At 62.8% G+C, this 115343-nt stretch carries 101 protein-coding genes, 2 tRNA genes, 1 other RNA gene and 9 pseudogenes (2 of these 113 only partly in view); 75 read left to right on the forward strand and 38 right to left on the reverse strand.

Annotated features, from left to right (window positions below):
- The 7 genes from RBRH_RS05630 to RBRH_RS18740 form a co-directional block, all read left to right on the forward strand.
- A protein-coding gene (locus tag RBRH_RS05630) for a hypothetical protein (protein ID WP_041753402.1) crosses the window boundary here: on the forward strand, positions 1 to 59 show its 3' portion. The gene continues 145 nt to the left of window position 1, outside the view; only the last 59 of its 204 coding nucleotides appear in the window; its start codon lies beyond the left edge, outside the window; the stop codon is at positions 57 to 59.
- Positions 37 to 1254: a recombinase family protein gene (locus tag RBRH_RS19910; RefSeq protein ID WP_198409228.1), complete on the forward strand. Its 1218-nt coding sequence runs from the start codon at positions 37 to 39 to the stop codon at positions 1252 to 1254. The genes RBRH_RS05630 and RBRH_RS19910 overlap by 23 nt, the downstream gene beginning before the upstream one ends.
- Entirely contained in the window at positions 1190 to 2131 is a 942-nt protein-coding gene (locus tag RBRH_RS19915; protein ID WP_198409229.1) for a site-specific DNA recombinase, read from the forward strand. The genes RBRH_RS19910 and RBRH_RS19915 overlap by 65 nt, the downstream gene beginning before the upstream one ends.
- Positions 2132 to 2233: 102 nt before the next feature.
- Positions 2234 to 2389 carry a transposase gene (locus tag RBRH_RS21270; RefSeq protein ID WP_370645073.1) on the forward strand — a complete coding sequence of 52 codons (156 nt, stop codon included), beginning with the start codon at positions 2234 to 2236 and terminating at the stop codon, positions 2387 to 2389.
- A gap of 64 nt (positions 2390 to 2453) precedes the next feature.
- Positions 2454 to 2705, forward strand: coding sequence for a type II toxin-antitoxin system Phd/YefM family antitoxin (locus tag RBRH_RS05645; protein WP_198409230.1), 252 nt, complete (start codon positions 2454 to 2456; stop codon positions 2703 to 2705).
- 3 nt (positions 2706 to 2708) lie between these two features.
- Positions 2709 to 3122, forward strand: coding sequence for a PIN domain-containing protein (locus RBRH_RS05650; RefSeq protein WP_013435066.1), 414 nt, complete (start codon positions 2709 to 2711; stop codon positions 3120 to 3122).
- A 213-nt stretch (positions 3123 to 3335) separates the two neighbouring features.
- A complete protein-coding gene (locus tag RBRH_RS18740; protein ID WP_013435067.1) occupies positions 3336 to 3506 on the forward strand; it encodes a hypothetical protein in 171 nt (56 codons plus the stop codon).
- Positions 3507 to 3590: 84 nt separating this feature from the next.
- Here the strand turns inward: RBRH_RS18740 and RBRH_RS05655 are convergent.
- The 3 genes and pseudogenes from RBRH_RS05655 to RBRH_RS17115 all read right to left on the reverse strand — a co-directional run.
- A pseudogene (locus RBRH_RS05655) lies at positions 3591 to 4340 on the reverse strand (integrase core domain-containing protein); the annotation flags it as partial.
- A 372-nt stretch (positions 4341 to 4712) separates the two neighbouring features.
- Positions 4713 to 5342, reverse strand: coding sequence for a hypothetical protein (locus RBRH_RS05660; protein WP_041753406.1), 630 nt, complete (start codon positions 5340 to 5342; stop codon positions 4713 to 4715).
- A 197-nt stretch (positions 5343 to 5539) separates the two neighbouring features.
- A pseudogene (locus RBRH_RS17115) lies at positions 5540 to 5961 on the reverse strand (transposase); the annotation flags it as partial.
- Positions 5962 to 6013: 52 nt separating this feature from the next.
- Between RBRH_RS17115 and RBRH_RS05670 the strand changes: the two are divergent.
- The 3 genes and pseudogenes from RBRH_RS05670 to RBRH_RS05680 all read left to right on the forward strand — a co-directional run.
- Positions 6014 to 6187, forward strand: a pseudogene (locus tag RBRH_RS05670) (helix-turn-helix domain-containing protein); the annotation flags it as partial.
- 407 nt (positions 6188 to 6594) lie between these two features.
- Positions 6595 to 6670, forward strand: a tRNA-Glu gene (locus tag RBRH_RS05675).
- 72 nt (positions 6671 to 6742) lie between these two features.
- A tRNA-Asp gene (locus RBRH_RS05680) sits at positions 6743 to 6819 on the forward strand.
- A gap of 146 nt (positions 6820 to 6965) precedes the next feature.
- Here the strand turns inward: RBRH_RS05680 and RBRH_RS05685 are convergent.
- From RBRH_RS05685 to trxA, 8 genes and pseudogenes are all read right to left on the reverse strand, one after another.
- Positions 6966 to 8312 carry an MATE family efflux transporter gene (locus RBRH_RS05685; protein WP_013435073.1) on the reverse strand — a complete coding sequence of 449 codons (1347 nt, stop codon included), beginning with the start codon at positions 8310 to 8312 and terminating at the stop codon, positions 6966 to 6968.
- Between the two features lie 100 nt (positions 8313 to 8412).
- A complete protein-coding gene (locus RBRH_RS05690) occupies positions 8413 to 10170 on the reverse strand; it encodes an ArnT family glycosyltransferase (protein ID WP_013435074.1) in 1758 nt (585 codons plus the stop codon).
- A gap of 190 nt (positions 10171 to 10360) precedes the next feature.
- The gene (locus tag RBRH_RS05695) at positions 10361 to 10627 is read right to left on the reverse strand and encodes a type B 50S ribosomal protein L31 (protein WP_041754213.1); all 267 of its coding nucleotides are present in this window, start codon (positions 10625 to 10627) and stop codon (positions 10361 to 10363) included.
- Between the two features lie 115 nt (positions 10628 to 10742).
- The gene (locus RBRH_RS05700) at positions 10743 to 11582 is read right to left on the reverse strand and encodes a M90 family metallopeptidase (RefSeq protein ID WP_013435076.1); all 840 of its coding nucleotides are present in this window, start codon (positions 11580 to 11582) and stop codon (positions 10743 to 10745) included.
- Between the two features lie 22 nt (positions 11583 to 11604).
- On the reverse strand, positions 11605 to 13101 hold the full coding sequence (locus tag RBRH_RS05705) for an MFS transporter (RefSeq protein ID WP_232509351.1): 1497 nt from the start codon (positions 13099 to 13101) through the stop codon (positions 11605 to 11607).
- Between the two features lie 218 nt (positions 13102 to 13319).
- Positions 13320 to 13799, reverse strand: a pseudogene (locus RBRH_RS05710) (MerR family transcriptional regulator); the annotation flags it as partial.
- A 186-nt stretch (positions 13800 to 13985) separates the two neighbouring features.
- Positions 13986 to 15248: a transcription termination factor Rho gene (gene rho, locus RBRH_RS05715; RefSeq protein WP_013435079.1), complete on the reverse strand. Its 1263-nt coding sequence runs from the start codon at positions 15246 to 15248 to the stop codon at positions 13986 to 13988.
- Between the two features lie 213 nt (positions 15249 to 15461).
- A complete protein-coding gene (gene trxA, locus RBRH_RS05720) occupies positions 15462 to 15788 on the reverse strand; it encodes a thioredoxin TrxA (RefSeq protein ID WP_013435081.1) in 327 nt (108 codons plus the stop codon).
- A 232-nt stretch (positions 15789 to 16020) separates the two neighbouring features.
- On the opposite strand from trxA, the gene ffs reads away from it, so the two are divergent.
- The 5 genes and pseudogenes from ffs to RBRH_RS18750 form a co-directional block, all read left to right on the forward strand.
- Positions 16021 to 16119, forward strand: an RNA gene (ffs, locus tag RBRH_RS16720) — signal recognition particle sRNA small type.
- Between the two features lie 233 nt (positions 16120 to 16352).
- A complete protein-coding gene (gene dnaX, locus RBRH_RS05725; RefSeq protein ID WP_013435082.1) occupies positions 16353 to 18875 on the forward strand; it encodes a DNA polymerase III subunit gamma/tau in 2523 nt (840 codons plus the stop codon).
- Positions 18876 to 18918: 43 nt separating this feature from the next.
- Complete coding sequence (locus tag RBRH_RS05730; protein WP_041754215.1) at positions 18919 to 19245, forward strand: YbaB/EbfC family nucleoid-associated protein; 327 nt, start codon at positions 18919 to 18921, stop codon at positions 19243 to 19245.
- Between the two features lie 70 nt (positions 19246 to 19315).
- Complete coding sequence (gene recR / locus RBRH_RS05735; protein WP_013435084.1) at positions 19316 to 19918, forward strand: recombination mediator RecR; 603 nt, start codon at positions 19316 to 19318, stop codon at positions 19916 to 19918.
- 81 nt (positions 19919 to 19999) lie between these two features.
- Positions 20000 to 20095 (forward strand): annotated as a pseudogene (locus RBRH_RS18750) (ABC transporter permease); the annotation flags it as partial.
- 34 nt (positions 20096 to 20129) lie between these two features.
- Here the strand turns inward: RBRH_RS18750 and RBRH_RS20135 are convergent.
- Positions 20130 to 20458: pseudogene (locus tag RBRH_RS20135) on the reverse strand (zinc-binding dehydrogenase); the annotation flags it as partial.
- 341 nt (positions 20459 to 20799) lie between these two features.
- Between RBRH_RS20135 and surE the strand changes: the two are divergent.
- From surE to rlmD, 6 genes are all read left to right on the forward strand, one after another.
- Complete coding sequence (gene surE / locus RBRH_RS05745) at positions 20800 to 21564, forward strand: 5'/3'-nucleotidase SurE (RefSeq protein WP_041753410.1); 765 nt, start codon at positions 20800 to 20802, stop codon at positions 21562 to 21564.
- Positions 21561 to 22433 (forward strand): protein-L-isoaspartate(D-aspartate) O-methyltransferase, encoded by an 873-nt coding sequence (locus RBRH_RS05750; protein WP_041754217.1) that lies wholly within the window; start codon positions 21561 to 21563, stop codon positions 22431 to 22433. The genes surE and RBRH_RS05750 overlap by 4 nt, the downstream gene beginning before the upstream one ends.
- 11 nt (positions 22434 to 22444) lie before the next feature.
- The gene (locus RBRH_RS05755; RefSeq protein WP_083813503.1) at positions 22445 to 23335 is read left to right on the forward strand and encodes a peptidoglycan DD-metalloendopeptidase family protein; all 891 of its coding nucleotides are present in this window, start codon (positions 22445 to 22447) and stop codon (positions 23333 to 23335) included.
- Between the two features lie 11 nt (positions 23336 to 23346).
- A complete protein-coding gene (rpoS, locus tag RBRH_RS05760) occupies positions 23347 to 24423 on the forward strand; it encodes an RNA polymerase sigma factor RpoS (RefSeq protein ID WP_013435091.1) in 1077 nt (358 codons plus the stop codon).
- Positions 24420 to 25196 carry a 3'-5' exonuclease gene (locus RBRH_RS05765; RefSeq protein ID WP_013435092.1) on the forward strand — a complete coding sequence of 259 codons (777 nt, stop codon included), beginning with the start codon at positions 24420 to 24422 and terminating at the stop codon, positions 25194 to 25196. The genes rpoS and RBRH_RS05765 overlap by 4 nt, the downstream gene beginning before the upstream one ends.
- Before the next feature lie 133 nt (positions 25197 to 25329).
- Positions 25330 to 26853: a 23S rRNA (uracil(1939)-C(5))-methyltransferase RlmD gene (gene rlmD / locus RBRH_RS05770; protein ID WP_013435093.1), complete on the forward strand. Its 1524-nt coding sequence runs from the start codon at positions 25330 to 25332 to the stop codon at positions 26851 to 26853.
- A 211-nt stretch (positions 26854 to 27064) separates the two neighbouring features.
- Here rlmD and RBRH_RS05775 read toward each other — a convergent pair whose 3' ends face one another.
- A complete protein-coding gene (locus RBRH_RS05775) occupies positions 27065 to 27766 on the reverse strand; it encodes a Bax inhibitor-1/YccA family protein (RefSeq protein WP_013435095.1) in 702 nt (233 codons plus the stop codon).
- Between the two features lie 200 nt (positions 27767 to 27966).
- On the opposite strand from RBRH_RS05775, the gene ndk reads away from it, so the two are divergent.
- The 17 genes from ndk to RBRH_RS05860 all read left to right on the forward strand — a co-directional run bounded on the left by ndk (position 27967) and on the right by RBRH_RS05860 (position 46626).
- Positions 27967 to 28392, forward strand: coding sequence for a nucleoside-diphosphate kinase (ndk, locus tag RBRH_RS05780; RefSeq protein WP_041753412.1), 426 nt, complete (start codon positions 27967 to 27969; stop codon positions 28390 to 28392).
- 103 nt (positions 28393 to 28495) lie between these two features.
- Positions 28496 to 29635 (forward strand): dual-specificity RNA methyltransferase RlmN, encoded by a 1140-nt coding sequence (rlmN, locus tag RBRH_RS05785; RefSeq protein ID WP_041753414.1) that lies wholly within the window; start codon positions 28496 to 28498, stop codon positions 29633 to 29635.
- Between the two features lie 248 nt (positions 29636 to 29883).
- Complete coding sequence (locus tag RBRH_RS05790) at positions 29884 to 30936, forward strand: helix-turn-helix domain-containing protein (RefSeq protein ID WP_013435099.1); 1053 nt, start codon at positions 29884 to 29886, stop codon at positions 30934 to 30936.
- A 127-nt stretch (positions 30937 to 31063) separates the two neighbouring features.
- Positions 31064 to 32431 (forward strand): flavodoxin-dependent (E)-4-hydroxy-3-methylbut-2-enyl-diphosphate synthase, encoded by a 1368-nt coding sequence (ispG, locus tag RBRH_RS05795; RefSeq protein ID WP_049786370.1) that lies wholly within the window; start codon positions 31064 to 31066, stop codon positions 32429 to 32431.
- On the forward strand, positions 32428 to 33765 hold the full coding sequence (gene hisS, locus RBRH_RS05800; RefSeq protein WP_013435101.1) for a histidine--tRNA ligase: 1338 nt from the start codon (positions 32428 to 32430) through the stop codon (positions 33763 to 33765). Before ispG ends, hisS begins: the two co-directional genes overlap by 4 nt.
- Positions 33766 to 33788: 23 nt before the next feature.
- Positions 33789 to 34418, forward strand: coding sequence for a tetratricopeptide repeat protein (locus tag RBRH_RS05805; protein WP_013435102.1), 630 nt, complete (start codon positions 33789 to 33791; stop codon positions 34416 to 34418).
- 50 nt (positions 34419 to 34468) lie between these two features.
- The gene (gene bamB / locus RBRH_RS05810; RefSeq protein WP_013435103.1) at positions 34469 to 35611 is read left to right on the forward strand and encodes an outer membrane protein assembly factor BamB; all 1143 of its coding nucleotides are present in this window, start codon (positions 34469 to 34471) and stop codon (positions 35609 to 35611) included.
- Positions 35612 to 35682: 71 nt separating this feature from the next.
- Positions 35683 to 37017 carry a ribosome biogenesis GTPase Der gene (der, locus tag RBRH_RS05815; protein ID WP_013435104.1) on the forward strand — a complete coding sequence of 445 codons (1335 nt, stop codon included), beginning with the start codon at positions 35683 to 35685 and terminating at the stop codon, positions 37015 to 37017.
- Between the two features lie 129 nt (positions 37018 to 37146).
- Positions 37147 to 37383, forward strand: a complete 237-nt coding sequence (gene hfq / locus RBRH_RS05820; RefSeq protein WP_041754221.1) for an RNA chaperone Hfq — start codon at positions 37147 to 37149, stop codon at positions 37381 to 37383.
- Between the two features lie 67 nt (positions 37384 to 37450).
- Positions 37451 to 38698, forward strand: a complete 1248-nt coding sequence (hflX, locus tag RBRH_RS05825) for a GTPase HflX (RefSeq protein ID WP_013435106.1) — start codon at positions 37451 to 37453, stop codon at positions 38696 to 38698.
- A gap of 30 nt (positions 38699 to 38728) precedes the next feature.
- Complete coding sequence (hflK, locus tag RBRH_RS05830) at positions 38729 to 40081, forward strand: FtsH protease activity modulator HflK (RefSeq protein WP_013435107.1); 1353 nt, start codon at positions 38729 to 38731, stop codon at positions 40079 to 40081.
- Positions 40082 to 40093: 12 nt separating this feature from the next.
- Positions 40094 to 41011, forward strand: a complete 918-nt coding sequence (hflC, locus tag RBRH_RS05835) for a protease modulator HflC (protein WP_013435108.1) — start codon at positions 40094 to 40096, stop codon at positions 41009 to 41011.
- 62 nt (positions 41012 to 41073) lie between these two features.
- Positions 41074 to 41259 (forward strand): DUF2065 domain-containing protein, encoded by a 186-nt coding sequence (locus RBRH_RS05840; RefSeq protein ID WP_041753417.1) that lies wholly within the window; start codon positions 41074 to 41076, stop codon positions 41257 to 41259.
- A gap of 37 nt (positions 41260 to 41296) precedes the next feature.
- Entirely contained in the window at positions 41297 to 42445 is a 1149-nt protein-coding gene (locus RBRH_RS05845; RefSeq protein WP_013435110.1) for an ATP phosphoribosyltransferase regulatory subunit, read from the forward strand.
- Between the two features lie 89 nt (positions 42446 to 42534).
- A complete protein-coding gene (locus RBRH_RS05850; RefSeq protein ID WP_013435111.1) occupies positions 42535 to 43899 on the forward strand; it encodes an adenylosuccinate synthase in 1365 nt (454 codons plus the stop codon).
- 23 nt (positions 43900 to 43922) lie between these two features.
- Positions 43923 to 44498 (forward strand): phosphoribosyltransferase, encoded by a 576-nt coding sequence (locus RBRH_RS05855; RefSeq protein WP_013435112.1) that lies wholly within the window; start codon positions 43923 to 43925, stop codon positions 44496 to 44498.
- A 232-nt stretch (positions 44499 to 44730) separates the two neighbouring features.
- Entirely contained in the window at positions 44731 to 46626 is a 1896-nt protein-coding gene (locus tag RBRH_RS05860) for a potassium transporter Kup (protein WP_041753419.1), read from the forward strand.
- 146 nt (positions 46627 to 46772) lie between these two features.
- Here RBRH_RS05860 and RBRH_RS05865 read toward each other — a convergent pair whose 3' ends face one another.
- Positions 46773 to 49109, reverse strand: a complete 2337-nt coding sequence (locus tag RBRH_RS05865) for a Tex family protein (RefSeq protein WP_041753421.1) — start codon at positions 49107 to 49109, stop codon at positions 46773 to 46775.
- Between the two features lie 92 nt (positions 49110 to 49201).
- On the opposite strand from RBRH_RS05865, the gene RBRH_RS05870 reads away from it, so the two are divergent.
- From RBRH_RS05870 to RBRH_RS05880, 3 genes are all read left to right on the forward strand, one after another.
- Positions 49202 to 50050, forward strand: coding sequence for a myosin heavy subunit (locus RBRH_RS05870; RefSeq protein ID WP_013435115.1), 849 nt, complete (start codon positions 49202 to 49204; stop codon positions 50048 to 50050).
- Between the two features lie 132 nt (positions 50051 to 50182).
- Positions 50183 to 50398 carry a DUF465 domain-containing protein gene (locus RBRH_RS05875; RefSeq protein ID WP_041753423.1) on the forward strand — a complete coding sequence of 72 codons (216 nt, stop codon included), beginning with the start codon at positions 50183 to 50185 and terminating at the stop codon, positions 50396 to 50398.
- Between the two features lie 84 nt (positions 50399 to 50482).
- Positions 50483 to 52903, forward strand: a complete 2421-nt coding sequence (locus RBRH_RS05880) for an ATP-dependent DNA helicase (protein ID WP_083813441.1) — start codon at positions 50483 to 50485, stop codon at positions 52901 to 52903.
- 121 nt (positions 52904 to 53024) lie between these two features.
- Here the strand turns inward: RBRH_RS05880 and RBRH_RS05885 are convergent, their stop codons facing one another.
- Positions 53025 to 53840 (reverse strand): outer membrane protein assembly factor BamD, encoded by an 816-nt coding sequence (locus RBRH_RS05885; protein ID WP_041753425.1) that lies wholly within the window; start codon positions 53838 to 53840, stop codon positions 53025 to 53027.
- A 15-nt stretch (positions 53841 to 53855) separates the two neighbouring features.
- On the opposite strand from RBRH_RS05885, the gene RBRH_RS05890 reads away from it, so the two are divergent.
- From RBRH_RS05890 to rimO, 7 genes are all read left to right on the forward strand, one after another.
- Complete coding sequence (locus RBRH_RS05890) at positions 53856 to 54977, forward strand: RluA family pseudouridine synthase (RefSeq protein WP_013435119.1); 1122 nt, start codon at positions 53856 to 53858, stop codon at positions 54975 to 54977.
- The gene (pgeF, locus tag RBRH_RS05895; protein ID WP_013435120.1) at positions 54974 to 55879 is read left to right on the forward strand and encodes a peptidoglycan editing factor PgeF; all 906 of its coding nucleotides are present in this window, start codon (positions 54974 to 54976) and stop codon (positions 55877 to 55879) included. Before RBRH_RS05890 ends, pgeF begins: the two co-directional genes overlap by 4 nt.
- Before the next feature lie 345 nt (positions 55880 to 56224).
- The gene (phaC, locus tag RBRH_RS05900) at positions 56225 to 58210 is read left to right on the forward strand and encodes a class I poly(R)-hydroxyalkanoic acid synthase (RefSeq protein ID WP_370645076.1); all 1986 of its coding nucleotides are present in this window, start codon (positions 56225 to 56227) and stop codon (positions 58208 to 58210) included.
- Between the two features lie 46 nt (positions 58211 to 58256).
- Entirely contained in the window at positions 58257 to 59438 is a 1182-nt protein-coding gene (locus RBRH_RS05905) for an acetyl-CoA C-acetyltransferase (protein WP_013435122.1), read from the forward strand.
- Between the two features lie 46 nt (positions 59439 to 59484).
- A complete protein-coding gene (locus RBRH_RS05910; protein ID WP_013435123.1) occupies positions 59485 to 60225 on the forward strand; it encodes a 3-ketoacyl-ACP reductase in 741 nt (246 codons plus the stop codon).
- 108 nt (positions 60226 to 60333) lie between these two features.
- The gene (gene phaR, locus RBRH_RS05915) at positions 60334 to 60909 is read left to right on the forward strand and encodes a polyhydroxyalkanoate synthesis repressor PhaR (RefSeq protein WP_013435124.1); all 576 of its coding nucleotides are present in this window, start codon (positions 60334 to 60336) and stop codon (positions 60907 to 60909) included.
- Between the two features lie 399 nt (positions 60910 to 61308).
- A complete protein-coding gene (gene rimO, locus RBRH_RS05920; protein ID WP_157864474.1) occupies positions 61309 to 62646 on the forward strand; it encodes a 30S ribosomal protein S12 methylthiotransferase RimO in 1338 nt (445 codons plus the stop codon).
- A 3-nt stretch (positions 62647 to 62649) separates the two neighbouring features.
- On the opposite strand, the gene RBRH_RS05925 is transcribed toward rimO, so the two are convergent.
- Positions 62650 to 63048, reverse strand: a complete 399-nt coding sequence (locus RBRH_RS05925; RefSeq protein ID WP_157864360.1) for a hypothetical protein — start codon at positions 63046 to 63048, stop codon at positions 62650 to 62652.
- 109 nt (positions 63049 to 63157) lie between these two features.
- Here RBRH_RS05925 and RBRH_RS05930 point away from each other — a divergent pair, with 109 nt between their 5' ends.
- Together RBRH_RS05930 and RBRH_RS05935 are read left to right on the forward strand one after the other, a co-directional pair.
- Positions 63158 to 63733: a hypothetical protein gene (locus RBRH_RS05930; RefSeq protein ID WP_013435127.1), complete on the forward strand. Its 576-nt coding sequence runs from the start codon at positions 63158 to 63160 to the stop codon at positions 63731 to 63733.
- Between the two features lie 17 nt (positions 63734 to 63750).
- Positions 63751 to 64956 carry a cystathionine beta-lyase gene (locus RBRH_RS05935; RefSeq protein WP_049786453.1) on the forward strand — a complete coding sequence of 402 codons (1206 nt, stop codon included), beginning with the start codon at positions 63751 to 63753 and terminating at the stop codon, positions 64954 to 64956.
- Between the two features lie 46 nt (positions 64957 to 65002).
- On the opposite strand, the gene serB is transcribed toward RBRH_RS05935, so the two are convergent.
- On the reverse strand, positions 65003 to 65842 hold the full coding sequence (serB, locus tag RBRH_RS05940) for a phosphoserine phosphatase SerB (RefSeq protein WP_041753431.1): 840 nt from the start codon (positions 65840 to 65842) through the stop codon (positions 65003 to 65005).
- 178 nt (positions 65843 to 66020) lie between these two features.
- Between serB and RBRH_RS05945 the strand changes: the two genes are divergently transcribed.
- Positions 66021 to 66596 carry a DUF6013 family protein gene (locus RBRH_RS05945; protein ID WP_013435132.1) on the forward strand — a complete coding sequence of 192 codons (576 nt, stop codon included), beginning with the start codon at positions 66021 to 66023 and terminating at the stop codon, positions 66594 to 66596.
- A 110-nt stretch (positions 66597 to 66706) separates the two neighbouring features.
- Here RBRH_RS05945 and RBRH_RS05950 read toward each other — a convergent pair whose 3' ends face one another.
- The gene (locus RBRH_RS05950) at positions 66707 to 66898 is read right to left on the reverse strand and encodes a hypothetical protein (RefSeq protein ID WP_041753433.1); all 192 of its coding nucleotides are present in this window, start codon (positions 66896 to 66898) and stop codon (positions 66707 to 66709) included.
- A 142-nt stretch (positions 66899 to 67040) separates the two neighbouring features.
- On the opposite strand from RBRH_RS05950, the gene RBRH_RS05955 reads away from it, so the two are divergent.
- From RBRH_RS05955 to RBRH_RS06005, 10 genes are all read left to right on the forward strand, one after another.
- A complete protein-coding gene (locus RBRH_RS05955; protein ID WP_013435134.1) occupies positions 67041 to 68633 on the forward strand; it encodes an ABC-F family ATPase in 1593 nt (530 codons plus the stop codon).
- Positions 68630 to 69658, forward strand: coding sequence for an asparaginase (locus RBRH_RS05960; RefSeq protein WP_013435135.1), 1029 nt, complete (start codon positions 68630 to 68632; stop codon positions 69656 to 69658). Before RBRH_RS05955 ends, RBRH_RS05960 begins: the two co-directional genes overlap by 4 nt.
- Positions 69659 to 70023: 365 nt before the next feature.
- Positions 70024 to 71850: a leucine-rich repeat domain-containing protein gene (locus RBRH_RS05970; RefSeq protein ID WP_013435137.1), complete on the forward strand. Its 1827-nt coding sequence runs from the start codon at positions 70024 to 70026 to the stop codon at positions 71848 to 71850.
- A gap of 285 nt (positions 71851 to 72135) precedes the next feature.
- A complete protein-coding gene (rpsF, locus tag RBRH_RS05975) occupies positions 72136 to 72513 on the forward strand; it encodes a 30S ribosomal protein S6 (protein ID WP_041753437.1) in 378 nt (125 codons plus the stop codon).
- A gap of 45 nt (positions 72514 to 72558) precedes the next feature.
- Complete coding sequence (gene priB / locus RBRH_RS05980) at positions 72559 to 72861, forward strand: primosomal replication protein N (protein ID WP_013435139.1); 303 nt, start codon at positions 72559 to 72561, stop codon at positions 72859 to 72861.
- A 2-nt stretch (positions 72862 to 72863) separates the two neighbouring features.
- The gene (gene rpsR, locus RBRH_RS05985) at positions 72864 to 73139 is read left to right on the forward strand and encodes a 30S ribosomal protein S18 (RefSeq protein ID WP_013435140.1); all 276 of its coding nucleotides are present in this window, start codon (positions 72864 to 72866) and stop codon (positions 73137 to 73139) included.
- A gap of 26 nt (positions 73140 to 73165) precedes the next feature.
- Positions 73166 to 73618: a 50S ribosomal protein L9 gene (gene rplI / locus RBRH_RS05990; RefSeq protein WP_013435141.1), complete on the forward strand. Its 453-nt coding sequence runs from the start codon at positions 73166 to 73168 to the stop codon at positions 73616 to 73618.
- A gap of 112 nt (positions 73619 to 73730) precedes the next feature.
- On the forward strand, positions 73731 to 75119 hold the full coding sequence (locus RBRH_RS05995; protein WP_041753440.1) for a replicative DNA helicase: 1389 nt from the start codon (positions 73731 to 73733) through the stop codon (positions 75117 to 75119).
- A gap of 166 nt (positions 75120 to 75285) precedes the next feature.
- The gene (locus RBRH_RS06000; RefSeq protein WP_041754229.1) at positions 75286 to 75912 is read left to right on the forward strand and encodes a DUF47 domain-containing protein; all 627 of its coding nucleotides are present in this window, start codon (positions 75286 to 75288) and stop codon (positions 75910 to 75912) included.
- 12 nt (positions 75913 to 75924) lie between these two features.
- The gene (locus RBRH_RS06005) at positions 75925 to 76935 is read left to right on the forward strand and encodes an inorganic phosphate transporter (RefSeq protein ID WP_013435144.1); all 1011 of its coding nucleotides are present in this window, start codon (positions 75925 to 75927) and stop codon (positions 76933 to 76935) included.
- Positions 76936 to 77126: 191 nt separating this feature from the next.
- On the opposite strand, the gene RBRH_RS06010 is transcribed toward RBRH_RS06005, so the two are convergent.
- From RBRH_RS06010 to RBRH_RS06060, 11 genes are all read right to left on the reverse strand, one after another.
- Positions 77127 to 78173, reverse strand: coding sequence for a C40 family peptidase (locus tag RBRH_RS06010; protein WP_041753442.1), 1047 nt, complete (start codon positions 78171 to 78173; stop codon positions 77127 to 77129).
- A gap of 325 nt (positions 78174 to 78498) precedes the next feature.
- Entirely contained in the window at positions 78499 to 80394 is a 1896-nt protein-coding gene (locus tag RBRH_RS06015) for a PhoH family protein (RefSeq protein WP_041753444.1), read from the reverse strand.
- Between the two features lie 260 nt (positions 80395 to 80654).
- The gene (locus tag RBRH_RS06020) at positions 80655 to 81119 is read right to left on the reverse strand and encodes a peroxiredoxin (protein ID WP_013435147.1); all 465 of its coding nucleotides are present in this window, start codon (positions 81117 to 81119) and stop codon (positions 80655 to 80657) included.
- Between the two features lie 70 nt (positions 81120 to 81189).
- Positions 81190 to 82086, reverse strand: coding sequence for a polysaccharide deacetylase family protein (locus tag RBRH_RS06025; RefSeq protein ID WP_041754230.1), 897 nt, complete (start codon positions 82084 to 82086; stop codon positions 81190 to 81192).
- 17 nt (positions 82087 to 82103) lie between these two features.
- Positions 82104 to 83144: a bifunctional UDP-4-keto-pentose/UDP-xylose synthase gene (locus RBRH_RS06030; protein ID WP_049786372.1), complete on the reverse strand. Its 1041-nt coding sequence runs from the start codon at positions 83142 to 83144 to the stop codon at positions 82104 to 82106.
- On the reverse strand, positions 83141 to 84097 hold the full coding sequence (locus RBRH_RS06035; protein WP_013435150.1) for a formyltransferase: 957 nt from the start codon (positions 84095 to 84097) through the stop codon (positions 83141 to 83143). Before RBRH_RS06035 ends, RBRH_RS06030 begins: the two co-directional genes overlap by 4 nt.
- Positions 84094 to 85185, reverse strand: a complete 1092-nt coding sequence (locus tag RBRH_RS06040; RefSeq protein ID WP_013435151.1) for a glycosyltransferase — start codon at positions 85183 to 85185, stop codon at positions 84094 to 84096. Before RBRH_RS06040 ends, RBRH_RS06035 begins: the two co-directional genes overlap by 4 nt.
- On the reverse strand, positions 85182 to 86330 hold the full coding sequence (locus tag RBRH_RS06045; RefSeq protein ID WP_013435152.1) for a DegT/DnrJ/EryC1/StrS family aminotransferase: 1149 nt from the start codon (positions 86328 to 86330) through the stop codon (positions 85182 to 85184). The genes RBRH_RS06040 and RBRH_RS06045 overlap by 4 nt, the downstream gene beginning before the upstream one ends.
- A 39-nt stretch (positions 86331 to 86369) precedes the next feature.
- Positions 86370 to 86741, reverse strand: coding sequence for an SMR family transporter (locus RBRH_RS06050; protein ID WP_041753446.1), 372 nt, complete (start codon positions 86739 to 86741; stop codon positions 86370 to 86372).
- Positions 86742 to 86760: 19 nt separating this feature from the next.
- Positions 86761 to 88530: a glycosyltransferase family 39 protein gene (locus RBRH_RS06055; RefSeq protein ID WP_013435154.1), complete on the reverse strand. Its 1770-nt coding sequence runs from the start codon at positions 88528 to 88530 to the stop codon at positions 86761 to 86763.
- A 110-nt stretch (positions 88531 to 88640) separates the two neighbouring features.
- The gene (locus RBRH_RS06060; RefSeq protein ID WP_041753448.1) at positions 88641 to 89030 is read right to left on the reverse strand and encodes an Mth938-like domain-containing protein; all 390 of its coding nucleotides are present in this window, start codon (positions 89028 to 89030) and stop codon (positions 88641 to 88643) included.
- Between the two features lie 313 nt (positions 89031 to 89343).
- Between RBRH_RS06060 and RBRH_RS06065 the strand changes: the two genes are divergently transcribed.
- The 6 genes from RBRH_RS06065 (at position 89344) to RBRH_RS06090 (ending at position 95739) form a co-directional block, all read left to right on the forward strand.
- The gene (locus tag RBRH_RS06065) at positions 89344 to 90576 is read left to right on the forward strand and encodes a pyridoxal phosphate-dependent aminotransferase (protein WP_013435156.1); all 1233 of its coding nucleotides are present in this window, start codon (positions 89344 to 89346) and stop codon (positions 90574 to 90576) included.
- Positions 90577 to 90631: 55 nt separating this feature from the next.
- A complete protein-coding gene (locus RBRH_RS06070; RefSeq protein WP_041754234.1) occupies positions 90632 to 91963 on the forward strand; it encodes a homoserine dehydrogenase in 1332 nt (443 codons plus the stop codon).
- Between the two features lie 52 nt (positions 91964 to 92015).
- Positions 92016 to 93467, forward strand: a complete 1452-nt coding sequence (gene thrC / locus RBRH_RS06075; protein WP_013435158.1) for a threonine synthase — start codon at positions 92016 to 92018, stop codon at positions 93465 to 93467.
- Between the two features lie 11 nt (positions 93468 to 93478).
- Complete coding sequence (locus tag RBRH_RS06080) at positions 93479 to 94885, forward strand: molybdopterin molybdotransferase MoeA (protein WP_013435159.1); 1407 nt, start codon at positions 93479 to 93481, stop codon at positions 94883 to 94885.
- 64 nt (positions 94886 to 94949) lie between these two features.
- Positions 94950 to 95207, forward strand: a complete 258-nt coding sequence (gene moaD / locus RBRH_RS06085) for a molybdopterin converting factor subunit 1 (RefSeq protein ID WP_013435160.1) — start codon at positions 94950 to 94952, stop codon at positions 95205 to 95207.
- Between the two features lie 37 nt (positions 95208 to 95244).
- A complete protein-coding gene (locus RBRH_RS06090; protein WP_013435161.1) occupies positions 95245 to 95739 on the forward strand; it encodes a molybdenum cofactor biosynthesis protein MoaE in 495 nt (164 codons plus the stop codon).
- Here RBRH_RS06090 and RBRH_RS06095 read toward each other — a convergent pair.
- Positions 95733 to 96206: a group III truncated hemoglobin gene (locus RBRH_RS06095; RefSeq protein WP_013435162.1), complete on the reverse strand. Its 474-nt coding sequence runs from the start codon at positions 96204 to 96206 to the stop codon at positions 95733 to 95735. The two genes, RBRH_RS06090 and RBRH_RS06095, sit on opposite strands and share 7 nt — an antisense overlap.
- 192 nt (positions 96207 to 96398) lie before the next feature.
- Here RBRH_RS06095 and clpB point away from each other — a divergent pair.
- The 3 genes and pseudogenes from clpB (at position 96399) to RBRH_RS06110 (ending at position 103949) form a co-directional block, all read left to right on the forward strand.
- A pseudogene (gene clpB, locus RBRH_RS06100) lies at positions 96399 to 98994 on the forward strand (ATP-dependent chaperone ClpB).
- Positions 98995 to 99486: 492 nt separating this feature from the next.
- Positions 99487 to 101469, forward strand: coding sequence for a VRR-NUC domain-containing protein (locus RBRH_RS16185; protein WP_162145549.1), 1983 nt, complete (start codon positions 99487 to 99489; stop codon positions 101467 to 101469).
- Positions 101469 to 103949, forward strand: coding sequence for an ATP-dependent DNA helicase (locus RBRH_RS06110; RefSeq protein WP_041754237.1), 2481 nt, complete (start codon positions 101469 to 101471; stop codon positions 103947 to 103949). Before RBRH_RS16185 ends, RBRH_RS06110 begins: the two co-directional genes overlap by 1 nt.
- Positions 103950 to 104087: 138 nt before the next feature.
- Here RBRH_RS06110 and zwf read toward each other — a convergent pair whose 3' ends face one another.
- On the reverse strand, positions 104088 to 105563 hold the full coding sequence (zwf, locus tag RBRH_RS06115) for a glucose-6-phosphate dehydrogenase (RefSeq protein WP_041754238.1): 1476 nt from the start codon (positions 105561 to 105563) through the stop codon (positions 104088 to 104090).
- Between the two features lie 84 nt (positions 105564 to 105647).
- A pseudogene (locus tag RBRH_RS17125) lies at positions 105648 to 105910 on the reverse strand (IclR family transcriptional regulator domain-containing protein); the annotation flags it as partial.
- A 164-nt stretch (positions 105911 to 106074) separates the two neighbouring features.
- Here RBRH_RS17125 and RBRH_RS20150 point away from each other — a divergent pair.
- Both RBRH_RS20150 and pcaD read left to right on the forward strand, forming a co-directional pair.
- Positions 106075 to 106206: pseudogene (locus RBRH_RS20150) on the forward strand (3-oxoadipyl-CoA thiolase); the annotation flags it as partial.
- Between the two features lie 78 nt (positions 106207 to 106284).
- Positions 106285 to 107076: a 3-oxoadipate enol-lactonase gene (gene pcaD, locus RBRH_RS06125; RefSeq protein WP_013435171.1), complete on the forward strand. Its 792-nt coding sequence runs from the start codon at positions 106285 to 106287 to the stop codon at positions 107074 to 107076.
- Between the two features lie 25 nt (positions 107077 to 107101).
- Here the strand turns inward: pcaD and RBRH_RS06130 are convergent, their stop codons facing one another.
- Positions 107102 to 109507: a hybrid sensor histidine kinase/response regulator gene (locus RBRH_RS06130; protein WP_013435172.1), complete on the reverse strand. Its 2406-nt coding sequence runs from the start codon at positions 109505 to 109507 to the stop codon at positions 107102 to 107104.
- A gap of 134 nt (positions 109508 to 109641) precedes the next feature.
- Here RBRH_RS06130 and RBRH_RS06135 point away from each other — a divergent pair, with 134 nt between their 5' ends.
- Positions 109642 to 110523 carry a cytochrome c oxidase assembly protein gene (locus RBRH_RS06135; RefSeq protein ID WP_013435173.1) on the forward strand — a complete coding sequence of 294 codons (882 nt, stop codon included), beginning with the start codon at positions 109642 to 109644 and terminating at the stop codon, positions 110521 to 110523.
- Positions 110524 to 110667: 144 nt separating this feature from the next.
- The gene (gene bamC / locus RBRH_RS06140) at positions 110668 to 111837 is read left to right on the forward strand and encodes an outer membrane protein assembly factor BamC (protein WP_041754239.1); all 1170 of its coding nucleotides are present in this window, start codon (positions 110668 to 110670) and stop codon (positions 111835 to 111837) included.
- Between the two features lie 521 nt (positions 111838 to 112358).
- Here the strand turns inward: bamC and RBRH_RS06145 are convergent.
- The 3 genes from RBRH_RS06145 to RBRH_RS06155 form a co-directional block, all read right to left on the reverse strand.
- Entirely contained in the window at positions 112359 to 112619 is a 261-nt protein-coding gene (locus tag RBRH_RS06145; RefSeq protein WP_041754240.1) for a hypothetical protein, read from the reverse strand.
- Between the two features lie 145 nt (positions 112620 to 112764).
- On the reverse strand, positions 112765 to 113043 hold the full coding sequence (locus tag RBRH_RS06150) for a hypothetical protein (protein ID WP_013435177.1): 279 nt from the start codon (positions 113041 to 113043) through the stop codon (positions 112765 to 112767).
- 214 nt (positions 113044 to 113257) lie between these two features.
- Positions 113258 to 113977: a YdcF family protein gene (locus RBRH_RS06155; protein ID WP_013435178.1), complete on the reverse strand. Its 720-nt coding sequence runs from the start codon at positions 113975 to 113977 to the stop codon at positions 113258 to 113260.
- A 200-nt stretch (positions 113978 to 114177) separates the two neighbouring features.
- On the opposite strand from RBRH_RS06155, the gene RBRH_RS06160 reads away from it, so the two are divergent.
- Positions 114178 to 114492, forward strand: coding sequence for a hypothetical protein (locus RBRH_RS06160; protein WP_041754242.1), 315 nt, complete (start codon positions 114178 to 114180; stop codon positions 114490 to 114492).
- Between the two features lie 205 nt (positions 114493 to 114697).
- On the opposite strand, the gene RBRH_RS06165 is transcribed toward RBRH_RS06160, so the two are convergent.
- Both RBRH_RS06165 and RBRH_RS06170 read right to left on the reverse strand, forming a co-directional pair.
- Positions 114698 to 114976: a hypothetical protein gene (locus RBRH_RS06165; RefSeq protein ID WP_041753449.1), complete on the reverse strand. Its 279-nt coding sequence runs from the start codon at positions 114974 to 114976 to the stop codon at positions 114698 to 114700.
- A gap of 314 nt (positions 114977 to 115290) precedes the next feature.
- A protein-coding gene (locus RBRH_RS06170; RefSeq protein WP_013435183.1) for a transposase crosses the window boundary here: on the reverse strand, positions 115291 to 115343 show its 3' portion. The gene runs 349 nt beyond the window's last position; the window shows 53 of its 402 coding nt (coding positions 350-402); its start codon lies off the right edge, out of view — the gene reads right to left on this strand; it ends in the stop codon at positions 115291 to 115293.

The following is a 115343-nucleotide window of genomic DNA, read 5'->3' on the forward strand; positions in this document are numbered from 1 at the left end:
AAGTGCAGAGACAGGCACGCGATCAAGGAGATCTCAATGAGCCAGAAGATCATGTCTGACCACCTTGGCCGCGGCGCCATCGTATACGTGCGCCAGTCGACCCTAAGTCAGGTTGCCGAACATAAGGAGAGCCAGCGTCGCCAATATGCACTCGCTGATTTTGCACGTGGGTTGGGTTTTGCATCGGTCTTGACTATCGACGATGATCTCGGCCGTTCCGGTTCGGGGGCTGTCGATCGGCCCGGCTTCCAGAAACTGGTGGCTGCGGTGTGTGCAGGATCTGTCGGTGCGGTGTTCTGTCTCGAAGCATCCAGGCTTGCACGAAACGGTAGAGATTGGCACCACCTGGTTGATTTATGTGCGCTCGTTGGCACACTCGTTATTGATCACGATGGCGTCTATGATCCGCGACTCATCAACGACCGGCTCCTGCTCGGTTTGAAGGGCACAATGTCGGAATACGAGTTGAGCCTGCTACGGCAACGCGGACTGGCCGCGCGCGATTCGAAGGCTAGTCGCGGCGAATTGCGTTTCGCCTTGCCACCGGGCTATTGCTGGAACGAACTGGGGAAGATAGAGATGGACCCGGGCGAGCGGGTAAGTGGCGCGATCAGTCTCGTGTTTGCCAAGTTCAGACAGCTCGGTAGTGCTCGCCAAGTCTTGCTGTGGGCCATACAATCGCAGACAAGTTTCCCCGTCATGCGTAACGGTGTTGCGGGTGTGCGGATCGACTGGAAGCTGCCGGCATACCACACTGTTATCCAGATATTGCAGCATCCGATGTACGCCGGCGCGTATGTGTTTGGCCGCAAAGCGCAACGTACATTGGTTGTTGACGGGCATGTCCGGAAGACGTCAGGTCATTCGAAGGCCATGAAGGACTGGAACGTTCTACTACGGAACAACCATCCCGGCTATATAACGTGGGACCAGTTCGAAGAACATCAACGCATGATCTGCGAGAATGCACACATGAAGAAACGGGCATCCCGTAAATCCGCCAGAGGTGGGCGAGCGTTGCTGACCGGCCTGGTACGTTGTGGGCGCTGCGCATCGAATGATGCGCGTGACGTATGGCATGCGGGCCGGCCACGCTCATCGTTACCATTGCCGGGGAGATCAGGAGCGTGCCGCAAACTGGGTTTGCATCGGGATTGGCGGCGTACGTATCGATCAGGCTGTCGCAGCCTTGATTCTGGAAGCCGTTTCCCCTCATGCCGTGGAGGCTGCAATACTCGCCGCGCATCATGCTAACGCTGCTGGGGACGATGTAAAGCGTGCGCTGCAACTCGAACTCGAAGATGCGCACTACGAGGTCTCACTGGCTGCGCGCCGGTACGAGGCGGTAGATCCTACAAAAAGGCTCGTCGCTCGTGAACTCGAAGCGCGGTGGAACGCAGCATTGGAGCGGGTAGCGCAGCTCGAAGAGCGGCTCTCACAGTTTGACGCCGAAGCGGCATCGCGTCCAAGGATCGACGAAGCCGGACTCATGGCGCTCGCTGCCGATTTGCAGTTAGCGTGGAATGCACCCGATACGGACGCTCGTACCAAACAACGCTTGACTCGCATCCTCATTCAAGAGGTGGTAATCGATCTTGATGACGACGCAAACGAAGCCGTGGTCACAGTTCACTGGACCGGAGGTCGACATACCGAGGCCCGCGTGCCCCGCACGAGCGTGGGGCGCTACCCCAGTGACCGTTACCCGAGCCCCGTAGAGGTCTTGCGCAAGCTCGGCGGCTATTGGACAGATCTCGATCTAGCGGTCACCATGAATCGTATGAGATGTAAGACAGCGCACGGGCAGTCATGGACCGTTGTGCGCGTCGCCGAACTACGCAAGCGTCTGGGGATTGAGCCTTTCGATCCAACCGCTCCGCACATCGAAACAATCAGCGTAGAAGAAGCCTCGCGGCGATTGAATATCTACACGAGCTCGGTTCATCGACTGATTCGCGAAGGCGTTCTGCCTACAACTCAGCTCATGCCTTCCGCACCATGGCAGATTCCGGTTGCCGCCCTCGACTCTGAGGCCGTCAGGCAAGGCGTGATCGCTATCAAGGAACGGCGGCCACCTCATTTCAAGACCCGACAGGACGCCGAGAAGTCGCTCAAGCTGCCTGGATTTTAACCAGAGGATGCACTATGTCACACGACTCCCGCGGCGTGCGCGAAACACGAACACATGCATGAACCGACCCCGGAAAGCTGGACGCTAACCTCTCGGGGGGTTATGGGCAGGTACACCGAGCAGCAGAAGCTGCGAGTAGTTGAGGATTATTTTTCGTGTCAGTCGGGCCTGAAGACTGTCGCCAAGCGGCATGATGTCGATATTTCTGCGGTGCGCAGCTGGGTGGCGGCATATCGCGAACATGGGGACCCGTCCTGATTCCTGGGCTCCGAGTTTGACAGAGATGGACCTCCATCATATTATGACCATATGGTCATTTTTAATGGTTGAGATCCTCGTGAAAACCTTTACTGTCGTTGAAGCCAAGTCTCATTTCTCAGCCCTGTTGGTTGAGATAGAGGCCGGCGAGGAAATTGCTATCACCCGCCATGGGAAAATTGTGGCGCGGATGGTCCCCAATCACCCAAGCGTCGCGGCCGACGCTTTCCGTGACTTCTGGTCAAGCCAGGATGGTATTGATCTGCAAGCTCCGGAGGATAGCCCAGCCGAGGCCGTAGCCTCGATGGACAATTAGTCCATGGCCGCGCTCTACCTGCTGGATATCAACATTTTGATTGCCGCTTTGAAAGGGCATCCAGACATACAGCAGCGGCTAGAAACTCTGCCGCTCAGTAGCATGCGCCTATCGGTGATTGTGCTTGGAGAGTTGGAATTTGGCGCGGAGAAAAGCGCTCATAGTGAGCGCAACCGCGCCCGTCTCGCCACTCTGGCGCAACGGCTGCCCCTCGTTGGCTTCGATGCTGAGACCACCCGCTACTATGCGCGGGTGAGGGCCTTTCTAGAGCGGCAAGGAACTCCAATCGGGGCCAATGACACATGGATCGCCGCCCAGGCGCTAGCCATCAAAGCCACACTCGTAACGGATAACGAACGCGAGTTTTCCCGCGTGCCGGATCTGTCACTAGAAAACTGGCTGGCAAGAGGGCAATGAAGTCGCGAATTCACTTCCTGACCTAGATTGATCGGAGCTTGATAATATCTGGGATGATTAGAGCTGGGTGTGAAAAATTTTAAACGGGCTTAGGGAGTGTCATTAATTCAAAAAAACGACAGAGGCGGCCAAGTAGATGGCACCAAGGAAGGCCGAAGCAGTCTGAACTGCCTCGGGTTTGGGGGACGCTCGTATTCTTGAGAGAATCGAGCCGTGAACAAGAAGCCAAGCAAGTTTTCTCCGGAAGTCCGAGAGCGCGTAGTGCGCCTGGTGCGCGAGCAGCGTAGCGAGTCGGACCTGAACAATTTACCAAGGCTTGTGCAGCAAGGCACGGAAGCTGAAACGGTATTGTGGAAATTGCAAGAGGCAGGCATATTGGTGTGAGTTTCCTGCAAATTTCGACGAGGGTTGAATTGTATTAGCTGGAACTCGATCTGACAGGTAGTTGGACCGATAGTGTGGAGACGATCAATGCGAAATGAGTTTCTCCTTGGCAAGATCCAGTGAATCGAGGAAGGTGCGTATGGGTGTCTTGCCGTAACACCACCGCCCTTGATGTTCCCGTTTATTGTTGTACTGATCGAGCCACGCATCAAGGTCCGTCTGCAGAACGTGGATCGATTTGTAGATCTTTTTGCGGAACGTGACCCGATAGAACTCGTTGAGCATGGTCTTGTGCAGCCGCTCGACGATTCCGTTGGTCTGCGGCGACTTGGCCTTTGTGCGGGTATGGTCGATATCCTCTACGGCCAAATACAGCTCGTATTCGTGATGTTCGGGGTTGCCGCAGTATTGCGTGCCGCGATCAGTCAGTACGCGCAACAGCGGGATACCGAAGCTGTCAAAGAATGGAACGACGCGATCATTGAGCAGGTCGGCCGCGGGCAAAGACGTTTTGCGCTCGTAAAGCTTGGCGAACGCCACCTTCGAGTAGGTATCGACGAAGGTCTGTTGATAAATGCGACCTACGCCCTTAAGACTGCCGACATAGAACGTGTTGTCCTGCGCGCCACAGTAGCCGGGACATTCGGACTCGAATTCGCCGTGTGCTTTCTTTTTGCGCTTGGCGCGTTCCAGCGCAACGAGCTGGGCCTCGGTCAGCACCAGCCCTTGCTGGGCGGATTTGGCTTCCAGGGCCTTCAGGCGCTTGGGCATGATCTTCAAATCGTGGCGCAGCCAGATGCTACGGACACCCTGTGGCGAAACGCACAGGCCCTCGTCAAGAGCAACAAGAACGACTTTGTGAATGCCGAGGCGTCTGCGAGGTGGCTTCGTGCCCGTCCATGCGCTTTGTCACGTCGAAGCGTCCGCGCCTACATGCAGCGGCTTGAGCACCAAAGCGGCCGATTGGCCTGTTGGGTGCGCACCATGCTCACGCGACGATATTCCAATGTGGGGGCGGGCTCATTGCACCAGATAATGAGCCAAGCTCGGCCATCGCTGTCTACTCATACTAACCTCTGGCAAATCCGTCGATGTTAGGTGTCCGCTTCATCCTTCGAGGTCGGGCAAAGTCCGATGAGTCACTCTCAAGAATGCAAGCCTCCACCAAATCCGGTGCGGTTTAGGGAGCTATCGGCAGAGGTGTTTCTATGAGGCGATCACTATCTTGCCAAGTCGAGACATGGGTCCCAACTCACTGGGCAAAAGATTCTGATACGTGATATGGACGTTGAATTGTGAACAAATCCGTAGCGGATGTTCAAGCTTTGGGTTTTGATCACCTCGCACGTAGAGGTGAATGATTTTGGCGTAGTCAGGGTAGTAAGTCGAGTACGCTAGTACTTGCCCAAGAGCATGCTTCCATCTAATGAAGCTCTTTATCTCCACAACGGCGGAGGGAAGTAGCAAATCGACAAATCCAACAGGGGTGTAAACTTCAGCGTGTCCGTCTGGATGGCATACGGACAACATATCTCGAATGCCGCATTCGAGCATGTAACCTTCTGGAACGTACTTGAAATAGCGATCAGCAACTGCCGACGTTGCAAAGTAGTAGCCGTACTTGTGACGCACCTTACTATTCAAGTCTACCTTATAAAGTTGCCTGAAGTGTTGCACAATCTGATCGCCTACGCGTATCGCTTGGTTTTCTCGAAAGAGGAGATCAAAGACGCCGCCGCAGCCCAATTGTCGGCCAGCGTATAACCAACGGGAAGGATGAATCGTTAGAAGGCCGTCCTGGGCTTTTTCTTCGTAAAGAGCATATAGATCAATCATATTGAGATAACGAGCTTCTGATGATGTCGGGGCGGCGGCTGTTCGCCGCAATCATGGGTCGCGCAGCTTGAGTCCGGCTGGCTGCCACACATGTAGCTAACCTTACCTCGCTGAGCGCACCATCCGTAGGTTAGCGGTCTCGCCGGTTTTCGGTTGATGCAGTGGCCGGAATGGGCCCAGGTTTTCTAAAGCAGATCACCCTGTCGCTGCAGAAAGATCTGGATGCAGCGATCACCATAGCGCGGATATTGCGCCGATAGAAGGTTCATCGCCTCCAGCACCGATGCATCGCGTACCGCAAGCTTCGATGCGTAATGCAGTGCCGATCCCGCAACCGAAATTAGCGCGCATGCACGCTGCTTCGATAGGCTTCGTGCATTCGCGTAGGCGACCTGCTGGCGGCGGGTGCACATGCCCACCGTTTTTTTGCGTTGATCTCCTTCATCACCTCCAGTTCAAGATCCCGTTCCGCTAGCATTTTCTTCAGTCGAGCATTCTCCTGCTCGAGTTGCTTCAGATGCTTTACATCGGCGGCGTTCAGGCTACCGAAATGCTGCCGCCAGTTATAGATTGCCTACTCGCTGATCCCATGCTTCTTCGCCACCTCGGCGACCGGCATCTTGCCTGCCTCAAGGCCGTCTGCTGTGCCTTAAATAGCGCAGTGATATAGCCTTACCCGCACCCAAATGAGCCAGACGCAAGCAGCCGAGCTCCTTGGCGTGACTCAGCCGCATGCTTCTGACTTGATGCGCGGCAAGATCAATTTATTTGGCCTTGATGCTTTGGTGAATATGGCGACGGCCGCTAGATTGCACATCGAAATGCAGGTACTCGAAGTAGCCTGATCTACCGTTTCCCTTTGTACGGGGATAAGCAAGCCCACGGAGGCCGAGCAGCTGATCCTGTGGGCCATCGTCGAATTTTTACCGGCGCAATAGCAATTGAGGGGCTCAGCGTCCGTGCCGCGTCCGACGTTCGGCGACGCAAGCGTGGACCTCTCGCATTCGCTGAAAAAATGGAAAAGTGCTTGCCGACTGGGGATCGGTCTGCGTATAATCTCGTTCTCTGCTGATGACGAAAGCAGCGTTGTTCGAAGTCGAGCACGTTGTGACATCTGCAGAAGTTCGTGAGGTTTTCGTTGAAACGAAAAAACGGATCAAAAAAGACTTCWCWAACGGWAAAAACGTCGTTATAATGTCGTTCTTTTCTGAGCTGTTAAACAAAACAGCGAGACAGAATGTGAAAAGATTATGTCCCCTTCGTCTAGAGGCCTAGGACATCACCCTTTCACGGTGAGTACAGGGGTTCGAATCCCCTAGGGGACGCCAGATATCGCGTGCACCGAAAGGTGAGCGCAGCATGCAAGTGTGGCCAACGATTGCATGCTGAGATGTCGAATTGGAGTGGTAGTTCAGTTGGTTAGAATACCGGCCTGTCACGCCGGGGGTCGCGGGTTCGAGTCCCGTCCACTCCGCCAAAGTTAAAAAAAGCCCGCTTATGCGGGCTTTTTTATTCCGCTTTTTATTCCGTATTGCCAGGCGGTCTCAGGTATGAATGCGGCGAATCACTACGCGCATACGTGCGCCGCATTCAGCGGTAGCCAGCCTCTAAATCGAGCGACGCCTATGCGTGTGTCTTTTTGCTGACGCTTGACCAATAGACCAGTAGTCCAGTCGCCGCCAGCGCGACGCTCAGCGTATTGGCGTACCAAAAGCCGCGCGCGCCAGTTAGTGCCGCGGGCATCCAATGTAGTGGGTCGAAGCCGGCGAGGTATCCGCCGCCCAGGCCGACGCCCCATAGCGCGATGGCGTAGATGATCGTCGGGACCACCGCGACCCGGTACGCACGCAGCGCGAACGCAGTGGTGATCTGCAGCGCGTCGCACAGGTGGTAGGCAGCGACGATCGCCAGCAGCGGCATGGCGGCGGCGACGACGTTCGGGTCGGGCGTATAGGCGGCGATCAGCCACGGCCTTATCGCGAGGATGATCGTTGCGTATAGCAGCGCGATACCTGCGGCCAATCCGATCCCATGCGCGGATAGGGTGCGTGCGGCGGTGAATTCGCGCGCACCGAGCCGTTGGGCGACCAGCGTGGACGTCGCGATGCCGATCGACAAGGGCGTCATATACAGCACTGCGCTGACATTGCTGGTGATCTGGTGCCCGGCAAGCGTCGTGGTGCCGAAACGCGCGATGAACAGCGCCATGAATGTGTAGGATGTGACTTCAATCAGGTAGGACAGGCCCATTGGGACGCCAAGCTTGAGCAACGCCCGTTGTTGCCGCCAGTGAGGCCACGAGCATTGCGCGAACACTGCAAACTGGCGATAGAAATCGACGCGCAGCAGGAGCACGATGCCGACGAGGGCCGATAGCCAATTGATGATCGAGCTGGCGAGGGCGGCGCCTGGACCACCCAGCGCCGGCAGGCCAAACGCGCCGTGGATCAGAAGCGCATTGAGCGGTACTTTTAACATCAGTCCGCCAAGTTGGATCAGCATGACCGGCCGTGGGTTCGCGACCGCATTCGACAGCGAGCTGAAGAGACGGAACAGCAGGCTAGCCGGCAGTCCGAGCGATAGGATGCGCAGGTAGGCGAGCGCGCGCTCATTAAGCTCCGGTGGCGCGTCGGCGATGCGCAGCAACGGCGTTGGGAAGTACAACAGCAGACAGCCGGGCAGCGCCAGTAGGATGGCGAGCCAGGCCGACTGCCGCACTTCTTCGCCGATTTGCGCGTGGCGGTGCGCGCCGAATAATTGTGCCGCGATGGGCTGCAGCGCGACCAGGATGCCAGTCAGACCGATATAGACCGAGATGTAGATCGACGAGCCGAGTCCGAGGGCGGCCAGGTCCGTGGCGCAATACCGTCCGATCATGGCAGTATCGATGACGCCGAACGCAATGATCGCCAACTGCCCGACCAGCACGGGCCAGGCGAGGGAGATAATTTGGCGGGCGTCGGTCAGCATGTCGAGCGAGGGTTGGGCGGTGGGTTGAGGGGCCAGCGTGGCTATCGGCCGGCGGCGCCTGACAGCCTATGGTCTTGAGGACTGGCTATGGGGGGACTAGCTATTGGATCGTGCGGCGCCTCACACTACGTTGCGGTGGCGTCTTCAGTCGCTCGACCCTGACATACAACCGGAACAACTCGTCGCGATCCGCGGCCCGGCGTCCTTCCCACGCGAGGTGCCATGCGTATGGCGGCAGGGTGCCCGGCGCGCTGAAATCGTGCGTGTCCTGTCGCAGCAGTACGTCGCAATCCTCATCGCTAAATGCAAAGCGCATATTGCCGAAGTACGCGAAGGTCGCCAATTGAGCATTGCCCAGACGCACCGGCCGGATACACGCATAGTCAGGTGGCAAATGCGTGGCGATCTGCGTGGCGACGTCGCGGTAGGTCCGGCTGTAGTTCACCACGGGCAACCATAGCGTCATCAGCAGCACCCACATCAGTGTCGTGCCGCCGCTGGTCAGCACGACACTGCGCCAGATGACCTTCGGTTGCCGCGAGATGCGCCAGCGTACCAATGCGATCCAGCCGAGCGTGACGACAAGCGCGCACAGGAACGACAGGGGAGCGAATTCGGGCTGGAATCCGGGCACCAGCCGCGCGAGGTTGCGGGCTAGCGGATGCGGGAAGCCGGTCAAGCTCGCGAGCCAGACCAGCCATACGAAAGAGCCAAGGATTGTGAAGCTGAGCACTGCGAACCAGTCGATCGCGTTGATCGCGCCGCGCTTCAGGGTAGGCAAGCCGAATGCGGCGAGCACCGCGAGCGGCGGAATCAGTAGCATGAAAAACCGGTTGGTTTGATGGCTCTGCAGCACGACCAGCACCAGCAGGGGCCAGAACACGAACATCGGAATTGCCACATGCGGTGCGCGGCGCAGTCCGCCCCAGCTGTACCAGGACCAGATCGCAAGTGGCCATGCGGGCCATGTGAACAGTGGCAAGTTCTTGATCGCGTAGAACAGCGCCTTGGACGGCGGCCCAGAATACTCATCGAAGTTGCCGTGGAACCACGTGCGTAAGAAATCCGGTGCATGCGCTGGGAACACCCATAGCGCGGCCAGTGGCCACGCCAGCCCCAGCGCAAGGGCCAACGGTATCGCGATCACGGCAAACGGCTTGGTCTGGACGCCGTGGACCAGCCCGAGCGTGGCAACGATCGCCACGAGCAATGCGGTTGCCAGCACCGGATTGCCCGCGAATGCGATGCCACCTAGTGCAACGCCAGTCCATGCCGCGCCTTGCAAGGGCTTGTCCAGGCTGCGCACTAGCCCGTACAGCAGCATGGCGACTGCGCTCATTTCAGCGATTTGCGGCGTCGTCTCGTGGCCGCGCTCGGCCAGCCCGAAGCAACCCAGCACGATCAGCAGCGCGCCATCGGCCAACGTGCGCCCGTAGTCCCGCGGCAACGGCTCGCCGCCAAACGCATATTTGAACGGCTGCACTTCCGGGCGCCGGCCAAGCAGGTACGCACCATACCAGACGAACGCGCATGTCATGCAGAAAAACAAACCGGTGTAGAGGCGCGATGCGTTGCTCGGATCGACCAGCGGATCCAGCCATCGGATAAAGGAGGCGCCGACCCAATAGGCAAGTGGCCCATCCGTCGTGATGGGCTTGCCAACCAGGTTCGGCAGCAGCCAATCGCGCCAGGTGCCGCTTGCCATCGTCCACATGACGCCGAAGCCGGCGGCATCCTCGTTCTTCCAAGGATCACGGTCGAACAGGCCGAATGCTGCATAGACGACGCAAATCGTCAGCAAGGCCCAGCGCGGCAGGGCGCTGGTGGCCGAGGCCGTGAGTCGGACAACGGGTCTCATGCGTGGCGATTGGACCTATTTTTGTGATCGGCGATCCAGCATTGTAGTCGCGCTGCGGGTGCCGTTAGACAGAAAAGGGCAGCCTCGGCTGCCCTTGATGGAAACTGCCCCGGCCTGCGCGGCGCGCCGCAAGCGGCGTTGCCAGGTACCGGGGTGGCCGCCTGCGCGGGCGGCCGCTCCGCGGCCGTGCTTACTTCGCGACTTTCGCGCTGGCACGGTTGCCGAACTTTTGGCGGAACTTCTCGACGCGGCCGGTCGTATCCATGAACTTGTTCTGCTCGCCCGTGTAGAAAGGGTGCGATTCGGAAGACACTTCAACCTTTGCGAGCGGATAGGTCTTGCCGTCGAGTTCGATCGACTCACGCGTCTGGATCGTTGAGCTGATGATGAACGTCTTGCCGTTAGACATGTCCTGGAACACGACCTCGCGGATATTGGGGTGAATGCCTTGCTTCATGATACGTTCCTTGGTTTCAAGCGGTAGCCAGCCCGCCGCGTCACCCTGCCGACAGTCCGCTGCCGGTGCGCGAGCCACTTTCCGAAGGTGGAAAAGGCAGAATTATGCCTGAAAATCAGTTGGTTGACGAATTTTTCAGGACTCCGGTGCCTGCTAGGTCCTGCCGATAATAGCGCGCGAGCAGCCGGTACAGCTGCGGATACTGCTCGGCGAAGGCGTGTGGCCGCACGAACAGCGCCTCGCTGCAGACCGCGAAGAATTCCGACGGGTGTTCGGCTGCGTACGGGTCGATCAGCGAATCGCGCTCCAGGCGCGCCCAGCGGTGCGGTGGAACCGCGTCCACGCGCGCGCAGAACTGATCGTACGCGTTGTCGAAGACGTCGTCCCATTCAGTGCGTCCCAACTCCGCATGCCAGCAGCGGATTAGCGGCGGATGGCCGTCAGCATCGCCATTCAGCATGTCGATCTTGTGCGCGAACTCGTGAATCACGACGTTGTACGTATCGTTGCCGTCGCTCATCTGCACGTCTTCCCAGGACAGGATCACCGGGCCACCTTCCCACGCTTCGCCACTAGCATCTTGCATGATCTCGTGGACCACGCCGGCTTCGTCTTCGACGGTCTTGCGGACCACGAACTCGCCCGGGTATACGATGATGCCGACCCATCCGCGGTACAGCTCCAAGCCCAGGTTTAGCACCGGCAGGCAGGCCTGCGCGGCAATGCCCACGCAGATCTCGTCGGTCAACTCAAGCTCGTGTGCGGTCGTGAACGTCTTTTGTGCAAGAAACAGGCTGACCCGCTCGCGCAGCCGCGCCTGGTCGCCGTCGGTCAAGTAGCCTAGGAAGGGCAGCCGCGCGCAGGTGTGTGCCCATAGCGCGTCCGAAATCGCGAAATCGCGCAACGCGCGCTCGCGGCGCCGCCGTCCGAGCCAGTTGGAGAGTTTGCCGAACATGGTGTCCTGTGCCGTGCGCGATTCAGTTCAATGCACGCTGCCATGCGGCAAACAACCCGCCAACCACTGCTACCGCGGCAAGAAAATAAAAGCCATCTAGTGAAGCCAGAAAACTCGCCTGCTGCGCGACACTGCGCGCGAGCAGCGCGAAGGCGACGCCGTGCGAATCACCGGACGGATTGCCGGTGGCGAGCACGCCGCGACTCAGCGTATCCAATGTCGCGGAAAAAATCGGATTGTACGGATTGACGGCTTCGACGAGGCGGGTTTCGTGCAGCGCGAGCCGATGCTGCTCGAGCATGATGATCGACGCGGTGGCGAACGAGATGGCCAGTTGCCGCACCAGATTCTTCAACCGGTAGCCGTGGGCGAACTCCTCGGTCTCGAAGAGGCGGAAGGTCAGGTTCGCGACCGGCAGCACGATGAACAACAGCAACAGGCCGCGCAGTAGCAGCGCAGCGGCGAGTGCGTCGCGGCCAACCTGCGGTGACATCTGCGCCGTCCACAGCGCGGCCACTGCCGCGAGCGCGAATCCGGGCACGATGATCCATTTCTTGCGCGGCACGCGCTTCGAATAATGTAGGTAGACGAAGAGCAGCATGCCGGATATCAGCGATGTGACGCCGTTAAAATATCCCGTGCTCTCAATCGTGAAACCCAGCCCGCGCTCCATCAGCCGGGGCAGCAGGTAGCTGAATCCCGTCGACAGATAGTAGTAGAACACATAGAGCACTAGCCCGACCTGAAACGTAGGCTCGCGCAGCGCGTGCAGGCGCACCAGCGGCGTTGGGTGATGCCATTGGTGGTGGACAAACCAGGCGAGTCCGGCAATGCCGCATATAGTCAATACGATCAACTCGGGCGAGCCGGTGAATAGCTGGAAGCGCAGCTGCGTCATGACGATCTGCAACGCGGCCTGCGCGAATGCGAATATCAGATAGGCCCAGTAGTGCGGCTCGGTACGGTGCGCCGGATCGACGTTCCCAGTATCGGGCAGCGACAACAGCGCAAGCACGCCGAGCACGAAGCCCGCGGGCGCGGTGCAGGCGAATAGTGCCCGCCAGTCGAAATGCGACACTAGCCATGCACCGGCGATTGGGGCGAGCGCACTGCCGGAGACGATGAGCGTCAGAAACACCCGCAGTGCGCTGGCTCGGTGCTGCGCGGTGAAGCTGATTTGAATCAGGATCCGGCACGCGCCGAGCATCGGACCCACGAAGTAGCCCTGTACGCCTCGCGCGAATAGCAGTTGTGCGGAGCTGTCGCAGAGCGCCGCTAGCAGCGCGCCGGCGCCGTAGAAGCCCATGCATCCAGCGATGTAGCGGCGATAGCCAATGCGCTCGACCCACCAATGCTGTTGCAGAATGCCCAACACGGCGCCTAGCGCATAGGCGCTCGAAGCCCACACCAGTTCGTCAGGGGAGGCGTTGATGCCGCCGGCGATATAGGTGGCAAAGAACGAGAAAATGGCGTTGTCGAAATAGTCTAGCCCGATGACCGCCGCGAGCACCCATGACATCACCACGCTGCCGCGGTGGGGTGCGGGTGCGGCGCCAGTTGCCGGAGCGGCGTTCATCGGTTGCCGCCGTGGCCCGGACCGTGCGGCACGGAGCAGGGTACTGGACGCTGACGGGCCAGCGCCGCGTCGGTATCGTGTATGGCCTGGCGCTCGTGGCCAGTGTTGACTGGGCTGGCGGTTCCGCGTGTCGATGCCGCCTTCGTGCCGTCCCGCCCATAGGCACCGCCACGCGCCTTGCGCCGCTGTAGCGCAACGTCCACCGGGGCGCCAGCAAGTCGCTGGTCAACATAGTCCAGGTCGTGCCGTAACTGCGTCCGCAGTGCTTGTGCGGTTTTCAGTTCGTTGCGCACCTGAGCAACACGTCGATTCAAGATGTCTAATTGCGTGGCTAGCGAGGCGCGCCATGCGGCGAGCGCGGCAGGCGAGAGGCGCGGGCGGCCTGCGTCGGTCGGTGCCTCGAGCGGCTGCTTCAGCAACTCGGTAATCGCCGTGAGCGAAAAGCCCAATGAGCGCATCCGCAAGATGCGCGTGAAGCGATCGAGATCGGCCTGCTCGTACAGCCGGTAACGTCCCTTGCTGCGGGTAGGCGTTGCCAGTCCCAGCTCCTCGTAGTACTTCAGCGTGCGAGGTGTCACGCCGAGCCGGGTGGCGGCTTCGCTGACGGTCACCAGTGCGCAAGAGGGATCGGCAGGGCGCATCGCGCGGTTCGATTCGACGAGGGGAAAAGCTTATTATATATAAACCTGTACGTTCACGTTCATGTTCGCGTTCAGGCCGCTCGAGGTCGGCCCGCCTGCAGGCAATGTGCTCCCATAAGCCGCCGGCCCAATAAAAAACCGCCGGCAAGGCCGGCGGTTTGGGGATCGACGACGTGCGGGCTGCGCTCAACCGCCGCGGCGCATCATGTCGAAGAACTCCGAATTGCTCTTGGTCTGCTTCAGCTTGTCGAGCAGGAATTCCATGGCTTCGATTTCATCCATGTCATGGATGAACTTACGCAGCACCCAGATCTTCTGCAAAATTTCTGGCTTAATCAGCAATTCCTCGCGACGGGTGCCTGATTTGTTCAGGTTGATCGACGGATAGACCCGCTTTTCTGCAAGGCGCCGTTCCAGATGCACCTCCATGTTGCCGGTGCCCTTGAATTCCTCATAGATCACGTCGTCCATGCGGCTGCCAGTTTCGATCAGCGCAGTGCCGATGATCGTCAGCGAACCGCCTTCCTCCACGTTGCGCGCCGCACCGAAGAAGCGCTTCGGGCGTTGCAGCGCGTTGGCGTCAACGCCGCCGGTCAAGACCTTGCCCGAGGCCGGCACGACGGTGTTGTAGGCGCGTGCAAGCCGCGTGATCGAGTCCAGTAGGATGACCACATCGTGCTTCATCTCGACCAGCCGCTTGGCCTTCTCGATCACCATTTCGGCGACCTGCACGTGACGCGACGCTGGTTCGTCGAACGTGGACGCAATCACTTCGCCGGCTACCGAGCGCTGCATTTCAGTCACTTCTTCTGGGCGCTCGTCGATCAGCAGCACGAACAATGTGACGTCCGGATGATTTGACTTAATCGCATGCGCGATGTGCTGCAGCATCACGGTCTTGCCCGACTTCGGCGACGCGACCAGCAGTCCGCGCTGGCCTTTGCCGATCGGTGCAATCATGTCGATGATGCGGCTGGTGATGTTTTCCTCGCCGCGCACGTCGCGCTCCAGTGACAGCGGCTTGTTCGGGTGCAGCGGCGTGAGGTTCTCGAACATGATCTTGTGTTTCGAGGCCTCGGGCGGCTGCCCGTTGACTTTGTCGACCTTGACCAGCGCGAAATACCGCTCGCCGTCCTTCGGCGTCCGGACTTCGCCTTCGATCGTGTCGCCGGTGTGCAGGTTGAAACGGCGGATTTGCGACGGACTGATGTAGATGTCGTCGGTGCTTGCCAGATACGACGTTTCTGGCGAGCGTAAAAAGCCAAAACCGTCTGGCAGCACTTCGAGGGTGCCGTCGCCGAAGATTGTTTCGCCAGTCTTGGCGCGCTTTTTCAGAATTGCGAACATCAACTCCTGTTTGCGCAGGCGGTTCGCGTTTTCGATCTCCAGGCCATTGGCCATTTCGATCAAAGCAGATACGTGTTGCGACTTGAGCTCGGATAAATGCATACAGGAATCCCGCCAGGGAAAGAGGAGAAGCGACAGAAAGGGGAGGAGGGTCGTCGGGCGACGAGCCCGGTTAGGACGTTATACGATTTAAAACGTATTTGACTTTTCTAATCTTAGCATAGCATAGCCATGCGAATTCAAGCATAGTCACAATGCGGCGCTCGTTGCGTCCTTGCAACAAGCGCCGTCACGGTGCGGGCGGCGCCGCGGGGCTCAGATATGGCTGTCGATCAGCGCCGTGATTTGGGCCTTCGACAATGCACCCACCTTCGTCTGGGCCACCACGCCGTTCTTGAATAGGATCAACGTCGGAATGCCCCGCACGCTAAACTTGGCCGGCGTCGACGGATTCTGATCGACATCGATTTTTGCGACCTGCAGGCGGTCGCCGTAGTCGCGTGCCACCTCGTCCAGTAGCGGCGCGATCATCTTGCACGGGCCGCACCATTCCGCCCAGAAGTCTAGAAGGACGGGCTTGTCCGCCTTAAGGACGTCCTGTTCGAAAGAAGCATCGGTGATGTGCTTGATTTGTTCGCTCATTATCGCGTTACCTCTAAAGGCACCCGAGGTGCGGCCTCATGATGGCCCCCCGATATGCCCGATCTCCAAAAACCCGCCCGGCGGCATGCTGCTGCCGCGCGGCGGCCCTCGCGAAGCGCAACGGCGGGACCATCCCGCCCATTCGCAGGTCGTTCAGCCGTCATCTTAACGTAATTCGTTTCCCATCGTGTGCGGTGGCGTCACGATGCAATCCAGTGTTAGAATACGCCGTGACGGGCCTCCTCGCATGGCGGCGCGGTCAACCTGGTCAGGTCGGGAACGAAGCAGCCACAGCCGTTTTCTGCCAGTGCCGAGGGTTGGGCTCGTCACCTTCCTCTTTCTGGTCACCCGATCGGGCTATTCCGCTCCCATTGTCTTCGTTGTCCCCCGGTGTCAACGCAACGTGCATACGCGTCTTGCACCAATGCCCGTGCATGATCCGTTCGCCCACTGGCATCTCTCACTGGTGTCCCTTTTTCGTTTGCCCACTGGTACGCCTGCATCCGACGGCGTGCAGCCGACTTCGCGCGTGGTGCGCGTGAGCGTTGCTGATACAATTTCGCGATGACCTATCAAGTTCTCGCACGCAAGTGGCGGCCCAGGGATTTCGCGTCGCTCGTCGGCCAGGAGCACGTGGTGCGCGCGCTCACCCATGCGCTGCAAGCGCAGCGGCTGCATCACGCTTATTTGTTCACCGGCACGCGCGGCGTTGGCAAGACCACGCTGTCGCGGATCTTGGCCAAGGCGCTCAACTGCGAAGCTGGCATTACCGCCACGCCATGCGGCGTATGCAAGGCGTGTCGTGAAATCGACGAAGGTCGTTTCGTCGACTACGTTGAAATGGACGCAGCCAGCAACCGGGGCGTCGACGAGATGGCGGCGCTGCTCGAGCGCGCCGTCTACGCGCCGGTCGATGCGCGCTTCAAGGTCTACATGATCGACGAAGTGCACATGCTGACCCATCACGCGTTCAACTCGATGCTCAAGACGCTCGAGGAGCCACCGGCGCATGTGAAGTTCATTCTCGCGACGACGGACCCGCAGAAGATTCCTGTCACCGTGTTATCGCGCTGTTTGCAGTTCAACCTCAAACAGATGCCGGCAGGCCATATCGTGTCGCACCTGGAACGTATCCTGGCTGACGAGGGTATCGGTTTCGAGACGCAAGCGCTGCGCCTGTTGTCGCGTGCCGCGGACGGTAGCATGCGCGATGCGCTGTCGTTGACCGATCAGGCGATCGCGTACGCGGCAGGTGCGGTAACCGAACAGGCCGTGCGGGGCATGCTCGGCGCACTGGACCAAAGCTACCTGGTGCGCTTGCTGGATGCGCTCGCCATGCGCGACGGCGCCGCGGTGCGCTCGGTGGCTGACGAGATGGCAGCGCGCAGCCTATCGTTCTCGACCGCGTTGCAGGATCTGTCCAGCTTGCTGCACCGTATCGCGTGGGCGCAGGCGGTGCCTGATTCGGTGCTGGACGAGTGGCCGGAAGCCGCGGACATTCGACGTTTTGCGGGGCAGCTGACGCCCGAAGCCGTGCAGCTCTATTATCAGATCGCGACGATTGGTCGCGCTGAACTGGGGTTGGCCCCAGACGAGTATGCCGGTTTCACGATGGCGTTATTGCGCATGCTTGCGTTCGGGACTGTCGACGTGATGCGCGAGCCTGCGCCGGCGGATATGCCGCCGGCCCCCAGCACGCCGTCGATGGGCGCACCGGGGGCCGGCGGCGGTCCGACAGGCGGTGACGCGCACGCCGCCGGTGCCACGCAACGCGAGCCTGTACCGCGCTTGCACGCCCGCGCAGCGACGCAGGCTCTCGCCATGTCCACTTATGCCGCCGGGGCGGCGCAAACGACTGCACGCTCGCCTGGCGTGCCGGCAAAGGCACGCGGCGGGGCTGACGCGAATGAGGCGCTGCAGGCGGAAGGGGCCCGCACGGAGGGGGCGTGCGCAAACGCGACGCAGACGAGCCCCGTCAGGACTGCTGCGACTGGCATGGGCGCAGCCCAGGCGCAGCCGGACGAGACCGGAGTGCCTCACACAGAGAATGATTTGACGGACGGGGTTGAGGCCGGTTCGAGCCCTCACGCGTTGCAGGAGGACGTTGCTGCCCCCCCACCCCCACAATCGGTTCCATCGCCCCCGAATCCCTCGCGCGCTGGCAGTCCGGCCAGCGCGGCGCTTGGCATGCTGCGGGGCAAGGGAGCGCGCGCTTCAAGCGAGCGCGGTCGTGCGCCGGCGGCTGCGTCGGGTGCCATCCGATCCGAGGCGACGACGGCGCCGGGCGCGGGCGGCGACAGCGCCGCCGCGCTGCCTCGCGCGAAAGCGGCGTCTGCGGCAGCACAGCTTGCCGAACGGCTGGCGGCCAGCGCTGCCGCCGGCGCCCGGCGCCCGGCGCCGCGCCGCGACGCCCAGCAGCGGGGCGCTGCCGCGCCAGGTGGCGCGGCGCCCGGCGCCGGCGACGCACAGGGCGCTGCTCGTGCATCGACGCCGGCGGTGGCGCCCTGGGACGACATGCCGCCTGACGACGAGTTCGTGCCGCTGTCCGCGTATGACGGCGCGTTTGATGTTGGCGAGCCCAATTTCGCCGCGCTGGCGGATGACCCGGCGCCCGTGCCGGCTGCTGTGCAGCCGCCGGCGTCAGTCGATGACACACCGTTGCCGCCGGCTGTGCCTCTTGCGCCGCTTGGCTACGACGGCGACTGGCCGACATTGGCCGCATCGCTGTCGCTCAGCGGCATCGCATACCAGCTTGCGTTTCACAGCGAGCTTGTGGCGTGCGACGGTGACGAGCTGACATTGCGCGTGCCGGTGCCGCAGTATGCGGACGCGGCGCACGCTGGCAAACTGAAGGCCGCGCTCGACGCGGCCCTAGGCAAGCCGGTCCGCGTAGCCGTATCGGTTGGCCCCGCACGCCGCACAGCCGCGGCCGTAGAGGCCACGCGGCGCGCGCAGCAACAGCAGCAAGCCGAGCGCGAGATCAACGCAGACCCGTTCGTGCAAACGCTGATCCGCGAGTTCGGCGCGACGATCGTGCCGGGTTCGATTCGCCCGCTTGGCGCCGACCACCGCGCATCAGCCGCATGACCGGCGCGAGCAGCATTTCCCCGCTATTCGAAGGAGTTTCATGATGATGAAGGGCCAACTCGCCGGCTTGATGAAGCAGGCGCAGCAAATGCAGGAAAACATGAAGAAGATGCAGGAGCAGCTCGCGCAGATCGAGATCGAGGGCCAGTCCGGCGCTGGTCTCGTGAAGGTGACGATGACCTGCAAAAACGAAGTGCGTCGCGTCACGATCGATCCGAGCCTGTTGGCCGATGACAAGGACATGCTTGAGGACCTGGTCGCCGCCGCGTTCAATGATGCAGTGCGCAAGGCGGAGGCGACAGCGCAGGAGAGAATGTCCGGCATGACCGCGGGTCTGCCGCTGCCGCCGGGCTTTAAGCTGCCATTCTGATTTTGCGGGTGCCGTCGATGAAGGAGCGTGTCGTGTTTCGACTCCCGGCGCGCGTTGGCGCGCGACGCTCATGAACGTGAAGCCACCGTCCGCGCTGGCCGCGCTGATCGAAGCGCTGCGCACGTTGCCCGGTGTCGGACCGAAGTCCGCGCAGCGCATTGCCTATCACCTGATGCAGCATGACCGGGATGGGGCACAGCGGCTCGGGCGGTCGCTGCTGCACGCGACGCAGGCGCTCAAGCATTGCGAGCGGTGTAACACGTTCACCGAGCGCGACGTATGCGAGCTATGCAGTGACGAGCAGCGCGATCCGACGCTGTTGTGCGTGGTCGAGACACCCGCCGACCAAGTCATGCTCGAGCAGACGCTCGCGTATTGCGGACTGTATTTTGTGCTGATGGGGCGCTTGAGCCCGCTTGACGGTATCGGGCCGCGCGAGATCCATTTCGAACGGCTGATGCGCCGGGCGACCGACGGCGTGGTCAGTGAAGTTGTGCTGGCCACCAATTTCACGAATGAAGGCGAGGCGACTGCCCATTACCTAGGCCAGATGCTTAAGGCGCGCGGCCTGACGGTGACGCGGCTGGCCCGCGGCGTGCCTGTCGGCGGTGAACTCGAATATGTCGACGCCGGCACAATCGCCCGCGCGGTACTGGACCGGCGCTCGGTCTGAACGCGTGCCGTTGATCCAGTCGAACGAGTTGACAAAGGCGCATGGGGACATCCTTGGCGCCACGGTCGGGCATCAAGGTCCTTGCATACCGTGTTCGCTGGGATCCTGGTGCTGACGCTGTTCGCACTGGTACTTGATGGGATCGTCGCGCTGGCCGAAAAGCGGCGGCTGAAGTAGCAACCGAAATCCGACGAAGCCGAGAAACTGTCGTTCAGGGCGTGATCAGCACCTTACCGGTCACACGCCGCGCGGCCATCTCTTGCAACGCGCGCGGCGTATCCTCGAGTGCATAGCGCGCTGAGATATGCGGGCGCAACTTGTCGCCGCGCAACCCATCGAGCAGGTGTGCGACCGCCGCGGCGTTGCGCTGCGGCTCGCGCCGCACAAATTCGCCCCAGAACACGCCAAGAATGCCAGCCTGCTTAAGCAGCGCGAGGTTTAGCGGCAGCCCGGGATCTCGCCGTTGGCGAAACCCACGACCCGGTAGCGGCCGCGCCATGCCATGCTGCGAAGCGCCGGTTCGGCATAGCTGCCGCCGACTCGGCAACTCGGGCCTAAACTGCTACTGGTTCTGAATGACCAGCACGTCCGGGAAGGTGACCGCAGCAGCCTTCACCTCGATCACGACTGGGTCGGGGTCGGCTTCGGGACGGGCACTGTCTCGACCACCAGCGTGTTGGGCGGGCCGTATTGGTGGCAACGAATCGCGCGCATGGTGGCTTTCTTGTGTGGCCGGGTGCCAGTGTAGACTATCGCGAACGCTCGTGCCTTTTGATTCGGTGCGGCCCGGCGGCCGGGATCACTGCTGCTGTGCGTCGCATGATCGAGTCGTGCGCCCGATTGCCATCCGTTAGCAAAACATCCTCGGTTACAATCGCTTGATGAAGATCCTGCTCAGCAACGACGACGGTTACCTGGCGCCCGGGCTCGCGGCGCTTCACCACGCACTTGCGCCATTGGGCGAGGTGGTCGTGGTGGCGCCAGAGCACAACTGCAGTGGCGCATCAAACTCGCTGACGCTGTGGCGGCCACTGTCCGTTTTCACCGCCGCGAACGGCTTTCGCTACGTGAACGGTACACCGACTGACTGCGTACACGTGGCGCTGACCGGGCTGCTCGACGGCAAGCCAGACCTGGTGGTGTCCGGCATCAACAATGGGCAGAACATGGGCGAGGACACGCTCTATTCGGGTACCGTCGCGGCAGCCACCGAGGGATTCCTGTTCGGCGTGCCGTCGATAGCGTTCTCGCTGGTCGACAGAGATTGGGCGCATCTGGATGCGGCCGCGCGCGTGGCCGCGGAGGTTGTGCAGCATTGTTTGCGCACGCCATTGCCCGCGCATACGCTGCTGAATGTGAATATCCCGAACCGGCCGTACGCCGAAATGGGAACTTGGCGCGTCACGCGTCTGGGTAAGCGGCATCCGTCACAGCCGGTGATCCGCGCGAGCAATCCGCATGGTGAGCCGGTCTACTGGATCGGGGCGGCTGGCGCTGCGCTCGATGCGAGTGAAGGCACGGACTTTCACGCGGTGGCGGCCGGCGACGTCTCGCTGACGCCGCTGCAATTGGATTTGACCGATACGCGATTGCTTCCGGCGCTACACGAATGGACGCGTGGTTGGCGGCCGGAGCAGCCTGCATGAGCGCCGGGCGCGCCAAGCGGTTCCCGCTCGGGCTGTCCGACGTGATGCGCGAGCCGCGCGGTGCGCCAGTCCTGCCCGGCGTGGCCGGATCCGCGTCCGCCAGCACCGCGACCAAGCCCACGCTGGGCGGCACGCGCCCGCGCGAAGGCGTCGAGCAGATGCGGCCGTTTTTTGACAGAATGGTGCCGGCTTCGCCCGCGGCCGTGCCCTTGTCGACGCAACTGGCGCTGACCTCGGAACGCGTTCGGCAACGGATGGTCGAACGCGTGCGCGCGAGCGGCGTCGCCGACGCACGCGTGCTTGCCGCGCTCGCGGCGATACCCCGGCACCAGTTCGTCGATCCTGGGCTTGCCGCGCAGGCCTATGAGGATGCCGCGCTGCCCATCGGGCATCAGCAAACGATCTCCAAGCCGTCAGTGGTCGCGCGCATGCTGGAATTGGTGGCAGCCGGGCACGCACTGGAGAAAGTATTGGAGATCGGCACGGGCTGCGGATATCAAGCGGCAGTACTGAGCCACCTGGCGCGCGACGTGTATTCGGTCGAACGGGTAAAGCCATTGTACGAACGGGCGAAAACGAACCTGCGTCCGTTGCGCGTGCCGAACATCCGGCTGCATTACGGCGATGGGCGGCTCGGCTTGCCAAGCGCCGCGCCGTTCGATGCCATCGTGATTGCTGCCGCAGGCTTCGATGTGCCGGCCGCGCTACTCGAGCAATTGGCCATCGGCGGCCGCCTGGTGGCGCCGGTGGGCTCACGCAGTGGCAACGAACAGGTGCTCACGCTGGTCGAGCGCGTGTCCAGCGCGCAGTGGCGGGAGTCACAGCTTGATCGTGTTTTCTTTGTCCCCTTAAAATCGGGAGTGATTTGACGTTGAACAGCATGTTGCGGAGTGAGAGCGTGAATGCGAGTCTGGTGACGATCCAGCGAACGGTTTGTGTGGCCGCCGCGCTAGCAATGCTGACGGCGTGTTCGACCCGGCTGGAGCCCGCTCCCGTCATCGACCGCAGCGGCGCGCCGCTTTCTACCACCGGCACGGCGGCGTTGGGCGTGCCATTGGGCCCCCCGCCGCCCGGATACTACCGTGTGCAGCTAGGTGACACGCTGTACCGGATCGCGCTTGAGAATGGGCAGAACTACCGCGACATCGCGGCGTGGAACAACCTGACGAACCCAAACCAGATCGAAGTTGACCAGTTGCTGCGGGTCGTGCCGCCGGGGGCCAACGTCGCCGCTTCGCCGCCTGGTGTCGCGGCTGCGCCACTTGGTGGCGCGGCGGTGCAGTCGCGCCCGCTCGGCGGCCCGGCTGAGCCCGGTGCCGCGACGACTCCGTCGACGGCCGCGCCGCCTTACGGCTCGGCGCCGGCGATCGCCTCGATCCCGCCACAGCCGGAAGCGGCGGCCGGCAGCCTCAATTTCGCGTGGCCGGTGCGTGGCCCGGTGCTCAATTCGTTCGACGAAGCGAAGAACAAAGGCGTGAACATCGGCGGCGCACTGGGTGCGCCGGTGAAGGCGGCGGCCGATGGGCGCGTCGTTTATGCGGGAAATGGGCTGCGCGGATACGGCAATCTCATTATTATCAAGCATAATGCGACGTACCTGACCGCGTACGCACACAACCGTACCTTGCTGGTCAAGGAAGGCGACCCAGTGACCCAGGGCCAGACGATTGCCGAGATGGGCGGTAGCGATGCGGACAAGGTGATGCTGCATTTCGAGGTCCGCAAGCAGGGCAAGCCTGTCGATCCCATGAAGTATCTTCCGCCGCAATAGAGCAAACTACCATGGCCAAAGCGAAGCGCCGTCCTTCGACCGACATGTCGGATCCCGTTGGCGATACCTCCGGTGAGTTGGGCGACGGCGAGCGCTTCGTGCGACCCGCCGACGAGCCGTCTGCCGAATACGGACTGGACGATGAGCCCGTGTCGGAGCAAGGTGCTGCGGAAGAGGCGGCGGTCGCGGAGCCCGATCCGGACGATTTCCGCGCGCTGCTGAAGGCTGAGCTGACCGCCGATACGATCCAGCACTACCTAAACCGCATCAGCGTGAAACCGTTGCTGACAGTCGAGGAGGAGCAGCGCTATTCGCGGCTGGCCAAGGCGGGGGAGTTCGACGCTCGGCAGATGATGATCGAGCGCAATCTGCGGCTGGTCGTCAGCATTGCGAAGGGCTACCTGAATCGCGGCGTGCCGTTGTTGGATCTAATCGAGGAAGGTAATCTGGGGTTGATGCACGCGATTGAGAAATTCGACCCGACGCGTGGTTTTCGCTTTTCGACCTATGCAACGTGGTGGATTCGCCAGAGCATCGAGCGCGCGATCATGAACCAGGCGCGCACCGTGCGCCTGCCGGTCCACGTGATCCGCGAGTTGAACCAGGTGCTGCGCGCCAAGCGCCATTTGGAGCGGAACGCCAGTGCACCGGCGAGTGGCGCCGACGAGCACCGTGACGCGAGCGTTGACGATATCGCCTATCTGATTGGCAAGACACCCGAGGAGGTGGCGGACATTCTCGCGCTGAATGAGCATACTGCGTCGCTGGACGCGCCGCTGGAGTTGGACCCGGCCAGCAGCCTGCTAGATCTGCTGTCGGACGAGCAAAGCCAGTCGCCGGACGCCGAGGCGCAGCACCGCGAACTGGAGACGCTCACGCGGGTATGGCTCTCGCGCCTGCCTGATAAGCATCGCCACGTGATCGAGCGGCGCTTCGGGTTGAACAATATTGAGCCGGCCACGCTCGAGGAGCTGGCTGATGAGATGGGGCTCACGCGTGAGCGTGTGCGGCAGATTCAGCAAGAGGCATTGGCGCGCCTGAAGCGCTATTTCGCTTCCAACGGCGTACCTAAGGACGCCGTGCTGTGATCCCGGTACTCGTCTTCGATATCGAGACTATTCCCGACGTGGCCGGCATTCGTAAGCTGGAGTCATGGCCCGCGACGATGTCCGATGCTGACGTCGCTGAGTGCGCGTTTGCCGCGCGCCGCGAGAAAACAGGCTCTGATTTTTTGCCACTGCATTTGCAGCGGGTGGCTGCGATCTCGTGCGTATTTCGTGACCGGAACGGGTTCCGCGTACGTTCGCTGGGCACGCCGCAGGATCCAGAGGCCGCGCTAATCCAGTCGTTTTATCGAGTGATCGAGAAGTACACGCCGCAATTGGTGTCATGGAACGGGTGCGGCTTTGATTTGCCGGTTCTGCACTATCGTGCGCTGGTCAATGGTGTCGTCGCACCGAAATATTGGGACCTTGGTGACTGCGATCGGGATTTCAAATGGAATAACTACATCAGCCGGTATCATGCCCGTCATACTGATCTAATGGACGTGTTGGCGATGTACAACGCCCGCGCGAACGCACCGCTGGACGCGTTGGCCAAGCTGTGCGGGTTTCCGGGCAAGATGGGCATGGACGGCTCACAAGTATGGGACGCGTTCCAGCAGGGCCGCATCGCCGAGATCCGCCACTACTGCGAGACGGACGTCGTGAACACGTATCTGTTGTATTGCCGCTTCCAGCTGATGCGCGGCGTGTTGAGCGCGGCGGACTACGAGGACGAAGTCACGTTGGTGCGCGACGCATTGGCCCGCGAAAGCGCGCCTCATTGGCAGGACTATCTGGCGGGCTTTGCCGGCTGACGGCGCTGCCGTGCCGCGCGAGGCGTGCTGTGGCCGCGCTTCAATTGCGCTCGAGCATGAGCGTCAATACCGTACCCCATCGGATACTCCAGTCCATGATCAGCATCGAGGGTCTTTGCTAGGATAGGTAAAGATGTGGGGCTCAGCATCGCTAGTCTACAATTTTGCCTTTCGTCACAAACCAGGAAGTTTCAAGGTGGTTCACACCGTACAGCCGAAAGCCGCCACGCCGGCCGGCGCCGCGTCGAGCGATGTGGTGTCGATTAACTCAAGACATGCCCGCGCCACGCCGTCGAGTGCGGCGACTGCGCCGCGTGTCGCGCCTGTGATCGACATCGAGTCGCTCGATATGGAAGCGCGCGGCGTGGGGCGGCAGATCGACGAGCAGGGCGTACCCGGCAAGGTCATCTTTGTCGAGGGTGCGTTGCCGGGCGAAGCTGTGTCGTACTCGAGTTTTCGTAAGAAGCCAAGCTACGAGCAGGCGCAAATCGTTGAGATATTGCGCGCCAGCGGTATGCGCACCACGCCGCAATGCCCGTTCTTCGGCACCTGCGGCGGATGCTCGATGCAGCATTTGGACACGCGTGCGCAGATCGCGGTCAAGCAGCGAGTGCTGGAAGACAATCTATCGCACTTGGCCAAGCTGCGCGCGGAACAGATCTATCGGCCGATAGGCGGACCGTCATGGGGTTACCGCTATCGTGCCCGGCTGACCGTGCGCAACGTCGTGAAAAAGGGCGGCGTGCTGGTCGGGTTCCATGAAAAGAAAAGCAGCTACGTGGCTGACATGACGCGGTGCGAAGTGCTGCCGCCGCACGTATCGGCGCTACTTGTGCCGTTGCGCCGGCTGGTCGAGTCGCTATCGATCCGAGACCGGATGCCGCAAATCGAGTTGGCGATCGGCGACGCACTCACCGCGCTGGTACTGCGGGTGCTTGAGCCGCTGACCGAGCAGGACGAGGCACTGTTGCGCGCGTTTGCTGACCAGCACGGCGTGCAATTCTGGCTGCAGCCCAAGGGGCCCGACAGCGTCACGCCATTCTATCCGGTCGATGTTGAACTGGCCTACACGCTGCCGGAGTTCGATATCCGGATGCCGTTCAAGCCGACCGACTTCACGCAGGTCAATCACCAGATTAACCGGGTGCTGGTCGGCAGGGCGGTGCGGCTGCTTGCGCCCGCGCGAACCGATCGCGTGCTGGATTTGTTCTGTGGGCTGGGCAATTTCACGTTGCCGCTGGCACGGCGCGCGCGCGAGGTGGTCGGCATCGAAGGCAGTGACGCGCTGACGCAGCGCGCGCAAGCCAATGCCCGTGTCAATGGTCTCGAGGCCCGCACATCGTTTGCCATGCGCAATCTGTTCGAGGTGGGCGCCGCCGATTTGCGCGCGCTCGGCCGGTTTGACAAGTTCCTCATTGATCCGCCGCGCGAAGGTGCGCTGGCCGTGGCAAAGGCACTGGGCGAGCTGGCGCAGACCGGTGACGCGGCGTGCTTGCCCGGACGGATCGTCTATGTGTCGTGCAATCCTGCCACGCTGGCGCGCGATGCCGGGCTGCTGGTGCACGAAGCTGGCTATCGGCTGGTTGGCGCGGGCGTCGTGAACATGTTTCCGCACACGTCGCACGTCGAGTCGGTCGCCTGTTTCGAGCGTGCGTGACCTGCAGCGGCTGACGGGCGAAAAGGTTGGCGGCGTGGTGGCAGGATGGCGGCTGACGGTAGGGGCGCGCTGTGCGGGCAGCGTGTGATAGGGCAGCGCTGGGGTGCGCCGGTTAAAAAAAGAAGCGCGCAGGCTTGCCGCGCGCTAGCTAGCTTGGACGCGCCCCAAGCCCCACGCTTCGTGCGTCGTCGCAGCGTTGGGGCCGCGACAACTAGTTGCGGTTGCCGCCAAAAATACCGAGCAGCGCCAGCAGATGCGTGAACACGTTGTACAGATCCAGGTAGATCATCAGCGTCGCGCTGATATAGTTCGTTTCGCCACCGTTGACCACGCGCTGCACGTCGAACAGCATGTAGGCCGAGAAGATGACGATCGCCAGAACCGACACCGTCAGCATCAATGCCGGCAGGTGCAGGAACACATTCGCGACCGAGGCCAGCAGCAGCACGAGCACGCCGACGAACAACCACTTGCCCAAGCCGGAAAAGTCGCGCTTGCTGACCGTGGCGACTGTCGCCATTGCCGCGAAGATCAGACCGGTGCCACCGAAGGCCAGCATGATCAGCGACGGGCCGTTCGTGAAGCCGAGAATGAAGCTCAGCAGACGCGACAGCATCAGCCCCATGAAGAACGTGAAGCCGAGCAGCACGAACACGCCGACTGCGCTGTGCTTGGTCCGCTCGATCGCGAACATGAAACCGAACGCGATCGCGAGGAAAGCCAGCACGCTCATCATCGGCGACGTGGCGGCGAATAGCGAAAAGCCGGTTGCGACTCCGATCCACGCGCCGAGCACGGTCGGAACCATCGACAGTGCCAGCAGCCAGTACGTGTTGCGCAGTACCTTATTTCGCGTTTCGGCCGACACGATGGTGCCGGTACGCCCAAACCCGTAGGTACGAGAGTCAGCCATGGTTTCTCCTTGCGTTATCTTGACTTGCAGACGGTGCCGGCATCGCCCGCCGCCTCATCGCGGCGGCCCGACGGCCAAGCGACACGTGATGTTAGAGCCTTACAGTGCTGTAAGGGTTCCCTGCCAATGATACACCGGCTCATGCTAGAATGGCAGATTCGATGGACTTCGTAATTTCCTCATTTTCCCGGAGTTTTTTCATGGCGATCGAGCGCACCCTGTCGATTATCAAACCCGATGCTGTCGCAAAGAATGTGATCGGTCAAATCTACAGCCGGTTCGAGCACGCTGGGCTGAAAATCATCGCGGCCCGCATGGTCCATCTGTCGCGCGCGGACGCGGAAAAGTTCTACGCGGTGCATAAGGAGCGGCCTTTCTTCAAGGATTTGGTTGAGTTCATGGCGTCGGGCCCGGTCATGATTCAGGTGCTCGAGGGCGAGAACGCAATCGCAAAAAATCGTGAGCTGATGGGCGCGACCGATCCGAAGAAGGCAGAAAAGGGCACGATTCGTGCCGATTTCGCGGACAGCATCGACGCTAACGCGGTGCATGGCTCCGATGCGCCGGAAACGGCAGCTGTCGAAATCGCCTTCTTCTTTCCGGAAATGAACGTCTACTCGCGCTGAGCAGCGGTAAGCCGGCCGCGCCGGCCAAGCCCGCGTCTGCGGGCACGGGCTGGATGGGCGGTGCGGTGTGCCGCCGCTGCGGGCGCCATCTGAGACGGCAGGCATGACAATGACTGACACGGTCAATCTTCTGGATTTCGATGCTGCGGGCCTCGTTGCGTATTGCGCGAGCCTCGGCGAGAAGCCGTTTCGCGCGCGCCAGTTGCAGCGGTGGATCCATCACGGTGGCGTCAGCGATTTTGACGCGATGACCGATCTCGCGAAATCGCTGCGCGACAAGCTGAAGACCCGCGCATCGATCCGTCATCCCGCGGTGCTGCAGGACCACACGTCCGCGGACGGCACGCGCAAGTGGCTGCTTGACGTGGGCGAAGGCAACGCGGTCGAGACCGTGTATATCCCGGAGCAGGGGCGCGGCACGCTGTGCGTGTCGTCGCAGGCTGGCTGCGCGGTGAACTGTCGCTTCTGCTCGACGGGCAAGCAAGGCTTCTCGCGTAACCTCGGCGTCGGCGAGATCATTGGCCAGCTGTGGATGGCCGAGTTCGCGCTGCGCGCGGCGCGCGGTGGCCTGGCTCCCGGTGAGCGGGTGATCACGAACGTCGTGATGATGGGCATGGGCGAGCCGCTGCTGAATTTCGATGCGGTGGTGCCGGCCATGCGGCTGATGCTTGACGACCACGCGTACGGGTTGTCACGTCGCCGCGTGACGCTGTCTACATCGGGCGTCGTACCGATGATCGATCGGCTGGCGGCCGAATTGCCGGTGGCGCTGGCCGTGTCGTTGCACGCGCCCAACGACGCGTTGCGTGATGAATTGGTGCCGCTGAACCGAAAGTACCCGCTTGCGGAATTGATGGCGGCATGTAACCGGTATTTGCGTGTTGCGCCACGCGATTTCATCACATTTGAGTATTGCATGCTAGACGGTGTCAACGACAGGGACGAGCACGCGCGGCAACTGCTTGCGCTGACGCGCGACGTGCCGTGCAAATTCAACCTGATACCGTTCAATCCGTTTCCGGAGTCCGGGCTGTTGCGCTCCCATCCGGAGCGGATCAAGCAGTTCGCGCAGATCCTAATCGATGCTGGCGTCGTGACGACCGTGCGTAGGACGCGCGGCGACGATATCGATGCGGCCTGCGGGCAGTTGGCCGGCGAGGTCCGCGACCGTACCCGCGTGGCGGAGCGCATGCGGCGCGACGCGCGTACCGGTCTCGCGTCGATCGGGGTGCGCGCGGTATGACGTATGGTGGCGCAGGCAGGACGGGGCAAAAATGGGGACTTGCCTCGGCAGGGCCGGGATGGCGACGATCGTGGCGCGCTGTGTGCGTCGCGGGATTTTGTGCCGTGCGCCGCGGTCATGCACATGATTTGAGTGATGCCGGCGAACGGCGGTTTGCCGGCCTTGCTCCATTTGGGCTCATCGTTTAGGCGAGACCAGCTCGCGGCGGCGCCGCGAGCAATGAAAAGAATTCCAGTGAGGAATTAGGGATGAGTGACCAGCAGCATCCGACACCGCACGACTCGAGCGCCACGGCCAGACGGCCGGATCCAGGCGCCGCGGCGGAGTCCGCGCGGCAGGTCGGTGCGCAGCTCGAAAAGCTGCGCGAGGCCAAAAGATGGTCGATTGAGGATGTGTCCGCGCGGTTGAAAGTCGCGCCGCACAAGTTGCGTGAGTTGGAGTCAGGCGATTACAGCCACCTGCCGGATACGACGTTTGCGATCGGCGTGGTGCGCAGCTATGCGAAGATGCTCGGTGCCGATCCGACGCCGTTGACCAATACGCTGCGACGCACTAGTGGGCCGATCGAGCCCGAACTATCGCTGCCGTCGAACAGTGGCGCGGGATTGCCGCGGGGTCGTGTCGTGATGAATCTGGGAGGCGCTCCCAGGCGTCGGCCATGGGGGTGGATCGTCGCGTTCATGATTGTGCTGGCGGCGGTCATCGCGGTATGGCGCACCGGTGGTGAAGCGGGCGGAGGCTGGATCGCTCGCCTGAAGACCGGTGGCGCAGAGGCAGTTGAGCACGACGGCGCTGCATCGCCGGGCGCCGCGGCGCAGACCGGCAACATGGGTGGCACCGCGCCGGCGGGTGTGCAGCTGGCGTCGGCAACCAGCACGCTGACTGAATTGCCGCGGCCCGCGGCGCTTGATGCGTCGTCGGGCGCGGACACGTTGTCCGCGGCATCGACGGCCGCGGCGCTTGCATCAGCGCCGGCCTCGCCTGCGATCGCGGCCAATGCGGGGCTGGGCGACGCATCGCCGACGCCGGGGGACGCACCGGTGCTGGCCGACGGCGAGGCAGCAGTAATGATCAAGGTGTCGCAGGACAGTTGGTTCAGTGTGCGGCAGCGTGATGGCAAGCCGTTATTTTCCGGCTTGCTGCGCGCGGGGGACGAGAAGCGTGTACAAGGCATTGCGCCGTTTCGCGTGACCGTGGGCAACAAGGCCGGCATCGAGGCGATGGCACTCGACGGCAAGCCGATTCCGTCCGCGAAATACGATGGCGCGCAGGGCAACGTTGCGCGCTTCAGTCTGCCGTAACTGCCGTAACGAAGGATGGGATGGGCGTGGCAAGGCCAGTGACGGCCAGCCCCGTGCGGTCGTGGGTCTGTCGCAGCGCGGGCGCGGTGCTCGCTAGGATCAGGGTGTCATGCAATCGGATAATTCGATGCAATCTAATATTCTGTTTGAATCCGGTGGTGCGCCGGTAGCAAGCCGGGTCGCGTCGGATGAACCCGTATTCGGCGGCTCTGCGCCAAGGCGTCGCACGCATGCGGTTACAGTGCGTTGGCAGGGCCATACGGTGACGATCGGCGGTGGCGCGCCGGTGCGCGTGCAGTCGATGACGAACACCGATACTGCGGATCCAATCGGTACTGCGATCCAGATTAAGGAGCTTGCGCAGGCCGGCTCCGAGTTGGTGCGCATCACAGTCAACACGCCCGAAGCGGCGGCTGCGGTGCCGGCGATCCGTGAGCAGCTCGACCGCATGGGTGTGAATGTGCCGCTGGTCGGCGACTTTCACTACAACGGCCATCTGCTGCTGCGCGATTATCCGGATTGCGCGCAGGCGCTGTCGAAGTACCGAATCAACCCGGGAAATGTCGGTCAGGGCGCCAAGCGCGGCACGCAATTCGCGCAGATGATCGAGGCGGCGATCCGCCATGACAAGCCGGTGCGCATCGGCGTGAATTGGGGAAGCCTGGACCAGGACCTGCTTGCGCGGATGATGGACGAGAATGCGCAGCGTACGACGCCATGGGACGCGCAAAGCGTGATGTACGAGGCGCTGATCCAGTCCGCGATCGGCTCGGCCGAACGTGCTGTCGAGCTTGGCTTAGGGCGCGACCGCATCGTGCTTTCGTGCAAGGTCAGCGGCGTGCAGGACCTGATCGCGGTCTACCAGGCGTTGTCGCTGCGCTGTGGCTTTGCGCTGCACCTGGGGCTGACCGAGGCGGGCATGGGTTCGAAGGGTATTGTCGCGTCGAGCGCTGCGCTGTCGGTGCTGCTGCAGCAGGGTATCGGCGACACGATTCGGGTCTCGCTGACGCCGGAGCCGGGCGCTTCGCGCACCGGTGAGGTCGTCGTTGCCCAGGAGATTTTGCAGACGATGGGGCTGCGCTCGTTCACGCCGATGGTGATTGCGTGTCCGGGTTGCGGCCGCACGACGAGCACCGTGTTCCAAGAGCTGGCGTCGCGAATTCAGGACTATCTGCGCGCGCAGATGCCGGTGTGGCGCAAGCAGTATCCGGGCGTGGAGACGATGAATGTCGCAGTGATGGGCTGTATCGTCAATGGTCCCGGCGAGTCCAAGCACGCGAATATCGGCATCAGCCTGCCGGGAACCGGCGAGAATCCAGCCGCGCCTGTGTTCATCGACGGCGTGAAGACGACCACGCTGCGCGGCGCGCGCATCGCGGAGGAGTTTCAAGATATCGTCAACGACTATGTCCAGCGCACCTATGGCGCGACGGCGGCGAGTGGCGTGGCGTGCGAAGCACAGTCCCCAGCCCGGATTATCATTGAATCGACATGACAGAACAGAAACGTAAGCTAGAGAAGTTGACTGGCGTCAAGGGAATGAATGACATCCTGCCGCGCGACGCCGGTCTGTGGGAGTTTTTCGAGAGCACGGTCAAATCGATGCTGCGCGCCTACGGATACCAGAACATCCGTACGCCGATCGTCGAGCATACGTCATTGTTTACCCGTGGTATCGGCGAAGTGACCGATATTGTCGAGAAGGAAATGTACAGCTTCGTCGATTCGCTGAACGGCGAGCAATTGACGATGCGTCCAGAGAACACCGCCGCCGTGGTGCGTGCGGCGATTGAGCACAACCTGCTGTACGACGGCCCAAAGCGGCTCTGGTATATCGGACCGATGTTCCGCCACGAGCGGCCACAGCGCGGTCGCTACCGGCAGTTTCACCAGGTCGGCGTCGAGGCGCTCGGTTTTGCGGGTCCGGATGCCGATGCGGAGATCATCCTGATGTGTCAACGGCTCTGGGATGATCTGGGCCTCACGGGCATCCGGCTCGAGATCAATTCGCTCGGGCAGGCGCAGGAGCGCGCCGCTCACCGCAACGAGTTGATTGCATACCTGGAGCGGCACGTCGAGTTGCTCGACGATGATGCGAAGCGCCGGCTGTATACGAATCCGTTGCGCGTGCTCGACACGAAGAATCCCGCGATGCAGGACATTGCGACGCATGCGCCGAAGCTGATCGACTTTCTCGGGGACGCGTCGCTCGCGCATTTCGAAGGCGTGCAACGGTTGCTGAGCGCGAACCACATCCCATTTACGATCAACCCCCGGCTCGTGCGGGGGCTGGATTACTACAACCTGACGGTGTTCGAGTGGGTGACCGACAAGCTCGGCGCGCAAGGTACGGTTGCCGGCGGCGGCCGCTATGACCCGCTGATCGAGCAGCTCGGTGGCAAGCCGGCGCCGGCTTGCGGCTGGGCCCTGGGCGTCGAGCGTATTTTGGAACTGCTGCGCGAGGATCAACTGGTGCCGTCTGACGACGGCTGCGACGTGTACGTCGTGCACCAGGGCGACGCGGCGCGCGAGCGTGCGTTCGTGATCGCCGAGCGGCTGCGCGACACGGGGCTGGATGTGATCCTGCACTGCAGCGCCGACGGCGCCCCGGCGAGTTTCAAGTCGCAGATGAAGCGTGCCGATGCGAGCGGTGCCGCGTATGCGGTGATTCTCGGCGACGACGAGGTCCAGCGAGACGAAGTGTCGATCAAGGCGTTGCGTGGCGATCCGGCGGGCGCGGATGGCGTGCAGCAACGGGTGCCGGCCGAACACTTGACCGAATTCCTGATCGATGCGATGGTTGCACCCGCCGACGAAGGCGATGAATGAATGACCAGGCGAGTATCCACTAGATGAGCTACCACCACGAACAAGAAACCCTTGATAACCTGCAGGCCTGGTGGGCAAAGTGGGGCAATGTGCTGACCGGGGTCGTGCTCGCCGCGCTGCTGGCCGGGGCCGCCTATAACGGTTGGAACTGGTGGCAGCGGCGCCAGGCGGCGCAGGCCGCGGTGTTCTATGACACGGTCCAGCAGGCGGTGGCCTCGGGAGACAAGGCGCAGATCGCGCGCGTTGCGGCGGACATGGAAGCGCGCTTTGGTGGCACCGCGTATGCACCGCTTAGCGCGCTGGCGGCAGCCAAGGCGTTGTATGCGGCTGCAGACGTGGCCGGCGCGAAAGGGCAGTTGCAGTGGGTTATCGACCAAGCACGTGGCGACGCGTTCAAGGCGGTCGCGAGGTTGCGGCTCGCTGCGCTGTTGATCGACGAAAAGGCTTATGACGCGGGCTTGAAGCTGTTGTCCGACCCGCCGCCGCAGGCGTTCGGCGGTCTGTACGCGGATCGCCGCGGTGACCTGCTGGCTGCGCAGGGCAAGCGTGATGAGGCGCGCGCCGCGTACCAGACCGCGCTGGCGGCGCTCGAGCACGGTGAGTCGTCCGTGCGTCAGCTGATCCAGTTCAAGCTCGATGCGCTCGGTGGCTAAAGCCCCGTGCAGTTCGATTTCCGATTGATTCGTCAATGCGTCACTGATCCATGAATTTTGTTTTCCGCTACGTCCGGCCGCTCGCGTGCCTGCTTTCGCTGACTGTGCTGGCCGCGTGTTCATCCACAAAGGATGGGCGTGGCGTGCCGACCGAACTGACCCCGATCAAGACCGTGCTCGAGGTGCGCGAGGCATGGAAGGCCAGCGTGGGTAAGTCCGGACGCTACCTGTTCGCCCCCGCCGCCGTCGGCGATTATGTGTACGCGGCTGGCGCGAACGGCTCCGTGGTCAAGATCGATGCAACCAATGGCAAGGAGGTCTGGCGCACGAAGGTGGGCGCGGACCTGTCGGCCGGTGTCGGCAGCGACGGTACGCTGACCGCGGTCGGCACACTCAAGGGTGACGTGTTCGTGCTCGACGGCGATGGCAAGGTGCTGTGGAAGGCGAATGCATCCGGTGAGATCGTCACGCCGCCGGCAGTGGGCCAGGGCTTCGTGCTGGTGCGCACGATCGACGGGCGTATCACAGCATACAATGCGCACACCGGCGAGCAGAAATGGGTCTACGTGAACCGCGCGGTGCCGCTGAACCTGCGGACTGTGGCCGGCATGACGTTCGCCGGCGACAGTGCGGTGCTGGCGGGGTTCCCGGGCGGCTCGCTTGCCGCGATCAATTTGCAAAGCGGCGATGCGTACTGGCAAACGCCGGTCTCGTATCCGCGCGGTGTCACCGAAGTCGAGCGGATCAACGATGTGGCCGGCGCGCCGACGCTGGTCGGCTCGCAGACCTGTGCGGTGACGTTCCAGGGCCGGATCGGTTGCTTTGACGTGTTGAGCGGACGCGCGCTGTGGGAGCAGCCGTTCTCCAGTTATGGCGGATTGGCGCAGGACGATCGTGCTGTGGCGTCGACAAACGACTGGTCGGTCGTGTCGCTGTACGATTCGATGACCGGCAAGCCCCTGTGGCAAAACACGCAGTTGAAGAGCCGCGACGTCAGTGCACCGGCGATCGTCGGCCGCGCGGTGGTGGTCGGTGACTATAAGGGGTTTGTGCACTTTCTATCGCGTGATACCGGTGAATTTGTCGCACGGACGAGGACGGGGGGCGCGATCACCGCGCAACCGGTCGTTGCCGGCAACACGTTGGTGGTGCAGAGCCGCAACGGCGATCTGTACGGTTTCCGGCCGCAATAGGCCGGCCGCATCGCGTACGCGCGCCGCCGGCCGCTGCCGGACGGCGCGCGTGCGTTTTTGGAAAAAGCAACATGAAGCCCGTAATCGCCCTTGTTGGGCGCCCTAATGTGGGGAAATCCACGCTGTTCAACCGGTTGACGCGCTCGCGCGATGCGCTTGTCGCGGATCTGCCCGGGCTTACGCGCGACCGCCATTATGGCGAGGGCCGCGTCGGCGAGCGGCCGTACCTGGTCGTCGATACGGGTGGCTTCGAACCGGTCGCCAAGGACGGCATTCTGCATGAGATGGCTCGGCAGACGCGTCAGGCGGTCGAGGAGGCCGACGTGGTCGTGTTCGTCGTCGATGGCCGCAACGGCCTCGCGCCGCAGGACAAGACGATCGCCGACTATCTGCGCAAGACGGGCCGCCCGATCTTCCTGGTCGTCAACAAAGCCGAGGGCATGAAGTACAGCGCGGTGGCCGCGGACTTCTATGAACTTGGCCTAGGCGATCCACGCGCAATCTCCGCCGCGCACGGCGACGGTGTCAGCGAGATGATTGGACAGGCGCTCGCCGTCGCCTATGCGGATCGTGCGCCGCACGATGAAGCGCACGCGGGCCACGGCGTGAAAATCGCCATCGTCGGCCGGCCCAATGTTGGTAAGTCGACTTTGGTCAATGCGTTGCTCGGCGAGGAGCGCGTCATTGCGTTCGATCTGCCCGGCACGACGCGCGATTCGATTTACATCGACTTCGAGCGCCAGGGCCGCCCGTATACGCTGATCGACACGGCCGGGCTGCGCAAGCGCGGCAAGGTGTTCGAGGCGGTCGAGAAGTTCTCGGTGGTCAAGACGCTGCAATCGATCGCCGACGCCAACGTGGTGATCCTGCTGCTCGACGCGCGGCAGGATATCTCGGAACAGGACGCGCATATTGCCGGCTTTGTCGTCGAGCAGGGCCGCGCGCTCGTGATTGGCGTGAACAAATGGGACGGCCTGGATGAGCACGTGCGCGAGCGCACCAAGGCCGACTTGGCGCGCAAGCTCAAATTCCTCGACTTCGCGAAGTCACATTACATTTCGGCGGCGGAAAAGACGGGGATTGGTGCGCTGTTGCGCTCGGTGGATGCCGCCTATGCGGCCGCAATGGCCAAGCTGCCGACGCCGAAGCTCACGCGGGCGCTGATCGACGCCGTGCAGTTCCAGCAGCCGCGGCGCCGCGGTCCGGTCCGCCCAAAGTTGCGTTATGCGCACCAAGGGGGGCAGAATCCGCCGATCATCGTGATCCACGGCAATGCGTTGGATGCGATCACTGATACGTATAAACGTTACCTCGAAGGCCGGTTTCGCGAAACTTTTGGTCTCACCGGCACTCCATTGCGCATAGAGTTTCGTTCGAGCCGGAACCCTTATGCGGACAAAGACTGAATGTGCGGCGATGGTCCGGCCGGCAACTTTACGGCCTCGAAAATTCGGCTATAGTGTAGCAATTGGCGGCGTTTCCTTTTTCTCGTCGCCGATATGATTAATTTGCAAAAAACAACCTCGGAGTTTGCTATGAGCAACAAAGGGCAACTGTTACAAGACCCGTTTTTGAACGCATTGCGCAAGGAGCATGTGCCGGTGTCGATTTATCTCGTCAACGGTATCAAGCTGCAAGGCAATATCGAATCGTTCGACCAATATGTGGTGTTGCTCCGCAATACTGTTACGCAAATGGTGTACAAGCACGCGATCTCAACCGTCGTGCCCGCACGCCCGGTGAACTTCCATCCCGATTCGGAAGGCTCGTGATCCGATTGTCCGGCGGGCGCAGCCAGCCGGCCTGGCGCCTGTCTTCCACTCTAACTGTTTCATCAATTTGATCAACGCAGCGCTTGTCAGCATAGATTTCGGAAAGATCGATTTTCAGGCCAGTCTTGAAGAGTTGAGCCTGCTCGCCACCAGTGCCGGGGCTCACCCGGTGCTGACACTGACGGGCCGGCGCTCGAGCCCGGATGCCGCGCACTTTATCGGCAGCGGCAAGGTCGAGGAGCTTCGACTCGGCGCACAGGCTAACGACGTCGATATTGTCATTTTCAACCACGCATTGTCGCCCGCACAGCAGCGTAACCTGGAGCATGAGCTTGAGCGGCGTGTTGTCGATCGCACCAGTCTGATTCTCGATATCTTCGCGCAACGCGCGCGCAGCCATGAAGGCAAGCTGCAGGTGGAGCTGGCGCAGCTGCAATATCTGTCCACGCGCTTGGTTCGAGCGTGGACCCACCTGGAGCGGCAAAAAGGCGGGATCGGCTTGCGCGGCCCAGGCGAGACGCAGCTGGAAACTGACCGGCGGCTGATTGGCGAGCGCATCAAGATGTTGCGCGGCAAGCTGCGCAAGCTGCAGCGCCAGCATGGCACGCAGCGTCGGCAGCGCGAGCGCAATCGCACGCTGTCGGTGTCGTTGGTTGGCTATACGAACGCTGGCAAGTCAACGTTGTTCAACGCGCTGACCAAGGCGCAAGCCTATGCGGCTGACCAGTTGTTCGCGACACTGGATACGACGTCGCGCCGCGTCTATCTCGGCGAAGCGGGCAATGTCGTGGTTTCCGACACGGTCGGCTTTATCCGAGACTTGCCGCACCAACTGGTCGCGGCGTTTCGCGCCACGCTGGAGGAAACCGTGCATGCGGACCTGCTGCTGCATATCGTCGATGCCGCCAGCGCGGTGCGCGCGGATCAGATCGAGCAGGTCAACGACGTGCTGCGCGAGATCGGCGCGGCATCGATCCCGCAGATTCTCGTGTTCAACAAGATCGACCAGGTGCCTGAGTTGGCGAGCCGGGCCGATCGGGTTGAAAGGAACGAGTATGGTAATATCACGCGCGTTTTTCTGAGTGCGCGAACCGGGCAGGGACTCGACGCGTTGCGCGACGCGGTGGCCGAGGTGGCGCTCGGTGCGCAGGCGTTCAAGCGGGATCCGGACGGCATGGGCGCCGACGATCACGGCCCGCGTTGCGACGCCGAGGGTTCGCACTCGGACGAGGCCGGGGCGACGGCCGGCGCCAATGCATCCGACGACGAGCGCGTTCGCCAAGCGAGCCGCAGTGTCCACCAACAGCGTATCTGACAACTGCATTCTGCAATAACCGGCTGTGACATGGTGAACGACAAGAATATCCGAAGTACGTGGCAGCGCGCGCGTGCTGTCTTTTCAATCAATGATCCGCGCTGGGGCCGGGGCCAGGGGGGCAACGATGCGTCCCGGCGTCCGCAGGATCAGCGCAACGGTGGCAAGGACGGCCAGGAAGGTCCGCCCGACCTGGACGAGTTGTGGCGCGACTTCAATCGCCGGATTAACCGGCTGTTCGGTCGCAAGGGTGGTGGCGACGGCGGCAGCCCAGGCCCGGCGAACCTAGGTAACGGCCGCGGCGGGCATCTGGGCCTGGGGGTTGTCGTCGGCGTGCTGGTTGCGATCTACTTGGCCAGTGGCGTCTATATCGTGCAGGAAGGGCAGGCCGGTGTCGTGCTGCAGTTCGGCAAGTACAAGTACACGACCGGCGCGGGGATCCAGTGGCGGCTGCCGTATCCGTTCCAGAGCAATGAGATTGTCAACATGTCGCAGGTGCGCTCGGTCGAGATCGGCCGCGACAACATGATCCGCTCGACGAACCTGAAGGATATGTCGATGCTGACCAAGGACGAGAACATCATCGACGTGCGTTTTGCGGTCCAGTATCGCGTGAAGGATCCGGCCGCGTTCCTGTTCCACAACGTCGACGCGGAAGGCACGGTGACGCAGGCCGCCGAGACCGCAGTGCGCGAGATCGTCGGCAAGAACACAATGGACTATGTACTGTATGAGGGACGCGAGCAGGTCGCGCTGCAATTGTCGCAGCAGATCCAGCGGATCCTGGACCAGTACAAGACGGGCATTATCGTGAGCAGCGTGACGATGCAGAGCGTGCAGCCGCCGCAGCAGGTGCAATCCGCTTTCGACGACGCAGTGAAAGCCGGGCAGGATCGCGAGCGCGCGAAGAACGAGGCGCTGGCCTATGCGAACAACGTGGTGCCGCTCGCGCAGGGCACTGCCGCGCGGATGGTAGCGGACGCGCACGGCTATCGCGCGCGCGTGGTGGCCCAGGCCGAGGGTGACGCCGCACGCTTCAAGCAAGTGCAAGCCGAGTACGCGAAGGCGCCGGCTGTCACACGCGAACGAATGTACCTGGACACGATGCAACAAGTCTACTCAAACGCAACGAAGGTGATCGTGGACAGCAAAGCCAGCAGCAATCTGCTGTACCTGCCGCTGGACAAGGTATTGGCGCAGCATCGCGCGCACGCGCAAGGGGGCGCGAGCCCGAGTGCGCCGGACAACGGCGCGCAGGGTGGGGCGTCGCCGGCCGGCGGGCCAGCCGTGCCAGCGCAAGCGATGCCGGGTGCGTCTGTCGGCGGCGACGTGAGTCGTTCCCGGGACTTGTTTCGTCGTCGCGGCCGCGACGACGGTCAATAAGAGGGGCAGACTATGAATCGAATCATCGCCCTCGTCGTTGCCGTGCTCGTCGTGTTGTTCGTCGGCTCCTCGATGATCTTTGTCGTCGACCAGCGCAAGTACGCGATCGTGTTCGCGTTCGGCGAGGTCAAGCAGATCATCTCGGCGCCCGGCCTACACTTGAAGGCGCCGCCGCCGTTCCAAAACGTGATCTATATGGACAAGCGCATCCAGACGATCGACAACCCGGAAGCGGACCGCTACATCACTGCGGAAAAGAAGAATCTGCTGGTTGACCTGTTCGTCAAATGGCGGATTGTCGATCCGCGCAAGTTCTACATCAGTTTCCGCGGCGACGCGTCACTCGCGCAGGACCGGTTGACCCAAGTCATCCGCGCGGCGCTGAACGAGGAGTTCACCAAACGCACGGTCTCGGAGGTGGTCTCCAACGAGCGCGAGGTCGTGATGCAGGCGGTGCGCAAGAAGGTCGAGCGCGACGCATCGAACCTGGGCATCGACATCGTCGACGTGCGGCTGCGCCGCGTCGATTTGCTCGAGAACATCAGCGAATCGGTCTACCAGCGGATGAAGGCGGAGCGCCAGCAAGTCGCCAACGAGCAGCGCTCGACGGGTGCCGCCGAGGCCGAACGCATTCGTGCCGATGCGGACAAGCAGCGTGAAGTGGTGATCGCCGAAGCGTATAAGCAGGCGCAGGAGATCAAAGGGGACGGCGATGCCAAGGCTGCCGCGATCTATGCGAACGCATTCGGCCGGGACCCGCAATTCTATGCGTTCTACCAGAGCCTGGAGGCCTATCGGCGCAGCATTGGCAACGGGGATATCGTGGTCGCGGATCCGAACAGCGAATTCTTCCGCTTCATGAAAAATCCCGCCGGCGCGGCGGTGGGCGGCGCTGCGGCCACGCCTGCCGCGCCGGGTCGCAGACACTAGACGCACGAGCGCCGCGCGGGCATGCGGCGTGTGTGCCCGCGCGAAAAAAAAGAAGCAGGCCCATGGCCGCCACACTCTTGCTCGCCATTGCGCTGATGCTAATCATCGAAGGGATTTTCCCATTCGTGTCGCCGGCGCGGTGGCTGGATACGTTTCGTAAAATAACGCAACTGCCGCCGGCACAGGTGCGGCTCGGCGGGTTGATGGCAATCGGTTTTGGGTTGCTCCTGCTGATGCTGGCGGCCTGATCGCGCTGCGCTGCGTCGCGCCACTGGACTTAAGCTGATGCCGACCTGGTTATTGCCTGAGAATATCGCCGACGTGTTGCCCGCCGAGGCACGTAAGCTTGAGGAATTGCGTCGCGTGCTGCTCGACCGTTTCCGTTCGTATGGCTACGAGATGGTCATGCCGCCGCTGCTCGAATACCTCGAGTCATTGCTGACGGGCAGCGGTAGCGACCTAGCGTTGCGCACATTTAAGCTGGTCGACCAGTTATCCGGCCACACGCTGGGGCTGCGCGCGGACATCACGCCGCAGGTATCGCGTATCGACGCACACTTGCTGAATCGGCAGGGCGTCACGCGGCTGTGCTATGCGGGGCACGTGTTGCACACGCGTCCCCGTGGCCTGCATGCGACGCGTGAGCAGATCCAGATTGGAGCCGAAATCTACGGGTATGCAGGCTTGGAGGCGGATGTCGAAATCCAGCAGCTGATGCTCGATAGCCTGCGGCTCGCCGGTCTCGGGCCGGTGCGACTGGACCTGTGCCATGCGGGCGTGCTGGCCGCGCTGCTGGACGCCGACGAGCGCGCGGCCGGGCTAGGCCCCGCGCTGTACGCGGCGCTGGCCGGCAAGGATGTGCCCCGGCTGGATGAGCTTACGCGTGACCTGGCGAAGCCGGTGCGCGACGCGCTGCTCGCGTTGCCAATGCTGTACGGCGACGCGTCAGTGATCGACGAGGCGCGCGCGCAACTTCCTGCATGGCCTGCGCTCACGCGCGCGCTCGATGAGCTTGCGTTTCTTGCCGCGCAGATTGGCGATGCGCACGTGGCGATCGACCTAGCCGACTTGCGTGGCTACGCGTATCACAGCGGCGTGATGTTTTGCGCGTATGTCGATGGCGTGCCGAACGCCGTGGCGCGCGGCGGGCGCTATGATCATGTTGGCCACGCGTACGGGCGTGCGCGGGCGGCGACCGGGTTTTCGCTGGACTTGCGCGAGGTGGCGCGGATTTCGCCGCGGCAGGCACGCTCCAGTGCCATTCTGGCGCCGTGGAATCACGACGCGGCGTTGCGGGCCACCGTAGCGGCGTTGCGCGATAGCGGTGAGACGGTGATTCAGGCGTTGCCCGGCCACGAGCATACGCTGGACGAATTCGCCTGCGACCGCGTGCTCGTGCAGCGGGGCGACGCGTGGACCGTCGAGCCGCGCTGAAGACGGTGCATATGCCGGCTGCCTAAAAAAACGGCAGTCGTGTGCACGAACCTAGGTAGAATACGTTTTTAACCAGCTCAAGTAACACCATGTCCGCCAGCGTAGCTCAATCAGGTCAAGCGGCAACCCAGTCCGGACGCAACGTCGTCGTGGTCGGCACCCAGTGGGGTGACGAAGGAAAGGGCAAGATCGTCGACTGGCTCACCGATCATTCCCAAGGCGTCGTGCGCTTTCAAGGCGGGCACAACGCGGGCCATACGCTGATCATCGGCGGCAAAAAAACCATCTTGCGGTTGATTCCATCGGGCATCATGCGCGATGGCGTCGCATGCTATATCGGTAACGGCGTCGTGCTGTCGCCGGAAGCGCTGTTCAAGGAGATCGGCGAGCTTGAGGATGCCGGCGTCGATGTGCGTAACCGGTTGTTTATCTCCGAGGCGGCCACGCTGATTCTGCCGTATCACATTGCGATCGATCTGGCGCGCGAGGCACGGCGTGGCGCTGGCAAGATCGGCACCACCGGCCGCGGCATCGGGCCGGCGTACGAGGACAAGGTTGGCCGGCGCGCGTTGCGCGTGCACGACTTGTTCGACGCGGCCACATTCGCGGACCGATTGCGCGAGAACCTCGATTTCCATAATTTCGTGCTCACGCAATACTTGGGTGCGCAGGCAGTCGATTTTCAGCAAACGCTGGATGCGATGCTCGGCTACGCGGACCGGCTCGCGCCGATGATCACCGATGTGTCGCGGCGGCTGTATGACGAGAACAACGCCGGGCGCAACCTGCTGTTCGAAGGCGCGCAAGGCACATTACTGGACATCGACCATGGTACGTATCCGTTCGTCACGTCGAGCAATTGCGTCGCGGGTGCAGCGGCGGCCGGCGCCGGCATTGGCCCGCACAAGCTTAACTACGTCCTTGGGATCACAAAGGCCTATTGCACACGCGTGGGCGCCGGACCGTTCCCGAGCGAACTGTATGACGTGGACAATCCGCAACGCCAGGACCCGGTCGGCTTGACGCTGGCCAACGTCGGCAAGGAATTCGGCTCGGTGACGGGCCGCCCGCGCCGCACCGGCTGGCTCGATGCAGCCGCGCTCAAGCGCTCGATTCAGATCAACGGCGTGACGGGATTGTGCATCACGAAGCTGGACGTGCTTGACGGGCTCGATGAGGTGCGGTTGTGCACCGGCTACAGGATCGATGGCCAGGACGTCGACATTCTGCCGCGCGGCGCAACGCAAGTGAGCCGCTGCGAACCCGTGTACGAGACGTTCCCCGGCTGGAAGGTAAGCACGATCGGCATCAACGCGTGGGATGCGCTGCCCGCCAATGCGCGCGCGTATCTGACGCGACTGCAGCAAGTGGCCGGCGTGCCAATCGATATGGTGTCGACCGGTCCGGATCGTGACGAGACGATTTTGCTGCGCCATCCGTTTAAGGCTGGGTAATACTGCGCGATTCCGATATTCCTATGATGAAAGAACTGAGTTCGGACCCGCGCAATGACGACCAGCACCTGTGGATCGGCTGGGACGATTATCATCGGCTGGTCGAGCGGCTTGCGTTGATGGTGCACGAGTCGGGCTGGAAGTTCGACAAGATTCTGTGCCTGGCGCGTGGCGGGTTGCGTGTCGGCGACCAGTTGTCGCGGATCTATGATCTGCCGTTGGCCATTCTCGCCACGAGCTCGTATCGCGAGGCTGCGGGCACGCAGCAGGGCGATCTCGATATCGCGCAGTACATCACGATGACGCGCGGCGAGTTGTCTGGCAATGTGTTGCTGGTTGACGATCTCGTCGATTCGGGCGTCACGTTGGCGCGCGTGCAGGAGCATTTGAAGGAGCGGTATCCGGCCATTACGGCGGTGCGCTCGGCGGTACTGTGGTACAAGGCATGCTCGAAGGTGAAGCCGGATTACTTCGTCCAGCACCTGCCGACCAATCCGTGGATCCATCAGCCGTTTGAGGAATGGGACACGGTGCGTCCGCACAACCTGGCCGCGTGGATCAAGCGCGGCACCGGCGGTACCGCGCCGGCAAGCGCGTGATTCGCGCCAGGTGGCGGTATCGGCAATGGACGAACATAAGGCGGCTGCTTCTGGCAGCCGCTTTTTTATCGGCGAGAGACGCGGCGTGCGGTCTGTCCCGTAGTCAATCGCAATCGTAATCGGAACGGCGCCGCAAGCTTCCGTGGTGCGGCAACAGCATCGCGGGCGCGGGCTTACTCCGTGAACCTGCATGGATAGAATATCGCCTCGTTTTCGCGACACGACGCCCGACATGACGAATGCTCTCCACGGTCATCCGATCCGTACCCAACCGTTGCCCGCCTTGACTGTGGCCGCAATCGGCGTCGTGTTCGGCGATATCGGCACCAGTCCGCTGTATGCGCTGAAGGAGGCTTTCAGTCCGCAGCACGGTATCGCGTTGACGCCGGAGGGCATTCTCGGCGTGATCTCGTTGCTATTCTGGGCGATTGTCATCGTGGTGTCGTTGAAATACGTGCTTTTCGTGATGCGGGCCGACAACGATGGCGAGGGCGGCGTGCTCGCGCTGATGGCGCTCGCGTTGCGCGGGTTTGCGCGCGATGGCAAGTGGATCGGCGTGCTAATGGCCTTCGGCATCTTTGGCGCCTGCATGTTCTATGGCGACGCGGTGATCACGCCGGCGATCTCGGTGATGTCCGCGGTCGAGGGGTTGGAAATCGCCGCGCCATCGCTCGCGCGTTATGTGCTGCCGATCACGCTGCTAATCCTGATCGCACTGTTCATGCTGCAGAAGCATGGCACCGAGGTCGTGGGGCGGCTGTTCGGGCCAGTGATGATCGTCTGGTTCGTCACGCTTGCGCTGCTGGGCCTGTACCATATCGCCACCGCGCCTCGTGTAATCGCGGCGCTCAATCCATGGTATGCGATACGCTTCATGCACGACCATGCGGTGCAGGCGTATCATGTGCTCGGCTCGGTATTCCTCGTGCTCACCGGCGCCGAGGCGCTGTATGCGGATATGGGACACTTCGGCGCGAAACCGATTCGCGTCGCGTGGTATGGAATGGTGATGCCCGCGCTGGTGCTGAATTACTTCGGACAGGGTGCGTTGTTGCTCAGCGATCCGAGCGCGATCCAGAATCCATTCTATCTGCTCGCGCCGGACTGGGCGCTGCTGCCGCTGGTGGTGCTCGCCACGGCGGCCACCGTGATCGCGTCGCAGGCGGTAATCTCCGGCGCATTCTCGCTAACCAGCCAAGCGATCCAGCTTGGCTATGTGCCGCGGATGAAGATCCAGCACACGTCCGCGAGCGCGATTGGGCAGATTTACATCCCGATCGTGAACTGGTTGCTGCTGTTTGTGATCCTTATTATTGTGCTGGGTTTCAAGAGTTCAGACAATCTTGCGGCGGCCTACGGGATCGCGGTCACCACGACCATGGTAATCACGACGATACTCGCGTGTGTCGTGATGGTGCGCGTTTGGAACTGGAACAAGCTGTGGGTGGCCACGATTATCCTGGGCTTCATCACGGTTGACCTGTCGTTCTTCGGTGCGAACCTGCTGAAGCTGCGCGAAGGCGGCTGGCTGCCGTTGCTGATCGGCGCATTCCTATTCTTCCTGCTGATCACCTGGTACAAGGGCCGGCAGATTGTTAAGGAACGTACCGCGGCCGATGGTATTCCGCTAATGCCGTTCCTGCAGGGGTTGCTTGCCCATCCGCCGCATCGCGTGTCAGGCTCGGCCATTTATCTGACTGGCAACGAGACGCTGGTGCCAGTCAGCTTGCTGCATAACCTCAAGCACAACAAGGTGTTGCACGAGCGCACGATCTTCATGACGTTCATCACGCTGGACATCCCGTATGTCGATGACCATCGGCGCATCGACACCAAGGAGCTTGGCGGCGGGCTATATCGGGTGCGCGTGACGTACGGCTTCAACGAGACACCGGACTTGAATGGCGTGCTTAAGCTGCTCGAGCAACAGGAAAACATGTCGTTCGATTTGATGGACACGTCGTTCTTCCTCGCGCGGGAAACCGTCGTGCCGACGCAATTGCCGGGCATGTCGGTGTGGCGCGAGCGGATTTTCGCCTGGATGCACCAGAACGCCGCGAAGCCTACCGACTTTTTCAGCATCCCGGCCAATCGGGTCGTCGAGCTGGGCACAAAAATCGAGATTTAGTTGGCCTGCTGCCGCGTGGTATTACCTGCCGCTGTGCTTTAGCGGCCGCGTGGTGCAGAACACGTCGCTGCAGCCGCCGGCGGTGTAAGGGTGAAGGGTGAAGGGTGAAGGCAGCGGCCGGGCAGATAAACCGGCCGCTGCATCCGTTAGCGCAGCTTGAGCTTGGCGAGCGCGGCTGCCATCGCGCCTTGCGGTTCTGTCTCCCGGGTCCGTTCGCCGCGGCCCTGACCGCCGCGCCCACCGGCATCCCGGTCACGCGCTGCCGTGCTGCCCGCCCCGGCTCCGCCTGCCGCGGCGTCGTCTGACAGGCGCATTGTCAGCGAGATGCGCTGCCGCTTTAGGTCTACCTCGAGCACCTTGACGGTGACGACCTGGCCTGCCTTGACGACCTCGTGCGGGTCCTTCACGAACTTCGTCGACATCGCGGACACGTGCACGAGCCCGTCCTGGTGTACGCCGATATCGATGAACGCGCCGAATGCCGCGACGTTGGTCACGACCCCTTCGAGAATCATCCCGGGCGACAGGTCGGCGAGCGTCTCGACGCCTTCGCGGAACGTCGCAGTCTTGAACTCGGGCCGTGGATCGCGCCCCGGCTTTTCAAGCTCGCCCAGGATGTCACGCACGGTAGGCAGGCCAAAGCGTTCATCGACGAACTCGGCTGCGCACAGCTTCGCCAGCACGTCACGGTTGCCCATCACATCAGACACCGACTTGTTGATCTTCGCGAGGATGCGCTCGACCACCGGATAGGCCTCGGGGTGCACTGCCGAGCGGTCCAATGGATTCTCACCATGGTTGATGCGCAGGAAGCCGGCCGCCTGCTCGAAGGTCTTGTCGCCCAGGCGCGGCACCTTTTTCAAGTGCTCTCGGGACGGAAATGGCCCATGGGTGTCGCGATACTCGACGATGTTGCGTGCGAGTGTCGCGTTCAGGCCAGATACCCGGGCAAGCAGCGCAATCGATGCGGTGTTCGCGTCAACACCCACTGCGTTGACGCAATCCTCGACGACCGCATCCAGCGTGCGTGCCAGTTCCCGCTGGTTGACGTCATGTTGGTACTGGCCCACACCGATCGCCTTTGGCTCGATCTTCACCAGCTCGGCGAGCGGATCCTGCAGGCGGCGCGCGATCGAAACCGCGCCGCGCAACGATACGTCCAATTCGGGAAATTCCTTCGCCGCCAGCTCCGACGCCGAGTACACCGACGCGCCCGCCTCGGAGACGACGATCTTTTGCAGCTTCAGTTCGGGATGTCGGGCGATGAGCTCGCTGGCCAGCTTGTCGGTTTCACGCGATGCGGTACCGTTGCCGATGCTGATCAGCTCGGCCTGCGTCGCTTGGGCGAGCCGCGCGAGCCGGGCCAGCGACCCGTCCCAATCGCGGCGCGGTTCATGCGGATAAATCGTATCGGTGGCCAGCAGCTTGCCAGTGCGATCGACTACCGCCACCTTGACGCCGGTGCGCAGTCCCGGGTCCAATCCGATCACCGCCCTGGGGCCAGCCGGCGCGGCCAGCAATAAGTCTTTTAAGTTCCGTGCGAACACATTGATCGCTTCGTGCTCGGCGCGCTCGCGCAACTGGGTCAGCAGGTCGTTTTCCAAATGCGGTTGCACTTTCACGCGCCAGCACCAGCGACACACGTCGCCGAGCCACTTGTCGGCCGGCCGCCCTTGATTGGCAATGCCGAAGTGGCGCGCAATCATCGCTTCGCCAGGATGCGGCACTTGTGCATCAAGCTCCTCGCCCAAGCCGAGCTTAACGAACAGCACGCCGGCATTGCGGCCCCGGAACAGCGCGAGCGCGCGGTGCGATGGCACCGTCTTGATCGTCTCCGCGTAATCGTAGTAATCGCGGAATTTCTCGCCTTCCTCTTTTTCCTTGCCCTCGACGACAGTGGAGATCACTACGCCCTGATTCCACAGGTAGTTGCGCAGTCGGCCCAGTAACTCGGCTGTCTCGCCGAACTGCTCGGACAGGATGTCGCGCGCGCCGTCCAGCGCCGCCTTGATGTCGGCAACGCCTTTGTCGGCATTGACGAAATGGGCGGCCTGCGCGTGTGGATCGCGCGTCGGATCCGCGAGCAACGCATCCGCCAGAGGCTGCAGCCCCGCCTCGCGCGCGATTTGCGCACGTGTGCGACGCTTGGGTTTGTACGGCAGGTAAAGATCTTCGAGCGCCTGTTTCATGTCGGCGGCTAGGATCGCGGTGCGCAACGTATCAGTCAGCTTGCCCTGCTCGTCAATGCTTTGCAGGATCGCCGCGCGACGATCCTCGAGCTCGCGCAGGTACAGTAGCCGCTCCTCGAGCAAGCGCAGTTGCGTGTCGTCCAAGTTGCCGGTGACTTCTTTGCGGTAGCGCGCGATGAACGGGACGGTTGATCCTTCGTCGAGCAGTTGTACGGTAGCGGCGACCTGCCGCGGCTGGACAGTCAATTCGGTGGCGATGCGCTGTACGATCTTTAGGGCTACGTTGTCCGTCATGGGTGAGGCTTGTGCAGGTTCGAGCCGGGCATTTTGCCATAAGCGCGATGCGGGCCGGGCGTGACACAAGATCGCGATGATAGAATGGCGACATGCATGACCGCCTACCGATGTCCTCTCCTGCCCCGTACCAGCGCGTTCGCGAATCGATGCCGCCCAGCGGATCCCTATCTTCCCGAGCGCACCGTCGCACGGTGGCGATAACCCATACTGCACGACGCAAGCGGGCGTGGCCGCTGGTTGGATGGCTGCTTGCGTGTGTCGCCAGCGTTGTGCCGGCTGCGCCGTTGTATGCGCAGGCTGCGGATTGGGACGGCGCCGATGGGCGAGCGCGAGATGCATCATCGTTCGGTGCCCGACAGGCGCAGCTCGATCGCCGCAGCGAGTTAAACCGCTACGAGTATGGTGTCGCAAAGCACAACTGCTACAGCGCTATCCTGGTCAACCATTGTCTGGAGAAGGCGCGCAACCGAATGATTGCGAACAAAATGCGGATTCGCGACGAGCAAAATGCGCTCGACAACGAGCGCCGGGCCGTGCATGCGCGACAACGCGACGAGCAAGCCGCGCTCAAGCGCGAGGCGTACGCGCGCGAGGCGCCTCAACGCGCGGCGCGTGAGCGCGAGAACGAGCAGTCGTACGACGAGAAACAGCGCCAGCATGCGATCAATGAGGCGCGACGTACCGCGCAAGCGCCACAGCGCGAGGCGAGCCAGCGCGCGTACGATCAAAAGCAGGCCGACTACCAACGCAAGCTCGAGCAGGCGCGGCGGCAGGCCGCCCAGGATGCGCAGCAGCGGGCAGACAACGTGCGCAAGTTCGAGCAAAAGCAGCAGCGTGCGGTGCAGCATGCGCGGGACGTACGCGAGCGCCAAGCCCGAAAGCAGGGCGCTTCCACACCGGGCGCGGCGTCGGCAGCCTCCGGCATGGGCGGACAGTAGGGCCGCAGCCCCAGCTTGCGGACAAATGCCCAAGCTCTGCGCTAACCGCAGTAGAATCATGGTAAAGCGACCTCATATCGGGGACCGGCGCCGCAGGTGCGACGGCTTCCGATCGATCGGGAGGAAAAGGGCATGCAGCATGCATATGACGCTGACACGGTGGCAATCCAGGGCCAGATTGCTCGACTTCAGGATGAGCATCATGACTTGGACTGCCTAGTCAACCGGGTGGCTGACGTGCCCGGCATGAGTGACCTCGAGTTGCAGCGGTTAAAAAAGCGCAAGTTGAAGGTCAAGGACACGATTACGCTGTTGCAGTTGCAGCTGAGGCCCGATACCCATAATTGATGCAGCGCGGCGGTTCCCGCCGCGTTCGCGCGACACGCCGGTAGGCGGCGCGCGCTGGCACGGCGCCACACCGACTTTGCAGGGATTGCCGCATTGACATCCACGCCTGAATTGCGTCCGCGCGAACCGGATAGTTCGCCGTCGGTCGATGGCGCGTCGGCCGCGCCGACGCTGACCCCAGATGGACTCGCCGTTGCGCCGCGCCGGCTCGCCGAACTTGACGCGATCTTCGCCGCGGGCGGTGTGTTAGCCCATCATATCGATGGCTATCGGCCGCGCGACGCGCAGTTGCGCATGGCGCAAGCGGTCGCGGCGGCGATCGATGCAACGGGGCGCATGCCGGATGCCGGCGCGCTCGCGCTGGCCCATACCGAACGTCCATCGCGGCGGCTCACCGCGCAGCGCAGTGAGCCGCGCGGTGAGTCGGATGCCGCGACCGCCGGCGACGCGGATGCGACGGCGGGCGACAATACGCTGATCGTCGAGGCCGGCACCGGCACCGGTAAGACCTTCGCGTATCTAGTGCCCGCGATGCTGTGGGGTGGCAAAGTGATCGTGTCCACCGGCACCAAGCATTTACAGGACCAGTTGTTCCAGCGCGATATCCCGACGGTGCGCGACGCGCTCGCGGTCCCCGTATCGATCGCGATGCTCAAGGGGCGCGCGAACTATCTGTGTCACTATTACCTCACGCGCACCGCCGATAATGGCCGGTTGCCATCGCGGCAGGATGCCGCGCATTTGCAGGAAATCGTGCGCTTCGCGAAGGTCACGCGCAGCGGTGACAAGGCCGAGTTGGCTAGCGTGCCGGAAAACGCGCCAGTGTGGTCACTGGTGACGTCTACACGCGACAATTGCCTGTCGCAGGAGTGTCCGCATTACAAGGACTGCTTTGTGATGCAGGCGCGTCGCGATGCGCAGCAGGCTGATCTCGTGGTTGTCAATCACCACCTGTTTTTTGCTGACATCATGCTGCGCGACACCGGCATGGCCGAGTTGCTGCCCAGCGCGAACACGATCATCTTCGACGAGGCGCACCAACTGCCCGAGACCGCGACACTGTTCTTCGGTGACACGCTGTCGACCGCGCAACTGCTCGAACTGGCCCGCGACAGCGTCGCCGAAGGCTTGCTCAACGCGCGTGATGCAGTCGAATGGACGCGGCTTGGCGCGACGCTGGAGCGCGCCGCGCGCGATGTTAGGCTCGCGTTTAACCAGGATTCGCTACGCATCTCGCAGTCGCAACTTGGCAACGAGCATCCGCTGTTCGACGCGCTCGTCGGCGTTGAAGCGGCGCTTGACGAATTGATCACGGCGCTTGTGCAGCAGGCCGAGCGCGCGGAGCCGCTGGCCAACTGCCTGCGCCGTGCCCGAGAACTACGGCAGATGCTCGATGGCTGGTGCGGGCCGGACAATGCGCCGGCGCAAGCTGCGTCATCCGCAGGCTCGCGGCGGGGCGGGCCATCGGTCGCCGTGCGGCAGCGCGGCGACGTCGCATCGGCATCAAAATCTGCGCCGACATCGACATCGACATCGGCGTCTGCGTCTGCATCAGGATCCGCTTCGGGATCGGTGCAGCCCGATGACGCAAGCCAGTTCGGCGACGAGAGGGTGCGCTGGGTGGAGGTATTTTCTCACACGGTACAATTGCATCAGACACCGTTGTCTGTCGCGCCGATATTCGCGAAGCAACGCGGGGGCGCGCCTCGCGCGTGGATTTTCACGTCCGCGACGTTGTCCGTGCGGGGCGATTTTAACCACTACGCCACGCAAATGGGTCTAAACGCGCGTCGCTCGATGACATTGCCCAGCCCGTTCGACTATCCCAATCAGGCATTACTGTACGTGCCGCGCAATTTGCCGCAACCGTCATCGCCCTATTTCACCGACGCGGTGTTCGACGCCGCGCTGCCGGCGATCGAGGCGTCCGGTGGCGGCGTGTTCGTGCTATGCACGACACTGCGGGCGGTCGATCGGATGGCCGCGCGATTGCGCGACGCGATCCTTGCGCGGGGATGGCCGTATCCGTTGCTGGTGCAAGGCGAGGCTAGTCGCACCGAGCTGCTGGACCGTTTCCGTCAATACGGCAACGCGATCCTGGTGGGCAGCCAGAGCTTTTGGGAGGGCGTGGACGTACGCGGCGACGCGTTGTCGCTGGTGGTCATCGACAAGCTGCCGTTTGCGCCGCCCGACGACCCGGTGCTAGCCGCGCGGCTGGACGCATTGACGCGCAAGGGGCTGAGTCCGTTCGCGGTACACCAGTTGCCGCAGGCCGTAATCACGCTGAAGCAGGGCGCTGGCAGGCTAATCCGTGCCGAAACCGATCGCGGTGTGCTGATGATCTGCGATCCGCGCCTGGTCGATAAGCCGTACGGCAAGCGCATTTGGCAAAGCCTACCCCCGTTCCGCCGCACTCGTGAGATCGATGCAGTGCGGACCTTTTTTACCGGCTCGGTGACAGCGGATCCGCTCGTTGATGCACACTCAGTGTCCCAGTTGGCGTGACGGTCACAGGCATCGAGTAGACATGAAAAAGCCCGGCATCAGCCGGGCGATTCGACGACAGGCGTGGCGCCGTGCCATGCGGCATCTAAGCCGGCGCGTGCGGCCGGCCCAGTTCGCCTGTTCACCAAAATTGATACCACGGCTTTTCACCCTTGCGCAGTGCGCGGGCGTGGCCGGTCACGTAGGGGCTGTCCGGAAACGTTGACGTGAGCACGCGTTGGGTATCGTCGGCGAGCTGCGGCTGGTTCAGCGCGCGATACGACAATATCATCACATGCAGCGCATCCTCGGTGGCCGGCGCGTTCTTGTATTCTTTCAGCACTAGTTGCGCGCGGTTGATCGCGGCGACATACGCGCCGCGCCGATAGTAATAGTCGGCGGTGTGCACTTCGTGCGACGCTAATGCGTTGACGATGTAGCGCATGCGCTGTGCGGCATCCGGTGCATACTTGCTGCTCGGATATTTCTCGACGACGACGCGGAACGCATCGTACGAGTCACGTAATGCCTTCGGGTCGCGTTCGCTCATGTCTTGGCCGGCGAAGCGGCCGAACAGGCCCAGGTCGTCGTTGAAGCTGATTAGGCCCTTTAGGTAGTAAGCGTACGCGATATCCGGATGGTCGGGGTGCAATTGGATGAAACGGTCCACCGCTTGTTCGGCCGCCGCTGTTTCATTGTCCTTCCATTGGCAGTACGCGACATTGATTTGCGCCTGTTGTGCAAAATGACCGAACGGATCGCGCCCCTGCAGCAATTCGAAGTACTTCGAGCATTTGCCCCAGTCACCGGCGGTAAAGGCATCCTGGGCCTCCGAGTATAATTTCTGATTGGTCCACGCCGCCGTTTCGTCCGTTTTCTCGGGCAGACCGTGGCAGCCGGCGACGATCGCCGCTGCGATGGCCACGGCAGCGATCCTCAATGTGTTCAGCACTCGCATTCCAGTGAAGTTCAAATGACTCGTTCAAATGACCGGCCCAACGCCGGCGTCGATCCGCACGATTATAGCCCAAGCGTAAGCCCGGCCCGCCCCGACGAGCAAGTTGCGCGGGTACCGCCGGCGCTGGCAGGCGAGCGGCTGGACAAGGTCCTGGCGCGACTGTTCCCGACTTTTTCACGCAGCCGCCTGCAGACGTGGATTGACGCGGGGCGCGTGACGTTGGACGGTGCACCGGCGCGGCTGCGCCAGTCAGTGCCGCTGGGTGCGACCGTGCGGCTTGTGCCGGACCTGTTACCGCAAGCGCTGGCGTTCGCGCCGGAGCCGGTGCCGTTGCCGATCGTCTACGAGGACGAAACCCTGGTGGTGATCGACAAGCCAGCCGGGCTGGTCGTGCACCCGGCCGCGGGCAATTGGAGCGGCACGCTGCTCAACGGCCTGCTGCATCGCTATCCGGACGCTGCCGGACTGCCGCGTGCGGGCATCGTGCACCGGCTAGATAAGGACACCTCCGGCTTGATGGTGGTCGCGCGCACGTTGGCCGCGCAGACGGATCTGGTCAGGCAGTTGCAGGCGCGCACGGTCAAGCGCCGCTATATCGCGTTTGCCTGGGGTGTGACTCCGCCGAGTGGATGCATCGACGCGCCGATCGGGCGTGACCCGCGCGAGCGCACGCGCATGGCGGTGCTCGCCGGGGCCGCTGGCAAGGCCGCGCGTACGCACTTCAAGACCGTGGCCACCGGCGTGTGGTCCGGGCAACCGGTATCAAGGCTGCTTTGTGATCTGGAGACCGGGCGCACGCACCAGATCCGCGTGCATCTTGCCCATACCGGTCATCCGTTGCTCGGCGACCCGCTGTATGGCCGTGTGCGCAACGCGCGGCAACGTCCCGCGCTGCCCGCCGGCTTCGCGCGCCAGGCGCTGCACGCATGGCGACTCGCCCTGGTGCACCCGGCCACCCACGCGCCGGTGGCATGGCGCTCGGCGATGCCGCAGGATTTGGCGCAATTGGCTGCCGTGCTCGAGCTGACGGACCCACCCGATGACCAGGCTGAGACAATCGACTTCGCACGGCAACACGCATACGATGACGAGGGTGGCAGCATTGTTGCCGACGATGAGGAGGACGAGTTTGAATGAATCCGATCGGCGACCCGGCGCTCCAACGCTTTGCCGAGTTGACGCTGTTCGACTGTATCGTGCCGGACTGGCGCGTGAGTCCCCGCGTGCGCGCGCTAATCACCACGCGCGCCGGCGGTGTGAGCCGCGGCGCATATGGCGTGTTGCGCGATTGGCAAAGCGCGTCCGGCGGCCTGAACCTGGGGCTGCATACCGGCGATGACATTGATGCGGTGCACGAGAACCGTCGTCGTGTGCTCGCGCTGGTGGGTGCGCCCGCCGCATGGCTCGAGCAGGTGCATGGCACGCGCGTAGTCAGTGCCGACGAAGTGGTCGAGAACGAGCGGCTGACGGCCGATGCGCTGGGGCCCAAGGCCGATGCCAGCGTGACCGACCGTGCTGGGGCGGTTTGCGCGATATTGGTGGCCGACTGCATGCCGGTGTTGATTTGCGACGAAGCTGGCCGGGCCGTTGGCGCTGCGCATGCCGGATGGCGCGGGCTTGCCGGCGGCGTGATCGAGCATACGGTTGGTGCAGTGCGTGCGCTGCTCGCGCGCAATAAGCACGCGCCTGGGGTGCTGCACGCGTATCTCGGCCCATCGATCGGGCCAGGTGTGTTCGAAGTCGGAGAAGCGGTGCGCGCCGCGTTTCTTGACGCGTCGCTGCCGGGCGAGCGCGATGCGACCGATGCGGCGTTCGTCTCGCTGCCCACGCGTGTCGATGACGTCGCTGATGTGCACGGCGATGGCCGATGCAAGTACCTTGCAGATCTCGGCGCACTAGCCCGGCTGAGGCTGGCCCGGGTCGGCGTGCACTATGTGAGCGGGCCCCACGCGTGTACGTTCAGCGATCCTGCTCGTTTCTATTCCTATCGACGAGACCGCACGACAGGCCGCATGGCAGCATTGATCTGGCTGACCTGACCGTGTGTGCGGCGCGGCGCTGGCCCGCACTGCCATATGCCGCACCGTCACATGCCGCACGGCCGAGGTTGCGTGCCGCGACATCGGGAAAATGCCGATTAAAAAAATGGTGCGTTGCGGCAAAATCGATGATCGTGATTGACAGCCGTCGTGCGGGGGAGCAAGAATGCCCGGAGGCGGTCGATTGGCGACGGCCTTGCAGTACGTTCGCGCGACTGATACACAGCCTGCCTTTGTCACTCCATACGAGGGCACCGGTCACTCCATACGGGTATGGCAGACTCATCCAGAACCTCGCAGCAATCCAGCACTGGTGCTTCGTCAGGCGGTGATCCGGCCGGGGAGATCCGCTCCCTGTTCGACGGCTGGCTGAACGCATGGCGCCAGTTCGCGGACCCGGCCACTTGGCCGCAGCGGATGGCAGACATGCAGCAGGCCGTGGTTGCACAGCCGGCGGCGCACGATGCAGATGAACGCGCGCGTGGCGCGAAGGGTGGCAAGGGCCGCGCCGATCCGCCATACGGCGGCGCAACGGCCGCGATGCCCATGGCTGGGCTGGCCACGCTGTTCGGTCCGGCATTGGCCAGTACGTTCGGTCCTGCTCTGACCGCGTCGCCGTTTGCGTTTGCGCTGCCCCATGCCGTCGGCGAGCTGCCGAATGTGCCGGCCGCGTTGACAAACCCGTTTGCGTCGTTTGGTGCGGGGCCCAGCGTGAGATTTGATCCGCAGCGATTGCAAGCGCTGCGGCATGACTACTTGCATGAGTGCCAGACATTGATCGAGCGAGCGCTGAAATTCACGTCGGGCTTGGCAGACATCGGCGCGCTGCTTGAGCCGGGCGACCGCCGCTTCAGCGCCGACGAATGGAAGGCGACGCCGACCTGCGCGTTGGCGGCGGCGTGGTACCTGCTCAATTCGCGATACTTGAACAAGCTTGTGGATGCGCTGGAGGCGGAGGCGAGGACGCGCGAGCGGATCCGTTTCGTCGTCGAGCAGTGGGTCGCCGCGGCATCGCCGAGCAATTTTCTCGCGCTCAATCCGGAAGTGCAAAAAACGCTGCTTGACACCCAGGGAGAAAGCCTACGGCAGGGCATCGCAAACCTGTTGGCGGACCTGCAACGCGGCAAGATCTCGCAGACCGACGAATCGCGTTTCGTGGTCGGCAAGAACCTGGCGAGCACCGAAGGCTGGGTCGTGTTCGAGAACGAGTTGATCCAGCTGATCCAATACACGCCACGTACGCCGATGGTCCACGAGCGGCCGCTGCTGGTCGTGCCGCCGTGCATCAACAAATTCTACATTCTGGATCTGCAGCCGGACAATTCGCTGGTGCGCTACGCGCTCGACCAGGGCCACCCCGTGTTCCTGATCTCGTGGCGCAATGCGGATGCGTCGATTGCGCACAAGACGTGGGACGACTATATCGCCGACGGTGTGCTCGCGGCGATCGACGTCACACGCGACATCACCGGCCGTGAGCAGATCAATACCCTCGGCTTCTGCGTCGGCGGCACGCTGCTCGCGACGGCGCTGGCCGTGCGTGCCGCGCGCGGCCAGCGTCCGGCTGCGTCGATGACGCTGCTCACCGCGATGCTGGATTTCGGCGACACTGGCGTGCTCGATGTGTTCATCGATGAGGCACACGTCGCGTTGCGCGAGCAGACGATTGGCGCAAAAGGAGGCGGCACGCCAGGCCTGATGCGTGGCGTCGAGTTTGCGAACACGTTCTCTTTGCTGCGGCCGAACGACCTGGTATGGAACTACGTGGTCGATAATTACCTGAAGGGACGCACGCCGGCACCATTGGACCTGCTGCACTGGAACAGCGATTCGACGAACCTGCCGGGACCCATGTATGCGCGCTATCTGCGCGAGACGTATCTGGAGAACCGCTTGCGCGTGCCGGGCGGCGTGACGGTGTGCGGGGAGCCGGTGGATCTGACCCAGCTCGACGTGCCCACGTTCATCTATGGATCAAGGGACGATCACATCGTGCCATGGCGCACCGCGTACGCATCGACGTCGCTGCTCTGCGGTCCACTCCAGTTCGTGCTCGGCGCATCTGGCCACATTGCGGGAGTGATCAATCCGCCGGCCAAGAACAAACGCAGCTATTGGGCGATCGAAGGGGAAACTCGCGCGTTGCCAAACGATCCCGAGCAATGGCTCCGGCAATCCACGCAGCGGCCCGGAAGCTGGTGGCCGGCATGGTCGGGGTGGCTAGCGCGGTACGGCGGCAAACGGATCAAGGCGCGAGCGAAGGCCGGTAATGCGACATACCTGCCGATCGAACCCGCGCCGGGCCGTTATGTCCTCGTGCGCGACGTATGAACACGCCGCGCATGCAATCGGATGAGGCTTTTAAAAAGGAAAGCGAATGACTGACGTTGTGATCGTGTCCGCCGTCCGTACCGCGGTCGGCAAATTCGGTGGCTCGCTGGCACGCATTCCCGCGCCTGAGCTTGGCGCAACGGTGATCCGGGCTGCCCTGGAGCGGGCCGGCGTAAAGCCGGAGCAGGTCAGCGACGTGGTCCTGGGGCAGGTGTTGACCGCCGGCTCCGGCCAAAATCCGGCGCGCCAAGCGCTGATCAAGGCCGGGCTGCCTGCTGCCGTGCCGGCGATGACGATCAACAAGGTCTGCGGCTCCGGCCTGCAGGCGGTGATGCTGGCCGCTAACGCGGTGATCGCCGGCGACGCGCAGATCGTGGTCGCCGGTGGCCAAGAGAACATGAGCGCCGCGCCGCACGTGCTGCCCAGATCGCGCGACGGCTTCCGGATGGGGGATGTGAAGCTGATCGACAGCATGATCGTCGACGGCTTATGGGACGTCTACAACCAGTACCATATGGGTATCACCGCCGAAAACGTGGCACAGGAGTACGGCATTACGCGCGAGGCACAGGACCAGTTCGCTGCGCTGTCGCAGAACAAGGCCGAGGCCGCGCAGAAGGCCGGCTGCTTCGACGACGAGATCGTGCCGATCCATATCCCGCAGAAGCAGGGTGAGCCGGTGCACTTTGCGACCGACGAGTTTGTGCGCCACGGCGTGACAGCAGAATCGTTGGCCGGGCTCAAGCCGGCGTTTTCAAAGGAGGGCACGGTCACCGCGGCGAACGCATCGGGCATCAATGACGGTGCGGCGGCGCTTGTCGTAATGTCGGCGAAGAAAGCCGAGGCACTCGACTTGAAGCCGCTCGCCCGAATCAAGTCGTACGCGAGCGCGGGAGTGGACCCGAAGGTGATGGGCATGGGCCCGGTGCCCGCCTCGCGTCGCTGCCTGGAGCGCGCGGGCTGGTCGGTGGCCGACTTGGACCTGATGGAGATCAACGAGGCGTTTGCCGCGCAAGCGCTGGCGGTCCATCAGGAAATGGGCTGGGACGTGTCGAAGATCAATGTGAATGGCGGCGCGATCGCCATCGGTCATCCGATCGGCGCGTCCGGTGCGCGTATCTTGGTCACCCTGTTGCATGAAATGCGCCGGCGCGACGTGAAGCGCGGTCTGGCGTCGTTGTGCATCGGTGGCGGCATGGGCGTCGCGCTTGCGGTCGAACGTGACTGAGCGGCATCGGCGCGAACGACAGAATCGATATCGGAGGACGTGACAGATGACACAGCGCATTGCATACGTAACGGGAGGCATGGGCGGCATCGGCACCGCAATCTGTCAGCGGTTGCACCGCGACGGATTTCGCGTGGTGGCCGGATGCGGCCCGAACTCGCCCCGTCGCACGAAATGGCTCGACAATCAGAAGGCATTGGGCTTCGAGTTCATCGCGTCCGAGGGCAATGTCGGCGATTGGAGTTCAACCAAAGCGGCGTTCGACAAAGTCAAGGCCGAAGTCGGTGATATCGACGTGCTGGTCAACAACGCGGGCATCACGCGTGACGTGGTGTTCCGCAAGATGACCGTCGAAGACTGGACCGCGGTGATTGACACGAACCTGACGAGCCTGTTCAACGTCACGAAGCAGGTCATCGACGGGATGGTCGAGCGCGGCTGGGGACGGGTGATCAATATTTCGTCGGTGAACGGCCAAAAAGGGCAGTTCGGGCAGACGAACTACTCGACGGCCAAGGCTGGCATCCATGGTTTCACGATGGCACTCGCGCAAGAGGTGGCCACCAGGGGCGTGACCGTCAATACTGTGTCGCCGGGCTACATCGGCACCGACATGGTCAAGGCGATTCGTCAAGACGTGCTCGAGAAAATCATCGCGACCATTCCTGTCAAGCGCCTCGGCGCGCCGGAGGAAATTGCATCGATTGTTTCGTGGCTCGCCTCGGACGAATCGGGCTTTGCGACAGGTGCGGACTTTTCCCTGAACGGTGGTCTGCATATGGGGTGATGCGTGTATGGCGCGCGCCACCCTACGCGCGCCGCGCATGCATCGCAGAACAAGGGGCATGCCGTTCGTCGAGGATGGCACGTCCGCATTCGTCCTTGAAGGCGTGACATGACGACTACAAAGAAACCTGCTGAACGTCTGATCAAAAAATATCCGAACCGTCGGCTCTACGATACCGAGACGAGCACGTACATCACGTTGAGCGACGTGAAGCAGCTCGTGCTTGACCAGGAAGCGTTCAAGGTGGTCGACGCCAAGTCCAACGAGGACCTGACGCGCAGCATCTTGCTGCAGATCATCCTTGAAGAGGAAAGCGGCGGGGTGCCGATGTTCTCGTCGTCGATGTTGTCGCAGATCATTCGTTTCTATGGTCATGCAATGCAAGGCTTGATGGGAGCGTACCTGGAGAAAAATATCCAGGCATTCATCGACATCCAAAACAAATTTGCCGAGCAGTCGAAGGGACTGTACGACAACAATGCGCTGAACCCGGAAATCTGGTCGCAGTTCATGAATATGCAAGCGCCGATGATGCAAGGCATGATGACCAGCTACATCGAACAGTCGAAGAACATGTTCGTGCAGATGCAAGAGCAAATGCAGAACCAGGCCAAGACCCTGTTCAGCAGCTTTCCGTTCGGGCCGGGTGGCGGCACGTCATCGACCGGCGGCGATAAGAAATAGTCGGTGCCAGTGCGCCGGGTGGTGCTTCCGCACCGATTGCCCGCCGGGCGCGTACTCGATTGCCCGCCACGTGTCCCGCTTTGCGTAGCACAGCCAGGGTGCGGCGGACAAAGACCGGATTCGTGTGCAGCATCTGCGCGATCGTCTCAGAGGCCACCGGTCGTTGCCGTCCAGGGCGTCGCCTCGCGGTCGCAGCGGTTAAGCGCAAACGTCAAGTCAAGCGCAGCGGCTCGCCGTTGTCGCAGCGGAACTTGAAGCCTTCTGAGGGGGTGACTGTGTCCAGCACGGTAAAATGTTACTTTGTCGGCGCACGGCGCTAGGAACCCTCACCAGTACGGTACATTAGTGAAAAGCCATCACAAAGCAAAGGCCAAGCCGGATTGCGCGCCCAAAGTCGGCATGGTCAGCCTCGGCTGCCCAAAGGCGCTTGTCGATTCTGAGCAGATCATCACGCAACTGCGCGCGGAAGGCTATCAGATCTGCGGTACCTATGACGGTGCCGATCTGGTCGTCGTCAATACGTGCGGCTTTATCGATGAGGCCGTGCAGGAAAGCCTTGATGCGATCGGTGAAGCATTGGCCGAGAATGGCAAGGTCATCGTCACCGGCTGTCTGGGTGCGAAAAAGAACGCGAGCGGCACGGGTCTGATCGAGCAGGTTCACCCGAAGGTGCTCGCCGTGACCGGCCCGCATGCGCTCGGTGAAGTGATGCAAGCCGTCCATGCGCATCTGCCCAAGCCGCACGATCCGTTTGTCGATCTGGTGCCGGCGGCCGGCATCAAGCTCACGCCGAAACACTATGCGTATCTGAAGATCTCCGAGGGATGCAATCACCGCTGTACGTTTTGCATCATCCCGTCGATGCGTGGGGATCTCGTCTCGCGTCCGGTCGCGGAAGTCATGCTCGAAGCCGAAAACCTGTTCAAGTCCGGCGTCAAGGAACTGCTGGTGATCTCGCAGGACACGAGCGCATATGGCGTCGATGTGAAGTTCCGCACCGGCTTCTGGAACGGCCGCCCGCTGAGGACGCGAATGAACGAGCTTGCCGCGGCGCTCGGCGAACTGGCTGCCCAGTATGGCGCATGGGTGCGGCTCCACTATGTGTATCCGTATCCGAGCGTCGACGAAATCGTGCCGCTGATGGCCGACGGCCCGTATCGCGGCCACCTGCTGCCGTACCTAGACGTGCCGCTGCAACATGCCGATCCGGAGGTGCTCCGGCGGATGAAGCGGCCCGCGAACGCAGAAAAAACGCTGGAGCGCGTGCGGGCATGGCGCGAAGCGTGCCCGGACCTGACGATACGCAGCACGTTCATCGTTGGTTTTCCGGGAGAAACCGAAGCGCAGTTCGAGGTGTTGTTGGATTTTATCCGCGAGGCGCAACTGGACCGGGTCGGCTGTTTTGCCTATTCCCCTGTCGAAGGGGCCAGCGCGAACGAACTCGATGGGACGCTACCGGACGACGTACGCGAGGCGAGGCGCGCGAGGTTCATGGCGGTCGCCGAGTCGGTCTCCGCCGAGCGCTTGAAGCGCAAGGTTGGCAAGACACTGAAGGTGCTGATCGACGAAGTCAACGCCGACGGGGGCATCGGGCGCTCGGCGGCGGACGCGCCAGAAATCGACGGCGTAGTCTACGTGTCGCCGGCCAGCAAGGCATCGCGGCGCTATAAGGTCGGCGATTTTGTCAACGTTAGCATCACCGGCGCGGACGGGCACGATCTGTGGGGCGACGTCTGAACACTAGTCATCCTCGGGCAGCGCCGGCTTGAAGCTGGGATTGATCGGCTTGTTCAGCGGCCCCTTGACCGGCAGCACCTTGACGACAGGTCCATGCTCGGTCTGTGTCGCGACAATATCGTATGAAATGTCCCCGGTGCATGTGCGCGCGATCCAGCGCTGCGGCTTACCGGGCGTCGGTGCCGCGTCGGACGGCTTCTCAATGTTCTGCACGCTGTCACAGCCGGAGCGCATCGACGCATCCAGCCGTACCATGTTATCCGCCAAGTGGCTCGCCGGCGCAAGGTCCGGCGCGGCGGGCTCGCGGTGCGTGAACGGGATTGACCATGAACTGCAGGCGGCGAGCACCGTGCTTGCCGAAACGATAGCGGCGACGCTTGCCGTGCGCTTGAAAACTGCCATTGCGATTCCTCGAAACAACGCCTGTACGGTCCCTGCCGCCGTGCGCGGCGGCAAAACCGGGATCATACCCGCTTGCGCCGATATACTGATAACGCCACTTTTTTGACCCATGCCGATGAAGCCCATTGCTTATATTTCAATGACCTGCGTGATTCCGTTCGTGTTGTCGGCCTGCGGCGCGCCGCAGCCGCGCAGCAACACCGCCGACGCGGATGCCGGCACATCGCGGGCGGCCGTGCGCGCGCTGGCGCCGCCTGAATTCCCGCTCAAGCCCAATCCACAATACGCGGACTTTCCACTGTACACCGGCACGCTCGGTGCGCGGCCCATCGAAATGCGCTTAGGCGCGAAGTCCGATGACCCAACCGGCATTCAGGGCGAGTACCGCTTCCTCGACGGTGCCGCTGGCGTCGTCCTCGTGGCTGGCGAGCTGGACAACGGCACGTTGCAGATCGAGGAGTCGGACGATGGCACGCACATTACGGGCAACTGGGTCGGCAAGGTGGCCGTGGACGGCAGCATCCAGGGCGAGCGGATGAATCCGGACGATTCCGAGCCGCAACCGTTCGAGTTGCAACCGTCTAACGCGGCCGCCCGCGGCGCGCGCGATCCGATCCATGGGGCCGTCATCGGCGCGCCGTCGCGCCACGTTGGCGGCATGTCGAATTTGACGACAGACCAATGAACCAGGAGGGTGAAACGATGACAGACGATTTCCCCGCCGCGCCCGCTGGCGCCGCGCGCGATCCGCAGACCGAATTGCTTCATCCCGTCACCCCTGTGCAGCCCGGCTTTGAATCGTTCTCGGTGCCGACCGCACGGGCATCGACGGTGATATTCCCGGACTTAGCGTCGATGCGCGCGCTGGACTGGCGCAGTGATGCGCAGTGGCGCTATGGCCTGCACGCGACGCCGACGTCGGTGGCCTTGCAGCAGCGCATCGCGGCGATCGAAGGCGGGCGTTATGCATTGCTGCAACCCTCCGGCCTATCTGCGATCTCGAATGTCTATTTTGCATTCGTGAAGGCGGGCGACGACGTGCTGGTTCCGGACAATGTTTATTCCCCCAATCGCGAGCATGGTGACTGGCTCGCGCAGGATTTCGGGATCACGGTCCGCTATTACGATCCAATGGTTGGCTCGGGAATGGCCGCGCTGTTACGGCCGAACACGAGGCTGATCTGGCTAGAGGCGCCCGGGTCCATAACGATGGAAGTGCCGGACGTACCCGCCATCACGGCACTTGCACGCGAGCGCGGCATCGTGACGGCGCTCGACAATACCTATTCGGCTGGCCTCGTGTTCAAGCCGTTCGAGCATGGGGTCGACATCTCGGTGCAAGCGCTGACCAAGTACCAGTCCGGCGGCAGCGACGTGCTGATGGGCGCGACGATCACGGCGGACCACGACTTGTACCTGGCGATGAAGCGAGCCCGGATGCGCGTCGGCCTTGGCGTGTCGGCCGACGATTGCTCGCTGGTGCTGCGCGGATTGCCGTCGATGCAAGTGCGTTACCGTGCGCACGAGCGCAGCGCGTTGGCGATCGCCGGGTGGCTGAAGCGCCGCCCGGAGGTCGCTGCGGTACTGCATCCGGCATTTGAAGACTGCCCGGGCCACGCATATTGGAAGCGGGATTTCACCGGTGCAGGAGGATTGTTCTCGGTGGTGTTCGATCCACGCTACACGAGCGCGCAGGTTGACGCATTCGTCGAGGGGCTCGAGCTATTCGCGCTCGGCTGGAGCTGGGGTGGCGCGCACAGTATCGCGATGCCGTATGACATTGCGGCGATGCGTACCGCCGGTATGTGGCCGCATCGTGGCGTGCTGGTACGTTTCTATATCGGCCTGGAGCACGAGGCCGACTTGCGCGCCGACATTGAGCGCAGCTTGACGCGGCACCTGCGATGACATATCGCGCGTCGGCGACATCGCGCTTGCCGGTCATGCCACCGCGTCAGTCGAACAGGCGCAGCAGGCCGTCGAGTCCGACGTGATCGAGGGCGCAGCTGGCGCGCTCACGCACCAGCGGCTTGGCGCGGAACGCGACTGACCAACCGGCCGCTGCCATCATCGGCACGTCATTCGAGCCGTCGCCGAGCGCGATCGCGCGTGATGGTTCGATGCCGAGTTGGGCACACGTGTCGAGCAACGTGCGCGCTTTCACGTCGCCATTGACGATTTCGCCGACCACGCGTCCGGTCAGCTTACCGTCGACAATCTCCAGCGTGTTCGCCCGTGTAAAATCGAGCCTGAGCCGAGACTTCAAGCGCTCAGTGAAGAACGTAAAGCCGCCTGACACCAGCAGGGTTCGCAGACCGGCGGCACGCGCGCCGTCGAGCATGGCTTGCGCGCCGGGCGACAGGCGCAAGCGCTGCTCGTACACGTTCGCAAGCACATTGGCGTCCAGGCCAGCGAGCAGACCGACGCGTCGCACCAGGCTCTCGTTGAAATCCGTGATCTCGCCGCGCATCGCCGCCTCGGTGATGGCTGCCACCTGCGCTTTTAAACCGCAAAAGTCGGCGATCTCGTCGATGCACTCAATCGTGATCAGCGTCGAATCCATATCCATTGCGACAAGGCCAAAATCCGCGAGCCGGCGCAGTGGAACATACGCATAGTCGAGCTGGTGCGTGCGACAGTATGCGGCGATATCGGCGCGTTGCGACGGACTCGCCTCGCGCACGCGCAGCGCGTGTGCATCGAGGCGCTCGGCATGCGTGCCGCCCGCCAACGCGGTCAGCAGTCGCAGATGGTCATCGGACAGCGGCGCGGCGCTTTGGATCACTAGATTCATCGTTCTACAGGTGTCGGTCGTCGAGGTGGATCGGTGGCGATCCGGGCCGCGTGCGTCGCGGCAAAAGCGGCTATTGTAGCTGCTCGCTGGAGGCGGCGGCATGGCCATCCGTCGTGACATGCGCGAGGCGCGCTACACTGGCAAATACAGGATCCGTGTATAGCAAGGAGGCAATAACATGATGTTAAGTCGTTCGCGCACCCGATACCGCGCAGCGATCCGCCGTGTCGCGGCGCGGCTAGGACCGTTGATGCTGCCCATGGCGCTCGCCGCCGTGCCGGTGAGCGCCTCGGCGCAGCTGCAACCTTTGCCCGAGGCGTCTGCGCCGCGGGTGAAGTACACCGTCAAGGTGACGTCGAAAACGTACGGCAATGCGGAGCAAACGCGCATTGTCCGCTCCGGACAGATCGATGACTACACGTGGCGCATGCCTGCCCCCGGAGCACCAGCTTCGGTGCCGCCGCGTTGCCCCGGCGCATCCGGCGTGCCGGTCGACGCCACTGGCGCGCCAATCCGGCAAATCCAACTCAGGCTCGCTCCGATCGTTAAGAACCATATGGCGAGCCTGCAGCTGTACTTCAGCGGCCGTGCGGTGCAGGGCACGTCGACCGTGACGGTCGATGGCAAGCCGTTGGCCTGTCCCAAAACAGTGTCATTCAGCCAAGTCACCCGGTTATCGTTGCCGATCAATGGCAAGACCAAGACGTTGACGTTGTCGGACGGCACGCAATTGTCGCTGTCCGCCCAGTACTAGTGGCGCGGGGCAGTCGCGGGCGCCGCCTTGCCGCGGCCCACGGTGGCTGCGGTGAGGTGTCGGCTGGCGGCCACCGCCAGATCGTGATGCCTAGATCGATGTAGGTGACTTCATGCGTCCGCTGCTGGCTCATCGCCGGCTATCGGCGTGGGCTCGTGCAACGCGCCGGCGTTCAGCATCTCGCCGGCGTTCAGTGTCCAGCGCACCATGAAGCCCACGCGAGCGGGTTGTGCGCCGTCATGTGACTCAGACGTAGGCGCACGCCACGGCGCCGCGTCGAACCATCCGGTAACCAGGGTCACGACTGCCCAGCATGGCGATCGAGATGCTGCACTGGCCACCGCGCTGCGTGCCGGCTCGGCCGCGCGTTGGCTGGCCTCTGCCGCGAGCGCTGGGGTGGTAAAATAACAGGCTTTTCCCGAATCCCGCTTTGAGGACGTCCCCGTGCTGTCTACCGCGAACATTACGATGCAATTCGGGCCCAAGCCCTTGTTCGAAAACATCTCCGTTAAATTCGGCGAGGGCAACCGCTATGGGTTGATCGGAGCGAATGGCTGCGGCAAATCGACGTTCATGAAGATCCTCGGCGGCGACCTGGAGCCGAGTGCTGGCACGGTCATGCTCGAGCCGAACGTACGGCTGGGTAAGCTGCGGCAGGACCAGTTCGCCTACGAGGACATGCGCGTGCTCGACGTCGTAATGATGGGCCATACCGAGATGTGGCAGGCGATGAGCGAGCGCGACGCGATCTATGCGAATCCGGACGCGACCGATGACGACTACATGCGCGCCGCGGAACTCGAAGCGAAGTTCGCCGAGTACGATGGCTACACGGCTGAGGCGCGCGCCGGTGAGCTGCTGCTGGGCATCGGCATCGCGATCGAGGACCACAACGGGCCGATGAGCAACATTGCGCCGGGCTGGAAGCTGCGTGTGCTGCTGGCGCAGGCGCTGTTCTCCGACCCAGACGTGCTGCTGCTGGACGAGCCGACGAACAATTTGGACATCAATTCGATCCGCTGGCTCGAGAACGTCCTGAACGAGCGGGATTCGACGATGATCATCATCTCGCACGATCGGCACTTCTTGAACCAAGTCTGCACGCACATGGCAGACATGGACTTTGGCACGCTGAAGATCTACCCGGGCAACTACGACGATTACATGCTCGCGTCGGCGCAGGCGCGCGAGCGGCAAGCCGCCGCGAACGCGAAGGCCAAGGAGCGCATCGCGGATCTGCAGGACTTCGTGCGCCGCTTCTCTGCGAACAAGTCCAAGGCTCGCCAGGCGACGAGCCGGCTCAAGCAGATCGACAAGATCAAGATCGAGGAATTCAAGCCGTCGTCGCGGCAGAATCCATTCATCCGCTTCGAGTTCGACAAGAAGCTGCACAACATCGCAGTGCTTGCCGAGCAGATCACGAAGCAATATGACCGGACAATCTTCCAGAACCTGGACCTGTCCGTGCAGCCGGGCGAGAAGATCGCCATCGTTGGCGAGAATGGCGCCGGCAAGACCACGTTGCTGCGCGCGTTGTTCGGCAACCTGCCGCTGGATCATGGGCACGTGAAGTGGGCTGAGAACGCGAATGTCGGCTACATGCCGCAGGACACGTCCGAGGCCTTTCCGGACGACGTGACGTTGACCGAGTGGATTGACCCGTTCCGTCAGGAGGGCGACGACGAGACGATGGTGCGCGGCACGCTCGGGCGCCTGCTGTTTTCTGGTGACGACGTGAAGAAGTCCGTCAAGGTGCTCTCTGGCGGCGAAAAAGGGCGGATGCTGTGGGGCAAGCTGATGCTCGGCCGGCACAACGTGTTGCTGATGGACGAGCCGACGAACCACATGGACATGGAGTCGATCGAGTCGCTGCAGATCGCGCTCGAGAGATACGAAGGCACGCTGATCTTCGTGTCGCACGACCGTGAATTCGTCAACGGCCTGGCGGACCGAATCATCGAGGTCCGCCCGGACGGCAGGATCGTCGACTTCAGTGGCCGCTACGACGAGTTCCTTGCCAGTCAAGGGCTCGAATGAGCGTAGACGCGGCGCACTGGAGACGGCCCACTGTCGCCGTACTGGCGACCGGTGGCACGATCGCCGGCGAGACGGCCGACGCGGCCCGGACCGTCGGCTACACGGCCGGCGTGGTTGGCGTGGACCGGCTGCTGGCCGCCGTGCCGGCGCTAGGCCGCGTTGCAGCGATCCGTGCGGAGCAGGTTGCCAACATCGACAGCAAGGACATCGACGAGGCGCTATGGATCACGCTGGCGCGCCGTGTCAATGCATTGCTCGCGCAGGACGACATCGACGGACTCGTGATCGCGCATGGCACCGATACGCTGGAGGAGACGGCGTATTGGCTGCACTTGACCGTGACGAGCGCGAAACCGGTCGTGCTAACTGCGGCAATGCGGCCGTTTACCGCATTGTCGGCCGATGGCTCGCTGAACCTGCTCAATGCAGTGACGCTCGCCGCCCGTCCAGATGCGGCAGCGCGCGGCGTGCTAGTTGCGTTTGCGAACCGGATCCATAGCGCACGTGACATCACGAAGGTCAGCACGTATGCGGTCGACGCATTCGCGTCGCCGGAAAGCGGCGTACTGGGCTGGGTCCAGGATGGGCGGGTTGAATTCCAGCGGCGCGTGACGCGCGCGCATACGATTGAATCGGTGTTCAAGCTCGAGGCCATCGATACGCAGCACGCGCTGCCGGCGGTCCAGATCATCGTCAGTCATGCCGGCGCGTCGCGGGTGGTTGTCGATGCGCTGGTTGACGCCGGGGTGCGCGGCATCGTCGTCGCTGGAACCGGCAATGGTTCGATTCACGCGACGTTGCAGCAGGCACTGGCCGATGCGCGTGCGCGCGGCGTCGCGGTGGTGCGCTCGTCGCGCGTCGGCTCTGGGCACGTGATGCGCAACGGCGCTGCGCCGGATGACGCGCTGGGCCTGGTCAGCGCCGGCACGCTGAACCCGTACAAAGCACGCGTGCTGCTGATGCTCGCGCTCGCGCACGGCTGGAGCGAGCCTGCGATGCTGCAGAGCCTGTTCGACCAGTACTGATTGCTGACACGGCGCTGCGCCTATCATCGGCTGTGGCGCGCGATCCCATGTGCAAGCCTACTGATCGTCTATCGGTGCGGGCGGTGTGTGGCTGCTGTCGCTGTTGCTGCTCTACGTTCGCGTATCGATGATGATTGGCCGGCCATTGCGGTACTTTGGCGAAGGTCGGCCCGGGCATGCGCGACATGCGTTCGGGTCTGGCTTAACCGGTTCGGCCAGCACAGGCGCAATGCATGCAGCCATGCAGCTAGACGAAGCGAACCCAACGAATCGCCGGCCACGGCTGACGAATAGCCGCTCGCATCGGTGAAGCATGGGTTGCCGCTTGCGCTTCTTGCATAGCCGCCCTATCGACGGAGGCTATTGTGGTCAGTAAAATCAGTCACGTGAGCAACGCCCAAAACGCTGAAGACGGCGGCCATGCTGTTGTCTTGCCGCAGACGCGTCGCGGATCGGTCAGCGCCACCGAGCGGCCCGTTGCTTCCCTGCTCGACGGGTTGCCGCGCGCTCATGAGCCGGCCGAACGGTGCGGCGTGTTGGCGCAAAAGCCACTGCGCAATGCGCCATCAAAACCGCGCTCGTTGACTGCATTGCCAACAGAGATTTTGTATCACATCGCGAGCGTCGGCGGGCATGACGTGCTGCAGCCGTTCCAGCGGTCGAAAAATACTCGGCTGATGGCGATCGCCGACGCGATGACGCGTTCCATAACGGTTTCGAACGTGTCCGAGATGGGTACGGTGCTGAAAGACATTCAACAGCAGCGTTACCCGCGGATTAAGACGTTGAGCTTTGGCGGCGGTTGCATCGAAAAAGGTTGCGTCGGAGAATTAAAAGTTCAACAGTTGGCTGACTTGCTACGGAGTCCAGATTGTACGATCACTTCGCTGGATCTAAGTAACAATCCGATCAGTGCAAAAAGCGCGAAGTCTCTGGCGGACGCATTGTGCGATCCGAACTGCCAACTCACGTCGTTGAACCTAAACCATTGTGGCATTTCTAGGCGAGGTGCCCAACATCTCGGGCGGGCGCTGACCCACCCGAATTGCAAGTTGACGTCGCTGAGCTTGTACGCCAACCGGACCGGTGACGAAGGCGCCGCGCCGGTGATCCAAGCGTTGGCTAACGAACACTGCAAGCTGGAGTCGCTCGACCTGGGACGCAATTCGCTGCAGGAAGCCAGTGCGGAGCAACTGAGTCGTGTATTGGGCGACTCCGCTTGCAAGCTTGTGTCGCTGAACCTGAGCAGTAATCACATCAATGACGAAGGTGTCGCGCATCTGGCCCGTATGCTGTCCAACCAGCGTTGTGGCCTCACGATGCTGAGTCTACGCGACAATGGCGTCAGCGATCGTAGTATTGCGTCCCTGTGCGCGGCGCTAACCCATCCCGGCGGCAGTCTGACAGCGCTGGATTTGGGCAACAATCGCATCAGTGAAGCGGGCGCCGAGCATGTTGGACAGGCGCTCGCCAACTCACATTGCAAGCTCGCCGGGCTCAGCCTGAGACAAAACAACATCGCGGATGGCGGTGTGCGGCACATCGCACGCGCGCTGACTAATCCACATTGCAAACTGACGTCACTTGACGTCGGGTCCAATGGCATCAGTGCGCAAGGTGCGGAACACTTGGGCCGTGCGTTGGGCAACGCAGGTTGTCAACTCACGTCGCTGGATTTGCAGGGCAATCAGATCGGCGCTGACGGTACCAAGCATGTGGCCGATCCGTTGAGCCATCCCAATTGCAAGCTGGTGTCGCTGGGGCTTGGCAGCAATAACATCGGCAACGAAGGGGCCGCGCATATGGCCCGCGCGATCCGCGATGCAAATTGCAAGGTTGTGTCGCTGAATCTTGCGTTCAATGCAATCGACCACCGAGGCGTTGAGCAGGTGAGCCGGGCGCTGGCCCATCCGAATTGCAAGGTCACGTCACTGGACCTGTCTTCCAACGCTATCGGCGCGCAGGGTGTCGAACACCTGGGCGTCCCATTGGGGCTCGCGAACTGCAGGTTGAGGTCGTTGGACTTGATGGACACGGAGATCGACGACGAAGGCGCGTTACGGTTGATCGATGTACTACACAGGCGTGCCTATAGGCTTGCTTCGCTGAACATGGAAGACAACCCGATAAGCCCTGAAGTGCGAAGCCAGCTGGAATCGCTGAATCATGGTGCGCGCCGTATCGTCGTCTGAGTTTGATAGCCGGGTCCGCGCAGGTTGTTTGATGTGTGGCCTACTTCACTTGCGCGGAACGAGCCAGTGAGCGCTGCCCAACCGGGGCTGGATGGCAAGTCCCGCTGCCGGCAGGTGACCAGGCTGAATGGTCGAGGGCCGCGCCCGACTGGCGATAACCCATTGAAATTGCGCCAGAAACCCAAGCGCCGATTGCGCATGCCAGGCAGTTAGGCTAAAATCGCTCGTTTCTCGCTTGCCACACCGGTTCGACGCTCGGGTGGCTTCTATCCATAAGGAGTGTCTATGCGTCACTATGAAATCACGTTCATCGTGCATCCCGACCAGAGCGAGCAGGTGCCCGCGATGATTGAGAAGTATAAGTCGACGATCACTAGCCACGGTGGCCAGATCCACCGTATCGAAGACTGGGGCCGCCGCCAGTTGGCCTACATGATCGAAAAGCTCGCGAAGGCACACTACGTCTGCATGAACATCGAATGTGACCAGGCCACGCTCGACGAACTGGAACATGCGTTCAAGTTCAACGACGCGGTGCTGCGCCACTTGATCGTCAAGATGAAGAAGGCCGAGACCGGCCCGTCGCCGATGATGAAGGAAGTGCAGCGTGAGGAAGCGAAGAAGGCGGCTGCACAGCCTCAGGCTTCTGAAGCGCAAGCGTAACGTAGCGGGCAATATCAGGGAACAGGCGCAAGCCGTCGCGCGCGCATGTCGAACCGGTTGCAGCTCGTGGCGAGCGTCATCGAGCGTGATCCGGTGCGTTATACGCCAGCCGGCGTGCCGATCGTCAATTGCGTATTGCGGCACGAGTCGGAAGTCGTCGAGGCCGGTGTCAGTCGCCGCGTCGAGTTGACGATCCCGGCGCTGGCCGCCGGCGACATCAGCAGCAAGGTGGCGGCGTGCGGGTTGGGTGTTCACGCGCATTTCGACGGTTTTCTGGCCCGAAGACACCGTAACGCAAAAACCCTGGTATTTCACATCACAGCATTGCAGGATATAGAAAAGGACTGATCATGGCTCGTCCCACTGGTAAGAAATTCGACAAGCGTCGCCAGCAACAGAACCCGCTGTTCAAGCGCAAGAAGTTTTGCCGCTTCACGGCAGCTAGCGTCGAGTACATCGACTACAAGGATATCGAGACGCTGAAGGACTTCATTGGCGAAAACGGCAAGATCACGCCGGCGCGCCTGACTGGCACGAAGGCTCACTATCAACGCCAGCTCGACACGGCGATCAAGCGGGCGCGCTTCCTCGCGCTGCTGCCGTACACGGACCTGCACAAGGCCTAAGCGGGCGTCGATCAAGGAGAATTCGAATGCAAGTTATTTTGTTGGAAAAAGTTGTCAACCTCGGTAATCTGGGCGACATCGTCAAGGTTAAGGACGGCTACGCACGTAACTTCCTGATTCCGCAGCGCAAGGCCCGCCGTGCGACGAAGGACGCGATCGCCGAATTCGAAGTGCGTCGCGCGGAACTCGAGAAGGCAGCGGCCGACAAGCTGGCCGCTGCGCAGGCCCAGGGCGAGAAGCTGGCCGGCCTGACGCTGCAAATTACGCAGAAGTCGGGTGTCGATGGCCGTTTGTTCGGCTCGGTCACGAATCAGGACATCGCCGCCGCGCTCAAGCAGCAAGGCTTTGACGTTGAGAAGGCACAAGTGCGCCTGTCGCAAGGTCCGCTGAAGACCGTGGGTGACCATCCGGTGCAAGTGGCGCTGCACACCGACGTGGTGACGGACATCACAGTGTCGGTGCTCGGCGAGCACGCGTAAGACGGCTGCGCACCTTCGGGTGTCGCGTGCAAGCAGGATCCGGGCAACCGGTTCCTGCTTTTTTTGTGTCATGCCATTGCGCGAATGGCTGAATGACCGATAATCGGTGCCCATGAACGCTTCAAACCACGATCCGCAACTTGAGTCACTGAAGGTCCCGCCGCATTCGATCGAGGCCGAGCAGTCAGTGCTTGGCGGTTTGCTGCTCGACAACGGCGCGTGGGACCGGATTGCGGACTTCCTGGGTCACCAGGATTTCTACCGCTTTGATCACCGGCTGATCTACGAGCACATCGGCAAGCTGATTGCCACGTCGCGACCTGCTGATGTGATCACGGTGTTCGAGTCGCTGTCCACCGCGGGCAAGGCGGACGATGTCGGCGGCCTTGCCTATCTGAATGCGCTTGCGCAGAACACGCCAAGCGCGGCGAATATCCGCCGGTATGCCGAAATCGTTCGCGACCGCGCGGTGTTGCGCAAGCTGGTGACCGTTGCCGACGAGATTGCCGGTGACGCGTTCAATCCGCAGGGCAAAGAGGTCCGGCAGCTGCTCGACGAGGCCGAGGCAAAGGTCTTCTCCATCGCGGAGGAAGGTCAGCGCGGCACGCAAGGGTTCCTGGAAATCGGGCCGTTGTTGACACAAGTGGTCGAGCGGATCGACACGCTGTACCACACGGCGAATCCGAGCGATGTGACCGGCACGCCAACCGGTTTCATTGACTTGGACCGAATGACCTCCGGGATGCACGGGGGCGAATTGATCATCGTTGCTGGACGGCCATCGATGGGCAAAACCGCATTTTCGATGAACATCGGTGAGTATGTCGCGGTCGAGTACGGTTTGCCGGTCGCGGTGTTCTCGATGGAAATGCCGGGCACGCAGCTTGTGATGCGGATGCTCGGCTCGATTGGCCGGCTCGACCAACACCGGATGCGTACCGGGCGGCTGACCGACGAGGATTGGCCCAAGCTCACGCACGCGGTGCAGAAAATGAGCGAAGCGCAGATCTTTATCGACGAGACGGGCGGGCTCAATCCGATGGAATTGCGCTCTCGGGCACGGCGACTGGCGCGTCAGTGCGGCAAGCTAGGCTTGATTATCGTCGATTATCTGCAATTGATGACTGGCTCGTCGCCGGGTGAGAACCGCGCGACAGAGATTTCTGAGATTTCGCGCTCGCTCAAGAGCTTGGCCAAAGAGCTTGACGTGCCGGTTATCGCGCTGTCTCAGCTAAACCGGGGCTTGGAGCAGCGGCCGAACAAGCGTCCGGTCATGTCGGACCTGCGCGAGTCTGGCGCGATCGAGCAGGATGCGGACGTGATCCTGTTTATTTACCGCGACGAGGTTTACAACCCGGACAGCCCCGACAAGGGGACGGCCGAGATCATTATCGGTAAGCAGCGAAACGGACCGATCGGGCCCGTTCGCTTGACGTTCCTGGGACCCTATACAAAATTCGATAATTTTGCTGGCGTGTCGACGTTCTACGGCAGCGAATAGCCGGGATGTGTCTTTAACGTCGCCCATTTATGCCCGCTCGATCGCGCGCGCTACGCTTGTGCTGCGCTGTGCCGCAGCGGCACGCATATTACACATCGCGCAGGCTGGCGACGCCCAGGTACAATACTGCACTTTTGTGTCAGCGCCCATTACTTCCGAGGGATTCATGTTCGGACGCTTTATGCCTACTGAAGGCAAGTTTTTCGAAATCTTTAACGCCCACGCGAAATGCATGGTCGATGCCAGTCTCGAACTCGAGCGGTTGATCGAAGACCTGCCCAATGCGGAGGTTCACAAGCAGAACGTGCAAGCGAACGAGAAACGTGCCGACAAGCTGACGCACGAATGTATCGATTTGCTGCACAAAACCTTTATCACGCCGTTGGACCGCGACGAGGTCCATAAGCTGATCACGACGATGGACGACATCCTCGATTTGATGGAGGATGTCGCCACTGCGGTGTCGCTGTACGACGTGCGTGCGGTAACCTCCGAGGCGAACGAACTCGCGCATGTTTGCCGGCTGACGTGCGAGCGCGTGCAGACGGCGGTGGGTTTGTTGCACGACATGAAACGCGCCAGTGCGATCCTGAAGGCCTGTGAGGAGATCGATCGTTACGAATCCGATGCGGATCGCCTGCTGCGCTCGGCGATGTCCAAGCTGTTTCGCGAGGAGGACGACGTCAAGACGCTGATTAAGCTGAAAGCGATTTTCGAGTTGCTCGAAGCCGTGACGGATAAGTGCGAGGATGTCGCGAACATCATCGAAGGCATCGTGCTCGAGAACGCATAGATAGGGCAGCTGATGCATTCGATCCAACTTGCTCTATGGGCGGTCGCGCTGCTGGTTGCCGTCGCGCTGGTATTCGATTTCATGAACGGTTTCCACGACGCGGCAAACTCGATCGCGACCGTGGTATCGACCGGTGTGCTCAAGCCGCACCAGGCCGTGGCATTCGCCGCCGGCTTCAACGTCGTCGCGTATTTCATTTTTCATCTGAAGGTGGCGGCCACGGTCGGCAAAGGCACAATCGACCCCGGCATCATCGATCACTACGTGGTGTTCGGCGCGCTAGTAGGGGCGATTGGCTGGAACATCGTGACTTGGTACTACGGGATCCCGTCGAGTTCGTCGCATGCGCTGATCGGCGGTTTGGTCGGCTCGGCGCTGGCCAAGTCGGGGTGGGGCGCGCTGAACGTGGATGGACTGGTAAAGACGATCGCCTTCATTTTTGTGTCGCCGTTGCTCGGCTTCGTGCTCGGGTCGCTGTTCATGCTGCTCGTGTCATGGTTTTTCTTCCGCACGCCGCCAAGCCGCGTTGACCGGCATTTCCGTCGGCTTCAACTCGTGTCCGCGTCGCTGTACAGCCTGGGGCACGGAGGCAACGACGCGCAGAAGACGATCGGCATCATTTGGATGTTGCTGATTGCGACCGGCTATGCGTCGGTGAGCGCCGACGCGCCGCCGACCTGGGTGATTGCCGGTTGCTACGTGTCGATGGGCCTGGGCACGTTGTTCGGCGGCTGGCGGATCGTGCGCACGATGGGGCAGCGCATCACGCGGCTCAAGCCGGTCGGTGGCTTCTGTGCGGAGACCGGTGGTGCGATTACGCTATTCATGGCGTCGTGGCTCGGTATTCCGGTCTCGACGACGCATACAATCACCGGCGCAATCGTCGGCGTCGGGGCGACGCAGAAATTGTCGGCCGTGCGCTGGGGTGTCGCCGGCAATATCGTCTGGGCCTGGATTCTGACGATTCCGGCATCCGCCGCGCTGTCTGCTGCCGGCTGGTGGCTCGGTCAGCGGCTGCTGTAGGCGCACTCGGATCACTGCCGCGCTGCGGCCGTCCATCGGGATGATCACACCGTTCACGTAATTGGGGCGCGCACTGGCCAAGAGCAGCGCAACGTCGGTGATTTCGTCCTGCTTCGTGTCGCGGCCCAGCCCAGTCCAGTACGAGCCGCGGCTGGTTGCTCGCGAGTCGTGCTGATCGGGTGGCCTGGCACTCAGAAATTGTCGTGGGCGAAACGGGCGATGGGATCATTGGCCGCGGCCGCCTGCGCTGGCGTGGCCATCGGCGTATCGGCCCCGTAGTCCTGGCTGCCCGCAGCCGGCGCGGCGCTCGCTGTCGTGGCGGCAGGATCGGGGGCGGCCGACATGACCGGCGCGGCGGTCCATGAAGCCGCTTGGCTGCGCGTGGTCGCAGCGGTCGGCGGGAACTGCTCAAACGCATCGAACAACGTATCGCCGGCGGCCGCCATCGCGCCGATCGGGTCTGGCTCGACGGCACCGACGCCGCGCGCCTGCGCGCGTGCAATGGATACCGACGGTGGCGTCGACGCGAACGCATCCCAGCCGCTCACGGCTTCGCCAGCGGCATAAGCCATCCCGTGCCGCGTACTCGCAGCAGCAGGCGCCACCCGGCTGGGCATCGCGCCGCGCGTGCCGGCCGGCGGTGTCGGTGGCGCTGAGGCCGCTAGCAGCGTCGGTGCGTCAAACGGCCCCTTTGGCGCGTTGCGCACCGGGGCGACACGGCGAATGCCGTCGAATCGCTTCGCCCAGTACGGGTTCGTCATGTAGTCGATGCGTACCGTGCCACCGGTTGACGGCGCGTTGACGAAGCGCATGTTGCCCACGTAGATGCCGACGTGCGAATGCGGCCGGCCGGACGTGTTGAAGAAGACCAGGTCGCCGGGCGCGATTTCGTTCGGCTGGATCGGTCGCCCGCGTCGGCTCATTTCAACCGTGGTTCGCGGCAGCTCGATCGCCACCGAGCGTGCTAGCACGTAGCGTACGAGTCCACTGCAGTCGAAACCGCTGCTTGGCGTGTTGCCTCCCCAACGATAGCGCACGCCGACTAGGCTCATTGCCTGGATTGACACTTCCTCCTGGCCGACACTGTGATCCACGAAGCCGAGCCCAGACGATGGGCGCGTGCGGTAGCCGCCCGCCGGCGCTGCATCCCCGCGCGTGACGGGCGGCTGCACGCTGGAGCAAGCGGCAAGCAGTACAGCGATGGAACAGGGCGCGAGTGCAATCCAGGGGAGGCGCATGAAAAAGCGGGCGGGCGACCAGGCGCCTGCCTTCCGGCGGGGCAATGTCCGAATCATAGCCGCCGCACCGGGCTCTGGCCAATACACTTAAGAAAGAACTTTAAGTTTCCGGGGAATCACGTCGCCTGGATAGCACATGTTTCGTGTCGGCAGCTGGCGTGGCATCCCGAAAAAAAAGCGCCGGATCATTAGATCCGACGCTGGAAGCTGATGTTGGCTGGCGGTGGGGATCGCCGCGCTGTTCGCTATAGCACCACAGCACCACAGCACTACAGCACTACAGCACTACAGCACTACAGCACTACAGCACTACAGCACTACAGCACTACAGCACGTCCGAGGCATAGTCTGCCAAGCGCGACCGTTCGCCACGCGCCAGCGTGACGTGGCCGCCGTGGGTCCACCCCTTGAAGCGATCAACCACATAGGTCAGTCCCGAACTGCCTTCTGTCAAGTACGGCGTGTCGATTTGCGCGATGTTACCCAGGCAAATCATCTTCGTACCGGGGCCGGCCCGTGTGACCAACGTCTTCATTTGTTTCGGCGTCAGATTTTGCGCTTCATCGATGATCACGTATTTATCGACGAAGGTGCGTCCGCGCATAAAGTTCATGCTCTTGACCTTGAGCCGCGAACGGATCAATTCCTGCGTGGCGGCGCGCCCCCATTCACCGGCCGTGTCGTCGGTTTTTTGCAACACTTCGAGGTTGTCGTCGAACGCGCCCATCCATGGTTGCATCTTTTCCTCTTCGGTGCCGGGCAGAAACCCGATGTCCTCGCCTACCGGCACGGTCGCGCGTGTGACGATGATCTCGTTGTAGCGCTTGTCATCGAGCACCTGCGCCAGGCCTGCGGCCAATGCCATCAACGTCTTGCCGGTGCCGGCCTGGCCGAGCAGCGTGACGAAATCAACCTCCGGGTTCATCAGCAGGTTCAGCGCAAAGTTTTGCTCGCGGTTGCGCGCCGTGATGCCCCATACGTTGTTCTTGTGGTGTCCGTAGTCGCGCAGCGTCTGCAACAACGCTGTCCTGCCGTTGATTTCGCGCACCACCGCGTGAAAGGCTGGCTCGCCGTTTTGAGGCTCGAGATAGACGAACTCATTGACCAGCAGCGACGCACACAGCGGCCCGGTGACCCGATAGTACGTGGTGCCGCTCTTGGTGTCCTGCCAGCTCTCCATGCCCTTGCCGTGCCGCGTCCAGAAATCTTGCGGCAGCGCGCGCACGCCAGAGTAGAGCAGGTCCTTGTCCTCGAGGACCTGGTCATTGAAATAGTCCTCGGCCGGCAAGCCGAGTGCATGCGCCTTAATACGCATGTTGATGTCCTTGGACACCAGCACGACTTGCCGCTCCGGCATCTGCGCCTGCAGCGCCCGCACAACGCCCAGAATCTGGTTATCCGCTTTGCCTTGCGGGAGCCCGACCACCGGTTCAATATCGGTGAGTTCGGTTTGGAAGAATAGGCGCCCGGCCGCTTCTCGGTTGCCCAACTGCGACAGCGCGATGCCGGTGATCATCGCGCTGCCGGCGTCGGCCACCAGCGCGTCCAGCGTGCGGCTGACCTGCCGCGCATTGCGCGCGACCTCCGACATCCCTTTCTTATGGTTGTCGAGTTCCTCGAGCGTGATCATTGGCAGGTAGACATCGTGTTCCTCGAAGCGGAACACGCAACTCGGATCGTGCATCAGCACGTTTGTGTCGAGTACGAAAAGCTTGCGCGTCGTGTCGGCGGCGCGCGTACTAGCCCGTCGCCGCGTGCCGCGTGTGCTCGGCGCGATGGAAAGCGTGGGCGGTGTGGCGCGTGCCGGCGTGGGCGTCTCGCGCAATGCGACGGGCGCCGGCGCGGCCGCGTCACGGGCCACCTCGGCCGAGACTGAGTTGGGGGCGGCCGTCTCGGGGACGGGGCGTGATGGCTGAAGCAGCGCTGCGGTCTGCTTCGACTTGCGCTTGCGCGCGGTGGGCGCCTCGCGTACCACCTCCTCATCCGGCAACGCTGCGCGCAATGCCGCATTATCTGCTTCAAGCGATGTCAGCGCCGGCAGGGGCTCGCTCACCGCGGCGCCGAACGCGACACCGTCGTCCTGGCTTGCGTAAGCGTCGTCATGGTCGTGCCCGGTGGCAGGCGAGCGCTTGCGCGCGCCCTTGGCCGTCTTCACCTTGGCCTTGTATTCGTCGGGTGAAAGCAGGTTTCCGAGTTTGCTCGGCGCGGTAGGCAAAGGCATGGTTTCCTCTGACGGAATCAGTTCAACGATGCACGCCGCTTGAGCGCCGATACAGCGGCGCCCTCTGCGACGTGCGCGAGTGTCAGTCACATGTAATGGGTGCCGGTTCGCCTAGGTCGGTGCGGCTCCAATAAAAAAAGCCGCACCCCCTTGGACGGGGAGCACGGCGGTAAGGTAGGGAGTCAGCCTTCATTGCGGCCCACTATAACCTGCGTCAAACGCTCACGTCAAAGGGCACATGTGGCGCTGCGTCAACTGCGTCACAGGGCTTGCACGGCGGCCAGCACCTCGTCGACATGGTTGGGCACCTTCACGCCGCGCCACTCGCGGCGCAGTACATGCTGCGCATCGAGCAGGAAAGTCGAGCGCTCGATGCCACGTACCTGCTTACCGTACATCTTTTTCATTTTGACGACATCGAATAGCTGGCACACCCTCTCGTCGGCGTCGGACACTAGCACGAACGGCAATTCGAGCTTGCGCTGGAAGTTCTCGTGCGAGCGTACACTGTCGCGCGAGATGCCGACGATCTCGGCACCCGCCTGCTTGAAGGCCGGGTACGCATCACGGAACGCCAGGCTCTCGGTGGTGCAGCCCGGTGTGTTGTCCTTCGGATAGAAATAGAGAACGACCTTGTTGCCCTTCAGCGCAGACAGCGTAAATTCGCCACCCGTCGCTAAAGCGCTGAAATCGGGAACGGCGTGGTCGATCGCAATGCTCGGCACGGATTTCTCCTGTTGTTATGACCAGCGGCAGCGAGCAGGACCGATGCGGACCGACGCTCGCGCCATTGCTTCAGTCGGGCTGAATGATTAGCTCGCCGGCGCGGCCTGGTACCTCGCCCCATGCAACAGGGTACGATGGCAGCGAGTCCAGGTCCAGCGTGGCGTAATAGTCGGCCATCGACACCAATGTATGCCCCTGCACGCGCCAGCCCGCCAGCAGGCGTTCGAGCACGGGGGCGAGCTTCTGTCCTTCCAGTTCTGCGTGCAGTGTGAATACGTGGTCAACGCCGTCGTGCCGCGTCAGCGACAACAGGTAATCGGCGACGTTGTCCACGCTCAACCCATCCAGTCCGAGCACTTCGTCCAATGTCGGCAGCGTGGTTGGCAGCTGCACATGGGCAAGCGGCATGCCGTTTACCGTCGGCCGATACGGGCCATGGCCGCGCCCGTCGGACGCGTACCGGATGCCCCATGCGTCGAGTTGATGAAATGCATGGTCGTTCATCTGCCAGCCTGCTGCGCCATGGGTACGCGGCGCCTCGCCGAATACCTCGACGAAGCGCGCGTGGCTTTTCGCCATTTGTGCGATCGTCCATGCGCGCTCACGCGTGCGCACGTTGTCCTGCCAATACACGTGGTCCCATGTATGAATGCCCACCTCGAAGCCGGCATCGCGCGTGGCACGCATCTGCGCCGCCGCACGCGCGCCGATGTCCGGGCCGGGCAGCAGCACGCCGTAGGCGAGCGTCTTGAGGCCATAGTGTTCGAGCACCGACGTGCGCGACACCTTGCGCAGGAACCCTGGTCGGAATACCCGGCGCAATGCCCAACCGGTGTGGTCGGGGCCTAGGCTGAATAGAAACGTGGCGCCGGCGCCAGCGTGCCGGAGCATCCGCACGAGGTTCGGCACGCCTTCACGGGTGCCGCGCAGCGTGTCGACGTCGATTTTCAGTACGATACGGGCCACTGCCGTCACTCGCGCCGTTAGTCGACCAGCGCGCGGGCTTCGGCGACCTGCGAGCGGTAGGCCTCGAAGATCTTGCGCAGTGCGTCGTCCATCGACAGCGTCGGTGCCCAGGCCAGATCCTGCTTCGTATTGTCGATTTTCGGCACGCGGTTCTGCACGTCCTGGTAACCGGTGCCGTAGTAGGCGCTCGACGAGGTTTCCACCAGCTTCACCTGTTGTGCAGACTGCGCATACTCAGGGTAATCTGCCGCCAGCGCCAGCATCTTGTTGGCCAGCTCGCGCACCGAGAAATTGTTGTGCGGATTGCCGATGTTGTAGATTTTCCCAGTCGCAATGCCGGCCGGGTTCTCGATGATCCGCATCAGCGCCGAGATGCCGTCGTCGATGTCGGTGAACGCGCGTTTTTGTGCGCCGCCGTCCACCAGGCTGATGTTCTCGCCCCGCACGATATGGCCGAGGAACTGCGTGACCACGCGCGATGATCCCTCCTTCGGCGTGTGAATCGTGTCCAGCCCCGGGCCGATCCAGTTGAACGGGCGAAACAGCGTGAAATTCAGGCCCTCCATGCCGTAGCCCCAGATTACGCGGTCCATCAACTGCTTCGAGCATGCGTAGATCCAGCGCGGTTTGTTGATTGGGCCGTAGATCAGCGGCGAGGCTTCCGGGTCGAACTCGCCATCGGTGCACATGCCGTATACCTCGGAAGTGGACGGAAAGACCAGATGCTTGCCGTATTTGACCGCTGAGCGCACAATCGGCACATTGGCCTCAAAATCAAGCTCGAACACGCGCAGCGGCTGCTTCACATAGGTGGCTGGTGTGGCGATCGCGACCAGCGGCAGAATCGCGTCACACTTACGGACATGATACTCGACCCATTCCTTGTTGATCGTGATGTCGCCTTCGAAGAAGTGCATTCGCGGATGCTGCGTCAGACCACCCAGACGATCCTTGTGCATGTCCATCCCATAGACTTCCCAATCGGTGGTCTCGAGGATGCGCTTAGACAGGTGATGGCCGATGAAGCCGTTGACGCCGAGGATCAGGACTTTTTTCATGAATGCGATGAGGATTGAGTAAGGCGCAGGAACGTTGCCGCGTCGATTACGCGCTCGTCGTGCGTGGGATCGCAAGCGTTGCGGCCGACATGGCGCAGTTCGCGGATCGCCAGCGCGCGGCCGTCGCCGCACACGCCAAATAGCGCATTATCGCAAACCTGCAAGCCTGGCGGCAATTTCGCGGCGACGGCCGCGCCGTGACGCGCGAGCCGGGCCGCGGCGACGATGAAGCGCTCGCCGCCGACGTCGGTGAACGCGCCCGGATACGGTGGCGCAACCGCGCGCACCAGGTTGTAGACCTGCTGTGCGGGTAGGCACCAGTCGATGCGGCCATCCTCGGGCCGGCGCCCACCAAAATAGCTACCCGCGGCCAGATCGTTCGGCAGCCGCGGTGCGTTGCCAGCCAGCAGTGCCGGCAGCACCTGCCATAGCGTCTGCTCGGCGGCCACGGTCACCTTATCGAACACCTGGCTCGCAGTATCGTCCGGCAGGATCGGCACTGGCGTTTGCGCGACGATCGCGCCGGCGTCCGGCTTGGCCGTCATCTCGTGCAGCGTGGCGCCCGTCTCAGTCTCGCCGTTGAGCACGGCCCAGTTGGTCGGCACGCGGCCACGGTACTTCGGTAGCAGCGAGCCGTGCAGGTTGAAGGCGCCGCGCGGTGCCAGCGCGAGCAGGCCAGCCGGTAGCATGTGTCGGTAATAGAAAGAGAACAGGAAATCCGGCTGCACCGCGCGCACGGCCTCGGCCAACTCTGGCGCGCGCGGATCGGCGGGCGTAATCGCCGGCAGTCCGTAGTCGGCCGCGACCGCCGCCACGCTTTCGAACCAGATGCGCTCTTGCGGATTGTCTTGATGCGTGACGACGAGCGCGACGTCTACGCCGCGCGCGAGTAGCACGCGCAGGCAGCGCGCGCCGACATTGTGATATGCGAAGACGACGGCGCGCGCGTTCATCGGTTGCGCTCCATCACGCCGTCCGCGTTGCGCTTCGCCTTGCCGTCTGCGTTGCGCTCCACCATGTCATCTGCGTGCTCGCCGCGCGCAACGCGCGGCGTCGGGGAAACCGGTGTGCGGCTGGTGCTGGTCGCATGCCTGGGTGCATCGCTGTCGCGCTGTTGCAGTACCGCTTGCACCAGATAGCGTGGCCGCGCGCGCACTTGCTCGTAGATTCGGCCAATGTATTCACCGAGCAGGCCGAGCGCGAAAATGATCACGCCGAGCAGGAAGAACGTAATCGCGAACAACGTGAACACGCCCTGAACTTCCGCGCCAATGATAAAGCGCCGCACCAGCAGCAGTATGAACAGCGCCGCGGAGCCGCTGGACAGAATTACGCCGACGAACGACAGCCATTGCAGCGGCACCACCGAGAAGCCGGTGACCAGATCGAAGTTCAACCGGATCAGGCTGTACAGCGAGTACTTCGATTCGCCGGCGAAACGCTCTTCGTGCGAGACCTCGATCTCGACCGGGTTTTGCGCGAACGTATAGGCGAGCGCTGGGATGAACGTGTTGATTTCGCCGCACAGGTTGATCGTGTCGATGATGCGGCGGCTGTATGCGCGCAGCATGCATCCTTGGTCGGCCATCCGGATCCGCGTGATGCGCTCGCGCAACCGGTTCATCGCGGCCGACGCCTTGCGGCGGAATAAGCTGTCGCGCCGCTGTAGCCGGATCGTGCCAACGTAGTCGTGGCCCTCGCGCATCTTCGCCACCAGCTTGCCGATTTCCTCCGGTGGATTCTGCAAATCCGCATCGAGCGTGACCACGATGTCGCCGCGTGTCTGCTCGAACCCGGCGAGGATGGCCATATGCTGCCCGTAGTTACCGTTAAGCAGCACAACACGGGTGGCGTCTGGGCGTGCGTGATACTGCTCGGCCAGCATCGCGGCCGAGCGATCACGACTGCCATCGTTGATGAAAATCACTTCGTAGGTCAAGTCCAGCGCGTCCAGCGCCGAATAGAGCCGCGCAAATAGGGCGGCCAGGCCCGCTTCCTCGTTGTAGACGGGGATCACGACGGACAGTTCAGGCGTATTCATTGTTGGTGACGGTGAATAATCTCATTGACGGCTTGCACGACGCGCGACACGTCAGCCATCGTCATTTGCGGAAACAGCGGCAGCGTGACGATTGCCCGCCCAACGCGCTCCGCGTGTGGGAACATGCCCGGGCCGAAGCCCCGTTCCCGGTACAGCTTGAACAGATGGATTGGCGGATAGTGCACGCCGGTGCCGATGCCGCGCTCTTTCATCTGCGCCATGAAGTCGGCGCGCTGGATCGCGAGCCGCTCCAGCGGCAGCACAATCTGAAACATGTGCCAGTTCGAGTTTGTGAAGTCCGCGGGCGGCAACTCGACGCCGGCGGCCACAGCCGCGCCGCCGGCGAAATGCTCGAAATAGGCGCGTGCCAGCGCGCGGCGCTGCGCGGTGATTTCGTCCAGGCGGGCCAGCGAGCCCAACCCAACGCGCGCGGCGACGTCAGTCAGATTGTACTTACCGCCGAGCACGTCGCATTCCATTCCGTCAAAGCCGGTGCGCGTGATGCCCTGCAGCCGGTACTTTTCGGCGAGCCGCGCTTCGTCGTCGTTGTTCAGCACCAGCGCCCCTCCCTCGATGGAGGTGATGTTCTTGTTCGCATGGAAGCTGAACGACACGAAGTCACCGCACGTGCCGACGCGCCGGCCGTTCCAGCTCGAGCCGAGCGCCTGTGCGGCGTCCTCAATCACACGCAATTGGTGCGCGCGCGCGATCGCATGGAGCTGTTCCAGGTCCATGGGCACCCCGGCCAAATACACTGGGATAATCGCGCGCGTGCGCGGCGTGATGGCGGCCTCGAGCTTGTCCAGGTCCAGGTTGCGGGTGACTGGATCGATGTCGACGAACACCGGGGTCGCCCCCACCTCACAAATCACGTTGCTGGTGGACACCCATGACAGCGGCGTGGTGATGACTTCGTCGCCGGGCCCAATGCCGGCGATGCGCAGCGCGATTTCCATCGTGCAGGTGCCCGAATTAAATGTTCGCACCGGCCGGCCGCAGTAATTGGACAGTGCTGCTTCGAAACGGGCGTTTTGCGGGCCGGTCGTAATCCAGCCGCTGCGCAGCACCTCGACGACGCCGGCAATCGTTTCCTCATCGACGTGCGGCCGCACGAACGGCAAAAAGGGCAAGGAGGTTTCACTCATGGTTTGTCTGATCCGGTTCTCTCGGCAGGCTGGGTGGGCTCAACTGCGCGCTAGTACGATCACGCCGAGCAAAATGATACCGATGCCCACGAGGCGCTGTATCGAAATGACCTCGCCGAACAGGTACCAGGCCGCTATCGCATTGACCGCATAGCCGAGCGACAACATTGGGTAGGCGATCGACACGTCCACGCGCGACAGCCCGAGGATCCAGACGACGACGCTGACGACATAGCATGCCAACCCGCCGATGATCGGCCACTGCGTGGCCAGCCGCACGCTGATCGGCACGATGTTCGCCGCCGAGAATTCAAAATGGCCGACCGCATTCACACCGGCCTTGAGCAGCAACTGCGCGCACGTGTTGAGCAGCACGCCGGAAAGAATGCACGTAAGGGAAATCGGATTCATCTTTAGGCTCGGCTTACGGTTAAGGTTTGGCGACGATGACGCGCCGCGTGTCGCGCGCAATCACCCTCATCGGCACGCCGGCGGCGGCCAGCTGCCCGTACAGCGAGGGCGGCAACAACGCCAGTGCGGGTCCGGGCTCACGCCACCGGGCGCGCCACTGGTCAACCGTCGGAATCCACTTGCTTGGCTCAATGGTTGCTCCGAACCATAGCTCATCGGCGTGCTGGACCATGATGGTCGTATGGCGGACATAGAATGGCAGCGTATGGTCGAGCATGTCCACCGAGTAGAACGGCGTGTCGGCCGGCAGCTTCGCCAGCTCTGCCTGGACCGCCGGTGCGAGCAGGGCGCCGCTGCTGTGTCGTCCGAACACCTCGTGGCCATTGCCGCCAATGGCGCCGAGCAGGAACCAGCCGATGCCGAACACAACGATGCTCGCTGCCGGCGGCGCGGCATGCGGCGCGGCGCCGCACGGCAGCGCACGCCGCCGCACGAGCCAGCCGGCGAGCAGCGTCAGCACGAGGCCGACGCCGATGGCGATCTCGACCCAGACGACGTATTCTCGATACAGCGCGTTCGGCGTTTTCTCGTCACCGTCCCCGCTCAGCGCGAAGTACGCGACCACGGCCGCTATGGCCAGGAACGCCGCATAGCCGAGCAAATGCCGCCGCCATTGCGCGCGCGTGACCCCCGGCAGGTACAGGCCGATCACTAGGGCCAGCGCCGGCGCCACGGGCAGCGTGTACGAGATCAGCTTTGAATGCGACGCGCTAAAGAACAGGAAGATGAACGCAGACCACACCAGCAGCAGCGTGACTGGCGCGAAGCCGTTCTGCTGACGCGGCATCCGCCAGCCCTGGCGCACGCTCTGGGCGACGATTGAGACCCAAGGCAGGAAGCCCACGAGCAGCACGCCCGCGAAATAATAGAATGGCCCGGGCCGGTTTTGCGCGGGTGTTAGGTAGCGCTCGAACTGCTGGACGATGAAAAAATAATGGAAGAACTCTGGATTGTTGCGCTGCACGAGCACGAACCATGGCAGCACGATCCCGGCAAAGACCAGCGCGCCGCTGATCAGGTAAAGCCGTTTCCACACCGCCCAGTCACGTGCCACCACTGTGTAAATCACCAGCGTCGCGCCCGGCAGGATGAGCCCAACCAAGCCCTTGGATAGGACCGCCAGCGCCATTGATGCCCAGCACAGCCACATCCAGCCACGTCGCGTGCCGGCCGGCAGGTGTGCGCGCTGGGCTAGCAGCAGCGAGCACAGTGTCAGTGCCATCCAGAACGCCAGGCCTGTGTCCAGCACGTTAAAGTGGCCCATCAGATTCCAGTACGGCGACGCGGCCAGCACCAGTGCCGCCATCAGCCCGGCCGCCGGATTGAACACGCGCGCGCCGGTGTAGCCCACCAGCAGGATGCCGGCAAAACCGCACAGCGCCGTGTAGAGCCGCGCCTGCCAATCACCCAGGCCGAACCAGGCGAACGTGATGGCGTTAAACCAGGTCTGCAGCGGCGGCTTCTCGAAATATTTGTACCCGTTGTAGCGTGGGGTGATCCAGTCGCCGGTGACGAGCATCTCGCGTGCCATTTCCGCATAGCGTCCCTCGTCGCTCGGGACCAGGTGGCGCCAGTTCAACTGCAGGAACCATGCGAGTGCGAACAGCAGCACGAGCAGTAGCAGGGCCGCCGGCGACAGCGGCAACGCGCGCGACGGCGTGTTGCCGACGGCGCTGGACGGGACGGTCGAGGGCGCCGTCGGCCGCATCGGGTCGAGCAAGTCTTGCATCAGCTATCCGTTTTTCAGAGAGTGTGTAGTTGTCGTGGACGCGTGTATGGGCACGCCCGCCCGCCACGGGCCGTGGCGCGGCTAGCGGGCCACCGCATGGTGGCTCGCGCTCATGGTTTTTCGATCAGCAACGCGAGCGCGACCTTGCGGCCTTCGGCCATCAAGATGTTATAGGTGCGGCACGCGGCCTGGAAATCCATCGCTTCAATGCCGATGCGCCGGCGCGACAGGGCTACGGTTAACCGCGGGTGCGCAAAGCGCAGCCGTGCGCCGGTCCCGAAGATCACGACCTCGATGCCAGATTCGCCGGCGGACTCGACCAGCGCGTCAAAATGCTCGGGCGTGAGCGCATCGAATGAGGAGACCGGCCACGGCACGACCGGCGTCTGCGGGAAGACTAGAACGCTGTGTTCGTAGCGTTGCAGATTGACGTCGACATAGTCAGCGCCGTAACCGGTCACGGTATTCAGGGCGCCGGCAAAATCCTGGTGTAATTTCAATGCAGCAGTCCATGTGCGCCCGCCGCATGCGGCAGACGGTGGGCGCGAGTTATGGGACAATGGAAACGACCCGCGAGGACCCGGCGAGTTCCGCGCGCGGCACGTGCGGCCGCCACGGGCAAGCCGCCCGCGATCGTTTGATGCATTGCGGAACTACGCCAGAATCCGCTAAATTATACCCTTTGTCGTCCGTTAAGCCCGCTAGCTCACGCGAGCGGCGCCGCGTCAGCGGGCGGTGCGCGGCCCGGTGCCCCGGCCGCCCTCCGGCGATGGCCGCGTTCCAGCGTGAGCGCCGATTCCCCTTACCGAAGCGTTGGCCGTGAAGCCCATCCTAAAATCGCATAAGCTATCAAACGTCTGCTATGACATACGCGGGCCCGTGCTCGAGGAGGCCAAGCGCCTCGAGGAAGAGGGGCACCGGATCATTAAGCTGAACATCGGCAATCTCGCTGCGTTCGGTTTTGACGCGCCCGACGAGATCATCACCGACATGATCCGCAACCTGCCGGAGTCGTCCGGCTATTCGGATTCGAAGGGCGTGTTTGCGGCGCGCAAATCCGTCATGCACTACACGCAGCAAAAGGGCATCGTCGATGTCAAGCTCGATGACATCTTTATTGGCAACGGCGCGTCCGAGTTGATCGTGATGGCGATGCAAGGCTTGCTGAACGACGGCGACGAGGTGCTATTGCCGGCGCCGGATTACCCGTTATGGACCGCGGCGGTCAGCCTGTCGGGCGGCACGCCGGTTCACTACCGGTGCGACGAGTACAACGGCTGGCTGCCGGACCTGGACGATATGCGCGCGAAGATCTCACCGAATACGCGCGCCATGGTAATCATCAACCCGAACAACCCGACCGGCGCGCTGTACCCGGACGACCTCGTGCGGGCGATGCTCGAACTCGCGCGCCAGCACCAACTGATTGTGTTCTCCGACGAGGTCTACGACAAGATCGTCTACGACGGCGGTGTGCACACGTCGGTCGGCGCGTTATCGCAGGATGTGCTCACCGTCACGTTCAACAGCTTGTCCAAAAGCTACCGGTCTTGCGGCTACCGGGCCGGCTGGATGGTGGTGTCGGGCGACAAGCGGCATGCAACTGATTATCTGGAAGGGCTCGGCATCCTCGCATCGATGCGGCTGTGCGCGAACGTGCCGGGCCAGTATGCGATCCAGACCGCGCTGGGCGGCTACCAGAGCATCGACGAGTTAATCCAGCCGGGCGGGCGCCTGTATAAGCAGCGCGAGCTTGCCTACGACATGCTCAGCGCGATTCCGGGCGTGTCGGTCGTCAAGCCGAAGGCGGCCCTGTACATGTTTCCAAGGCTGGATCCGGCTGTCTATCCGGTGCGCGACGACCAGCAACTGATTTTGGAACTGTTGCAGCAGGAGCGGGTGCTGCTGGTGCAGGGCACCGGATTTAACTGGCCCGCTCCCGACCACTTCCGGGTTGTATTCCTGCCCAACGTCGATGACCTGGGCGATTCGCTGAGCCGTGTCGCACGGTTCCTCGACGGCTATCGTAAGCGTACGAGCGCGTGAGGCGTGTCGCGCGCGCGTTGCGCCCCCTTTTAATGACTATGACACACGCGGGATGATGGAACCGATCAAAGTAGGATTGTTGGGCTTTGGCACGGTCGGTAGCGGCACGTTCAACGTGTTGCGCCGCAACCAGGAAGAAATTAGCCGCCGGGCTGGCCGCGGGATCGAAATCACGCGCGTCGCGGTGCGCAATCCGGCTAAGGCGCAACAGGTGCTGGGCGATGCGCTTGGCACGGTGGCGCTGGCGTCGGATTTTGTCGCGGTGGTCGACGATCCGTCGCTGGACATCATCGCGGAGATGATTGGCGGCACCGGCATCGCCCGTGAACTCGTGCTGCGTGCGATCCACAATGGCAAGCATGTGGTGACGGCCAATAAGGCGCTGCTCGCTGTGCATGGAACTGAAATTTTCGAGGCGGCGCGTGCCAAGGGCGTGATGGTCGCGTTCGAAGCCGCGGTGGCCGGCGGCATTCCGATCATCAAGGCGTTGCGCGAGGGCCTGACGGCGAACCGCATCCAGTATATTGCCGGCATCATCAACGGCACCACTAACTTCATTCTCTCTGAGATGCGCGAGCGCGGCTTGGATTTCGCGACCGCGTTGGCCGACGCGCAGCGGCTCGGCTACGCGGAGGCCGACCCGACGTTCGACGTCGAGGGGATTGACGCTGCGCACAAGGCCACGATCATGGCGGCGATCGCATTCGGCGTGCCGGTGCAGTTCGAGCGTGCCCATGTCGAGGGCATCACCCGGCTGGACGCGCTGGACATTCGCTACGCGGAGGAACTGGGCTACCGGATCAAGCTGCTCGGCATTGCGCGGCGCACCACGCAGGGCATCGAGTTGCGCGTGCATCCGACGCTGATTCCGGCCAAGCGGCTGATCGCGAATGTGCAGGGGGCGATGAACGCGGTCCTAGTCTACGGCGATGCGGTGGGCGCGACGCTGTACTATGGCAAGGGGGCGGGTGCCGAGCCGACGGCGTCGGCCGTGGTCGCTGACCTGGTTGACGTCACGCGACTGCACACGGCGGACCCCAACAATCGCGTGCCGCACCTGGCATTCCAGCCGGACCGATTGGCGAACACGCCGATTTTGCCCATCGACGAGGTCACCAGCAGCTACTACCTGCGGTTGCGCGTTGCGGACCAGACCGGCGTGCTGGCCGACATCACGCGCATCCTCGCGACCCTAAACATCTCGATCGATGCGCTGCTGCAAAAGGAGTCGGAGGTCATCGACGTAAGCCTGGCGGGCGAGACCGATATCATCCTGATCACGCACGAGACGCTGGAGAAGAACATCAATGCAGCGATTTCTCGTATCGAAGCGTTGTCCACGGTGCGCTCGGGCGTGACCCGACTGCGCATGGAAGCGTTGAACTGATGCCCACGCCAATTGCTTCGGCCCGTGGCCGGAGCGCCAGGAGCTTTCCCGGATGAACTACATTTCCACGCGCGGCGCCGGGCTCGGCGAGCGCCATTCATTTTCCGACATCCTACTCGGCGGTCTTGCGAAGGATGGTGGCCTGTATTTGCCGGCGCAGTATCCGCGTGTGTCCGACGCTGAGTTGTCCCGCTGGCGTACGCTGTCCTATGCGGACCTGGCATTCGAGATACTCGCAAAATTTTGCGACGACATGCCGGCCGACGACTTGCGGGCGCTGACGCGGCGCACTTATCGCGCCGACGTGTATTCAAACGTGCGCGCCGGCAGCGATGCGCAGCGCATCACGCCGCTCAAGACGCTGGGCGTCGAGGGCGGCGCGCCGCTGGCGCTGCTCGAGCTGTCCAACGGCCCGACGCTCGCGTTCAAGGACATGGCGATGCAGTTGCTCGGCAACCTGTTCGAGTACGTGTTGACGCGCCATGACCAGCAATTGAACATCCTTGGCGCGACGTCTGGCGACACCGGCAGCGCCGCCGAATACGCGATGCGCGGCAAGCGGGGCGTGCGTGTGTTTATGTTGTCACCGCATCGCAAGATGAGCGCGTTCCAGACCGCGCAGATGTTCAGCCTGCAGGACCCGAACATCTTTAATATTGCGGTCGAAGGGGTGTTTGATGATTGCCAGGACATCGTCAAGGCCGTCTCGAACGACCACGCGTTCAAGGCCCGCTATCAAATTGGCACGGTCAACTCGATCAACTGGGCCCGGGTCGTCGCACAGGTTGTCTACTATTTTCGAGGCTATTTCGATGCGACGCGCGGCAACGACCAGCGCGTGTCATTCACCGTCCCGTCGGGCAATTTCGGCAATATATGTGCTGGCCACATTGCGCGGATGATGGGCTTGCCGATCGATAAGCTGGTGGTTGCCACCAATGAGAACGACGTGCTCGACGAGTTCTTCCGTACCGGTACGTATCGCGTGCGCGTCGGGGCTGAAACCTACCAGACGACCAGTCCCAGCATGGACATCTCAAAGGCGTCGAACTTTGAGCGCTTCATCTTCGACTTGCTGGGCCGCGATTCGGCGCGCGTGTTGCAGTTGTTTCGCGACGTCGAGGTCAAGGGCGGGTTCGACTTGGCCGCGTCGGGTGATTTTGCCCGCGTGCGTGAGTTCGGTTTCGTGTCCGGTCGCAGCACGCACGCGGATCGGATCGCGACGATCCGCGACGTCCACCGTCGCTACCAGGCGATGATCGACACGCATACAGCGGACGGCGTGAAAGTGGCGCGCGAATATCTAGAACCGGGGGTGCCGATGATCGTGCTCGAGACCGCGCAGCCGATCAAGTTCGGCGACACGATCCGTGAGGCGCTGGACCAGGATCCTGCGCGCCCGCCGGCCTTTGAGGGACTGGAGGCGTTGCCGCAGCGTTTCACTGTATTGCCGGCCGACGCCGAGCGTGTGAAGGACTTCATTCGCGCGCAGATCGACGGCTAGGCGGCGTATCGGTGCGGCGCCGCGGCTACAGCGCCGGGGCTACAATACGTCTTTATTCGTCAACATCCGGCCCGAATCCGATGTCGATCCCGAACGATACCGCGCCGGTGGCGTGGGCTAGCCAAACGGCCGGCGCCGCCACGGCCACGGACGCCATCCACCCACCACGGCTGTCCACGCAGGACGCGCTTGCGCAGTTGCTGGCCGCGGCGTTTCCATCCTGCGTGCAGCCTGACGCGGTCGAGATAGTGCCGACGCAAGACGCGCTGAACCGCGTGTTGGCCGCCGACATTCGCTCGGCGCTCGATGTGCCGCCGGCCGACATCAGCGCGATGGACGGCTACGCGGTGCGGGCCGCCGACGTCGTGGCCGGGCGGCCGATGCGCGTGTCACAACGCGTGCCAGCTGGCCATGCGCCCAGTGGAGCGCTCCAGGCCGGCACCGCGGCGCGCGTTTTCACCGGTGCGCGACTGCCCGCGGGCGCCGACACGGTAGTGATGCAGGAGCAGGCGCATGCACATGGCGAGACGGTCGCGTTCGACGCGCCGCCGCCAATGGGCGAGTGGATCAACCGGCGTGGTTCGGATATCCGCAAGGATGCGGTGATCCTGCCCGCCGGCACGCGGCTAACGCCGCAGGCGTTGGGCCTGGCCGCGTCGGTCGGCTGTGCGACGCTGCCGCTCGCGCGACGGCCGAGGGTCGCGATAGCCTTTACCGGCGACGAGTTGACGATGCCGGGCGAGCCGTTGCGTGAAGGCGCAATTTACAATTCGAGCCGGTTCACGCTCGGTGGACTGCTGGCCGCACTCGGCTGCGACGTGACGGATCTTGGTATTGTGCCGGACCGGCTCGATGCGACGCGCGATGTGCTGCGTGAGGCGGCGCTTGCGCATGACCTGATCCTCACCTCCGGTGGTGTATCGGTGGGCGAGGCGGATCACGTGCGGGCCGCGGTGCAGGCTGAAGGTTCGCTGCACCTGTGGCAGATCGCGATGAAGCCGGGCAAGCCGCTTGCATTCGGCACGGTGCGCCGACCGGCAGCTGCGGGGCCATCGTGCGCCGGCGCGCCGCACGACGCGGCGTTCTTCATCGGCTTGCCTGGCAATCCGGTGTCCAGCTTCGTGACGTTCCTGTTGTTTGTGCGTCCGTTCATCCTGCGCCTAGCCGGCACGAGATGCGTCGAGCCTCGTGCGCTGCGCATGCGGGCCGATTTCACGCAAAAGAAGGCGGATCGCCGCAATGAATTCCTGCGCGCGCGGATCAACGAGGCTGGAGGCCTGGACCTGTTCCCGAATCAAAGCTCGGCGGTGCTGACATCGACAGTGTGGGGGGACGGATTGATCGACAATCCCCCTGGGCATGCGATCCAGGCGGGTGAGACGGTGCGTTTCCTGCCATTCTCGACGTTGCTGGCGTAATGGCGTAGCAGCGCGACGGAGAGGGCGCGCGCAGACGAAACAGGTTTTTCAACGGTCAAGGGCAATGAAGATCGAACTGAGGTTTTTTGCAAGTGTGCGCGAGGCAGTTGGCACGGGCGCGGAAACGGTTGACGTACCGGACAGCGTTAACACGGTCGGCGACGTGCGCGCCTGGCTATGCTCGCGCGGCGGCGCGTGGGCAGGCGCACTGGCGGACACACGCCCGCTGCGCATGGCCTGCGACCATGTCATGACCAACCCGGCGACGCGACTGACCGACGGTTGTGAGGTAGCGTTTTTTCCACCCGTCACCGGCGGGTGATGCGGCAGCGGCCGGGCGGGGTACTGCGGAGGATGAGATGACAGTTAGCGTGCAGGCACGCGATTTTGACGTGACGACGGAGCTTGCCCGGCTGCGTGCGCGCAATCCACGCATCGGTGCGGTGGTTAGCTTCGTGGGTACCGTGCGCGAGTTGAGCGACGGCGAGTCAATCAGCGCGTTGGAACTCGAGCATTATCCGGGTATGACCGAACGGGCGCTGGAGGCCATTGTTGCCGAAGCCGAGCGCCGCTGGGCGGGCATCGACGTGTGCGTGGTGCACCGGTACGGTCGGCTCGATGCAGGCGAGCAGATTGTGCTGGTCGCAGTCGCGGCTGCACATCGCGGCGACGCGTTTGCCGCCTGCGAGTTCGTGATGGATTACCTAAAGTCTAACGCGCCTTTTTGGAAAAAGGAGCGCACTGAGCAAGGCGAGCGCTGGGTCGATGCGCGCGCCACCGACGACGCGGCGCTCGCGCGCTGGGGCATTGCGTCGCACAACGCGGCGAAGGGTCCGCGTGCCGACGATCAGTGAGCGGCACCACGCTCGCCGCGGCGCGGCGCGATTCGCTCGAGCAGCGCCTTCTGCTCCGGCGGCACTTGGTATTGCCATCCGAAGCGGCTCAGCTGCAGGCTTTCCGCGATGCGCAGCGCCGGCTCCATCAGCTTGAGCGCTGCGGCGGGCTCGAACAGGTGCTCGACCGTGTCCAGGAACAGGTACAGCCAGCGGTTGAAATGCTCGGGCTCGATACCCTTTAATGGCAGGTGGGCCAATTGCACATTGCCCTTATAGCGTTTGACGCCCAGCGCGATGCTGGCCCAAAAGTCGCACATTTTCGCCAGATGTGGATCCCATGCGTCGCTAATCGCCTGCGCGAAGATCGGTCCCAGCGTGTCGTCTGCCCGCACGCGTGCATAGAAGCGGTGGACTAGCGCATGGATGCCTGCTTCGTCCAGGATGGCAAGGCGGCTCGCCGCGGCGTCGGATTCGGGAATGAACATGATGTCGTGTCGTCAGTAGAGAGAGCGGATTGCAGCGCAGCCTAGCCGAGCTTGACAAGCACATGGTAGCTGAGTTGAGTCAGCCTAGCGTGCCGCTCGCGCACGCGCTAGGCTTGATCACATTGACCCCGGGCGCTTGAAAAGCGCCATTCGGGCCTCAAGATATGGGACAACCAAGGATTGGAGGTCTCGATGAGGATCGACAAACTCACCACGAAGTTCCAAGAAGCGCTTGCGGATGCACAAAGCCTTGCTGTTGGGCGAGACAATCAGTATATCGAGCCGCTGCATGTGCTCGCGGCGCTGCTCGCGCAGCCCGATGGCGCGGCCCGCTCGCTGTTGTCGCGCGCCGGTGTGCATATGCAGGCGCTGCAGGCCGCGCTAGGCGCGGCGTTGGAACGGTTGCCGCAGGTACAAGGCACCGACGGCAACGTACAAGTGAGCCGCGAGTTGAGCGGCTTGTTGAACCAGGCGGACAAGGAAGCGCAGAAGTACAGCGACGCGTATATCGCTAGCGAAATGTTCCTGCTCGCGCTCGCTGATGACAAGGGTGACGCCGGCCGGCTTGCGCGCGAGCATGGCCTGACTCGTAAGGCGCTGGAAGCCGCCGTCGCGGCGGTGCGCGGCAACGCGCAGGTCAACAGCCAGGATGCCGAGAGCCAGCGTGAGGCGCTGAAGAAATACACGGTGGATTTGACCGAGCGCGCGCGCGCCAGCAAGCTCGACCCGGTGATTGGCCGCGACGACGAGATTCGTCGCGCGATCCAGATTCTGCAACGCCGCACGAAGAACAACCCGGTGTTGATCGGTGAGCCAGGCGTGGGCAAGACCGCGATCGTCGAAGGTCTCGCGCAGCGCATCGTCAATGGCGAGGTGCCCGAGACACTGAAAGACAAACGGGTGCTGTCGCTGGATATGGCCGCGCTGCTGGCCGGCGCCAAATATCGCGGCGAATTCGAGGAGCGGCTCAAGGCGGTGCTCAGCGACATTGCGAAGGACGAGGGCCGCACGATCGTGTTCATCGACGAGATTCACACGATGGTCGGTGCAGGCAAAGCGGAAGGCGCGATCGACGCGGGCAACATGCTCAAGCCGGCGCTCGCGCGCGGTGAGTTGCATTGCATCGGCGCGACGACGCTGGATGAATACCGCCGATATATCGAAAAGGACGCGGCGCTTGAGCGGCGCTTCCAGAAAGTGCTGGTCGATGAGCCGTCGGTCGAGGCGACCATTGCGATCCTGCGTGGGTTGCAGGAAAAGTACGAGCTGCATCACAAGGTCGAGATCACGGATCCGGCCATCGTCGCGGCTGCCGAGCTGTCGCACCGCTATATCACCGACCGTTTCCTGCCGGACAAGGCGATCGATTTGATCGACGAGGCGGCGTCCAAGATCAAGATGGAGATCGACTCGAAGCCCGAGGCGATGGACCGGCTCGAGCGTCGGCTGATCCAGCTGAAGATCGAGCGCGAGGCGGTAAAGAAGGAAACCGACGAGGCATCGCAGAAGCGGCTCGGGTTGATCGAGGACGAGATCGCGCGGCTCGAGCGCGAATACGCGGATCTCGAGGAGATTTGGACGGCGGAGAAATCTGCCGTGCAGGGCGGTGCGCACTTGAAGGAAGAGATCGACAAGACTCGCGCGGAAATCGTGCGGCTGTCAGCGCGAGGGCAAGCTGGACAAGGTCGCCGAGTTGCAGTACGGCACGTTGCCGCAGCTGGAGGCGCAACTGAAGGCCGTCACTCAGGCTGAGGCCGGTACGCCCAAGAACGATAAGCCGCGGTTGCTGCGCACACAGGTGGGCGCCGAGGAGATCGCCGAGGTCGTATCGCGCGCCACTGGCATCCCGGTTGCGCGGATGATGCAGGGCGAGCGCGAAAAGCTGCTGCAAATTGAGGCGAAGTTGCATGAACGCGTGGTTGGCCAGGATGAGGCGATCAGTGCGGTGGCCGACGCGATTCGCCGTTCGCGGGCAGGCTTGGCCGACCCGAACCGGCCTTATGGCTCGTTCCTGTTCCTCGGCCCGACGGGGGTCGGCAAGACCGAGTTGTGCAAGGCGCTGGCGGCGTTCCTGTTCGATACCGAGGACCACTTGATCCGCATCGACATGAGCGAATTCATGGAGAAGCACAGCGTCGCGCGGCTGATCGGCGCGCCGCCTGGCTATGTGGGCTACGAGGAAGGTGGCTACTTGACCGAGACCGTGCGGCGCAAGCCGTACAGCGTGATCCTGCTCGATGAGATCGAGAAGGCGCACCCGGACGTGTTCAACGTGCTGCTGCAGGTACTCGACGACGGCCGCATGACCGATGGCCAGGGCCGTACGGTGGATTTCAAGAACACCGTGATTGTGATGACGTCGAATCTCGGCTCGCAGCAGATCCAGTCGATGGTCGGCGAGCCTCATGCGGCGGTGCGCGATGCGGTCTGGGAAGAGGTCAAGCAGTATTTCCGCCCCGAGTTCCTGAATCGGATCGATGAGGTCGTCGTCTTCCACGGCCTGGATCGCAGCCATATTCGCTCGATCGCGAAGATCCAGCTGCAACGGCTCACCGAGCGATTGGCGAAGATGGACATGCAACTGGACGTATCGGATGCGGCACTCGAGCACATCGGCAAGGTCGGCTACGATCCGCTGTTCGGCGCGCGGCCACTCAAGCGCGCGATCCAGCAGGAGATCGAAAACCCGATTGCCAAGCTGATCTTGGGTGGCCGGTTCGGTCCAAAGGACCTGATCCCGGTCGACTTTGAGGATGGCAAGTTCGTGTTCGAACGGGTCGTGCACTGACAGGGCGCCAATGCGCGGGGCGCAACGGCGGCGCTGGCGCTGTTGCTCGGCGCCTGCGCCCCGCCCTAGCAGGGTTTTCAGGCTCGATGGCGCCGGCGCGCTGTGCAGCATGCAGAAAAGTCTTGATCACTCCACGCCCAGAATGGCGACAAACCGCCCATTCTGAGCGGCTGCTCAGCGCATCGTACGTTAGTCTTCCGTTGCCCGGCAGACGCAATGATGCGGCGCCCGCCGCTGTACCGCTGGGCGGGCTGTTCGATTTATTCCCGCATTACCACGCGTTCGTTAGTCTCCTTAAACTAGTCGCCTCACGAGGATAAACTGGTCGTCTCATGAGGAGGCGGCGACGCAGCGCGCTGTCGGCCGCGCTGTTAGGCTATCTCGCGGTTAAGGTGATGATTGGCGCCTACCGGACACTGCTACGATGGCGGGTGACCCGATGCGGCCGACGCTGGTATCATCTCGTACTGTATATTTATACAGGATTAGATGATGGACGCGATTCCCGCCGGCGGCGTGGACCCGTTCTACTATGTCGCAAACTTTCGTCGCGCTATCGCGTGGTTGAGCGATCGATGTGATGACCTGCTTGACGAGCAAGAGCGAGCCTTCATCGACGCGGTCGAGCCGTTGCCGCACGCGTCGCGCGCACTGCTGGTCCGGATGCTAATGCGCAAAGGACCGTTGTTTCGCACGGACAAGCTGCGTTATGCCGAGATCGGCGAGCCGCTTGCCGCATGCGGGCCATTGATTGCGCGAGGCTGGGTTGAGCTCGATCCGCCGATGTCGGTCGACGAACTGTTCACTGTGGCGACCAAGGTCCAACTCGAGCACCGCTTCGAGGCGGCGAAGACGGCGCGCGGCACGAAGGCGGCGCTGCTTGACGCGCTGCGCACCGCGTATCCCGGTGTACAACAGGCGTACTCGGCCTGGTGCCCGAACGGGCCAGCAAAGGTTGTCCGTTTCCTGCTGGGGCCCCTGTGTGATCGGCTTCGATTAATGTTTTTCGGGAACCTGTGGCAGGACTGGTCGGAGTTCGTGCTGGCTGACCTGGGTGTTTTCCGCTACGAAGCCGTGCGCTTGGACGGATCGTCCCGTGCATTCCAACGGCGCGAAGATGTCGATGCCTACTTCTCGTTGCATGCGTGTCGTCAGGCATTGGACGCGGCGCCTGACGACGCGAAGCTGGATGCATTGCTGTCGCAGGCGTGCGCATGTCCGACTGAGAATCCTTGGCTCGGTATGCGTCGCGCCAAAGTGTTGTTTCGGATCGGCCAGCACTGCGAGCGGCGGCGCGATTGGCTGCGCGCGCTGCATGCGTACGAGGTGAGCACATATCCGGAAGCCCGCTATCGGCGAGTGCGCGTGCTCGAGGCGCTCGGCCGTCGCGGTGACGCGTTGGCGCTTGCTGCGCAAGTCGTACGCACGCCAGTTAGCGAGGTCGAGGCACAGCGCGCCGCGCGTACCCTTGCGCGGCTACAGCGCGTGCCGCGCGCCGCACGACAGCAATCGCCGCTGCCGATGCAATCAGCATGTGGCGAGCAGCCATCCGGCTCGCATCGCGTACCTTCACTACAATCTGATTTATCGGCATCGGCATCGGCATCGGCATCGGCATCGGCATCGGCATCGGCATCGGCATCGGCATCGGCATCGGCATCGGCATCGGCATCGGCATCGGCATCGGCATCGGCATCGACATCGACATCGATATCGACATCGACACAGACATCGACACAGACACAGACACAGACATCGGCAACGCCGATCTCGCGCAGCGACTGGCTCCTGCCCATGCCCGCCGTGCCGATGCGGGTCGAGCACGTATTGCGCGCTCACCTGCATCGCCCGGAGGCGCCGGTGTTCTATGTCGAAAACGCATTGATCAACACCTTGTTTGGCCTGTTGTGCTGGCAGGTGATATTCGCGCCGATACCCGGCGCATTCTTTCATCCGTTCCAGCGCGGGCCGGCGGACCTAGACGCGCCAACGTTCGTCGCGCATCGTCAGGCGCTGTTCGATGCGTGCCTGCAACAGCTCGACGATGGTCGCTATCGACGCACGATCGAAAATAATTTTGCCGCGAAGGCCGGGATTCAATCGCCGTTCGTGGCCTGGGGCGTGTTCGACCCCGCGTTGTTGACGCTCGCGCTGGACTGCATGCCGGCCGCCCATCTGAAGCTGTGGTTCGAGCGGTTGTTGTGGGACGTCTCGCAGAACCGTTCTGGATTTCCGGATCTGGTCCGATTCGTGCCGGCCGTGCGTTCGTATGAACTGATCGAGGTGAAAGGGCCCGGCGACCGGCTGCAGGACAATCAGTTGCGCTGGCTCGCCTACGCACACGAAAAGGGGCTGCCGGTCAGCGTCGCGCACGTGCGGTGGCTCGACGACGGAGATAGGATGTCGGCGCCGCCCGCCGCGGTCGGCAATGCGATCCCGGACGGCGTCAGCGCGCCAGCGCAGTGGGCGGTGTGATGCGCTATGTGATTGCCGTGCGCGCATTGTGCGAATTCACGGCGAAGCAAGGCGACCTGGATCTGCGGTTCACGCCGTCTCCCAGCGCCGAGGAGGGTAGGACCGGCCATCGCGTCGTTGCGAGCCGCCGCCATGCGGACTACCAAACGGAAATCAGTGTCACGGGCGAGTACCGGGAACTGACGGTGCGCGGTCGCGCGGACGGCTACGATCCGCAACGGGGTCGGCTCGAGGAAATCAAGACGTATCGCGGCGAACTGGATGCGATGCCGGACAATCACCGCGCGCTGCATTGGGCACAGTTGCGGGTGTACGGCTGGCTGTTCTGTCAGCAGGCGCGCGTGCCGTCGATCGAACTCGCACTGGTGTACTACGACATCACGACTGGGCACGAAACAGTGCTGACCGAGACGGCAAGTGCCGCTGCGCTGCAAGCGGCGTTCGAACAGCAATGTGCACGCTTTATCGACTGGGCGGCTCGGGAACGAGCACACCGCGCCGCGCGCGATGCGATGCTGCACGGTTTGCAGTTGCCGTTTCCTGCGTTTCGTGCGGGTCAGCGCGAGCTTGCCGAGGCGGTCTACCGCGCGGCACTCGGCGCCCGTGTGCTGCTCGCGCAAGCACCGACGGGCATCGGCAAGACGCTCGGTACGCTGTTTCCACTGCTCAAGGCCTGTCCGCGCGCATCGATCGACAAAGTGTTTTTCTTGAGCGCGAAGAGTCCGGGTCGGCAACTGGCATTGGATTCACTGCAGTTTTTGACGCGTGGCACCGTGGGACCGCGACGGTCAGCAGAACCAACAGAACCAACAGAACCAACAGAACCAACAGAACCAACAGAACCAACAGAATCAACAGAACCAACAGAATCAGCAGAATCAGCAGAATCAGCAGAATCAGCAGAATCAGCGCGGGCCGGATCCAGGGTGGTCGGACGCACAGGCATCGGCGCGCGCGCGCCAAGGTCTGCCCCCGCGCTGCCGCTGCGCGTGGTTGAACTAGTCGCGCGCGACAAGGCGTGCGAGTATCCGGGGAATGCGTGTAACGGGCAGTCATGCACGCTCGCGCAAGGCTTCTATGATCGGTTGCCGGCTGCCCGTGAGGCGGCGTTGGCAAGATACTGGCTCGATCGCAGCGTGCTGCGCGAAGTGGGCTTGACCCATCATGTGTGTCCGTACTACTTGGGCCAGGAATTGGTGCGCTGGGCTGATGTGATCGTCGGCGATTACAACTACTATTTTGACACCGGCGCCCCCCTGTTTGCGTTGACCGTGCAAAATCAGTGGCGGATCGCCGTGCTGGTGGACGAGGCGCATAATTTGCCCGAACGGGCGCGGGCGATGTACTCGGCCACGCTCGAACAGGGGGAACTGGCCCAACTTGCTCGTGGCGCGCGCGGCACGCTGGGTACCGCACTGCGTCGCTTGCAGCGATGCTGGAACACGCTGAATCGCGCGCAAGCCGAACCGTATCGTGCCTCTGACGTGTTGCCCGATGCATGGCTATGCGCGCTGCAGCGCGCCGTTGGTGCGATCGGCGAGCATCTGGCCGAGCCGCAACTTGTACCGGACGTGCGCCTGGAGCGCTTTTATCTCGATGCGATCCACTTCCTGCGCATCGCTGAGCGTTTCGACGAGCACTGGATGTTCGACGTCACACTGGCCACGCTGGAGGGGGCCGCGGCGCGTGCCACGCGGCGCTCGACGTTGTGCATCCACAATATCGTGCCGGCGGCGGCATTGCGCGCGCGTGTGGCGGCAGCCCATTCGATGACGCTTTTTTCCGCGACACTGTGGCCTGCGCGCTTCTATCGCGACCTGCTCGGACTACCGGACGATACTGTCAATGTCGACGTCGACAGTCCGTTCAGTGCGGAGCAACTCGCCGTGTACGTGACGCCGTCGATCTCGACCCGCTATCGGGACCGCCAGGCGTCGCTTGGCGCGCTGGTTGAGCAGATTGCCTCGCAGTATGCGGCGCGGCCCGGCAACTATCTGTGCTTTTTTAGCAGCTTTGCATATCTGGAACAGGCGGCTGCGCTGTTCAACACTACGCATCCGTCGATTCCGGTGTGGCAGCAGGCCCGGGCGATGGACGAGCCGGCACAGCGTGCCTTCATCGCCCGCTTCGAGCCGCACGGCCGCGGCATCGGTTTCGCCGTGCTCGGCGGTGCATTTGCCGAGGGCATCGACCTGCCCGGCACACGGCTGGTTGGCACGTTTATCGCCACGCTCGGGATGCCGCAAATCAATGCGGTGAACGAACAGTTGCGCGAGCGGATGCAGCGGCTGTTTAGTGCCGGATTCGACTATACGTACTTGTTCCCAGGGGTGCAGAAAGTAGTGCAGGCCGCAGGCCGCGTGATCCGCAGCGAGACTGACCGTGGTGTCGTGCATCTGCTGGATGACCGCTTTATGCGGCGCGACGTGCGCGCGTTGCTGCCACGCTGGTGGAAGATCCAGCCGGAGAGTCACCGCTAGGCGGCGGGCAGCGGGCCGACCACTCGCGGCGTAACGGGTCAACTACCGGTAGGGCCACGGGCCTATGCACCGACCCGACCACCGATCCGACCACCAACCGGGTGTTCCGGCTGGAACACCCGGTCGCCGCCCGCTGCGTCACATTTCTTCGGCCCACGACATATTTTCGTGCGCCATTAGCGCGGACGAAGCGGCGGGCCCGTAGGTGCCGGCCGTGTAGGTGCGGGGGCGTTCGCCCAGTTCGCGCCAGCCGGCCAGGATCGGCTCGACCCAGGTCCAAGCGGCTTCCAATTCATCGCGGCGCATAAAATGGGTCAGGCGCCCCCGGATCACGTCGATCAGCAGCCGCTCGTAGGCTTCGGCGCGGCGTCCCGTAAACGCCTGCTGCAAGTCCAGGTTCAAATTGACCGGCAGCATGTGCATGCCGCTGCCCGGCTCCTTCGCAAGCATTTGCAACTGGATCGATTCCTCCGGTTGCAGCTGGATTACCAGCCGGTTACCGTAGTTGCGCGGCCCGCTCGGAATGATCGAGAAAGGCAAGTCGGCGAAATCGATGACGATCTCGGAGAGCCGCTTCGGCATCCGCTTGCCGGTGCGCAGGAAGAACGGCACGTTGGCCCAACGCCAGTTGTTGATGTGCGCGCGCAGCGCGACGAACGTCTCCGTGTGGCTGCCTGGCGGCACGTTGTCTTCCTCAAGATAACCCTTGACTGGCTCCCTACCGATCGCGCCTGCGGTGTACTGGCCGCGCACCGTATCGCGGGCGATGTCCGAGACCGTCATCGGACGCAGCGAGCGCAGTACCTTGAGCTTTTCGTCCCGTACCGCATCGGGATCGAGCGACACGGGCGGTTCCATCGCCACGATGCACAGCAACTGCAGCAGGTGGTTCTGCACCATGTCGCGCAGCGCACCGGTCTGGTCATAGAAACCGGCCCGGCTGCCGACGCCCACGGTCTCGGCGACCGTGATTTGCACGTTCTTGATGTACGGCGCTTGCCACAGTGGCCCGAAAATCGCGTTGCCAAAGCGCAGTACCATCAGGTTCTGCACGGTCTCCTTGCCCAGGTAATGGTCGATCCGGTAGATCTGCGATTCGGCAAAGTGCTGGCCGACCGACGCGTTAATCGCACGTGCCGACGCGAGGTCGTGTCCCAACGGTTTTTCGAGCACGACGCGCGATTGTTCGTCGACCAGCCCGCACGCGGTGAGGTTGTCGCAGATCGTCGTGAAGAGCTCGGGTGAGGTGGCCAGATAGAACACGCGTTGTGCTCCGGGGCGGGACGCCGCGACGAGGTTGGCGTAGTCGGGTGACGAGCCGGCATCGATCCGCACGTAGTCGAGCAACGCCAGGAAGCGGTCCCACGCTTGTTTGTCCAGCACACTGCTGTCGACGAACGGCCGCGAGTGCTCGTCGATGAACGCGAGGTACTGGTCGCGCGAGAAGTCCTTACGGCCGATCGCGATGATCCGCGTGTCGGCCAGCAGGTTGCCGTGCAGATGCGCCATGTACAGCGCCGGAAGCAATTTGCGGGCCGACAGGTCGCCGCCGCCGCCGAAGATGATCATGTCCAGCGTAGAGGCGGATGCGGCGGAAGAAACCGTGGTTGTCATGGTGCGTGCGTGTCGCGGGCCGGTTGAGCAACCCTTATGGTGCATGGTTATTCGGATTTTTGCACGCCCCCGCGCATCGCACGCTCAGCCGCGTCGTGCGATCAACTCGGAGACGCGTTGCGCCGCGTCGAGCAATGGCGCAAGGCATGATTGGGTCATCTGAATTGCCGATTGTCGTTGTGCATTGCCGCTGATATTCATCGCGGCGATGATGCGCTGCTGGCGGTCGCGAATCGGCGCTGACATCGAAATCAGGCCACCTCCAGCTCCTGGTCAACGATGGACCAGCCTTGTTCGCGCACCTGTGCGATGGCTTGCTTGATCTGGGGCTTGTCGGTCAGCGTTTGCTGCGCCCGCGTTGCGTCGAATGAGCGGATCATCCGCCAGTTGGCGTGCGAACGACTGCACGTATGAGTCGCCCGGGCGTTCGCCGCCGGCGGGTCGTCCGGCGTCAGGCGCCGGTCCTTTGGCGGAGACGCTCGGATTCGAAGTTGTTGTTTGTTGCATCGTGCTCGCTTGCGTTGGTGCGCGGCTGACGTTGACGGCCACCTATGAATTGCAGCGACGGGCCGGGCGCTTCGTACTTGCGACAATGTGCATCGGCGTTGGCCAAGGCATCGCGCTTGCGCTCGAGCGCGTGTGAAGTCGGCGCGCTCCAATGTGCCATAGTGGGCGTGCAGCCCGCCGGCTCATTATCTGAACGACTGACGAGGAACCCATCATGCCATTTGCGTCGATCGACGGAATTCACCTGCATTACTGTATTGACGGTGCCGAGCATACCGATGCGCCGTGGGTCGTGCTGTCCAATTCGCTGGGCACGCAGCTCGCGATGTGGGATGCCCAAGTCCCGGCGCTAAACGCACATTTTCGCGTGCTGCGTTACGATACGCGCGGACACGGACAGTCGGATACGCCGCCGGGGCCTTATACAATCGGACGGCTGGCCGATGACGTGGTTGCGTTGCTTGACGCATTGGGTATCGAGCGTGCGCACTTTTGCGGTTTGTCGATGGGCGGGCAGATCGGCATTGCGCTTGGCGCGCGTCATGGCGACCGGCTGATCCGGCTGGTGTTGTCGAACACGGCACCCAAGATCGGCTCGCCGCCGGTATGGAACCCGCGCATCGCGAAAGCGCGCGGCGAAGGCATGGCTGACTTGGCCAACGCGGCCATTGAGCGCTGGTTCACGCCGGGATTTCGCGAGCGGCAAGCCGCCCAGGTTGAGCCGTTGCGAGCGCAACTGATGGCTACCGACCCCGAGGGGTATGCCGCAAACTGCGAGGCGGTGCGCGATGCGGATTTGCGCGACGAACTGGGCCGCATCACCCTACCGACGTTGGTCATTGTCGGCACGCACGATGTTGCGACAAGTCCGGAGCAGGGCCGGGCGATGGCTGCGGCGATCTGGGGGGCGCAGTATCTTGAACTCGACGCATCGCATATCTCGAACATCGAACAGCGCGACACGTACAACCGCGAGTTGGTGGCATTCCTGCGGGGCGCCGCATAACAGGGCCCGCTGGCATAAGCCATCGTCATGCCGCTTGAGGAAGCGCGGAGCGCAGCACGTCGAAATTGACCGGCTTGGGTAGCACCAGCAGGCCTTCACGTTGCGCCAGACTTAACTTGTCGGTGTGCCCGGTGACCAGGATCACGGGCAAGCTAGGGTTCGCATCGCGCAACGCGATGGCCAGGTCGATGCCGTTCATCGGGCCGGGCATTGTCACATCACTGATCACCGCATCGTATCGCGCGTGCCGATGGTAGATCTGCAGGGCTGAATGGGCGTCCGGCGCGGTGGTTACTCGATGACCGTCCAGGTTCAGCACTGCCGCCGTCGCTTCGGCGACCTCGTTATCGTCCTCCACCAGCAGGAGATCAAGCCCGGTCATGCCGGTCAAGGCGCGGCGCGCCCGCGCCGCGCGGCTCGGCCGGCCGTCGGATACCGCGTCGACGTTCGCCGGTGCCGTGGCGGGCGATCGCCGCGACAAGGGTTCATTGGGCGCCGGTACGGGAATGTCGCCGTTAGACACCGACGGATGCGGGGCAGCCCCGTCGCGTTCGGCGGTGCGCAGCCCGACGTGGGCGGGTGCCTCGGCTTCGGCTGCCGGCGCCGCTGGCAGGAACAAGGCGACCGTCGTGCCCACGCCGGGATGGCTAATGATTTGCGCATTGCCGCCGGCCTGCTGGCAGAAGCCATAGACCTGCGGCAGTCCGAGGCCGGTGCCCTTGCCGAGCTCCTTGGTCGTAAAGAATGGCTCGAACGCGCGCGCTGCCACGTCGGCGCTCATCCCGCAGCCATTGTCGCTGACCGCAATACGCACTAGATCCGGTTCGGCTATCGACGCCGTGCCGGCGTGCTCGTGCGCCGCCTGGTGGTTGTTGGCCGAAATGGCGATCTGGCCGCCGGCCGGTAGCGCGTCGCGCGCGTTGGCGAGCAGGTTGATCAGCGCAAGCTGCAGGTCGGTGGGGTCTGCCAGCACGGGCCACACGCTGTCGGGCACCGCGATGCGCACGTCGCACTGCGGGCCGGCGGATGCTTCGATCAACCCCTTCCACTCGGCCAGACGGCTGCGCAGGTCGATCCGCTCGGCTCGCGTAGGCTGCTTGCGCGAGACGCTGAGCAAACGACGGGTCAGCGCTTCGCCAGTGTGCACGGCCCGGTCAATGGCCTGCCACTGTTTTGCCATGTTGCCCTCGCCCATCTTTAGACGGATCAGCCGCGCATTCGCGGACAGCACCATCAGCAGGTTGTTGAAGTCGTGCGCGACGCTGCCGGTCAGCCGGCCCAGCGATTCCATTTTCAGTGCGTGCCGATAGTCTTCCTCGGCCGCACGCCGCAGCGAGGCTTCCGCCTGCCATTGGCGCCATGCTTTTTCCTCGCTATCGAGGCGGCGCAGTGCAACGAACGCCACCAGGAACAACGCGATGCTGGGTACGACCGAAAAGCCGGTGACGATCGCGGTGCGAGCGAGCCAACGCGAGAATACCTGGTCCAGCCGCAAGTAGTCGGTGACGTAGACGTCCCGCGAGCCCACGCGCCGGTAGCCAATGATCGCCTGCGTATCGGCCAGGTGGACCCGCTCGGTGCCGCCCAGTTGCGCGGCCAGCACGCCGCGCGGCACCGGCGGCTCGACGTCGCCGGGCACTGGCGGCGGATAGCGGGCGAGCAATGTGCCATCATTGCGCATCAGCGCGAGCTGGCCGATGTGGCTGCCGGTCACGAGCTCACGATAAAAGTCCTCGAAGTACGACGCGCGGATCGACAGGGCGACGACGCCGGCAAATGAGCCATCGTTGAGATGGCGCGGTGTGATGACATCGAAGATGCGGTCACGGTGTCCCCGTAAAGGGATCGCCTCGGTCACGTAGTCGCCCTGGTTCCACCGAGCGGCGTTGCGGAATGCATCGGTCTGCGCAAGACTGCGCGGCACGCCCAGATAGGGATCGTTGGTGACCACGAGTCGGCCGCTTGCATCGTACACACTTACCGCGGCCAAGTGATCGAAAGGTGCGGCAATTGAGCGCAGCTTGGTGGTCATTGCGTAACCGCCCAACGCGCCGCCATGAGATTCGGCTTCATAGATTGCCTGCAGGACCCTGTCCCGGATCACTTCATTGAGCTCGAACACCTTCAGCGCTTGCTCTTCGGTGATCCGCGACGAACGTGTGGCAAATCCACTGGCGTCGTCCAGCGCCTTGTGCCAACTCGTTATGCCGTAGTACAGCAGGAACCCCGCCGGCAGTACGACGGTGGCGATCAGCAGCACGACCAATGCACGGCGCAACGTGACGAAGTCGCGCACCGGCGCGTTGGGCTCGGCGTGCCCGGACAGCGGCACGGGCCAGTCCGCTCCGACGGTTGCACGATTGTCGGCGGTTGCCGGTTCGCTCGGCCCTGCAGGTCTTTTCGCAGGCGTGCGCATCTCAAATAGGGACATCTTGTCGACAAAAGATCCTCTATTTTAGGACCATCGCGCGAACCTGAGCCGGCTGCGGTTCGCTTTGCTGTTAAGATGGTGCCGCTTTTTATTGGCCGGCGCCGCTGGCGTGCGCCGCATCGTTCCACCTTATCATGTCCTCGTTGCTTCGTTTCCTGGAACCGTGGGAGCCCTCGTTTGGGCTGGTGTTCATCTTTGTCGCGGCCGCCGTGTTGTTCGCGCGCGGCACGCTGCGCCAACGTGTGAGCATTGCGCGCCAGGCAGCGTTCTGGACGGGTCTCGTGCTGCTGTATGTCGCGCTGCACACGCGAGTGGACTATTACGCCGAGCATCAATTCTTCGTCCACCGGCTCCAGCACTTGGTGCTGCATCATCTGGCACCGCTGCTGGTCATGTCCGCCTATCCAGGCAGCGTGATGCGTGCCGGCATGCCGCCACGCTGGCGCGGCATGCTGCACCGGGCGGCCCGGCGGCGTGCGTCGCGCATAGCCGGCGCCGTGCTGCTCAACCCGGCGTTCATCTCGTTGGCGTTCGTGATTTCGGTGCTCTTCTGGCTCATTCCGTCCGTGCAGTTCATTTCGATGCTCGACTGGCGCATCTACTTGTTCATGAATTGGTCGGTGACGGTCAGTGGTCTGCTGTATTGGTGGATGCTGCTGGATCATCGCCCGAGCCCGCCCAGTCGGGTAAAGCCGGGCATGCGGGTGTTGTCACCGGTGATCACGATGACGCCACAGCTTTTGGCCGGTGCGATCATTACGTTCTCCTCGCGCGACTTGTACCCGATCTTCACGTTGTGCGGTCGCGCCATGGACCTGTCGCCGGCGCTGGATCAAAGCCTGGGCGGACTGATCATGTGGGTGCCCGCGGCCATCATAGAGACGATCGGCGGCCTGATGGCGCTGCGTCATATGATGCGCTTGTCAACGCTGCCGCCGCGTCGCCCTCCCGCACAGCGCGTGCGGGCCGCCACGCTGGCGGGTGTCGCCCCTGCATCGCGGGCCGGCCGCTCATAGCGTGAGGTCGCTGTACACCACTGACGCGTCGAGCCGGCAGCACGGTTCGCGCGTCATTTTTGTACCTTGCGAAAAGAGATCGGTACAATGGCCGGTTGATTGCCGGGCATTGGTCCGGGTGCATGCGGAAAGGATTCCATGAAACTGATTCAAACCCGTCTCATCTCGCGCTTTGTTGCTGGTGCCATCATTGCCGGCGCCGTGGCGGCCTGCAGTTCGCCCCATCCACAGGCGATCGACTACAAGAGTGCCACGCGGGCAAAGGCGTCGTCGCTGGCCGTGCCCCCGGACATGGCCCACGAGATCGCCGACCAGCGTTCGCTGCCGCCTCAAGGCGGCTCGGCGTCGCTGTCCAGATTGCAGCAGGTGCAGCAATCGGCGCTTGCGCCGGTGGGCGACGCGGTGCTGCCGCCGGTGCAGGGCATGCATATCCAGCGCGAGGGTACGCAGCGCTGGCTGGTGATCGACAAGCAGGCGCCCGCACAAGTGTGGCCCCAGGTGCGGCGTTTTTGGCAGGAGCAGGGCTTCGTGCTGTCGCTGGACGCGCGCGATCGCGGGATCATGGAGACGGACTGGTACGAAACCCATCCGCAGGTGCCGGATGGCCTGATCCGCAATACGTTGTCCAAGGCGCTGGGCACCGGCTACACGACCGGCCTGCGCGACAAGTACCGCACGCGGCTTGAAAACGCGCCGAACGGCGGAACGTATGTGTTTATCAGCCAGCGCGGATTGCATGAGCAGTTGTTCGGCTCGAACAACGAGCAAAGCCGGTGGGAAGATCGGCCGAATGATCCGGCGCTGGAGGCCGAATACCTGAAGCGGTTGATGCAAGCGTTGGCGCGTAACCAGCAGGGCGGTGCGTCAATGGCCGCGGAGCCGGTGGCCGCATCTGCGCCCAAGGCCGCCGACGCGGCGGCCAGTGCGTCGCAGGCAGCGCTCAAGGCGTCGGGGGCCACCGCGACGCTCACCGGGGCGACCGACATTACGCTTGCCGAGTCTTATGACGACGCGTGGCTGCGGGTCGGCGTGGCGTTGGACCGGAACAATTTCACGGTCGATGACCGCGATCGCACACGTGGCCTGTATTTCATTCGTTACGTCGATCCGAACGACTTAAGTTCGGCCAAACAGGGCTTCTGGAGCCAAGTATTCCATGGCCGCAAGGAAAAAGCGGCGAAGCAGTACCGTGTGAATGTGCGCGCGCTGACCGAGACGCAGACGAGGGTCGCAATTGTGGATGAGAGCGGGCAGGTCGACGATTCGAAGCAGGCACGCCAGATTCTGTCGCTGCTGATCGACCAGTTGCACTGACCCTGCCGCGGCTGATTAACCAGTTGTGCTGCTCCGCCGCTGCTAATCAACTAAGCCGCGCTGACCTTCATCCCGGGCGGCGTGCGCACGGCACGCCGTCTTGCAATCTGCGTCAGGCCGCGAGTCCGCGCCAGGCCGCGCGTATGCCATGACGTCACTTGACGCCGTAACGGCTGGCGCTTTCATGCCAGCCGATCCCGCCTCATCGTCGAATGGGCTCTCTGCCGGGGAAGGTTCTCTTTTCTTAATAAGTAGCTGCCGAGGTTGGCCGCTGATTCAACGAATGCGCCTCAGTGGGCGCGCAAGCGGGTTGCCATCGCCCGAATCATGGCGGTGCGTACTCGACGCGTCGCGATCCGGCATGACTCGACGTGGCTGCGCCAACTGCCAAGCCCGGCGCCGCCTTGACCCGGGCAAGGCGCCGATGACTCCGTTGCTTATCCTCGTAGCGCGACGGTTTTGTCCGTGCCTCGTGCTGCAAGAGGGGCTTTTCCGCGTTGACCGGGGCGGCGGCACACGCGTCAGTGCGCTTCGACGACGTCCAGAATCAAAATGATCGTCCAGTCCGCTTCGCCCTCGTGGTGATACTGCCGCTCCGCGACGATGAACGGCTGCTGTTTGCCCGGCGGGCCCAGAAACAACACGTCACCCTCAACGGGCAGGCATTCGATCGGTGGCAGCGCGATGTACGGCTCATCGCCGCGCGTGGTGCGCGGCATCAGCTTGTCGATCTTTTTCGAGGCTGCCTCGGTCCATTCGATTTCGAGTTCGATATTACTCACACCATCCTCTATGTCGTTGCGCTCGTGCATCGGGCGCGGGACTGTAACACGAAACCGACGCCCATAAAAAAGCCGAAGCCTGCGAGACTTCGGCCCGATGGCACCTCAGCGTATGGTATGTCGTGCCGCACGCCGGTCGCAGCCGTTACTGGCTTGCTGCCGACGGTGCGGCAGGGCCAGCCTCAAAGGCCTGCTGCGCGTGCCCGGCCTTATGATGCTTGGCAGCCTTGCGATGCTTGGCCGGCGCGTGCGCGGGCGTTGGCGCTACTGGGGCTTCCGATTGAGCAGCTTCCAGCGCCTGGGCGCGCTGTTCGACGTCGGCCGCTTTGGCCGGGTCGGTGCTCATCGTCACGCCGCGATCGGTCTGCGCATATGCCGTTGCGGCAAATAAAGAAACGAGCAATGCCAGGGACACTTTCTTCATCTTTATCTCCGTAGAGTGACAGCGTTCTCGGGCCCATGACCGGAAGTGCCATACTATCCGGCAGAGCGCGCATTTTAGCCAGCAAATAGGCTATCCGCAGCGACATTGTAACGACCTTGCCGTGACGTGGCATCTTGTTGCATATCGCGGACACAACAAATTCCATTCGGCGGTCATTTTTCCGCGCATACTATCGGGATTGGTCTGGGGGCTATCAGAACCACCCGATCCGCCGGTAGACGTAAAACTGTGCAAGGCCGATCCATTCGTGCCACGCGATGCTGGTGTTAATGACATGGGCGGGGTGCGGTCGCCAGCTTGGGCGTCGCCATCTGTAGTTGGATGCGAGCGGCACGACATCGATGCCGAAGTGGTGAAAGTCGAGCAGTGCGCGTGGCAGGTGGTACGCTGACGTGATCAGCACGATCTGGTCATAGTGGTGCCGGCGCAGGATCGCGCCGGTGTTGCGGGCGTTTTCATAGGTGTTCAAGCTGTCGGGCTCGAGCACGATGTTGGCCGCCGGCACCCCGTGCGATACCAGATGCGGTTGATAGTTGGCCGCTTCGCTGTGCTCGTGTTTTTGGGGATTGCCGCCGCTTACCACCAGCGTGCACTGCGCGCGCTGCGCACGGCATAGTATGAATTGCGCGGCTGCCGCGTCGATGCGTCGCCACGCGTCGAACTTCGGCACCAGCCGATGCGCATCGTCGTATTCAGTGCCGCTGCCGAGCAGCACGATCGCGACGTTGCCACCGTAGCGCGGGGGGCTTGCGGCTGGCACACAGGTTTCCAGCGCGTGCAGCGCCGGTTCGCCGAGCCATCCGGCGCACAACAGGTAGGCGAAAAACGCCGCCGCGACGCAGGTCATACGGCGGTGGCGGCGCGATACGGCGATGGCGACGAGCCAGAGGAGTGCAACGAATGCAACGAGCATGGAAGTATCGTTTCAGGCATCGTCCCGGCCGGCTGCGTGCCGGTTGAGGCGATCGAGTTTAGGCGGTGAGTGTCAAGGGGCCGCCGTGCGCCAGGTCGAGCCGCGCCGGTGACGGTGCCCAGCTGGTCGCGGCGCGACGATTATAAGCGGACATGTCGAATGCGCCGGCCACCCTGGCCGGTGCCAATGTGGAGGGCGGAATGGATTATACGAACGAGGCCGTGCTGGAGGGCCTGCGGCGCGCGCAATACCGGCAGGTGCCTTGGCCGCGTCGACCGCGAGTGTTCGAGTTCCTGCGCGAGCAGGGGCTGATCGGTACCGCACGGCAACCTTCACCGCTCGTGCCAGGTTACCACGCGCCCGTGGATATTGCGGTGCTCAGCGCCCGGGGCAAGACGGAGTTGGGGCGACTGGAGCGCCGTGCGTGCCTACCTGCATGGCCTGTCGAGCGCGAGCTGCGCTATGCCTGTGACGCGGCCGCGTCGCTGCTTGCGCACGCCGACCCTCAGCCGTGAGGGTGGGGAGCATCGCGCAGCGCGGCTTGCCGGCGGGCAGGGCGATGGAAAAAGCCCGTATCCGCGCGGATACGGGAACATACCGGATGTGACTCATTGCCACGCTGTGCTCATGGCATAGTGTCGGACAGGGTGGGCGCGCGCAGGTTCCCGCGCGTGCGCAATGCACAAATGGGGGGGCGCCGTCACGCGTTGCCTCCGGGCTTCAGTGGGGAAGTAGTCCCCGCCCGGGCGGTGGACTGCGCCAGTCCCGCACATTGCGCTGGGCCCGCGCGTTGCTTTCGATATCGCTGCGCAGATCGCCTCGCGGTACCGGCAGAGTCAACGCCTCGGGCATGTACGCGCTGCGCTCGACGTGCTCGGGACGGCTGGCGTGCGCGACTGCACCGGCGCTGTGGTAGCCGCTGTCCAACCATCCTGCGGCAGCGGCCGCGCCGATTGACCATAGCGCTATGCCGCAGACGATCCGGACCTTCACGCTCATTGTTGTTCCCCAGGGCCGATCGAGGTGGCGTCTGTTGCTTCGATTCCACGATAAGCGCGGGGGAGAAGGGCCGCTGTAAATAAAAGTAAATGAATGTTTCCCGGGCCAGCCGGGCGATGGAGCGCGCTGTCGGGTCAGCGTACCGATAGCACCGTCTCAGGCCGCCCAGTGACGGGGGACGACCGCGCGAGTAACAGCCAGTGGCGCGAAACGCACTGAAACAAGCTGCCGTTTCGTGGCCCGAGCAGGCGCGCGTCGTGTCCGTAAAAGCGATCCGCCCGGCAACGCGGGCGGATCTGAGCGTGTCCGTCAAGTCAGGCCATTTTCACTGGCGCGCGCCACGACTCCGGATTGGTCCAGAACGCGC

The sequence above is a fragment of the Mycetohabitans rhizoxinica HKI 454 genome, from assembly GCF_000198775.1.
GTDB classification, from domain to species: domain Bacteria; phylum Pseudomonadota; class Gammaproteobacteria; order Burkholderiales; family Burkholderiaceae; genus Mycetohabitans; species Mycetohabitans rhizoxinica.

Bases quoted from the DNA above. Each gene is read 5' to 3' on its own strand.
- RBRH_RS19910 (WP_198409228.1), top strand. From the start codon at position 37: ATGAGCCAGAAGATCATGTCTGACCACCTTGGCCGCGGCGCCATCGTA.
- RBRH_RS21270 (WP_370645073.1), top strand. From the start codon at position 2,234: ATGGGCAGGTACACCGAGCAGCAGAAGCTGCGAGTAGTTGAGGATTAT.
- RBRH_RS05645 (WP_198409230.1), top strand. From the start codon at position 2,454: ATGGTTGAGATCCTCGTGAAAACCTTTACTGTCGTTGAAGCCAAGTCT.
- RBRH_RS05650 (WP_013435066.1), top strand. From the start codon at position 2,709: ATGGCCGCGCTCTACCTGCTGGATATCAACATTTTGATTGCCGCTTTG.
- RBRH_RS05660 (WP_041753406.1), bottom strand. From the start codon at position 5,342: ATGATTGATCTATATGCTCTTTACGAAGAAAAAGCCCAGGACGGCCTT.
- RBRH_RS05685 (WP_013435073.1), bottom strand. From the start codon at position 8,312: ATGCTGACCGACGCCCGCCAAATTATCTCCCTCGCCTGGCCCGTGCTG.
- RBRH_RS05690 (WP_013435074.1), bottom strand. From the start codon at position 10,170: ATGAGACCCGTTGTCCGACTCACGGCCTCGGCCACCAGCGCCCTGCCG.
- RBRH_RS05695 (WP_041754213.1), bottom strand. From the start codon at position 10,627: ATGAAGCAAGGCATTCACCCCAATATCCGCGAGGTCGTGTTCCAGGAC.
- RBRH_RS05700 (WP_013435076.1), bottom strand. From the start codon at position 11,582: ATGTTCGGCAAACTCTCCAACTGGCTCGGACGGCGGCGCCGCGAGCGC.
- RBRH_RS05705 (WP_232509351.1), bottom strand. From the start codon at position 13,101: ATGTCATGGGTGCTCGCGGCGGTCATCGGGCTAGACTATTTCGACAAC.
- rho (WP_013435079.1), bottom strand. From the start codon at position 15,248: ATGCATTTATCCGAGCTCAAGTCGCAACACGTATCTGCTTTGATCGAA.
- trxA (WP_013435081.1), bottom strand. From the start codon at position 15,788: ATGAGCGAACAAATCAAGCACATCACCGATGCTTCTTTCGAACAGGAC.
- dnaX (WP_013435082.1), top strand. From the start codon at position 16,353: ATGACCTATCAAGTTCTCGCACGCAAGTGGCGGCCCAGGGATTTCGCG.
- RBRH_RS05730 (WP_041754215.1), top strand. From the start codon at position 18,919: ATGATGAAGGGCCAACTCGCCGGCTTGATGAAGCAGGCGCAGCAAATG.
- recR (WP_013435084.1), top strand. From the start codon at position 19,316: ATGAACGTGAAGCCACCGTCCGCGCTGGCCGCGCTGATCGAAGCGCTG.
- surE (WP_041753410.1), top strand. From the start codon at position 20,800: ATGAAGATCCTGCTCAGCAACGACGACGGTTACCTGGCGCCCGGGCTC.
- RBRH_RS05750 (WP_041754217.1), top strand. From the start codon at position 21,561: ATGAGCGCCGGGCGCGCCAAGCGGTTCCCGCTCGGGCTGTCCGACGTG.
- RBRH_RS05755 (WP_083813503.1), top strand. From the start codon at position 22,445: ATGTTGCGGAGTGAGAGCGTGAATGCGAGTCTGGTGACGATCCAGCGA.
- rpoS (WP_013435091.1), top strand. From the start codon at position 23,347: ATGGCCAAAGCGAAGCGCCGTCCTTCGACCGACATGTCGGATCCCGTT.
- rlmD (WP_013435093.1), top strand. From the start codon at position 25,330: ATGTGGGGCTCAGCATCGCTAGTCTACAATTTTGCCTTTCGTCACAAA.
- RBRH_RS05775 (WP_013435095.1), bottom strand. From the start codon at position 27,766: ATGGCTGACTCTCGTACCTACGGGTTTGGGCGTACCGGCACCATCGTG.
- ndk (WP_041753412.1), top strand. From the start codon at position 27,967: ATGGCGATCGAGCGCACCCTGTCGATTATCAAACCCGATGCTGTCGCA.
- rlmN (WP_041753414.1), top strand. From the start codon at position 28,496: ATGACAATGACTGACACGGTCAATCTTCTGGATTTCGATGCTGCGGGC.
- RBRH_RS05790 (WP_013435099.1), top strand. From the start codon at position 29,884: ATGAGTGACCAGCAGCATCCGACACCGCACGACTCGAGCGCCACGGCC.
- ispG (WP_049786370.1), top strand. From the start codon at position 31,064: ATGCAATCTAATATTCTGTTTGAATCCGGTGGTGCGCCGGTAGCAAGC.
- hisS (WP_013435101.1), top strand. From the start codon at position 32,428: ATGACAGAACAGAAACGTAAGCTAGAGAAGTTGACTGGCGTCAAGGGA.
- RBRH_RS05805 (WP_013435102.1), top strand. From the start codon at position 33,789: ATGAGCTACCACCACGAACAAGAAACCCTTGATAACCTGCAGGCCTGG.
- bamB (WP_013435103.1), top strand. From the start codon at position 34,469: ATGAATTTTGTTTTCCGCTACGTCCGGCCGCTCGCGTGCCTGCTTTCG.
- der (WP_013435104.1), top strand. From the start codon at position 35,683: ATGAAGCCCGTAATCGCCCTTGTTGGGCGCCCTAATGTGGGGAAATCC.
- hfq (WP_041754221.1), top strand. From the start codon at position 37,147: ATGAGCAACAAAGGGCAACTGTTACAAGACCCGTTTTTGAACGCATTG.
- hflK (WP_013435107.1), top strand. From the start codon at position 38,729: ATGGTGAACGACAAGAATATCCGAAGTACGTGGCAGCGCGCGCGTGCT.
- hflC (WP_013435108.1), top strand. From the start codon at position 40,094: ATGAATCGAATCATCGCCCTCGTCGTTGCCGTGCTCGTCGTGTTGTTC.
- RBRH_RS05840 (WP_041753417.1), top strand. From the start codon at position 41,074: ATGGCCGCCACACTCTTGCTCGCCATTGCGCTGATGCTAATCATCGAA.
- RBRH_RS05845 (WP_013435110.1), top strand. From the start codon at position 41,297: ATGCCGACCTGGTTATTGCCTGAGAATATCGCCGACGTGTTGCCCGCC.
- RBRH_RS05850 (WP_013435111.1), top strand. From the start codon at position 42,535: ATGTCCGCCAGCGTAGCTCAATCAGGTCAAGCGGCAACCCAGTCCGGA.
- RBRH_RS05855 (WP_013435112.1), top strand. From the start codon at position 43,923: ATGATGAAAGAACTGAGTTCGGACCCGCGCAATGACGACCAGCACCTG.
- RBRH_RS05860 (WP_041753419.1), top strand. From the start codon at position 44,731: ATGACGAATGCTCTCCACGGTCATCCGATCCGTACCCAACCGTTGCCC.
- RBRH_RS05865 (WP_041753421.1), bottom strand. From the start codon at position 49,109: ATGACGGACAACGTAGCCCTAAAGATCGTACAGCGCATCGCCACCGAA.
- RBRH_RS05870 (WP_013435115.1), top strand. From the start codon at position 49,202: ATGCATGACCGCCTACCGATGTCCTCTCCTGCCCCGTACCAGCGCGTT.
- RBRH_RS05875 (WP_041753423.1), top strand. From the start codon at position 50,183: ATGCAGCATGCATATGACGCTGACACGGTGGCAATCCAGGGCCAGATT.
- RBRH_RS05885 (WP_041753425.1), bottom strand. From the start codon at position 53,840: ATGCGAGTGCTGAACACATTGAGGATCGCTGCCGTGGCCATCGCAGCG.
- RBRH_RS05890 (WP_013435119.1), top strand. From the start codon at position 53,856: ATGACTCGTTCAAATGACCGGCCCAACGCCGGCGTCGATCCGCACGAT.
- pgeF (WP_013435120.1), top strand. From the start codon at position 54,974: ATGAATCCGATCGGCGACCCGGCGCTCCAACGCTTTGCCGAGTTGACG.
- RBRH_RS05905 (WP_013435122.1), top strand. From the start codon at position 58,257: ATGACTGACGTTGTGATCGTGTCCGCCGTCCGTACCGCGGTCGGCAAA.
- RBRH_RS05910 (WP_013435123.1), top strand. From the start codon at position 59,485: ATGACACAGCGCATTGCATACGTAACGGGAGGCATGGGCGGCATCGGC.
- phaR (WP_013435124.1), top strand. From the start codon at position 60,334: ATGACGACTACAAAGAAACCTGCTGAACGTCTGATCAAAAAATATCCG.
- rimO (WP_157864474.1), top strand. From the start codon at position 61,309: ATGGTCAGCCTCGGCTGCCCAAAGGCGCTTGTCGATTCTGAGCAGATC.
- RBRH_RS05925 (WP_157864360.1), bottom strand. From the start codon at position 63,048: ATGGCAGTTTTCAAGCGCACGGCAAGCGTCGCCGCTATCGTTTCGGCA.
- RBRH_RS05930 (WP_013435127.1), top strand. From the start codon at position 63,158: ATGCCGATGAAGCCCATTGCTTATATTTCAATGACCTGCGTGATTCCG.
- RBRH_RS05935 (WP_049786453.1), top strand. From the start codon at position 63,751: ATGACAGACGATTTCCCCGCCGCGCCCGCTGGCGCCGCGCGCGATCCG.
- serB (WP_041753431.1), bottom strand. From the start codon at position 65,842: ATGAATCTAGTGATCCAAAGCGCCGCGCCGCTGTCCGATGACCATCTG.
- RBRH_RS05945 (WP_013435132.1), top strand. From the start codon at position 66,021: ATGATGTTAAGTCGTTCGCGCACCCGATACCGCGCAGCGATCCGCCGT.
- RBRH_RS05960 (WP_013435135.1), top strand. From the start codon at position 68,630: ATGAGCGTAGACGCGGCGCACTGGAGACGGCCCACTGTCGCCGTACTG.
- rpsF (WP_041753437.1), top strand. From the start codon at position 72,136: ATGCGTCACTATGAAATCACGTTCATCGTGCATCCCGACCAGAGCGAG.
- priB (WP_013435139.1), top strand. From the start codon at position 72,559: ATGTCGAACCGGTTGCAGCTCGTGGCGAGCGTCATCGAGCGTGATCCG.
- rpsR (WP_013435140.1), top strand. From the start codon at position 72,864: ATGGCTCGTCCCACTGGTAAGAAATTCGACAAGCGTCGCCAGCAACAG.
- rplI (WP_013435141.1), top strand. From the start codon at position 73,166: ATGCAAGTTATTTTGTTGGAAAAAGTTGTCAACCTCGGTAATCTGGGC.
- RBRH_RS05995 (WP_041753440.1), top strand. From the start codon at position 73,731: ATGAACGCTTCAAACCACGATCCGCAACTTGAGTCACTGAAGGTCCCG.
- RBRH_RS06000 (WP_041754229.1), top strand. From the start codon at position 75,286: ATGTTCGGACGCTTTATGCCTACTGAAGGCAAGTTTTTCGAAATCTTT.
- RBRH_RS06005 (WP_013435144.1), top strand. From the start codon at position 75,925: ATGCATTCGATCCAACTTGCTCTATGGGCGGTCGCGCTGCTGGTTGCC.
- RBRH_RS06010 (WP_041753442.1), bottom strand. From the start codon at position 78,173: ATGCGCCTCCCCTGGATTGCACTCGCGCCCTGTTCCATCGCTGTACTG.
- RBRH_RS06015 (WP_041753444.1), bottom strand. From the start codon at position 80,394: ATGCCTTTGCCTACCGCGCCGAGCAAACTCGGAAACCTGCTTTCACCC.
- RBRH_RS06030 (WP_049786372.1), bottom strand. From the start codon at position 83,144: ATGAAAAAAGTCCTGATCCTCGGCGTCAACGGCTTCATCGGCCATCAC.
- RBRH_RS06035 (WP_013435150.1), bottom strand. From the start codon at position 84,097: ATGAACGCGCGCGCCGTCGTCTTCGCATATCACAATGTCGGCGCGCGC.
- RBRH_RS06040 (WP_013435151.1), bottom strand. From the start codon at position 85,185: ATGAATACGCCTGAACTGTCCGTCGTGATCCCCGTCTACAACGAGGAA.
- RBRH_RS06045 (WP_013435152.1), bottom strand. From the start codon at position 86,330: ATGAGTGAAACCTCCTTGCCCTTTTTGCCGTTCGTGCGGCCGCACGTC.
- RBRH_RS06050 (WP_041753446.1), bottom strand. From the start codon at position 86,741: ATGAATCCGATTTCCCTTACGTGCATTCTTTCCGGCGTGCTGCTCAAC.
- RBRH_RS06055 (WP_013435154.1), bottom strand. From the start codon at position 88,530: ATGCAAGACTTGCTCGACCCGATGCGGCCGACGGCGCCCTCGACCGTC.
- RBRH_RS06070 (WP_041754234.1), top strand. From the start codon at position 90,632: ATGGAACCGATCAAAGTAGGATTGTTGGGCTTTGGCACGGTCGGTAGC.
- thrC (WP_013435158.1), top strand. From the start codon at position 92,016: ATGAACTACATTTCCACGCGCGGCGCCGGGCTCGGCGAGCGCCATTCA.
- moaD (WP_013435160.1), top strand. From the start codon at position 94,950: ATGAAGATCGAACTGAGGTTTTTTGCAAGTGTGCGCGAGGCAGTTGGC.
- RBRH_RS06090 (WP_013435161.1), top strand. From the start codon at position 95,245: ATGACAGTTAGCGTGCAGGCACGCGATTTTGACGTGACGACGGAGCTT.
- RBRH_RS06095 (WP_013435162.1), bottom strand. From the start codon at position 96,206: ATGTTCATTCCCGAATCCGACGCCGCGGCGAGCCGCCTTGCCATCCTG.
- RBRH_RS16185 (WP_162145549.1), top strand. From the start codon at position 99,487: ATGGACGCGATTCCCGCCGGCGGCGTGGACCCGTTCTACTATGTCGCA.
- RBRH_RS06110 (WP_041754237.1), top strand. From the start codon at position 101,469: ATGCGCTATGTGATTGCCGTGCGCGCATTGTGCGAATTCACGGCGAAG.
- zwf (WP_041754238.1), bottom strand. From the start codon at position 105,563: ATGACAACCACGGTTTCTTCCGCCGCATCCGCCTCTACGCTGGACATG.
- pcaD (WP_013435171.1), top strand. From the start codon at position 106,285: ATGCCATTTGCGTCGATCGACGGAATTCACCTGCATTACTGTATTGAC.
- RBRH_RS06130 (WP_013435172.1), bottom strand. From the start codon at position 109,507: ATGTCCCTATTTGAGATGCGCACGCCTGCGAAAAGACCTGCAGGGCCG.
- RBRH_RS06135 (WP_013435173.1), top strand. From the start codon at position 109,642: ATGTCCTCGTTGCTTCGTTTCCTGGAACCGTGGGAGCCCTCGTTTGGG.
- RBRH_RS06150 (WP_013435177.1), bottom strand. From the start codon at position 113,043: ATGAAGAAAGTGTCCCTGGCATTGCTCGTTTCTTTATTTGCCGCAACG.
- RBRH_RS06155 (WP_013435178.1), bottom strand. From the start codon at position 113,977: ATGCTCGTTGCATTCGTTGCACTCCTCTGGCTCGTCGCCATCGCCGTA.
- RBRH_RS06160 (WP_041754242.1), top strand. From the start codon at position 114,178: ATGGATTATACGAACGAGGCCGTGCTGGAGGGCCTGCGGCGCGCGCAA.
- RBRH_RS06165 (WP_041753449.1), bottom strand. From the start codon at position 114,976: ATGAGCGTGAAGGTCCGGATCGTCTGCGGCATAGCGCTATGGTCAATC.